At 64.9% G+C, this 112,381-nt stretch carries 104 protein-coding genes, 3 pseudogenes and 1 riboswitch (1 of these 108 cut by a window edge); of the genes and pseudogenes, 56 read left to right on the top strand and 51 right to left on the bottom strand.

Annotation, left to right across the window (positions count from 1 at the left end):
* A protein-coding gene (locus AB4Y36_RS25435; protein WP_368684532.1) for an MBL fold metallo-hydrolase crosses the window boundary here: on the top strand, positions 1–202 show its 3' portion. 656 nt of this gene lie to the left of the window's left edge; 202 of the gene's 858 nt are visible here — the last part of the coding sequence; its start codon lies off the left edge, out of view; it ends in the stop codon at positions 200–202.
* A 209-nt stretch (positions 203–411) separates the two neighbouring features.
* On the opposite strand, the gene AB4Y36_RS25430 is transcribed toward AB4Y36_RS25435, so the two are convergent.
* Positions 412–1,317: a LysR family transcriptional regulator gene (locus AB4Y36_RS25430; protein ID WP_368684448.1), complete on the bottom strand. Its 906-nt coding sequence runs from the start codon at positions 1,315–1,317 to the stop codon at positions 412–414.
* Positions 1,318–1,409: 92 nt separating this feature from the next.
* Here AB4Y36_RS25430 and AB4Y36_RS25425 point away from each other — a divergent pair, with 92 nt between their 5' ends.
* Both AB4Y36_RS25425 and AB4Y36_RS25420 read left to right on the top strand, forming a co-directional pair.
* The gene (locus AB4Y36_RS25425) at positions 1,410–2,771 is read left to right on the top strand and encodes a carboxymuconolactone decarboxylase family protein (protein WP_368684447.1); all 1,362 of its coding nucleotides are present in this window, start codon (positions 1,410–1,412) and stop codon (positions 2,769–2,771) included.
* A 292-nt stretch (positions 2,772–3,063) separates the two neighbouring features.
* Entirely contained in the window at positions 3,064–3,456 is a 393-nt protein-coding gene (locus AB4Y36_RS25420; protein ID WP_368684446.1) for a hypothetical protein, read from the top strand.
* Between the two features lie 117 nt (positions 3,457–3,573).
* Here AB4Y36_RS25420 and AB4Y36_RS25415 read toward each other — a convergent pair whose 3' ends face one another.
* From AB4Y36_RS25415 to AB4Y36_RS25385, 7 genes are all read right to left on the bottom strand, one after another.
* Positions 3,574–4,812 (bottom strand): acyl-CoA dehydrogenase family protein, encoded by a 1,239-nt coding sequence (locus tag AB4Y36_RS25415; RefSeq protein WP_368684445.1) that lies wholly within the window; start codon positions 4,810–4,812, stop codon positions 3,574–3,576.
* Positions 4,813–4,881: 69 nt separating this feature from the next.
* Positions 4,882–5,646, bottom strand: a complete 765-nt coding sequence (locus AB4Y36_RS25410; protein WP_368684444.1) for an SDR family oxidoreductase — start codon at positions 5,644–5,646, stop codon at positions 4,882–4,884.
* Positions 5,647–5,695: 49 nt separating this feature from the next.
* Positions 5,696–6,715, bottom strand: a complete 1,020-nt coding sequence (locus tag AB4Y36_RS25405) for a phosphotransferase (protein ID WP_368684443.1) — start codon at positions 6,713–6,715, stop codon at positions 5,696–5,698.
* Positions 6,716–6,737: 22 nt separating this feature from the next.
* A complete protein-coding gene (locus AB4Y36_RS25400; protein ID WP_368684442.1) occupies positions 6,738–7,412 on the bottom strand; it encodes a histidine phosphatase family protein in 675 nt (224 codons plus the stop codon).
* Between the two features lie 95 nt (positions 7,413–7,507).
* The gene (locus tag AB4Y36_RS25395) at positions 7,508–8,407 is read right to left on the bottom strand and encodes a LysR family transcriptional regulator (protein ID WP_368602089.1); all 900 of its coding nucleotides are present in this window, start codon (positions 8,405–8,407) and stop codon (positions 7,508–7,510) included.
* Between the two features lie 72 nt (positions 8,408–8,479).
* Complete coding sequence (locus AB4Y36_RS25390; protein ID WP_069266807.1) at positions 8,480–9,247, bottom strand: class II aldolase/adducin family protein; 768 nt, start codon at positions 9,245–9,247, stop codon at positions 8,480–8,482.
* Between the two features lie 131 nt (positions 9,248–9,378).
* Positions 9,379–10,296 (bottom strand): LysR family transcriptional regulator, encoded by a 918-nt coding sequence (locus AB4Y36_RS25385; RefSeq protein ID WP_368684441.1) that lies wholly within the window; start codon positions 10,294–10,296, stop codon positions 9,379–9,381.
* 115 nt (positions 10,297–10,411) lie between these two features.
* Here AB4Y36_RS25385 and AB4Y36_RS25380 point away from each other — a divergent pair, with 115 nt between their 5' ends.
* Positions 10,412–11,224 carry an alpha/beta fold hydrolase gene (locus AB4Y36_RS25380; RefSeq protein WP_368684440.1) on the top strand — a complete coding sequence of 271 codons (813 nt, stop codon included), beginning with the start codon at positions 10,412–10,414 and terminating at the stop codon, positions 11,222–11,224.
* A 55-nt stretch (positions 11,225–11,279) separates the two neighbouring features.
* On the opposite strand, the gene AB4Y36_RS25375 is transcribed toward AB4Y36_RS25380, so the two are convergent.
* The 4 genes from AB4Y36_RS25375 to AB4Y36_RS25360 form a co-directional block, all read right to left on the bottom strand.
* On the bottom strand, positions 11,280–12,338 hold the full coding sequence (locus tag AB4Y36_RS25375; protein ID WP_368602086.1) for a substrate-binding domain-containing protein: 1,059 nt from the start codon (positions 12,336–12,338) through the stop codon (positions 11,280–11,282).
* Positions 12,339–12,362: 24 nt separating this feature from the next.
* Positions 12,363–13,601 (bottom strand): SfnB family sulfur acquisition oxidoreductase, encoded by a 1,239-nt coding sequence (locus AB4Y36_RS25370; protein ID WP_368602085.1) that lies wholly within the window; start codon positions 13,599–13,601, stop codon positions 12,363–12,365.
* A 65-nt stretch (positions 13,602–13,666) separates the two neighbouring features.
* A complete protein-coding gene (locus AB4Y36_RS25365; protein WP_069266812.1) occupies positions 13,667–14,725 on the bottom strand; it encodes an ABC transporter permease in 1,059 nt (352 codons plus the stop codon).
* Positions 14,722–16,209, bottom strand: coding sequence for a sugar ABC transporter ATP-binding protein (locus AB4Y36_RS25360; RefSeq protein WP_368684439.1), 1,488 nt, complete (start codon positions 16,207–16,209; stop codon positions 14,722–14,724). Before AB4Y36_RS25360 ends, AB4Y36_RS25365 begins: the two co-directional genes overlap by 4 nt.
* A gap of 323 nt (positions 16,210–16,532) precedes the next feature.
* Here AB4Y36_RS25360 and AB4Y36_RS25355 point away from each other — a divergent pair, with 323 nt between their 5' ends.
* The 5 genes from AB4Y36_RS25355 (at position 16,533) to AB4Y36_RS25335 (ending at position 21,607) form a co-directional block, all read left to right on the top strand.
* Positions 16,533–17,777 (top strand): acyl-CoA dehydrogenase family protein, encoded by a 1,245-nt coding sequence (locus AB4Y36_RS25355; protein ID WP_368684438.1) that lies wholly within the window; start codon positions 16,533–16,535, stop codon positions 17,775–17,777.
* Between the two features lie 5 nt (positions 17,778–17,782).
* Positions 17,783–19,201 (top strand): LLM class flavin-dependent oxidoreductase, encoded by a 1,419-nt coding sequence (locus tag AB4Y36_RS25350; RefSeq protein ID WP_368602082.1) that lies wholly within the window; start codon positions 17,783–17,785, stop codon positions 19,199–19,201.
* A gap of 177 nt (positions 19,202–19,378) precedes the next feature.
* Positions 19,379–20,158: an amino acid ABC transporter substrate-binding protein gene (locus AB4Y36_RS25345; RefSeq protein WP_342950073.1), complete on the top strand. Its 780-nt coding sequence runs from the start codon at positions 19,379–19,381 to the stop codon at positions 20,156–20,158.
* 13 nt (positions 20,159–20,171) lie between these two features.
* Positions 20,172–20,849, top strand: a complete 678-nt coding sequence (locus AB4Y36_RS25340) for an amino acid ABC transporter permease (RefSeq protein ID WP_069266816.1) — start codon at positions 20,172–20,174, stop codon at positions 20,847–20,849.
* The gene (locus AB4Y36_RS25335) at positions 20,849–21,607 is read left to right on the top strand and encodes an amino acid ABC transporter ATP-binding protein (RefSeq protein WP_368602080.1); all 759 of its coding nucleotides are present in this window, start codon (positions 20,849–20,851) and stop codon (positions 21,605–21,607) included. Before AB4Y36_RS25340 ends, AB4Y36_RS25335 begins: the two co-directional genes overlap by 1 nt.
* Positions 21,608–21,651: 44 nt before the next feature.
* On the opposite strand, the gene AB4Y36_RS25330 is transcribed toward AB4Y36_RS25335, so the two are convergent.
* Both AB4Y36_RS25330 and AB4Y36_RS25325 read right to left on the bottom strand, forming a co-directional pair.
* Entirely contained in the window at positions 21,652–21,996 is a 345-nt protein-coding gene (locus AB4Y36_RS25330; protein WP_368602079.1) for a DUF3088 domain-containing protein, read from the bottom strand.
* A 104-nt stretch (positions 21,997–22,100) separates the two neighbouring features.
* Positions 22,101–23,444 carry an LLM class flavin-dependent oxidoreductase gene (locus AB4Y36_RS25325; RefSeq protein WP_368684437.1) on the bottom strand — a complete coding sequence of 448 codons (1,344 nt, stop codon included), beginning with the start codon at positions 23,442–23,444 and terminating at the stop codon, positions 22,101–22,103.
* 188 nt (positions 23,445–23,632) lie between these two features.
* On the opposite strand from AB4Y36_RS25325, the gene AB4Y36_RS25320 reads away from it, so the two are divergent.
* The gene (locus AB4Y36_RS25320; RefSeq protein ID WP_368684436.1) at positions 23,633–24,667 is read left to right on the top strand and encodes a sulfonate ABC transporter substrate-binding protein; all 1,035 of its coding nucleotides are present in this window, start codon (positions 23,633–23,635) and stop codon (positions 24,665–24,667) included.
* Between the two features lie 87 nt (positions 24,668–24,754).
* Here the strand turns inward: AB4Y36_RS25320 and groL are convergent, their stop codons facing one another.
* The 8 genes from groL to AB4Y36_RS25280 all read right to left on the bottom strand — a co-directional run bounded on the left by groL (position 24,755) and on the right by AB4Y36_RS25280 (position 32,089).
* Complete coding sequence (groL, locus tag AB4Y36_RS25315) at positions 24,755–26,389, bottom strand: chaperonin GroEL (RefSeq protein ID WP_368602076.1); 1,635 nt, start codon at positions 26,387–26,389, stop codon at positions 24,755–24,757.
* A gap of 26 nt (positions 26,390–26,415) precedes the next feature.
* Positions 26,416–26,706: a co-chaperone GroES gene (locus AB4Y36_RS25310; RefSeq protein WP_069266822.1), complete on the bottom strand. Its 291-nt coding sequence runs from the start codon at positions 26,704–26,706 to the stop codon at positions 26,416–26,418.
* A gap of 234 nt (positions 26,707–26,940) precedes the next feature.
* Positions 26,941–28,935: a family 2A encapsulin nanocompartment cargo protein cysteine desulfurase gene (locus tag AB4Y36_RS25305; RefSeq protein ID WP_368684435.1), complete on the bottom strand. Its 1,995-nt coding sequence runs from the start codon at positions 28,933–28,935 to the stop codon at positions 26,941–26,943.
* Positions 28,910–29,842 carry a family 2A encapsulin nanocompartment shell protein gene (locus AB4Y36_RS25300; protein ID WP_133188073.1) on the bottom strand — a complete coding sequence of 311 codons (933 nt, stop codon included), beginning with the start codon at positions 29,840–29,842 and terminating at the stop codon, positions 28,910–28,912. Before AB4Y36_RS25300 ends, AB4Y36_RS25305 begins: the two co-directional genes overlap by 26 nt.
* 114 nt (positions 29,843–29,956) lie before the next feature.
* Positions 29,957–30,220: a helix-turn-helix domain-containing protein gene (locus AB4Y36_RS25295; protein WP_069266894.1), complete on the bottom strand. Its 264-nt coding sequence runs from the start codon at positions 30,218–30,220 to the stop codon at positions 29,957–29,959.
* Complete coding sequence (gene epsC, locus AB4Y36_RS25290; protein WP_342950081.1) at positions 30,220–31,182, bottom strand: serine O-acetyltransferase EpsC; 963 nt, start codon at positions 31,180–31,182, stop codon at positions 30,220–30,222. The genes AB4Y36_RS25295 and epsC overlap by 1 nt, the downstream gene beginning before the upstream one ends.
* A gap of 47 nt (positions 31,183–31,229) precedes the next feature.
* Positions 31,230–31,697: a rhodanese-like domain-containing protein gene (locus AB4Y36_RS25285; RefSeq protein ID WP_368602073.1), complete on the bottom strand. Its 468-nt coding sequence runs from the start codon at positions 31,695–31,697 to the stop codon at positions 31,230–31,232.
* Between the two features lie 173 nt (positions 31,698–31,870).
* On the bottom strand, positions 31,871–32,089 hold the full coding sequence (locus tag AB4Y36_RS25280; RefSeq protein ID WP_069266827.1) for a hypothetical protein: 219 nt from the start codon (positions 32,087–32,089) through the stop codon (positions 31,871–31,873).
* Positions 32,090–32,470: 381 nt separating this feature from the next.
* Between AB4Y36_RS25280 and AB4Y36_RS25275 the strand changes: the two genes are divergently transcribed.
* The 6 genes from AB4Y36_RS25275 (at position 32,471) to AB4Y36_RS25250 (ending at position 38,909) form a co-directional block, all read left to right on the top strand.
* Positions 32,471–33,508: an ABC transporter substrate-binding protein gene (locus AB4Y36_RS25275; protein WP_069266828.1), complete on the top strand. Its 1,038-nt coding sequence runs from the start codon at positions 32,471–32,473 to the stop codon at positions 33,506–33,508.
* Between the two features lie 4 nt (positions 33,509–33,512).
* Positions 33,513–34,613: an ABC transporter permease gene (locus tag AB4Y36_RS25270; RefSeq protein WP_368684434.1), complete on the top strand. Its 1,101-nt coding sequence runs from the start codon at positions 33,513–33,515 to the stop codon at positions 34,611–34,613.
* Positions 34,607–35,419, top strand: a complete 813-nt coding sequence (locus tag AB4Y36_RS25265; RefSeq protein ID WP_342950085.1) for an ABC transporter ATP-binding protein — start codon at positions 34,607–34,609, stop codon at positions 35,417–35,419. Before AB4Y36_RS25270 ends, AB4Y36_RS25265 begins: the two co-directional genes overlap by 7 nt.
* Before the next feature lie 41 nt (positions 35,420–35,460).
* The gene (locus AB4Y36_RS25260) at positions 35,461–36,672 is read left to right on the top strand and encodes a cytochrome c (RefSeq protein ID WP_368684433.1); all 1,212 of its coding nucleotides are present in this window, start codon (positions 35,461–35,463) and stop codon (positions 36,670–36,672) included.
* Between the two features lie 310 nt (positions 36,673–36,982).
* Positions 36,983–38,194, top strand: coding sequence for an acyl-CoA dehydrogenase family protein (locus AB4Y36_RS25255; protein WP_368619487.1), 1,212 nt, complete (start codon positions 36,983–36,985; stop codon positions 38,192–38,194).
* A gap of 64 nt (positions 38,195–38,258) precedes the next feature.
* Positions 38,259–38,909 carry a peroxidase-related enzyme gene (locus AB4Y36_RS25250; protein ID WP_083245434.1) on the top strand — a complete coding sequence of 217 codons (651 nt, stop codon included), beginning with the start codon at positions 38,259–38,261 and terminating at the stop codon, positions 38,907–38,909.
* 60 nt (positions 38,910–38,969) lie between these two features.
* Here AB4Y36_RS25250 and AB4Y36_RS25245 read toward each other — a convergent pair whose 3' ends face one another.
* Positions 38,970–39,881, bottom strand: coding sequence for a LysR family transcriptional regulator (locus AB4Y36_RS25245; protein WP_069266832.1), 912 nt, complete (start codon positions 39,879–39,881; stop codon positions 38,970–38,972).
* Positions 39,882–40,049: 168 nt separating this feature from the next.
* Here AB4Y36_RS25245 and AB4Y36_RS25240 point away from each other — a divergent pair, with 168 nt between their 5' ends.
* The 6 genes from AB4Y36_RS25240 to AB4Y36_RS25215 all read left to right on the top strand — a co-directional run bounded on the left by AB4Y36_RS25240 (position 40,050) and on the right by AB4Y36_RS25215 (position 44,883).
* Positions 40,050–40,979 (top strand): ABC transporter substrate-binding protein, encoded by a 930-nt coding sequence (locus AB4Y36_RS25240; RefSeq protein WP_069266833.1) that lies wholly within the window; start codon positions 40,050–40,052, stop codon positions 40,977–40,979.
* Positions 40,980–41,023: 44 nt separating this feature from the next.
* Positions 41,024–41,863: an ABC transporter permease subunit gene (locus AB4Y36_RS25235; protein ID WP_342950090.1), complete on the top strand. Its 840-nt coding sequence runs from the start codon at positions 41,024–41,026 to the stop codon at positions 41,861–41,863.
* Positions 41,863–42,606, top strand: coding sequence for an ABC transporter ATP-binding protein (locus tag AB4Y36_RS25230; RefSeq protein ID WP_368684432.1), 744 nt, complete (start codon positions 41,863–41,865; stop codon positions 42,604–42,606). The genes AB4Y36_RS25235 and AB4Y36_RS25230 overlap by 1 nt, the downstream gene beginning before the upstream one ends.
* 34 nt (positions 42,607–42,640) lie before the next feature.
* Complete coding sequence (locus tag AB4Y36_RS25225; protein ID WP_069266836.1) at positions 42,641–43,648, top strand: NrtA/SsuA/CpmA family ABC transporter substrate-binding protein; 1,008 nt, start codon at positions 42,641–42,643, stop codon at positions 43,646–43,648.
* 22 nt (positions 43,649–43,670) lie between these two features.
* Positions 43,671–43,820: a hypothetical protein gene (locus AB4Y36_RS25220; protein WP_368684431.1), complete on the top strand. Its 150-nt coding sequence runs from the start codon at positions 43,671–43,673 to the stop codon at positions 43,818–43,820.
* A gap of 76 nt (positions 43,821–43,896) precedes the next feature.
* Positions 43,897–44,883 carry an aliphatic sulfonate ABC transporter substrate-binding protein gene (locus tag AB4Y36_RS25215; RefSeq protein WP_368684430.1) on the top strand — a complete coding sequence of 329 codons (987 nt, stop codon included), beginning with the start codon at positions 43,897–43,899 and terminating at the stop codon, positions 44,881–44,883.
* A gap of 9 nt (positions 44,884–44,892) precedes the next feature.
* Here the strand turns inward: AB4Y36_RS25215 and AB4Y36_RS25210 are convergent, their stop codons facing one another.
* Positions 44,893–46,350, bottom strand: coding sequence for an NAD(P)-binding domain-containing protein (locus tag AB4Y36_RS25210; RefSeq protein WP_368684429.1), 1,458 nt, complete (start codon positions 46,348–46,350; stop codon positions 44,893–44,895).
* 226 nt (positions 46,351–46,576) lie between these two features.
* On the opposite strand from AB4Y36_RS25210, the gene AB4Y36_RS25205 reads away from it, so the two are divergent.
* From AB4Y36_RS25205 to AB4Y36_RS25195, 3 genes are all read left to right on the top strand, one after another.
* Positions 46,577–47,653 carry an LLM class flavin-dependent oxidoreductase gene (locus tag AB4Y36_RS25205; protein ID WP_368684428.1) on the top strand — a complete coding sequence of 359 codons (1,077 nt, stop codon included), beginning with the start codon at positions 46,577–46,579 and terminating at the stop codon, positions 47,651–47,653.
* Positions 47,654–47,752: 99 nt separating this feature from the next.
* Positions 47,753–48,349: a cysteine dioxygenase gene (locus AB4Y36_RS25200; RefSeq protein WP_069266841.1), complete on the top strand. Its 597-nt coding sequence runs from the start codon at positions 47,753–47,755 to the stop codon at positions 48,347–48,349.
* On the top strand, positions 48,346–49,953 hold the full coding sequence (locus AB4Y36_RS25195; protein WP_368684427.1) for a rhodanese-related sulfurtransferase: 1,608 nt from the start codon (positions 48,346–48,348) through the stop codon (positions 49,951–49,953). Before AB4Y36_RS25200 ends, AB4Y36_RS25195 begins: the two co-directional genes overlap by 4 nt.
* 241 nt (positions 49,954–50,194) lie before the next feature.
* Here the strand turns inward: AB4Y36_RS25195 and AB4Y36_RS25190 are convergent, their stop codons facing one another.
* Positions 50,195–51,448 carry an arsenic transporter gene (locus tag AB4Y36_RS25190; RefSeq protein ID WP_368684426.1) on the bottom strand — a complete coding sequence of 418 codons (1,254 nt, stop codon included), beginning with the start codon at positions 51,446–51,448 and terminating at the stop codon, positions 50,195–50,197.
* 183 nt (positions 51,449–51,631) lie between these two features.
* On the bottom strand, positions 51,632–52,543 hold the full coding sequence (locus AB4Y36_RS25185; RefSeq protein WP_368684425.1) for a YihY/virulence factor BrkB family protein: 912 nt from the start codon (positions 52,541–52,543) through the stop codon (positions 51,632–51,634).
* Positions 52,544–52,910: 367 nt separating this feature from the next.
* Here AB4Y36_RS25185 and AB4Y36_RS25180 point away from each other — a divergent pair, with 367 nt between their 5' ends.
* From AB4Y36_RS25180 to AB4Y36_RS25155, 6 genes are all read left to right on the top strand, one after another.
* Entirely contained in the window at positions 52,911–53,885 is a 975-nt protein-coding gene (locus AB4Y36_RS25180; protein ID WP_368684424.1) for a hypothetical protein, read from the top strand.
* A gap of 682 nt (positions 53,886–54,567) precedes the next feature.
* Positions 54,568–55,656 carry a hypothetical protein gene (locus tag AB4Y36_RS25175; protein WP_342950098.1) on the top strand — a complete coding sequence of 363 codons (1,089 nt, stop codon included), beginning with the start codon at positions 54,568–54,570 and terminating at the stop codon, positions 55,654–55,656.
* Positions 55,657–56,056: 400 nt separating this feature from the next.
* The gene (locus AB4Y36_RS25170; protein WP_368684531.1) at positions 56,057–58,378 is read left to right on the top strand and encodes a TonB-dependent receptor; all 2,322 of its coding nucleotides are present in this window, start codon (positions 56,057–56,059) and stop codon (positions 58,376–58,378) included.
* Between the two features lie 27 nt (positions 58,379–58,405).
* Positions 58,406–58,999: a MotA/TolQ/ExbB proton channel family protein gene (locus tag AB4Y36_RS25165; RefSeq protein WP_069266847.1), complete on the top strand. Its 594-nt coding sequence runs from the start codon at positions 58,406–58,408 to the stop codon at positions 58,997–58,999.
* A complete protein-coding gene (locus tag AB4Y36_RS25160; protein WP_069266848.1) occupies positions 58,996–59,394 on the top strand; it encodes a biopolymer transporter ExbD in 399 nt (132 codons plus the stop codon). Before AB4Y36_RS25165 ends, AB4Y36_RS25160 begins: the two co-directional genes overlap by 4 nt.
* Positions 59,387–60,124 carry an energy transducer TonB gene (locus tag AB4Y36_RS25155; RefSeq protein ID WP_368684423.1) on the top strand — a complete coding sequence of 246 codons (738 nt, stop codon included), beginning with the start codon at positions 59,387–59,389 and terminating at the stop codon, positions 60,122–60,124. Before AB4Y36_RS25160 ends, AB4Y36_RS25155 begins: the two co-directional genes overlap by 8 nt.
* Here the strand turns inward: AB4Y36_RS25155 and AB4Y36_RS25150 are convergent.
* A complete protein-coding gene (locus AB4Y36_RS25150) occupies positions 60,117–60,404 on the bottom strand; it encodes a hypothetical protein (protein ID WP_368684542.1) in 288 nt (95 codons plus the stop codon). The two genes, AB4Y36_RS25155 and AB4Y36_RS25150, sit on opposite strands and share 8 nt — an antisense overlap.
* Here AB4Y36_RS25150 and AB4Y36_RS25145 point away from each other — a divergent pair.
* Positions 60,376–61,269: a LysR family transcriptional regulator gene (locus AB4Y36_RS25145; protein WP_069266851.1), complete on the top strand. Its 894-nt coding sequence runs from the start codon at positions 60,376–60,378 to the stop codon at positions 61,267–61,269. The genes AB4Y36_RS25150 and AB4Y36_RS25145 overlap by 29 nt on opposite strands.
* 26 nt (positions 61,270–61,295) lie before the next feature.
* Here the strand turns inward: AB4Y36_RS25145 and AB4Y36_RS25140 are convergent, their stop codons facing one another.
* From AB4Y36_RS25140 to AB4Y36_RS25095, 10 genes are all read right to left on the bottom strand, one after another.
* Positions 61,296–62,303: an aldo/keto reductase gene (locus AB4Y36_RS25140; protein WP_368602051.1), complete on the bottom strand. Its 1,008-nt coding sequence runs from the start codon at positions 62,301–62,303 to the stop codon at positions 61,296–61,298.
* A gap of 121 nt (positions 62,304–62,424) precedes the next feature.
* Complete coding sequence (locus AB4Y36_RS25135; RefSeq protein ID WP_069266853.1) at positions 62,425–63,126, bottom strand: ABC transporter ATP-binding protein; 702 nt, start codon at positions 63,124–63,126, stop codon at positions 62,425–62,427.
* Positions 63,119–63,859: an ABC transporter ATP-binding protein gene (locus AB4Y36_RS25130; RefSeq protein ID WP_368684422.1), complete on the bottom strand. Its 741-nt coding sequence runs from the start codon at positions 63,857–63,859 to the stop codon at positions 63,119–63,121. Before AB4Y36_RS25130 ends, AB4Y36_RS25135 begins: the two co-directional genes overlap by 8 nt.
* Positions 63,846–64,835: a branched-chain amino acid ABC transporter permease gene (locus tag AB4Y36_RS25125; protein WP_069266855.1), complete on the bottom strand. Its 990-nt coding sequence runs from the start codon at positions 64,833–64,835 to the stop codon at positions 63,846–63,848. Before AB4Y36_RS25125 ends, AB4Y36_RS25130 begins: the two co-directional genes overlap by 14 nt.
* Before the next feature lie 5 nt (positions 64,836–64,840).
* Positions 64,841–65,713: a branched-chain amino acid ABC transporter permease gene (locus tag AB4Y36_RS25120; protein ID WP_368684421.1), complete on the bottom strand. Its 873-nt coding sequence runs from the start codon at positions 65,711–65,713 to the stop codon at positions 64,841–64,843.
* 28 nt (positions 65,714–65,741) lie between these two features.
* Positions 65,742–66,953 (bottom strand): ABC transporter substrate-binding protein, encoded by a 1,212-nt coding sequence (locus AB4Y36_RS25115; RefSeq protein ID WP_368684420.1) that lies wholly within the window; start codon positions 66,951–66,953, stop codon positions 65,742–65,744.
* A gap of 85 nt (positions 66,954–67,038) precedes the next feature.
* A complete protein-coding gene (locus AB4Y36_RS25110) occupies positions 67,039–68,268 on the bottom strand; it encodes an ABC transporter substrate-binding protein (RefSeq protein ID WP_342950104.1) in 1,230 nt (409 codons plus the stop codon).
* 312 nt (positions 68,269–68,580) lie between these two features.
* Positions 68,581–70,014, bottom strand: coding sequence for a DNA-binding protein (locus AB4Y36_RS25105; protein ID WP_368602044.1), 1,434 nt, complete (start codon positions 70,012–70,014; stop codon positions 68,581–68,583).
* A gap of 198 nt (positions 70,015–70,212) precedes the next feature.
* Complete coding sequence (locus tag AB4Y36_RS25100) at positions 70,213–71,169, bottom strand: chemotaxis protein CheV (protein WP_368602043.1); 957 nt, start codon at positions 71,167–71,169, stop codon at positions 70,213–70,215.
* Positions 71,170–71,260: 91 nt separating this feature from the next.
* The gene (locus tag AB4Y36_RS25095) at positions 71,261–71,440 is read right to left on the bottom strand and encodes a hypothetical protein (protein WP_368602042.1); all 180 of its coding nucleotides are present in this window, start codon (positions 71,438–71,440) and stop codon (positions 71,261–71,263) included.
* A 475-nt stretch (positions 71,441–71,915) separates the two neighbouring features.
* On the opposite strand from AB4Y36_RS25095, the pseudogene AB4Y36_RS25090 reads away from it, so the two are divergent.
* Both AB4Y36_RS25090 and AB4Y36_RS25085 read left to right on the top strand, forming a co-directional pair.
* A pseudogene (locus AB4Y36_RS25090) lies at positions 71,916–72,128 on the top strand (acyl-CoA dehydrogenase); the annotation flags it as partial.
* Between the two features lie 19 nt (positions 72,129–72,147).
* Positions 72,148–72,393: pseudogene (locus AB4Y36_RS25085) on the top strand (hypothetical protein); the annotation flags it as partial.
* Positions 72,394–72,411: 18 nt separating this feature from the next.
* Here AB4Y36_RS25085 and AB4Y36_RS25080 read toward each other — a convergent pair.
* The 3 genes and pseudogenes from AB4Y36_RS25080 to AB4Y36_RS25070 form a co-directional block, all read right to left on the bottom strand.
* A pseudogene (locus AB4Y36_RS25080) lies at positions 72,412–72,582 on the bottom strand (M20/M25/M40 family metallo-hydrolase); the annotation flags it as partial.
* Between the two features lie 78 nt (positions 72,583–72,660).
* Positions 72,661–73,836, bottom strand: coding sequence for a M20 aminoacylase family protein (locus AB4Y36_RS25075; protein WP_368684419.1), 1,176 nt, complete (start codon positions 73,834–73,836; stop codon positions 72,661–72,663).
* Between the two features lie 21 nt (positions 73,837–73,857).
* A complete protein-coding gene (locus tag AB4Y36_RS25070; RefSeq protein WP_368684418.1) occupies positions 73,858–75,072 on the bottom strand; it encodes a diaminopropionate ammonia-lyase in 1,215 nt (404 codons plus the stop codon).
* 115 nt (positions 75,073–75,187) lie between these two features.
* Here AB4Y36_RS25070 and AB4Y36_RS25065 point away from each other — a divergent pair, with 115 nt between their 5' ends.
* On the top strand, positions 75,188–75,667 hold the full coding sequence (locus tag AB4Y36_RS25065) for an Lrp/AsnC family transcriptional regulator (RefSeq protein WP_028208368.1): 480 nt from the start codon (positions 75,188–75,190) through the stop codon (positions 75,665–75,667).
* A 59-nt stretch (positions 75,668–75,726) separates the two neighbouring features.
* Complete coding sequence (locus AB4Y36_RS25060; RefSeq protein ID WP_368684417.1) at positions 75,727–76,488, top strand: aldolase; 762 nt, start codon at positions 75,727–75,729, stop codon at positions 76,486–76,488.
* Positions 76,489–76,500: 12 nt separating this feature from the next.
* Here AB4Y36_RS25060 and AB4Y36_RS25055 read toward each other — a convergent pair whose 3' ends face one another.
* Complete coding sequence (locus AB4Y36_RS25055) at positions 76,501–77,265, bottom strand: crotonase/enoyl-CoA hydratase family protein (protein ID WP_368684416.1); 765 nt, start codon at positions 77,263–77,265, stop codon at positions 76,501–76,503.
* 12 nt (positions 77,266–77,277) lie between these two features.
* A complete protein-coding gene (locus AB4Y36_RS25050; protein ID WP_368684415.1) occupies positions 77,278–77,913 on the bottom strand; it encodes an SDR family oxidoreductase in 636 nt (211 codons plus the stop codon).
* Between the two features lie 8 nt (positions 77,914–77,921).
* Between AB4Y36_RS25050 and AB4Y36_RS25045 the strand changes: the two genes are divergently transcribed.
* Positions 77,922–78,140, top strand: a complete 219-nt coding sequence (locus AB4Y36_RS25045; RefSeq protein WP_368684414.1) for a CoA transferase — start codon at positions 77,922–77,924, stop codon at positions 78,138–78,140.
* Here AB4Y36_RS25045 and AB4Y36_RS25040 read toward each other — a convergent pair.
* Together AB4Y36_RS25040 and AB4Y36_RS25035 are read right to left on the bottom strand one after the other, a co-directional pair.
* Positions 78,137–80,248: a bifunctional diguanylate cyclase/phosphodiesterase gene (locus AB4Y36_RS25040; protein ID WP_083245441.1), complete on the bottom strand. Its 2,112-nt coding sequence runs from the start codon at positions 80,246–80,248 to the stop codon at positions 78,137–78,139. The two genes, AB4Y36_RS25045 and AB4Y36_RS25040, sit on opposite strands and share 4 nt — an antisense overlap.
* The gene (locus AB4Y36_RS25035; protein WP_368684413.1) at positions 80,245–80,634 is read right to left on the bottom strand and encodes a hypothetical protein; all 390 of its coding nucleotides are present in this window, start codon (positions 80,632–80,634) and stop codon (positions 80,245–80,247) included. Before AB4Y36_RS25035 ends, AB4Y36_RS25040 begins: the two co-directional genes overlap by 4 nt.
* A 364-nt stretch (positions 80,635–80,998) precedes the next feature.
* Here AB4Y36_RS25035 and AB4Y36_RS25030 point away from each other — a divergent pair, with 364 nt between their 5' ends.
* The gene (locus AB4Y36_RS25030; RefSeq protein WP_368684412.1) at positions 80,999–82,846 is read left to right on the top strand and encodes an acyl-CoA dehydrogenase; all 1,848 of its coding nucleotides are present in this window, start codon (positions 80,999–81,001) and stop codon (positions 82,844–82,846) included.
* Between the two features lie 117 nt (positions 82,847–82,963).
* Here AB4Y36_RS25030 and ugpB read toward each other — a convergent pair whose 3' ends face one another.
* The gene (gene ugpB, locus AB4Y36_RS25025) at positions 82,964–84,310 is read right to left on the bottom strand and encodes a sn-glycerol-3-phosphate ABC transporter substrate-binding protein UgpB (protein WP_368684411.1); all 1,347 of its coding nucleotides are present in this window, start codon (positions 84,308–84,310) and stop codon (positions 82,964–82,966) included.
* 716 nt (positions 84,311–85,026) lie between these two features.
* A riboswitch (yybP-ykoY riboswitch) is annotated at positions 85,027–85,130 on the top strand.
* Positions 85,131–85,307: 177 nt separating this feature from the next.
* On the opposite strand from ugpB, the gene AB4Y36_RS25020 reads away from it, so the two are divergent.
* Positions 85,308–86,306, top strand: a complete 999-nt coding sequence (locus AB4Y36_RS25020; protein WP_368602033.1) for a sodium:calcium antiporter — start codon at positions 85,308–85,310, stop codon at positions 86,304–86,306.
* Between the two features lie 18 nt (positions 86,307–86,324).
* Here AB4Y36_RS25020 and AB4Y36_RS25015 read toward each other — a convergent pair whose 3' ends face one another.
* Positions 86,325–87,416 carry an HPP family protein gene (locus AB4Y36_RS25015; RefSeq protein WP_368684410.1) on the bottom strand — a complete coding sequence of 364 codons (1,092 nt, stop codon included), beginning with the start codon at positions 87,414–87,416 and terminating at the stop codon, positions 86,325–86,327.
* Positions 87,417–87,578: 162 nt separating this feature from the next.
* Here AB4Y36_RS25015 and AB4Y36_RS25010 point away from each other — a divergent pair, with 162 nt between their 5' ends.
* Positions 87,579–88,181: a TetR/AcrR family transcriptional regulator gene (locus tag AB4Y36_RS25010; protein WP_368684409.1), complete on the top strand. Its 603-nt coding sequence runs from the start codon at positions 87,579–87,581 to the stop codon at positions 88,179–88,181.
* 45 nt (positions 88,182–88,226) lie between these two features.
* A complete protein-coding gene (locus AB4Y36_RS25005; protein ID WP_368684408.1) occupies positions 88,227–89,666 on the top strand; it encodes an MFS transporter in 1,440 nt (479 codons plus the stop codon).
* A 242-nt stretch (positions 89,667–89,908) separates the two neighbouring features.
* Here AB4Y36_RS25005 and AB4Y36_RS25000 read toward each other — a convergent pair whose 3' ends face one another.
* Positions 89,909–90,070, bottom strand: a complete 162-nt coding sequence (locus AB4Y36_RS25000) for a helix-turn-helix domain-containing protein (protein WP_368684407.1) — start codon at positions 90,068–90,070, stop codon at positions 89,909–89,911.
* Complete coding sequence (locus tag AB4Y36_RS24995; protein ID WP_368684406.1) at positions 90,067–90,414, bottom strand: hypothetical protein; 348 nt, start codon at positions 90,412–90,414, stop codon at positions 90,067–90,069. Before AB4Y36_RS24995 ends, AB4Y36_RS25000 begins: the two co-directional genes overlap by 4 nt.
* Positions 90,415–92,516: 2,102 nt before the next feature.
* Between AB4Y36_RS24995 and AB4Y36_RS24990 the strand changes: the two genes are divergently transcribed.
* The 8 genes from AB4Y36_RS24990 to AB4Y36_RS24955 all read left to right on the top strand — a co-directional run bounded on the left by AB4Y36_RS24990 (position 92,517) and on the right by AB4Y36_RS24955 (position 102,047).
* Positions 92,517–93,890 (top strand): replication initiation protein, encoded by a 1,374-nt coding sequence (locus AB4Y36_RS24990; RefSeq protein WP_069266876.1) that lies wholly within the window; start codon positions 92,517–92,519, stop codon positions 93,888–93,890.
* A 962-nt stretch (positions 93,891–94,852) separates the two neighbouring features.
* Entirely contained in the window at positions 94,853–95,545 is a 693-nt protein-coding gene (gene parA, locus AB4Y36_RS24985) for a ParA family partition ATPase (RefSeq protein ID WP_069266877.1), read from the top strand.
* Positions 95,535–96,560 carry a ParB/RepB/Spo0J family partition protein gene (locus AB4Y36_RS24980; protein ID WP_368684405.1) on the top strand — a complete coding sequence of 342 codons (1,026 nt, stop codon included), beginning with the start codon at positions 95,535–95,537 and terminating at the stop codon, positions 96,558–96,560. The genes parA and AB4Y36_RS24980 overlap by 11 nt, the downstream gene beginning before the upstream one ends.
* Before the next feature lie 517 nt (positions 96,561–97,077).
* Positions 97,078–98,676, top strand: coding sequence for a threonine ammonia-lyase, biosynthetic (ilvA, locus tag AB4Y36_RS24975; protein WP_368684404.1), 1,599 nt, complete (start codon positions 97,078–97,080; stop codon positions 98,674–98,676).
* Positions 98,677–98,859: 183 nt separating this feature from the next.
* On the top strand, positions 98,860–99,840 hold the full coding sequence (locus AB4Y36_RS24970) for an ABC transporter substrate-binding protein (RefSeq protein WP_069269368.1): 981 nt from the start codon (positions 98,860–98,862) through the stop codon (positions 99,838–99,840).
* Positions 99,841–99,859: 19 nt separating this feature from the next.
* A complete protein-coding gene (locus AB4Y36_RS24965; RefSeq protein ID WP_368684403.1) occupies positions 99,860–100,834 on the top strand; it encodes a ribose ABC transporter in 975 nt (324 codons plus the stop codon).
* Positions 100,831–101,607, top strand: coding sequence for an ATP-binding cassette domain-containing protein (locus tag AB4Y36_RS24960; RefSeq protein ID WP_069269366.1), 777 nt, complete (start codon positions 100,831–100,833; stop codon positions 101,605–101,607). Before AB4Y36_RS24965 ends, AB4Y36_RS24960 begins: the two co-directional genes overlap by 4 nt.
* Before the next feature lie 86 nt (positions 101,608–101,693).
* A complete protein-coding gene (locus AB4Y36_RS24955) occupies positions 101,694–102,047 on the top strand; it encodes a DOPA 4,5-dioxygenase family protein (RefSeq protein WP_368684530.1) in 354 nt (117 codons plus the stop codon).
* Between the two features lie 66 nt (positions 102,048–102,113).
* On the opposite strand, the gene AB4Y36_RS24950 is transcribed toward AB4Y36_RS24955, so the two are convergent.
* A complete protein-coding gene (locus AB4Y36_RS24950; protein ID WP_368684402.1) occupies positions 102,114–103,472 on the bottom strand; it encodes an MFS transporter in 1,359 nt (452 codons plus the stop codon).
* 255 nt (positions 103,473–103,727) lie between these two features.
* On the opposite strand from AB4Y36_RS24950, the gene AB4Y36_RS24945 reads away from it, so the two are divergent.
* Positions 103,728–104,012: a hypothetical protein gene (locus AB4Y36_RS24945; RefSeq protein WP_368662050.1), complete on the top strand. Its 285-nt coding sequence runs from the start codon at positions 103,728–103,730 to the stop codon at positions 104,010–104,012.
* Between the two features lie 13 nt (positions 104,013–104,025).
* Here AB4Y36_RS24945 and AB4Y36_RS24940 read toward each other — a convergent pair whose 3' ends face one another.
* Positions 104,026–105,057, bottom strand: coding sequence for an aldose 1-epimerase (locus AB4Y36_RS24940; protein ID WP_368607091.1), 1,032 nt, complete (start codon positions 105,055–105,057; stop codon positions 104,026–104,028).
* Between the two features lie 199 nt (positions 105,058–105,256).
* Between AB4Y36_RS24940 and AB4Y36_RS24935 the strand changes: the two genes are divergently transcribed.
* From AB4Y36_RS24935 to AB4Y36_RS24915, 5 genes are all read left to right on the top strand, one after another.
* A complete protein-coding gene (locus tag AB4Y36_RS24935; RefSeq protein ID WP_083245737.1) occupies positions 105,257–106,345 on the top strand; it encodes a LacI family DNA-binding transcriptional regulator in 1,089 nt (362 codons plus the stop codon).
* Between the two features lie 198 nt (positions 106,346–106,543).
* Positions 106,544–107,578: an ABC transporter substrate-binding protein gene (locus AB4Y36_RS24930; RefSeq protein WP_368684401.1), complete on the top strand. Its 1,035-nt coding sequence runs from the start codon at positions 106,544–106,546 to the stop codon at positions 107,576–107,578.
* A 14-nt stretch (positions 107,579–107,592) separates the two neighbouring features.
* Positions 107,593–109,188 carry a sugar ABC transporter ATP-binding protein gene (locus tag AB4Y36_RS24925; protein WP_368684400.1) on the top strand — a complete coding sequence of 532 codons (1,596 nt, stop codon included), beginning with the start codon at positions 107,593–107,595 and terminating at the stop codon, positions 109,186–109,188.
* A 44-nt stretch (positions 109,189–109,232) separates the two neighbouring features.
* Complete coding sequence (locus tag AB4Y36_RS24920) at positions 109,233–110,261, top strand: ABC transporter permease (protein ID WP_368610448.1); 1,029 nt, start codon at positions 109,233–109,235, stop codon at positions 110,259–110,261.
* A 4-nt stretch (positions 110,262–110,265) separates the two neighbouring features.
* Positions 110,266–111,312 (top strand): ABC transporter permease, encoded by a 1,047-nt coding sequence (locus AB4Y36_RS24915; RefSeq protein WP_368684399.1) that lies wholly within the window; start codon positions 110,266–110,268, stop codon positions 111,310–111,312.
* Between the two features lie 46 nt (positions 111,313–111,358).
* Here the strand turns inward: AB4Y36_RS24915 and AB4Y36_RS24910 are convergent, their stop codons facing one another.
* A complete protein-coding gene (locus tag AB4Y36_RS24910) occupies positions 111,359–111,796 on the bottom strand; it encodes a hypothetical protein (RefSeq protein WP_368684398.1) in 438 nt (145 codons plus the stop codon).
* Positions 111,797–111,936: 140 nt separating this feature from the next.
* Between AB4Y36_RS24910 and AB4Y36_RS24905 the strand changes: the two genes are divergently transcribed.
* Complete coding sequence (locus tag AB4Y36_RS24905; RefSeq protein ID WP_368684529.1) at positions 111,937–112,167, top strand: hypothetical protein; 231 nt, start codon at positions 111,937–111,939, stop codon at positions 112,165–112,167.
* The last annotated feature ends 214 nt before the right edge of the window (positions 112,168–112,381 follow it).

Genomic DNA, 112,381 nt, shown 5'->3' with positions numbered 1-112,381 from the left:
CTGGAGCCCACGCGAGCAGGACCTCGTCGCATTCAGGGACGCGTGCTGGTACTCATGGGCCGAGCTCACCGAATCCCTCGGCAAGCTCGCCATGTATCGTTTCGAATGGCTGCTTCCTGGTCACGGCTGGCTCGCACACTTGCCGGCCAAGGAAATGAGTGCTCGCCTGGTCGCATTAGTTGCACGCATGCGAAACGGTTGAATCCGCCGCCAGTTCCGGACACTCGATCGCCAGGTGCACTTCACCGCGAAGCAGACGCGTGAGAGCTCTCTCTACTCGCTAGAAGCGCTCGGCGCACCAGCACACGACGTCTTCCTTATCCGGCACACGGTTTTCCCAGGTTCACTGGGCGCCGTCCCAGCGCCAGAAGCGACACAGGACGAACGGCACGGCCGTGGCTATTCCATGCCCTAAGGGAGCAATGCCATTTTGCGCCGCACGATGCGTAACAACGCATCCAACTCTGATGCGTGTTGCGCATTCCTGTAGGCGAGGCCGAATCCGATCCAGAATTCCCCTTCCTTGAGCGGCCTGAAAGTCGCACCGGCGCGCCGCACCTTCGTCATCGACTTCGGTATGAAGCCGATGCCCCGTCCGCTTGCCACTTCGGCCAGCAGGAGGTGGTGATCCGCGGGTTCCGTCAGTCTGCGGCTCGGCGCATGTCCGAGCTTCGCGAACACTTCCTCGTAGTGATCGAAGAATCCGGGATTTGTTCGGCGCTGCGGCCAGAACAGGGTTTGGTCATTCAACTGCGCGATCGACAGAACTTTGTGCCGCGCGAGCGGATGCCGCACGGGGATTACCGCGACCAGCGGCTCTTTGTGCAGCGGTTCAACCACAAGCTCCCCTGTTGCGCTGGGCAGTCCGATCAAGGCGACATCGAGCGCGCCACGCTGCAGGCGCCGGATAAGCTCGACGGAAATGGCGGCAACGAAAGCCAGCGACCCGCCAGGAACCGCTTTCTTGAAGGCAGGCTCGAGGGAAGGAAAGACCTCCGGGTCGAAGACCTTGGTATAACCGACCCTGAACTGCCGGGGCGTTCCCTTCGAATGCCGTCGTGCGGTTTCGATTGCCTCTGCGGCTTGAAGCAGCGTCTTCCTTGCCCCCTTCAGGAATGCGCTGCCCGCCGTCGTAAGATCCGCGCCCGCCGAATCGCGATTGAGCAACGTCACCCCGAGTTCGCTCTCGAGCTGTTTGATCTGGCGGCTTAGAGGCGGTTGTGACATGTGCAGTCGTTCGGCCGCGGCGCGGAAGGTGCCTTCCTCCGCCACTGCAACGAAGCACTCCAACTGGCGTAGATCGATTCGTATCCTCATGCAGAAAAGGTATCACGAATTTGGTCTTGGCCCATTGCATCTTCCTGCCCGTATGCTTCGTTCCACTGACTTCGAGAAGGAGCAAATCAGACATGGAGACGTACAAGCGCAGGGACTTTCTGCAGAGGATCGCCGCAGCCGGAACGCTGGCAGCGGCCGAAGGCGAAACACCGATGAATGGATCTACGGCTCAGACAGGCATGACGGCCTTGTTGGGTGCTTCCGCTGGCGAAACCAGTGCAGAACGTCATTCCCGGGGTATCAAGGTGCTGAAGAGGATCGGTGGCGCGGGCTATGGTATCCCGGTCCACCGTCTGGCGCAGGTTGCCCCGGATTTGGCACGATTCACGGTTGAATTTGCCTATGGAGACATCCTGTCGCGGCCGGGGCTGGATCTGCGCCTTCGCCAGATCGCCACCGTTGCCGCGCTGATGGCCCATGGCAGCGTGCAGCCGCAGCTGAAATATCACATGACCGGCTTCCTCAATACCGGCGGAGAGCCGGCAGAACTGGTCGAAATGCTGTTCCAGGCGATTGCCATCCTGGGGTTTCCGGTCTCGATCAACGCCGTGGGCATCGTTCGAGAGATCTTTCTGGAGCGCGGTCTGGCTTTCGATCCGATAGCCCCAGTGTCCGACGATGGCACTGCGCGATATCAGCGGGGTCTCGAGGTGCTCGACGACTTGATGGCCAATCCTGATGAGTACATGGAAAAGCTGGAAGGCACTTCACCCGAGCTCTCCCACTGGGCAGTCGAGTTCGTGTTCGGTGAGATCTTCGTTCGCGAGGGACTCGATCCAAAGGCAAGACAGATCGCGATCATCTCGATGCTCGCGGCAGCTGGCAATCGCAGCGATCTGCTCCACCTTCATATCGAAGCCGGGCTCAAGTCGGGCCTGTCCCGCACCGAGATCACCGAAGCCCTGATGCAACTGGCCGTCTATGCCGGGTTCCCGAGCGCTTTAAATGCCTTTGGGGTTGCGAACGCCGTCTTCACGAAGCCGAAGCAGAAAGAGAAAGAACGAGCAGGCGGCCGGGTAAGCGCGAATGCCATCGTCTCCGAAACCCGCAAGGCTCGCAGCGAACGTGGATTGGCGACACTCGCCACGACTTCTGCCCAGGCGGGCGAGGCCGTGGTCAACAGCTTCAACGACCTGGCCCCGGATATCGGCCGCGCGATCGTCGAGCACTCCTACGGCGACATCTTCAGCCGTACCGGGCTCGACGCGAAGACGCGCGAGCTTGCCGCATGCTCGGCGCTCGCCGCGGTGGGAAGCAAAGCGACGGAGACGCCGCTGCGGGTCCATGCGAATGCGGCACTGACGGCGGGAGCGACGCAGGCGGAAATCGTCGAAACGCTGCTAAACGTCATTCCCTATCGCGGATATCCCGCAGTCGCGGAAAGCATGCGTGTCGTCGGCGAGGAATTCAGAAAACGCAGCGATCACGCCTGAAAAGCGGCGGGAGAACGGCAACGAATGCCACGCGCTTTCGGACACGCGGCCGGCCCGAAGGCAGCACGACCGGTATCGGGAACAGAGCTAGCGGGCGTACGAGCCGCCTACTGGTTGTAGAAGACTGAAGTAGACGCTCTAATTGCCTGAATGTCGGCTTTGCTCCGATTCGATGTCCGGTTCTGGGAGCGGTCTACGTCGGCTCAGGGTCGGTCATCGGGCCGCTGCGCAAGCGACGTCAAGGTCCTACCGTAAAATGGCGCCCATGAACATGGAACCAGCGGATCCCCCAATGCTCAGTGAAACCGAACTGCGTGATCAGTATGCGAACCTCCAGCAGCGCGCGCTGAACCTCGGCTCACATGCGCAGTCACGCATTGACCAGCTCACCGCGGCAATGCAGTTGCCACCGACGCAACATACCGATGCATATTTGCACGCACTGAAGGGCGCGACAGATGACGCGAGGGTGGCCGTCCTGAGTTATCGCCGCGGGTTGCCCTTCGTCGAAACGGCCAACTCGCTGATCGAAAGCCTCGCGAAGCCTTCCCCGTCTGCCGACGAGGAGGAGGCGTGGCGCGAACAGTTGCTGTTCAGGCTCGCCGAGGTGCTGGAGATGGGCGCCGACTTGATCGCTGAGGGCGAAGCGCACCTCGAGCGCAGCGCGCGCGCCGAAATCGAGTGATCGCCCTATGTAGGCGCCCCGGTGTCTAACTGGATGAGTTCAGTCACAGCAACGGTCAATTGCTGAAGAAACGCGATCGCTGCTGGGCGCGTCCCAACGCGATCGCGAGCCCCCTCGCTAACGCGTCAGGTAAGGACTCTCATGGCCCGGCTCATACGGCCGCGCCTTGATCTCCATGCGCGCAATGCTCTGGAGATGCACCTCATCCGGGCCATCCGCGAACTTCAATGCACGCCCCCAGGTCCAGCTATCCGCCAGCGGCGTGTCGGGGCTCAGCCCCATCGCGCCGAAGGTCTGCATCGCGCGCTCGCATACGGCCGTGTGCACGCCCGGCACGAGTGCCTTGATCATGGCGATTTCCTTGCGCGCCTCCTTCGCACCCACGTTGTCGATCATCCAGGCCGCCTTCAGCACGAAGAGCCTTGCCTGATCGATTTCGATGCGTGACTTCGCGATCCACTCGCCAACGCAGCCGTGCTGATAGAGCTTCTTGCCGAACGCCGTGCGCGCCTGCGCGCGTTCGATCATCAGTTCAAGCGCAAGTTCGGCGGCGCCGATCGAACGCATGCAGTGGTGAATGCGCCCCGGTCCCAGACGCGCCTGGGCGAGCGCGAAGCCGTTGCCTTCTTCGCCGAGCAGATTCGAACGCGGCACGCGCACGCCCTTGAATTCGATCTCGCAGTGGCCTTCGGGCGCCGTATGATTGACCACCGTGATATTGCGGATGATCTTCACGCCCGGCGTGTCGCGCGGCACGAGAATCATGCTTTGCTGACGGTGCGCGGGCGCCTCCGGGTCGGTTTTGCCCATGACGATGAACAACTGGCAGTTCGGGTGCGCCGCGTTCGTGATGAACCATTTGCGGCCGTCGATCACATAGTCGTCGCCGTCGAGTCGAATCGACGTGGTGATATTGGTCGCGTCCGAGGACGCCACTGCGGGCTCCGTCATCGCAAACGCCGAGCGGATCTTGCCTTCGAGCAGCGGCTCGAGCCACTTCTTGCGCTGCGCGGGCGTGGCGAACATATGGAGCAACTCCATGTTGCCCGTGTCCGGCGCATTGCAGTTGAACACCTCGGATGCCCACGACACGCGCCCCATGATCTCGGCCAGCGGCGCGTACTCGAGATTGGTCAACCGGGTGCCCGGCTCGTCGTCGCGCAGATGCGGCAGGAACAGGTTCCAGAGGCCTTCGGCACGCGCCTTCTCCTTCAGGTCTTCCATGAAGGAAACGGGGTACTGCCCCGCGCTCACTTCTTCATGCCATTGGTGGATGCGCGGCACGATATGCGTGTCCATGAACGCGCGCAACTGCGTGCGCAGCGCTTCGACTTTCGGGCTATAGGCAAAGTCCATCTTGCTCTTCCTTGAATCGTGGTGAATGTCATGCGGCGCGTAGGTCGATGACGCGCGCCGCTCCCATCGTCAAACCGTCAGGCCGCCGTCCACGACGATGCACTCGCCGTTGGTATAGCTCGCCGCGTCGGAGACGAGATAGAGCACGGTGCCGGCCATCTCGCGCGGCTCCGCATGGCGGCGCAGCGGAATCTTCGTCATCCAGTTTTCGTACATGGCCTGGTCTGCGAACAAGGCTCCGGCAAATTTCGTTTTGGTAAGACCCGGTAGCAGCGCATTCACGCGAATGCCGAGCGGGCCGCACTCCTTGGCGAATGCCCGCGTCATGTTGACTACAGCGGCCTTGGTGATCGAGTAGATGCCCTGTTTGTCGCCTGGCTGCAGCGCGTTGACGGAAGCCGTGTTAACGATCGCGCCGCCGCCGTGCTCGCGCATCAGCTTGCCCGCCTCGACCGACATGAAGAAGTAGCCACGCAGATTGACCTCCACCGTCTTTTCGAACGACGAAAGATCGGTGTCGAGAATGTGGCCGAAGTATGGGTTCGCCGCCGCGTTGTTCACGAGGATGTCCAGCCGGCCATGTTTCGAGCGAATGTGCTGGAAAACGCCTTGAATGTCGTCGAGACGCCCCACGTGGCACGGATACGCCTCGGCGCTGCCGCCCGCTTCCCGGATGCCGCGCGCCACGGTTTCGCAATCGTCGAGCTTGCGGCTCGACACGATCACATGGGCGCCCTGCTCCGCCAGCAGCTTCGCAATCTCTTCGCCAATGCCACGGCTCGCGCCAGTCACCAACGCAATTTTTCCGTTCAGATCGAACAAATTAGTAGTCACAATTGTCTCCTCCTCAATGTATTCGCGTATCCGCGTCGAACGCCAGGCGTCAGGTGACGTCGACGCCCATCTTCGCGAGCGCGCCGGCCATTTCACCGACCTGGCGCGCCTTCTCATGCGATGCGTTGCCGCCCAGCGCGCGCTTCTTCACGCCCTGCGCGATCGCAGCGAGCCGGAAGAAGCTGAACGCGAGATAAAAATTCCAGTTCCCGATCGAACCGATTCCCCGCAAGCCGCAATACCGCTCGACGATCGCGGCCTCGTCCGGCACCCCAAGCGCCGCCCGGTCCACGCCAGCAAGACCGCCGATATGGCCTTTCGGCGGCAGCCGCAGGCACATGCAGAAGTACGCGAGGTCGGCGAGCGGATTGCCGAGCGTGGAGAGTTCCCAGTCGAGCACGGCGCGAACCTTCGGCGTGCCGCGGTGGAAGATGAGGTTGTCGATGCGAAAGTCGCCGTGCACGAGCGAAGGCTTGCCCGCTTCGGCCGGACAATGCGCCGGCAGCCAGTCGATCAGCGCTTCCATGGCGTCGAGGTCGTCGGTCTGCGCCGCGCGATATTGCTTCGTCCAGACTTCGATCTGTCGTGAGAAGTAGTTGCCCGCGCGGCCGTAGTCGGCGAGGCCAACAGCCTCGACGTCCACATCGTGCAAAGCCGCCATCGTGCCGATCAGCGCGTCGTACAGGGCGCCGCGCTCTCCAACGGGCAGCGCGGGCAACGCTGGATCCCAATAGATTTCGCCCTCTTCGAAACTCATCACGTAGAACAGGCTGCCGATCACGTCGCGGTCCTCGCAAAGATGCAAGGCCCGCGCAACAGGAACCGATGTATCGCCGAGCGCGCTCAGCACGCGGAATTCGCGGTCCACGGCATGCGCGGACTTGAGCAGTTCGCCGGGCGGCTGACGCCGCAGCACATAGCGGCCGCTTTGCGCCTCGAGAAGAAACGTGGGGTTCGATTGCCCGCCGGCGAACTTCTCGACGACCATCGGCCCCTGAAAGCCGGGTACGTGCGCGGTCAGATAGCGCGCGAGTGCATCGACATCGAACTGAAGACTTGCATTCATCATGGAGCGGGAATCCGGATTCGAATCAGCCATAGGTGACGAGTTCGCGCCTCTCGGCCCGTTCGAGATGCGGCAAGGTGTTGAAGGTGACCAGCGACATCGCGCTGTCATTGAAGACGTACTGGCTCACGCTGCTGTTGCGGATCTGCATGTTGAGCGCGATGGCGGCCGCAGCCGGCGCCTGCAGAACCTGCTGGGTAAACACCGCGATCGGTCCGCCCGAACTCACCACCAGAATGCGCTTGCCGCCGCTGCGCTGAATGGCGAGACGCGCACGCTCGCAGCGCGCCTGAAACTGCCCCCAGGTCTCGGGAATGCGTCCGGGCAGCTTGTCTTCGGACCAAAGCTGCAAGACCTGCTTGAGCCCCTTGTAGAAGGACTTCATCGAGCCTTCGGCGAGCAGGCCGGGCGCGAGTCCGCTCTCGCCGAGCGCGGAAAAGAGGGCGTGAAAATCGTACTCGTTCAGATCCGCGTCCTGCACGACTTCCACTGTCGCGCCGCCCATCGCGGTGAGCAAGGCGTCGGCGGTTTGCGCGTGCCGCCGCATCGTACCGGTCACGACGCGATCGAACGTCAGGGCCGCCTGCGCGCAATATTCGCCCAGCCAGCGCGACTGGGTAACGCCGGAAGAGGAAAGCTCGTCATAGTTTTCCGCGCCGAATGACGCCTGCCCGTGCCGTACCAGGTAGAGTTCCGCCATGCCAACCTCGTCTGGACATGACGCAAACGATACCGGGACACTGCCTATTCAGGAAATTTATTCTGGTGATACCGCGCCATAACGATTCGTGACAGCTACGGACGCTGCTTGCGCATGAGACGGCCGATCTGCTCGCGCAGCCAGCGATGGGCCGGATCGGTCGTGACGCTGCGGTGCCAGTAGCCATGCGTCTCGAGATCGGGGAGATCGAACGGCAGCGCCAGGATGCGCGCGTCATAGCGCTTGAGCAACATGAGCGGCGCAGTCAGGACGAGATCGGTGCGCATCGCGATCAGGGGCGCGACGAGATAATGCTGAACGCGGGTCTGGATGGTGCGCCGAAGTCCCAGCTTGTTGAGTTCGGTGTCGACGAGACCAGGTCCCTGCCGGCGGCTGGACACATGGATATGGCCGAAGCGCAGGTAGTCGTCGATCGTGAGCTTCTTCTTCGCGAACGGATGGCCCTGGCGCAGCATGCACGCGTAACGGTCGCGGCCCATCGGTTCCTGCTCCAGGTACGGATCGTCGATGAGCGGCGCGTCGATCGCCAGGTGGACCGCGCCGCTCGCCAGCGCTTCCGGCACATCGCGGCGCGTCGTGAAGTAGCTCTCGATGCGGATGCCGGGCGCAAGACGCTGCAACACCTCTTCCAGCGCAGGAAGCAGCATGGTCTCGGTCAGATCGTTCATGCTGAGCCGGAAGGTTCGCTGCGACGAGGCCGGATCGAAGCGTTCACCGGCATGGGTGCTCGAATCGAGCAACTGCAGTGCCTCGCGCACGCGCCCGATGATGTTTTCGGAAACGGGCGTGGGCATCATGCCCGCCGGCGTGCTCACGAACAGCGGATCGTCGAATGCCTTGCGCATGCGCGCCAGCGCGTTGCTCACGGCGGGCTGCGTGATGAAGAGCAACTCCGCCGCACGCGTAAGGTTGCGCGTTCGATAGACGGCCTCGAACACGACGAAGAGATTCAGATCGACTTTGGATGGGCGCATGGTCCCGAGCCTAACCGGCCCATCGCAATGCCGTCAATCGAGGGTGTGATCGGGATCGCGTCGCCTCGAACGTCAGTCCGCATACCCCGGATAGGCTCGATCGAGCCGGCGCAGCAGACCGGGCCAGACGAGCGCCCCTGGCATGACGCCCCGCGTCACTGCCACGATTTGCTGCCTGAAGCCGTCGAGAATGGGCTGCGCGATTGGCGTGAGCTTTGCGCCGCCCGACTGCGCGCGCACCTGGATCATGCAGGCCGCCTCGAAGAAGTACATCGCGACAAAGGCGTCCGCCGGCGTGCTTCCGACGGTCAGCAGCCCGTGGTTACGCAACATCAGATACATTTTGTCGCCGAGGTCTCGAACCAGACGCGGCTTTTCGGCTTCGTTCAGCGCAAGGCCTTCATAGTCGTGGTACCCGAGCGACGCCAACACCCCGAGCGACTGCTGCGAGAGCGGCAACAGTCCCGCCTCCTGGGCCGACACGGCCACGCCGTTGATCGAATGCGTGTGCATCACGCAATGCGCGTCGTCACGCGCCGCATGCACGGCGCTATGGATCGTGAAGCCAGCGGGATTGATGTCGTACGGCGACTCGCTCACCTTGCGGCCATCGAGGTCGATCTTCACCAGCGAGGACGCCGTGATTTCCTCGAACATCATGCCGTACGGGTTGATCAGGAAATGATGCTCCGGGCCGGGCACGCGCGCCGAGATGTGGGTAAACACCAGATCGTCCCAGCCGAACAACGCTGTGAGGCGATAAGCAGCTGCCAGATTGACGCGCGCCTCCCATTCGGCGGGTGACACGTCGTTCTTGACATTGACACAGGGTGAAGCCATGTCGACGCTCCTTGGTTGGTTTGGTGAACTCCAGAGAGTCCTCATGATGCGTGCGAACTCCCCGAAAGATTGTCGGCCAGGCGACAACTCCATTCAACCGCGGCCGGCACATGCCATTCGATACTGCTCGCCTAAGGCTCCGCCTTGCGATCCCACGGCGGTTCGTCGCCAAACGTCTCGGCGAGGTAATCGACGAACCGGCGCACCTTGAGCGGTATGCGCCGCACGCCAGGATACACCGCCTGAATCGCCAGTTCCGTCGCGCGATAGTCCGGCAGCAGCGCCACCAGTTCGCCGCGCCTGAGGTGCTCGCCGAAGACGAAGGTCGGACCATAGGCGATGCCGGCACCCGCCAGCGCCGCGCCGAGCAGCATCTGCGTATTGTTGGCCGCCAGCCGGCACGGCCCGTCGATGACGTGTGCGCGGTGGCGCGCATCGAGCAACGTCCAGTCGCCCACCGACACCGCCTCGCTGAAGGCGAGGCGCTGCACGCGCCGCAACTCGTCGGGAGTGCGCGGCGTGCCATGGCGCTCGAGATACGCGGGCGACGCACACACGACCATCCGGCACGCTGCGAGCCGGCGCGTTACGAGTCCCGGTTCCTGCAGCCGTCCGATCCGGATCGCGACATCGACGCCCGCATCGATGAGATCCACGTAGCGGTCCCCCAGCAGCACCTCCACATTCACGTCCGGATGATCCTCCAGATAGCGCGCGACGACTCCGCCCAGATGCATCGCGCCGAACGTCACCGGCGCGGCGACGCGCAGCACGCCGCGCGCCGTGCCCTGCGAATCGCTTGCCTCCCGATTCGCTTCGTCGAACGCTTCGAGAATCCGCTTGCAGCGCTCGTAGTAGGTGCGGCCGACATCGGTCAGGCTCAGGCGCCGGGTCGTTCGCTGAAGCAGCCGCGCATTCAGTTCGGCCTCGATTGCGCTCACGTGCTTGCCGGCCATCGCGGCCGACAGCCCGAAGCGCCGCGCCGCCGCGGCGAGGCTACCCTCCTCTACGGCGGCGACAAAGACGCCAAGGCTCGTCAGTCGGTCCATTTATTCCTCCAATTCGATAGTCCGATTATCGACTGACGACACTGCAACGGCAATTATCCAACCCAAGGATTGAATCTACCATGCATCCATTACCCAATCGGGAAGGAGCCTGGCAATGGAAATCAAGTCGAACGGCACACGGATTCACGTCAAGGAGCAAGGCAGCGGCGAGCTGGCGCTGGTGTGCCTGCACTACTACGGCGGCTCGTCGCGCACATGGGACGATGTAGCGAGCGAACTGTCCGACCGGTATCGGATCGTAGCCACCGATCACCGCGGCTGGGGCGATTCCGAGGCGCCGGCTGACGGCTACCGCATCGCCGATCTCGCCGCAGATGCCGAGGGTGTCATCGAGGCGCTGGGCCTGCAGCGCTACGTGCTTGTCGGGCATTCAATGGGCGGCAAGGTCGCGCAACTGATCGCGTCGCGCCGGCCGGGCGGGCTCGAAGGTCTCGTGCTCGTGGCGCCTTCGCCGCCGTCGCCGATGGTCCTGTCGGACGAGCAGCGCGCGACGTTGACCGGCGCGTATCAATCGCGCGCATCGGTCGAATACGTCATCGACCACGTGCTGACCGCGAAATCGCTCGACGCCACCCGCCGCGAGCAAGTCATCGAGGACAGCCTGAAGGCCGCGCCGCAGGCCAAAGCGGCCTGGCCGAACGTAGCCTTGCGCGAAGACATCACCGAGGCGGTGGCATCCGTCAACGTGCCGACCATCGTCATTTCAGGAGAACTCGACCAGGTCGATCGCGTGGCGACGCTGCAGGCGGAACTGCTGCCGCGCATCCCGCACGCGGCGTTGCACATCCTGCCCGGAACGGGACACTTGTCGCCGCTCGAAGCGCCCGCCGATGTGGCGCGGGTCATTGCGCGGTTCGTCGGCGCGAATATTCCCGCGCGACGCATTGACTCGAAAGCAGCGGAGTGAAGGGAATGGCACCCGGCGCAACTCGCCGGGTGCTCAGCCCGCGCCGCCATCAGGGTTACTGATCGACGGGAATCCAGTTCGCCGTCGCCGCGTCGCTGGCCCGGAATGCCGGGAATTTCGCCCCCAGTTCCGCGATGGTGTGGATATCGTTCTTGACGAGATCGTCGCGCGTGACGAGCGTGGGCTTCACGAGGATGTGATGGTCGAGCGGCTGCCCGGCCACGTCGAGCGCCGCGGCGCGCACCGATACGGCGCCCACCACGGCGGGGTTGGTCGCCGCGGTGGCGACCCACGCGCTGTTCGGCGCGCGAATCGCCTCGATGTCGGCAGTCGAGATGTCCGCGCTGTAGATCCGCACCTTGCTCGCCACGTTCGATTCATTCGCCGCGAGATTGGCGCCGCGCGCAAATTCGTCATAGGGGGCAATGACCACGCGAATATCCGGATGCGCGCGGTAGGCGGCAGCCGCCTGATTGGCAACCGACTGCGCAATCGGATTGTCCACGGTGCCCCAGCGCGCCTTTTCCTGGATGCCGGGATGCTCGTGCTTGAACGTCTGCCAGACGGCGTCGCGCCGGTCGAGCGGCGCAAAGCCCGCTACGTACACGTAGCCCGCGGAAAACGCGTTGCCATTGTCCTTGACGGCCTGAGCGAGCAGCAGCGAAGCGAGGTCGCTGTCGCTCTGCTCGATTTGCGGGACCCTGGGGTTCGCCAGATTGACGTCGAAAGCGACGACCTTGATGCCCTTGTCGAGCGCCTGCTGCACGACGTCTTTGAGCGACTCGGGCAAGCCGTGATTGACGATGATCGCCGACACGCCCAGATTGATCGCCTGCTGGATCTGGTCGCGCTGCTCGGCCGCGTCCTGGCGCCCTTCGTAAATGCGCAGGTCGATGCCGAGCGCCTTCGCCTGCTTCTGCGCGCCCGCCTCGTAGGCCTGGAAGAAGTCGCCCTCCGAAAGATAATTGACGAGCGCGATCTTGACGCCGCCTTTGTCGAACGGCGCCGGGGCGCCCGCCAGGGTGGCCGCCTGCGCCGTGAGCGTGCCGAACAGGCCCGCCGTGCAGAGCGCCAGCGCGCTGTTGCGAATGAGCCGTTGAATCGATGTCTTCATGACGTTCCCGTTTGTGCGATGGGGTCAGTTCCAGGCGTGACGTGCCGGCTTGACGCCGTTGAGGTAGTAATTGCCAACAAGGTGATACTTCCAGCGCACCGGATCGTGCAGCGTGTGCGTTCGTGCGTTGCGCCAGTGGCGGTCGAGGTTGTGCACGTCCAGCGTCGACTGCGTGCCGGCCAGTTCGAACAGCTTCTCGCCGGCCAGCAGCGCGACTTGTGTCGTGAGCACCTTCGCTTCGCCCACGGCGACCGAGGCGCGCGCCACGTCGTCCTCCGTCGTCTCGCCTTTTGCGGCGAGTTCGTCGAGTACACGCGCCGCACGCTCGAGCAAGGCCTCGGCGGCATGCAGCTGGATATGCAGATTGCCGACCTCGCGGATCGTCAGGGGGTCGTCGCTTGCACGCTCGACGCCGCTATCGACCCACGGCCGCGAGCGAGAGCGCACGAACGCGAGCGTGTCTTCGATCGCCGCGCGGGCAATGCCTGCGTCGATGGCGGCCTGGATGATCTGCGAGAGCGGACCGTTGAGCGTGGGCTGCTCCGACACGCGATGCGCGGGCAACACGAGCCTTGCCGGCACGCGCACGTTCTCTAGCGTCACGGTGCCGCTCGCGGTGGTGCGCTGGCCAAAACCGGACCAGTCGTCGACCACGCTGAGCCCTGGCGTGCCGCGCGGAATATAGGCGAGCCAGCCCCTGCGGTCCTCGTCGAGCCCGAGCACGGGAACGTAATGCGCGAACAGGGCGCCCGTCGAATAGAACTTGGTGCCGTCCACGACGTAGTGATCGCCGTCGCGGCGCACGCGTGTCTTCAGGTCGAGCACGTGTTTCGTGCCCTTTTCCGAGAAGCCGTTGCCAAAGCGCTTGCCGGCGATGACTTCGCCGAACAGCTCGCGCTTTTGCTCCTCGGTGCCCGTCAGCGCGATCACGTCGACGAGGCCGAAGTGATTCTGCGGCAGTTGCCCGAGCGACGGGTCCGCAGCCGCAATGATCTTGACGACCTCCGTGAGCGTGACGTTAGACACGCCAGCGCCGCCATACGCTTTGGGCACCGTAATGCCCCACAGCCCCGAGCGCGAAAACCACTCGATCTCCTCGTGCGGCAGGCGCCGCTCGCTGTCGCGCTGCGCCGCGCCAACGGCCAGCCGCGCGGCCAGCTCCGTTGCGACCGCGATCGCTTCGTTTTCCGTAGCAATCACATGCGCGGCCTCCGTTACGGGAGCGGCGCCCAGTGTCTCGCTGCCTGCCAGTGTCTCTGCCATGATTTGCTCCGCTCGATCAGATTGTGTAACTCGCTAACCACGAAATTGCCGGGCGTCTGCCGGCTTCAGTTGCGCCCTTCCGCCCGGCGCCCGATGCTGAACGTGAACGCCAGCGCCACGACCAGCAATGCGCCCTTGATAAAGTCCTGGAGGTAATACGGGGCGTTGAGCATCGTGAGCCCGTTGAGCAGCACGCCGACGAACACCGCGCCGATCACCGTGCCCGGAACATTGGGCCGCTTCGCGCCCCATACCGCATAGCCAACCAGCGCTGCCGCCACCGCATCGAGCAGCAACGAATGCCCCGCGCTCACGTCGCCTCGCCCCACGCGCGCGGCGATGAGCAGCCCGCCGAGCGAGGCGATCGTCGCGGAAGCGACATAAGCCGCGAGCCGGTAGCGGGCCGTTGGCGCACCGGCCAGCCGGGCCGCCGTCTCGTTGCCGCCGATCGCATAGACCACCCGGCCCCAGCGCGTGGAGCCCATGACGAATGAGACGAGCGCGGTCAGCACGAGCAGCACGATGACAGGCACCGGCACCACATCGAGGAGGCGTGCGCGGCCTAGCGCGAGGAACGCATCGGGGAACGTGCCGCTCGCTTCGGTGCCGTCGGGCAGGATCGTGCCGCTCGCAAGCGAGCGGCCGCCGGTGGGAATCAGTTGCAGGCCTGCAAGCAGGAAGAGCGTGCCGAGTGTCGCGAGCTGGTCCGGGACATGCAGGCGCGTGATCAGCAACCCGTTGAAGAGCCCCGCCGCCACACCCAGCGCGAGACACGCGAGCACGGCTTCCCAGCCGTTGCCGTGCCACACCACGAGCACATAGCTAGCGGCCATCTGCGCCGAGGCGGCGACACTGCCCACGGAAAGATCGAAGCCGCCCGCGGCGAGCGTGACCGTTACACCGATGCCGAGCAACGCCACGATCGAGACGGCCTGCAAGATGCTGAACAGGTTCGCGACGTTCAGAAACGCGGGTTCGCGAACCGTGAAGATGACGCCAAGAGCGACGAGCACGAGCAGCAGCCCGCCGCGCTCGAGCGCGACGAAGAGGCTGTGCCGGCGCTGCCGGGTCGTGTCGCGCGCGGAAGACTCGTCCGATGCTGCCGTGGGTGTGATGGATCTCATGAGTGGGCTGATAAGAGGGATTCCGCTACGGCTACGCGTTCGACTGTGCCGCGGTCGAACAGGACGATGCGGTCGGCGACTTCATGCGCCTCTTCGAGGTCGCTGACGAAAACGAGCGTCGCGCGCGTAGCGGCGCGCTCGCGCAACGCGGCGGCGATATCGGCCCGTGCGCCCGCATCGACGCCCTGGAACGGCTCGTCGAGCAGCAGCAGCCGGGCCGGCTCGGCGTGCCAGCGCGCCAGCAGCACCTTCTGCTGATTGCCGCCCGAAAGCCGCGCGACGCGGTCGTCCGGACCCGAGCAGCGAATGCCGAATGTCTCGATGGCGTCTTGCGCCTGCGCGGCTTCGCGATCGCGAGGCAGGCCCACGCCGCGCTGCCAGCGGGACAGAAACGGAAAACTGATCGTGCCGGCGATCGATGCGAACGCAACGGTGTCGGGAAAGAGTGACGTGCGCCACCGGTCTTCGCCGGCGAGGAATACGCCCGCGCGGATCGCGTCGGTTGGCGAGCGCGGGGCCCAGGCGCTGCCGTAAAGGCGCATCTCGCCCGCGGTCGCGCGCAACGCGCCGAATATCACCTGGGCAAGCCTCGACTTCCCCGCGCCGACCGGGCCGACAACCGCGACGATCTCGCCTTGCTGCACGTCGAGATCGAACGCGTCGCCATGCGCCGTGAGGCGCAAGCCGCGCAGCCGCAATGCGGGTTCCGCGCCCGCCTCGCCCGTGCGTGGCAAGACTCGCGCCTGCGGCAGTGCGCGGCCGATCATCGCCTCCAGCGCCGCGTCGAAATCGAGGGGCGCGCTCTGTTCGGACACGATGCGGCCGTCACGGAGCACGGCCACCCGCGAAGCCAGTCTTCGCAGGTCGCCAAGCCGATGCGAGACGAGCAGCACCGCCACGCCCTCCGCGCGCAAGTCATCCACAAGCGCATGGAGCCGTGCGGCCTCGCTCGTGGAAAGGCTGGCCGTAGGCTCGTCGAGAATCAGCAGCCGCGGGCGCGAAGCCAGCGCCCGCGCGATCACCACGCGCTGCTGGCCGGCGAGAGAAAGCGAACCGAGCGGTGCGGTGAGATCGGCTTCGAGCCCCACGCGCGCGGCCAGCGCGGCTGCACGGGTATAGCGGGAGGCGCGCGGCGTCCACCAGCGCGCTCCGCCGCCGCAAAGTTCGTCGAGCAGAAGATTGTCGGCAATGGACAGCGCGGGCACCACGGCGTCGGCAATGCTCTGATGCACGGTCGCCACGCCCAGACGCTTCGCCGCCTGGGGCGAACCCGGCGCATAGGCGTGTTCGCCGAGCGTGAGCCCGCCTTCGTCCTGCGAATTCACGCCGCTCAGGATCTTGACGAACGTCGATTTCCCGGCGCCGTTCGCGCCCATCAGCGCAACGACCTCGCCGGCGTGGATGGAAAAGTTCAGCCGCGACAGCGCGAGCGTCGCGCCAAAACGCTTCGTGATCGAGTGGGCAGTCAGAATCGGAGCGGACATCGCTGGGGTTAGCCGGTTGGAGATCGCTAGCGGACAGTGCTGCCCATCGTAGCGAGGCATGGGAGAGAGCCCAACGAAGCGATGCTCATATTCATGCGTCTGCGTTTGATAAGGCGCCCTACAGAAAGCGGCTTGACAGCAACAGGGCGTATCCGCTGTCGCAACAGCCAATTCGACGACATTGCAAGAACGCGCACGAGCAAATCGGGCAAGCCGATATCGATTCATCAATCAGTTATTGGAGCCGCAGCGCGCGGGTTTCTATACTTTTCTTCTTCGCTGCGTGGTGCGCAGTCTCTCCACCCCCAACCGAGAAAGAACGCATGAATGTCTCCCGATCCCATGACGCGCTCTCGCAAGGCGCCGACTACGAAACCCTCGCCGCCCGCTTCCGCCCGATCTTCACGGAGATCGGCCGCGAAGCCGCCGAACGCGAGCGCTCGCGCACGCTGCCGCATGACGCGATTGCCGCGCTCAGGCAAGCGGGCTTCGGCGCCGTGCGCATTCCGGTGCGTGACGGTGGCGCGGGTGCTTCGATCGCGCAGTTGGCGCAACTGCTCATCGAGCTTGCCGCCGTGGACTCGAACCTGCCGCAGGCGCTGCGCGGGCACTTCGCCTTCGTCGAGGACTGGCTGAACGTGCCTGCCGGCGCGGACCAGCGCGCATGGTTCGATCGCTTCGTGAGCGGCCAGCTCGTCGGCAATGCATGGACCGAGGCTGGCGACGTCGCGCTCGGCCAGATCAACACGAAGGTCGCGCGCCGCGACGGCGGCTTCGTGCTCAACGGTTCGAAGTACTACAGCACCGGCAGCCTCTACGCGGACTGGATCGACGTGTTCGCGCAGCGCGAAGAAGACGGCAGCGACGTGATCGTGGCCGTGGCGACGGACCAGCCCGGCGTGCTTCGCGAAGACGATTGGGACGGCTTCGGCCAGACGACCACGGGCAGCGGTACCACGCTCTTTCGCGACGCCGCGGTCGAGGGCCGCAACATCATCGACTTCAGCCGCCGCTTCAAATATCAGACCGCGTTCTATCAGCTCTTTCACGTCGCCACGCTCGCAGGAATTGCCGAGGCAGCGAGGCGCGATGCCGCCACCCTCGTGCGCAGCCGCAAGCGTATCTACAGCCACGGCAACGCGCCGCGCGTGAGTGACGACGCGCAGATCCAGCAGGTGATCGGCGAGATCGCCTCATGGGCCTATGGTGCAAAGGCCGTCGCGCTGCAGACTGGAGAAGCCGCACAGCGCGCTTACGAGGCGCGCTTCGAAGGAGACGACGAGGCCGAGCGCGCGGCAAACGTGGAAGCCGAAATCGCTTCGGCACAGGCCCAGATCGTCGCCTCCGAATTCGCGCTGCGCGCGGCGACGCATCTATTCGATGCGCTCGGCGCGTCTGCCATCCGCGCCGGCCACGCGCTCGACCGCCATTGGCGCAATGCACGCGCGGTGTCGTCGCACAATCCGCTCGTCTACAAGGCGAAGATCGTGGGTGACTGGACCATCAACGGCACCGAGCCGCCCTTTCTCTGGCAAATCGGCAACGGACAGGAACGCGGGAGCAATTGAACATCATGAGCAAAACCATCCACCTGAACGCGTTCGAGATGAACTGCGTGGGCCACCAGTCGCCAGGCCTCTGGACCCATCCGCGCGATCGCTCGTGGCAGTACAAGGATCTCGATTACTGGACCGACCTCGCGAAAATACTCGAGCGTGGCGTCTTCGACGCGATCTTCATCGCAGATGTAATCGGCTACTACGACGTCTACAAAGGAAGTAACTATCACGCGCTTCATCAGGCCGCGCAGATTCCGGTCAACGACCCCCTGCAACTCGCTGCGCCCATCGCGATGGTGACGTCGCATCTAGGTATTGGCATCACGGCCTCCACGAGCTTCGAGCACCCCTACACGTTCGCGCGGCGTCTGTCCACAGCCGATCATCATACGAAGGGGCGCCTCGCGTGGAACATCGTGACGTCGTATCTCGAGAGCGGCGCGAAGAATATCGGGCAAGGCGGCCTGCGCGACCACAACAACCGCTACGAGGTCGCGACGGAATACGTCGAGGTGCTCTACAAGCTGTTCGAGGGCAGCTGGGAAGACGGCGCCGTGGTGCGCGACCGGGACCGGCGCGTGTTCACGCACCCGGAGAAAGTGCACGAAATCGGCCACAAGGGAAAGTACTTCGAAGTGCCAGGCTATCATCTTTGCGAGCCCTCTCCGCAGCGCACGCCGGTGCTGTTTCAGGCCGGCGCATCGGGCCCCGGCAAGACGTTCGCGGCGCAGCATGCCGAATGTGTGTTCGTCGCGGCGCTCACGAAAAACCTGCTGCGCGACTATGTGGCGGACGTGCGCCGCCAGGCGGCGCTCGCCGGGCGCGATGGCAACAGGCTGCTGATCTACAACCTCGTCACCGTGATCGTCGACGAGACCGATGCCAAAGCACAGGCGCGCTTCGAGGAGTATCAGCGCCACGTCTCCTACGACGGCTCGCTCGTGTTCATGTCGGGCTGGACCGGCATCGACTTCGGGCAGTACCTGCCCACCGACACAGTCAAGCGTGTGCAAACGAATGCGATCCATTCGGCTGTCGAACATCTCTCGGGCGGCGACACGACCTGGACCATCGAAGCGCTGGCGAAGTGGGGCGGCGTAGGCGGAATGGGACCGGTATTCGTCGGCTCCCCCACGACGATTGCCGACATCCTCCAGGAGTGGGTCGAAGAAACCGGCGTGGACGGATTCAATCTGGCGTACGCGCTCGCGCATGAGACCTTCGAGCATGTCGTCGAGTACCTCGTGCCCGAGCTGCAGCGCCGCGGCGTGTACCCGCGCGACTACGCGCCGGGCACCTTGCGCGAAAAGCTCTTCGGCGGCGGTGCGCGATTGCCCGACGAGCATCCGGCGGCGCGCTATCGCGACATCGAGCGAGTGAAGCGCGAATCGGCCGTTGAGACGGGCGAAGTGGTTCCCGCCCCGGCTGCGTAAATAAACATAAGCAACCCAAAACAGGAAGGCGCGTCCGTGGATGCAGCACATCCGTCGTTATATTCCACCAGCGCATATGCATAGCGAATGTGTCTGGTTTGCAGGCAGATGCGCCGACAGTAGAATCCGTCGACTCACTGATGCCGTCAACAAACTCTCATTACGAACATTTCAATCATGAAAGCCATCCGCTCCGCTCTTTTCGCCGCTCTGCTGTCGGTCGTCGCCGCGGCGCCGGCCCTCGCTGCAGACGAACTCGCGCAGGTCAAGTCGTCCGGTGTGTTCCGTGTCGGCACCGAAGGCACTTACGCGCCGTTCACCTACCATGACGAAACCGGCAAGCTGACCGGCTTCGACGTCGATATCGCCACGGCCATCGCACAACGGCTTGGCGTGAAGCCGCAGTTCGTCGAAGGCAAATGGGATGGCCTGATCGCGGGCCTGGACGTCAATCGCTACGACGCCGTGATCAACGAGGTTTCGATCACCGACGCACGCAAGGCCAAGTACGATTTTTCGAAGCCGTATATCTCGACGCACGCCGTGCTGATCGTGCGCTCGGAGAACACGACCATCCATTCCTTCGACGACCTGAAGGGCAAGAAGTCGGCCAATACGCTGACCAGCAACTTCGGCAAGCTTGCCGCGTCGCATGGTGCCGACGTCGTGCCGGTTCAAGGTTTCAACGAATCGATCGATCTGCTGACGTCGGGCCGCGTGGACGCCACCGTCAACGACGCGCTTTCGTTCCTCGACTTCCAGAAGCACAAGCCGGACGCGAAACTCAAGATCGCCGCCATCGACGCGTCTTCCGCTGACGACCAGTCGGGCGTGCTGCTGCGCAAGGGCAACCCGGACCTGGTCGCGGCCGTCGACAAGGCGCTCGCCGATATCAAGGCCGACGGGACCTACGCGAAGATCTCGCAGAAGTATTTCGGCAAAGACGTTTCGCAATAAGGCGGACTGAACGATGCCGGCATGGCTGCATTTGATGGCGCAATCGTTGTGGCCACTGCTCTACGCGGGACTGGTCTTTACCGTCCCGCTCACGCTGGCTTCGTTCGCGATCGGTATGGCGCTCGCGTTCTGCGCGGCGCTCATCCGCCTCTTCGGGCAACGCTGGGCGGTCGCGGCCGTGCGTTTCTATATCTGGCTCTTTCGCGGCTCGCCACTGCTCGTGCAGCTGTTCGTCATCTTCTACGGGCTGCCCAACGTGGGCATCGTGCTCGATCCGTTGACGGCGGCCATCATCGGCTTTTCACTCAATGTGGGCGCTTATAACGCGGAAGTCATTCGTGGCGTGATCGAATCGATTCCGCGCGGCCAGTGGGAAGCCGCCTACTCGATGAACATGACGCGCGCGCAGGCGCTACGCCGCGCCATCCTGCCGCAAGCGATTCGCGTAGCGTTGCCCGCGCTCTCGAACTCGTTCATCTCGCTCGTGAAGGACACGTCCCTCGCGGCCGTGCTGACCGTGCCGGAAATCTTTCAGGCTGCACAACGCATCGCCGCCGTGACTTACGAACCCCTCATTCTTTATACCGAGGCCGCACTGATCTATCTCCTGTTCAGCTCCGTGCTCTCGCAGGCGCAAGGGCGTCTCGAAGCGCGCTATGGCCGCCATGCCCTGTTCCAGGCAGGGCGCTGATGATCCACATCGAGACACTCCACAAGTCGTTCGGCGACCACGAGGTGCTCGCGGCCATCGACCTCACGCTCAAGGCCGGCAGCGTCACGGCGCTGATCGGGCCGTCCGGCAGCGGCAAGAGCACGCTGCTACGCTGCATCAATCTGCTCGAAATGCCAGACTCCGGCACGTTGAGCGTGGGCGATGCCCGCCTCGAATTCAGCCGCGGCCGGCGGCTCTCCCACGCGGAAATCGCCTCGGTGCGTCGGCATACCGGCATGGTGTTCCAGAACTTCCAGTTGTTCCCGCACCTGAGCGTGATCGAGAATGTGATGGAAGGTCTCGTCACGGTCCTCAAATGGGAGAAGGAGCGAGCCCGCGAGCGCGCTGCCGCGCTGCTTGCGAAAGTGGGGATTGCCCAGAAGGCGGACGCATGGCCCTCCACGCTTTCGGGCGGCCAGCAGCAACGCGTGGCGATCGCGCGCGCACTCGCGCCCTCGCCCCAGGTGCTGCTCTGCGACGAGCCGACTTCGGCGCTCGACCCCGAACTCTCCGCGGAAGTGGTCGACGTGCTGAGGCAGCTCGCGCAGGAGGGCACGACCATGCTGATGGCGACGCATGATTTGCGGCTCGCGGCTTCCGTCGCGCACGACGCAGTCTTTCTCAAGGAGGGTGCGATCGTCGAAGCCGGCCCGTCGCATGAACTCTTCGCGCGGCCGCGCGATGCGCGCACGGCTCGCTTCGTCTCTACGCTTACCCAGGCCCTTCCGCCGCTCTGAGCTCACGCAGGCGGCGTCGCCCGACGCCGCCTGATCGTATCCGCTCAATGCACCCTGGGAAAACCGTGACGATCGGCAAGCAGCGCGAGAATGCGTTTCGTGTCGGTTACGAAGTGACGGCCGTTCAGCGTCTGTACGCCCTCGGGTACCGGATGCTCGTCGCCCAGCACGAGCACGGGCAACCCCTGATGCGCCTCGTCGAGCACGTCGATCACGGCCGCCCGCGGGCGTGCAAACGGCAGGCGTTTCACATCGAGCCGCGCGACGCGCTCGGGCTCGGACGCGAGCAGTCCTTCTATCGGCGCGCCGTCCGGACAGATGAAACGCTCGCCGGGACGCGCGGGGTCAGTGAAGCCAGGTTCCAGCAACAGCAGCAGGTCTCGAGTCATGGTAGATCGACGCTCCGTGATTGAATTGAGAGCACACGGGGATTGTCGTGCGCGGCGGCCACTGCCGCCACGAACGAATCGATCCAACAATATTCGCGCCGCTGCTAACCGGCATTTTGGCTGACCGCAAAAAACCGGTTCTCCGGTCTCGGCAGGCCGAGATGCTCGCGTAGCGTATTGCCCTCGTACTCGCGACGGAAAATGCCGCGCCGCTGCAACTCGGGCACGACTTTCTCCACGAAGTCGTCGAGGCCCGCGGGCAGATACGGGAACATCACGTTGAAGCCATCGCTGCCCGCCTCCACCAGCCATTGCTCCATCTCGTCCGCGATCGAATCCGGTGTGCCGACCATTTGCAGGCCCGAGTAACCGCCCACGCGCTGCGCGAGCTGGCGAATCGTCAAGCCCTCGTCGCGCGCCCAGTCCACCACGCGTTGCCGCGCGGTACGGCTCGCATTGCTCTCCGGAATCTCGGGCAGCGGGCCGTCCGGGTCGAAACCGGAGACGTCGTGACCGAGCGCGATCGATAGCGAGGCAATGCCGCTGTCATAGTGTACGAAGCTGTCGAGACGTTCGCGCTTCTCGCGCGCCTCTTCCTGCGAGTCGCCCACCACGACGAACGCGCCAGGCAGGATCTTCAGATGATCGGGATCGCGGCCCAGCTTTTCCATGCGCCCCTTCACGTCGGCATAGAAACGCTTGCCGGCTTCGAGATTCGGCTGCGCGGTGAAGACCGCCTCGGCCGTTTCGGCAGCGAGTTGCCGCCCGGCCTCCGACGATCCGGCCTGCACCACCACCGGCCAGCCCTGCGGCGGCCGCGCAATATTGAGCGGCCCGCGCACGCAATAGTAGTCACCCTTGTGCGCGAGCACATGGAGCTTCTCCGGATCGAAATACTCGCCGCTCTCCACGTCGCGCAGGAATGCATCGTCGGCCCAACTGTCCCAGAGGCCAGTCACGACGTCGAAGAATTCGCGGGCGCGGCGATAGCGTTCGTCGTGCTCCACGTGTTCCTCGAGGCCGAAATTGAGCGCTGCGTCCGGATTGGAAGTCGTCACGAGGTTCCACCCGGCGCGGCCGCCGCTCAGATGATCCAGCGAGGCGAAGCGGCGCGCGACATGATATGGCGTGTCGAACGTCGTCGAAGCCGTTGCGACGAGCCCGATCTTCTCCGTCACGGCGGCAAGCGCCGAGAGCAACGTGAACGGCTCGAACGAGGTGGCGGTGTGGCTGCGCTTGAGCGCGTTGACCGGCATGTTCAAGACGGCGAGGTGGTCGGCCATGAAGAACGCGTCGAAACGCGCGCGCTCGAGCGTCTGCGCAAAGCGCTTCAGATGCGCGAAATTGAAATTCGCGTCAGGGTATGCACCGGGGTAACGCCACGCCCCCGTGTGCAGGCTGACGGGGCGCATGAATGCGCCGAGATGCAACTGTCGGTTACGGTTCATCGCTTCGGCCGCCGGAAAACGAAAGTCACAACATACTCCGGTTCGGCAAAATCCGCTGAGGGCGCCAGCGCAGATAAGCATCTGACAATATCTTGGTTGTGCCGATGTTGAAACAGATTAAGGTGAGAGATGGATCGCCGCGCACGCGCGGCAGTTTCAACATGCATCTTTAAACAGGCAACGGCACGATGTCGAACGACAACCACGACCATCACGACGACCACACGGCAAACGGCGCACGCCGCAAGCTATTGAAGCTCGCAGCGGGGGCCGCGACGGCCGCTGCGCTGCGTGGCGCAACGGGGCTCACGAGCGCTGCCGCGTTGACGCTTCAAAGCGGCGCGGCACGCGCGGACGAAGGCCGGGTCCTGCGCATCGGTTTCCAGAAGTACGGCAACTTTGTGGTGCTAAAGGCTCAGCACACGCTGGAGAAGCGGCTCGCGCCGCTCGGCTTCACCGTGCAATGGCTCGAGTTTCCCGGTGGCCCGCAGTTGCTGGAAGGGCTTGCCGCCGGCGCGGTGGATGTCGGCACCGTGGGCGAAACGCCGCCCATCTTTGCGCAGGCCGGCGGCGTGGATTTCGTCTACATTGCCAGCGAACCGCCCGCGCCGCAGGGTGAGGCCATTGTCGTGCACGAAGATTCGCCGATCCGCACGCCCGCCGACCTGCGCGGCAGGCGCGTTGCGTTCAACAAAGGCTCGAACGTGCACTATCTGCTCGTCAAGGCGCTGCAGAGAGCCAACCTCAAGTATGAAGATATCCAGCCCGTCTATCTCGCTCCCGCCGATGCGCGCGCCGCATTCACGAGCGGCAGCGTGGACGCCTGGGTGATCTGGGATCCCTACCTCGCGGCAATCGAACACCAGGCGAAAGTGCGTTCGATCGCGAACGGCGAAAACCTCGTTCGCAATACACAGTACTACATAGCAAGCCGTAACTTCGCGAACGCGCATGCGTCTGTCCTGCATGCGGTCGTGGAGGAAATCGGCGCCGTGGACGCCTGGGCACGCGACAACGTTCCGGCCGTTGCGGCTCAACTGTCACCGCTTGTCGGCCTCGACGCGTCGACGCTCGAACTCGCCCTCAGGCGCGCGAGCTACGGCGTGCAGCCCGTCGACGCGGCCACGCTCGCCTACCAGCAGCAAATTGCCGATACGTTCTCCGAACTCAAGCTGATCCCGAAGAAGCTCGTCGTCGCCGATGCGCGCTGGCAATCCGCCTGAGCGCGCTGACGCCCGGTTGTCGAGACATGGCAGCCGCGCCTGGCATCACGCCAGGGCGGCCTTCCCCCGTTGCCCGGCAAAACCGGCCTAGAAGCCGAGATCGGCGCCGCCAGGGCCACCCACCGGCGCTTGCGCCGCCTGGGCTTTGGGAGCCTCATGCACCGTGGCATCGGTCGTGAGCAAGAGTCCCGCCACCGAAGCCGCGTTTTGCAGCGCCGTGCGCGTGACCTTGGTCGGATCGAGCACGCCCTTTTCGACCAGATCGCCGTATTCGCCCGTGGCCGCGTCGTAACCGAAGTTGCCCGTGCCTTCCGCGACCTTCGCCGCCACCACGCTCGCTTCTTCGCCCGCGTTGCTCACGATCTGACGCAGCGGTTCTTCCAGTGCACGCAGCACGATCTTCACGCCCGCCGTCTGATCGGCGTTCTTGCCCTTCAGGTCAAGGATCGCCTGACGCACGCGGATCAGCGCCACGCCGCCACCCGGCACGATGCCCTCTTCCACGGCCGCGCGCGTGGCATGCAACGCATCGTCCACGCGGTCCTTCTTTTCCTTCACTTCGATCTCGGTGGCGCCGCCCACCTTGATGACAGCCACGCCGCCCGCCAGCTTCGCCACACGTTCCTGCAGCTTCTCGCGGTCGTAGTCGGAGGTCGCTTCCTCGATCTGCACGCGAATCTGCTTCACACGCGCCTCGATGGCGCCGGCTTCGCCCGCGCCGTCGATCACCGTGGTGTTTTCCTTGCCCACCTCGATGCGCTTGGCCTGGCCCAGCTCCTGGAGCGTGGCCTTCTCCAGCGTGAGGCCCGTTTCCTCGGCGACCACCTGGCCGCCCGTGAGGATCGCGATGTCTTCGAGCAGCGCCTTGCGGCGGTCGCCGAAACCCGGCGCTTTCACGGCCACCGTCTTCAGCACGCCGCGAATGTTGTTGACGACGAGCGTGGCGAGCGCCTCGCCCTCGATATCCTCGGCGATCAGCAGCAGCGGGCGCCCGGCCTTCGCCACCTGTTCGAGCAGCGGCAGCAGGTCGCGAATGTTGGAGATCTTCTTGTCGTGCAGGAGGATGAACGGATTGTCGAGTTCGGCGACCTGCTTGTCCGGGTTGTTGATGAAGTACGGCGAGAGATAGCCGCGATCGAACTGCAAGCCCTCCACGACGTCGAGTTCGTCGGCGAGCGACTTGCCGTCTTCCACCGTGATCACGCCTTCCTTGCCCACGCGATCGATCGCCTCGGCAATGCGCTGGCCAATCGACTCCTCGCCGTTGGCCGAAATCGTCGCGACCTGCGCAATCTCCTTGCTCGTCGTGGTGGGCTTGCTGATCTTCCTGAGTTCTTCAACGGCGGCCACCACCGCCTTGTCGATGCCGCGCTTCAGGTCGAGCGGGTTGAGCCCCGCCGCCACGTACTTCTGCCCTTCGCGCACGATCGCCTGCGCAAGCACGGTGGCGGTCGTGGTGCCGTCGCCCGCTGCGTCGCTCGTTTTCGAGGCGACTTCCTTGACGACCTGCGCGCCGATGTTCTGGAGCTTGTCGGCCAGTTCGATTTCCCTGGCGACCGAAACGCCGTCCTTGGTCACGACGGGCGCGCCGAAGCTGCGTTCGAGCACGACGTTGCGGCCCTTCGGGCCGAGCGTGACCTTGACGGCGTCGGCGAGCAGGTTCACGCCTTCGATGAGTTTGGTGCGGGCGATGTCGCCGAATACGATGTCTTTGGCTGCCATGATGACGTGCTCTCTCAGGTTCTCGCTTATTGATTGACGACTGCGACGATGTCTTCTTCGCGCAGCACGAGGAGTTCGTTGCCGTCGACCTTCACGGTCTGGCCCGCGTATTTGCCGAACAGCACGCGGTCTCCCGCGTTCAGGTCCGGCGCAATGCGGCGGCCGTCGTTGTCGCGGCGGCCCGGTCCCACGGCCAGCACTTCGCCCTGGTCCGGCTTTTCGGCGGCGCTATCGGGAATGACGATGCCCGACGCGGTGCGGGTTTCCTGGTCGAGTCGTTTGACGATCACGCGATCGTGCAGTGGGCGCAGGCTCATGGGTGGCTTCCTTGCGGTTATCTCTCGGTTATTCGCGGTGAAAATGGCACTCGCCTCGTGCGAGTGCTGATGGAAAACCGAGTATAGAAAGCCGGCGCGCGCCGCTCCAATAACGGATTGGCAGATCGATATCTCACGAACGGGCTTATCGATATCGCGCGGAAGTGGAAAACGGAAAGGAGAGAGGAAAAGAGGAAGCGGAGCGGCGTCAGGCAACGCCGCTCCGGGGTCGTGTTACTGCCGCGGCGCCAGACCGCGAACGACCGACACGAGCGCATCGACCTCTTCGCACGTGTTGTAGAACGCGAGCGAGGGCCGCACGGTGGCTTCCAGACCGAAACGGCGCAGAATGGGCTGGGCGCAATGATGCCCCGCGCGCACTGCAATGCCTTCGCGGCTCAGCGCCTGCCCCACCTCTTCGGTGCTGTAGCCCTTCAGCACGAACGACAGCACGCTGGCCTTGTCGCGAGCCGTGCCCACGAGGCGCACGCCCGGCACCGGCGCGAGCACGCTCGTTGCGTAGGCAAGCAGATCGTGCTCGTAACGCGCGATGTTTTCGATCCCGACGCGGCTCACATAGTCCAGCGCGGCGCCCAGCCCCACCGCATCGGCGATATTGCCGGTGCCCGCTTCGAAGCGCGACGGCGGCGGCTGGAACACCGTCCGCTCGAACGTCACGTCCTGGATCATGTTGCCGCCGCCCTGCCATGGCGGCATGTTTTCCAGCACCTCGCGCTTGCCGTACACCACGCCGATGCCGGTCGGCCCATAGATCTTGTGGCCCGAGAACACGAAGAAGTCCGCATCGAGCGCCTGCACGTCCACCCGCATGTGCGAAATCGACTGCGCGCCGTCGACCAGCGCCTTCGCGCCCGCACGATGCGCAAGCTCCACAATCTCGTCCACGGGCACGACCGTGCCCAGCGCGTTCGACACCTGCGTGACCGAGACGATCTTCGTGCGGTCGTTGAGCAGTTTGCGGTACTCGTCCAGCAGCACCTGGCCCGAATCGTCGACCGGAATGACGCGCAGCCTGGCGCCCTTGAGCGCGGCGAGCTGCTGCCACGGGACGATGTTCGCGTGGTGCTCGAGATGCGAGACGATGATCTCGTCGCCCTCGCCCACGTTCTGCACGCCCCAAGTCTTCGCGATCAGGTTGATCGCCTCGGTCGTGCCGCGCACGAAGACGATCTCTTCGGGCGACGATGCATTGATGAAGCGCTGCACCGTCTTGCGGGCATGTTCGTACGCGTCGGTCGCTCTCGCCGCGAGCGTGTGCGCCGCGCGGTGAATGTTCGAGTTCTCGTGCGCGTAGAAGTACGCGAGGCGATCGATCACGGCCTGCGGCTTGTGCGTCGTCGCGGCGTTGTCGAACCACACCAACGGCTTACCGTTCACGCGCTCCTGGAGGATCGGGAAGTCGCGGCGCACCGCATTGACATCGAAAGGCGGATGCGCGCCGCGCAACGGCACCCCCTGGCTCACGCCTGGCGCCGCCGCCCGTTCGTCGAGAAAGTATCGCGCGGGGCCGCCGTTTGCATCGTAGTCCCGATGATCGAGGGTCAGCAGGCCACGCAGCGCATCGTCGCCCGGCAAGCCGAACGCTTCGGGAGAGGCGAGCCCGTGCACCGGCACCTCGATATCGCGCGCCGTATCGCGCCAGCCGTTGCCCGCCGTTTCCGTGAAGTAGAACGGCGAACGCTCGCTCGTCGTGGCTCGCACTGGCTCGGACGGCTCGGCCACCGTGTAAGCCTGTGGCACGCCAAGCAGCGAGCCGCCCGCGCGCGGCTCCAGCGCCGGTGCGACCGTCACCGCGTTGTCGGGCAGTCCGTTCGCCGCCGCCGCGTGCGGCGCGAGCGCGGGTACGCGATTGCCGAGCGAAAGCACGTGCGTGGGCGCGGAAGGCGCGAGATTCAACCCCGGTGCCTTGCCTTGCGGCGGCGCGAAGCCCGGCACGCCCGTGCCGGTGCCGCCCGGACCCGCGAGCGGTGAGCCCGCCGGCGCCGGATTGCTGACCGAGGCAAGTATCGGCGCGGCCGCGGGCAAGGCGGACGGCACGCCGCCTACCGCGCCGCTACCTGCCGCGACGCCGGGCGCGCCTGCGCCGCCCGGCAACGTGCTGAAGAACTCGTTGGCGAGCCGCGCGAGCGTGGCGGGATCCGGCAGTCCGCCCGGCAACGGCGGATGCGCGATCTCCGTTGGGTTAGCGGTAGGTGTCAGGGTAGTCATGGTACTTGCCGATTTCCACGTCATCGAGCACAGCCAGCGCATCCGGCGAATGCACCGCCAGCGAGCAGTACAGCGAGATCAGATACGACGCGATCGCCTGGTTGTTGATGCCCATGAAGCGCACCGAGAGCCCCGGCCCCTGCTCGCCCGCCACGCCCGGTTGATACAGGCCCACCACGCCCTGGCGCTTGTCGCCCACGCGCAGCAACAGGATCTTGGTCTTGCCGTCGGCAACCGGCACCTTGTCCGAAGGAATCAGCGGAATGCCGCGCCACGTGAGGAACTGCGAACCGAACAGGCTGACCGTAGGCGGCGGCACGCCTCGCCGCGTGCATTCGCGGCCGAATGCGGCAATCGCGAGCGGATGGGTAAGGAAGAACGCGGGCTCTTTCCAGACCTTCGTGAGCAGTTCGTCGAGGTCGTCGGGCGTGGGCGCGCCGGTCAGCGGGAAAATGCGCTGGTCTTCCTCGACGTTCGCCAGCAGGCCGTAGTCGGGATTGTTGATGAGCTGGCTTTCCTGCAACTCCTTGATCGTTTCGATCGTGAGGCGCAGTTGCTCCTTGATCTGGTCGTGCGGGCTGCTGTAGAGGTCGGAAATCCGCGTGTGTACGTCGAGCACCGTGCTCACCGCGTTGAGGAAGTACTCGCGCGGCTGCTCTTCGTAAGGCACGAATGTCGTGGGCAGCGTGCCTTCGTCCTCGCGCGCCGTGCAGGCGGCACGCACTGCTTCGGGGTCCTTAACGCGGTTCAGACGATAAATACCGGCTTCGACCGGCACCCATTGCAGCAGGTGCGTAAGCCAGCGCGGCGTGATCGTGGAAAGCTGCGGGACGGTTTTGGTGGCATTCGCCAGTTGCCGCGCGGCGTTATCGCCAAGCGCGGTCTGGCCGCTCTGAATCGAGGACATGAACGAGGGCTCCGGTGACTTATAACGAAAACTGCTTTGCTTATGAAGACGGCTGATTATGAGGAGCCAATGGAGCCGGATCAACCGGCTATAGACGGCAGCGTGCGGGAAGCCTCAGGGCGACAACGGGCTGCCGGGAAGCGAGATCGCGGTCGGCGCGCCCGCGGCCCCACCCGCAAGCAGCTCCGCGATACCCAAGCCGAAAGCCAATGCAAGCTTTTCGACGGTGACGATCGAAGCGATGGCCGTGCCGCGCTCGATTTCGCCGACGTAGGTGCGGTTGAGTCCCGCATGTTCGGCGAGCCGCTCCTGCGACCAGGCCTGCGCCTCGCGCAGGCGGCGCACTGTGGCGCCGAAGTCATGGACAATGGCGCTCATCATGCCGCGCCCGTTGCGATGGCATCCGGCGCGGCGGTGCCGGGGCGTTCATGCGCCGGCGCGCGCACTTCGTGCCGGGAAATCGCCTGGGTGATATGCGCCCCCGCCGGCACGCTTTCGGTCAGCCAGACATTGCCGCCAATCACCGCGCCGCGCCCGAGCGTGACACGCCCGAGAATCGTCGCGCCCGCATAAATGACGACCTCGTCCTCGACAATGGGATGACGTGGCAGCCCTTTCTCGAGATTGCCGGCCGCGTCGCGGGGAAAGCGTTTTGCGCCGAGCGTCACGGCCTGGTACACACGCACGCGCTCGCCAATGATCGCGGTTTCGCCGATCACGACGCCCGTGCCGTGATCGATGAAGAACGCACTGCCGATCTGCGCGCCCGGATGAATGTCGATGCCGGTGGCCGCATGCGCCAGTTCTGAAATGATGCGCGCGAGCAGCGGCAAACCGAGCCGGTAGAGTTCGTGCGCGAGCCGGTGGTGAATCATCGCCAGCACGCCCGGATAGCAGAGCAGCACCTCGTCGACGCTGCCCGCGGCCGGATCGCCGTTGAACGCCGCGAGTACATCGCTGTCGAGCAATCCCCGGATGACTGGCAGGCGCTGCGAGAACGCACGCACGGCAGCCAATGCGCGTGCATCGATTTCGCCGTGATCGGTTTCGGCGTGGCGCGCCTTGTAGCGCAGTTCGAGCCTCGCCTGCGCCAGCAGTGCGTGCAGCGCGGCGTCGAGCGCATGGCCGACGTAGAAGTTCTCGCTTTCCTGGCGCAGGTCGGGCGGCCCGAGCCGCATCGGGAACAGCACGCCCTTGAGCGTTTCGACGACCTCGGCCAGCGCTTCGCGCGCGGGCAGGTCGCGCCCGCCCGGCTCCAGGGCGCGGCGCTGCAATTCCCGCCATTGCTGACGCACGCCCTGCAGCGCATCGACGATTTCCGACACATGAAATACGGTCACGCCAGTTCTCTCTCTTCGTTATTCGTTGGGGGCGTCGGGAACAGGCTCTAATCCTGCACCCACGGTAAGTCATGAAAACGCCAGCCATTACGGCGCCCGCGCCGGCCGGCTTCGTCCAGGTCGCCTTCAAAGCCTTCGGTGACGTTGAACACATGGGTAAAACCCGCCTTGGCCGCCGCTTCGGCGGCCTGTGCCGACCGGTTGCCGCTGCGGCACAGCAGGACAATCGCCGCGCTCTTGCCTGTCTTTGCCTCGAGCTCGCGCACGAAGCGCGGATTGCGTGTGAAGCTCGTGCCCGTGGCCCACGCCACATGCAACGTGTCGGGCACGTGGCCAACGAACTTGCGCTCTTCGGCCGTGCGCACGTCCACGAGCACCGCTTCGCCCGCCTGATGGAGCGCCCAGGCTTGCCGCGGCGTCACGCTGCCCGCGTAGGGCAGGCCGGCCGCCTGCGCGGCGCCGCGCGCCGCTTCCAGATCCGCGTGCAGCGGCGTTTCATGCAGTTCCACTGTCATCAGTGTCTCCTTAATGTAGACGGCAGCGCCCCGACCCTCGGAGCGCTGCCGCCTATAGCCATCAGGATTCCACTATGCAAGTGCGCCGCCGCCGTTCCAACCAATAAAAACTGATATGCAAATGGGCACAGGTGGGAGATGCAATGGTGCGAATTCGATCGCGTGCGCCCTCGTCAACATGACGCCGGCCTGCCGCGCTGGTCGATCCACAGTCGCGCCCAGCGCGAGGCGTACGCAATGGCGTGATCGGCCTCGAAGAAGTAATCGAGTGCGTCGAAAGTAAACGACGAACCGGGCGGCGACGACCAGTTTTCGATGGTCAGGTTCGCCGCGTAGAGTCCGCTCGGCAATGCGTGTGCGGACGCTTCGACTTCGTAGCCCTTATATCGCATGAAGGCTCCCGTAATGACAAACGCGGACACAAGCGCCCGCGGCACTTCATCCTGGTGCAAGAAGCGCACGACGGCAAAGAAGGCTTTGGCGTTAGCAAATCAGCACGGGCATCACTTCGTCATCACGGTGCACTTTGCCTGCATGGGCGGGAATATTCACGCTGGAACGTCCGATGACAAACGACAGCATATGGTTTGCGCAATTCATTATTTCGCGGCAAACCAGATTCGGCATTACGCTGACATTCGACGTCGCTTTCCAATACTTACGCCATTTAATTAGGTTTACATACGATTCGATTCATGGCGACGCGCGCGCACGTATGCAGACCGCACTCACCTCAAGCGCCTCTTCACTTCGATCCGCACGGAGACCGATTCATGGCCGCATTGCACGGTTCCAGCCTCACCCCGCCCGCCCCGAACGGGCAACGCCGCAAATGGCTGCGCGCCGCCGGCGCGACCGCGCTGAGCGCGCCGGTTCTGACACTCGGCCGCAAGGCATGGTCGGCGCCGGCGCTCAAGCCGTTCACCTTCGCGTGGGCGCCGAACGGCTTTTGCCTCACGCCCGTCGCCGTCGCGCAGGAGCAGGGGTTCTTCGAAAAGAACGGACTGAAGGTCAATCTAGTGAGCTACGCCGGCTCGAACGACCAGTTGCTGCAAACGCTTTCCACCGGCAAGGCCGACGCTGCGGTCGGCATGATCCACCGCTGGCTCAAACCGTTGGAGGCAGGGTTCGATGTGAAGATCATCAGCAGCGTGCACGGCGGATGCGTGCGCCTGATCGGCTCGAGCGCGGCCGGCGTGACGTCGCTCGCCGCGCTCAAAGGCAAAACCGTGGGGGTGAGCGACCTCGCCTCTCCGGGCAAGAACTTCTTCGCCATCCTGCTGCTCAAGCACGGCATCGACCCGGACCGCGACGTGAGCTGGCGCCAGTATCCCGCGGACCTGCTCGATGTCGCCGTGCAAAAGGGCGAGATCCAGGCCATCGCCGACGGCGACCCGAATCTCTATCTGCTGGAACGGCAACGTCCGGGCGCATACACGCATCTCGCCAGCAATCTATCCGACGAATACGCGCACAAGGTCTGCTGCGTGATCGCCGCACGGGGCTCGCTGCTGCGCAGCGATCGCCCGACCGCTGCGGCGCTTGCGCGTGCGCTGATCCAGGCCACCGACTTCTCGCGCGAGAACCCGCGGGAAGCGGCGAAATCGTTCGCGAAGTACACGCCGAAATTCGCCGAGGATGACCTTGTAAAGCTCTATTCGTCGCTCACCTACGATCACCATCCGACCAACGTCGATCTCCAGCAGGAGATCGCGTACTTCGCCGAGGACTTCAAGCGCGCCGGCGTGCTCAAGCCCACCACCGACCCGCAGCGCTTCGCCGCGGCCGTCTACACCAACGTACTGGGGTGACGCGATGACGGCGCTCGAACAGCCTGCGCTGGCGCGCGCCGGCGCCAGCGACGCACTGGAGGCCAGCGAAGGCGCAGGCCAGCCTTTCGCGAATGTCGACCTGCGGGGCCGGCGTTCTTCCGGGCAGCCAACCGCGTGGTACACCGGGCTCGCGGTGGCGGCGGCATGGGCCGTGTTTGGCGGCGTCACGCGCCTGTGGCCGAACCGCATCACCGGTTTTTCCGACTGGGCCTATACCGTCGAACTGGGCGCGGCCGCCTGGGCGATCGCGGCATGGCTCGCGCTGTTCGCGCTCGTACTGCCCGCTCTCGAACGCAGCAGCGAGCGGTTGCGGCCCGCGCTGCGCGGCTTGAGAAAAGCGGGACCATGGCTGATCGCGTTGCCCGTTGCGTTCGCGCTCTGGGAGATCCTCACGGCGAAGACCGCGCTCCTGCCTACGCCGTTCTTCGCGCCGCCGCAGGCGCTCGTCGAGGTCTATCGCGACGACTGGGCGCGGCTCGCCGATTGCGTGGTCCATTCGATCGGCCTGCTCGCCGTAGGCTTTCTCTACGGCGGCGTGGCCGGATTCCTCATCGGCGTGTCGATCGGCTGGTCGCGCGCCGTGGGCTACTGGGTGCACCCCGTCATGCGCGTGCTCGGCCCCGTGCCCGCCACGGCGCTGCTCCCGCTCGCGTTCTATATCTTCCCGTCGAGCCGTTCCGCCGCGATCTTCCTGATCGCGCTCGCCACCGCGTTCCCCGTGACCGTGCTCACGTGGTCGGGAGTCGCGAGCGTGAACAAGGCGTACTACGACGTGGCCCGCACGCTCGGGGCAAGCCAGCGGTTCCTCGTGCTGCGCGTCGCCATTCCGGCTGCGCTGCCCCAGGTCTTCGTCGGCCTCTTCATGGGCCTGAGCGCCTCGTTCACGGTGCTCGTGACAGCCGAGATGATGGGCGTGAAATCCGGCCTTGGCTGGTACCTCACATGGGCGCAGGGGTGGGCGTCGTACTCGAACATGTACGCCGCGCTGCTCGTGATGGCTGTCCTGTTCTCGGGCCTCATCACCCTGCTCTTCCTCGTGCGCGATCGCACGCTCGTCTGGCAGAAAGGAACCGTCAAATGGTAAATGCCGCCGTAGCGCACGCCACGCCCTCGATTTCGCCCGAGCCAGCGATCCGGGGCGCACATATCACTGTCGAGCAGGTGAGCCACCGCTTCGACACGCCCAAGGGCCCGCTCGCGGTGCTCGACGACGTGACGCTCTCGGTCGCGCCGGGCGAATTCGTCGCGCTGCTGGGCCCAAGCGGCTGTGGAAAGTCCACGCTGCTGCGTCTCGTCGCGGGGCTCGAACCGGCGACGCAGGGCAGGGTCCTGCAAGACGGCGCGCCGATCGAGCGGCCCGATCCCTCGCGCGTCGTGGTGTTTCAGGACCCGACGCTCTACCCATGGCGGCGCGTGCGCGCGAACGTCGCGCTCGGGCTGCAGGCGCGCGGCGTGATCAAGCAGGAACGCAAGCGTGTGGATGTCGAGCTCGAACGCGTTGGCCTCACCGAATTCGCGGATGCCTTTCCGCACCAGCTTTCGGGCGGTATGTCGCAGCGCGTGGCGCTGGCCCGCGCGCTCGTCAACGATCCGCGCCTGCTCGTGCTCGACGAGCCGCTCGGCAAGCTCGACTCGCTCACGCGTCTGGCAATGCAGAGCGAACTCGTGGATCTCTGGCAGCGCGACCGTTTCTCTGCGCTGCTCGTCACCCATGATGTGGAAGAAGCGCTCTTTCTTGCCCAGCGCGTGATCGTGTTCAGCCCGCGGCCCGCGCGCGTCGCGGCCGAACTGCATGTCGACCTGCCCTATCCGCGCCATCGCGGCGACCCGGCGTTTGCCGCGCTGCGCCGCGAAGCCTTGCAGCATCTCGGCCTCGACGCGAGCTGGTAAGGAATACGAATGATGCGGCACGCTTCATCCCACGCGCGGCGATGAGCGCGCTGCTTTCCGGCAACGCCTGGCTCAACCCGTTTCTCGGCGCGCTGCAGGCGGCGCAGGTCGAACTCGGCAGTGTGGCGCACGCGTTCGGCATCGCCGGCGACAGCCACGGCCAGCCCGCGTGGCCGTGGCCGAAACGCCTCGCCGTAGAGGTTCTGCTGATCGATGCGGGCGTCGCGCGCCAGCTCGCACTGGCGCTCGCCGCCACCGGCGGCGCACTGCTGCTCGCGGTCGCGGGCCTGGTCTGGCGCGGGCGGCGCATCGCGCTGTTCGCCGCGGCCGCACTCGCCGCCTGGTTCGCGCCGTGGCCCGACACTTCGCTGTGGCTGACCGACGCCGTGCCCACGAGCTTCCAGACCACGCCCTTCTCGGTCGAGACGATCGCGCTCGGCGCGGCACACTATGCGCGCGAGTGCGCGGCCTGCCACGGCGACACGGGCCGCGGCGACGGCCCACGCGCCGGCACGCTCGTGCACTGGCCGCCGACCGTCGTGGGCCCGCTGCTCGGTCATCGTCTGGACGGGGAATTGTTCTGGCGCGTGCTGCATGGCATGCACGCACGCGACGGCGCGCAAACGATGCCCGGATTCGAAGGACGCCTGTCCGATGCGCAGACGTGGGCCATTCTCGATTACCTGAAGGTGCTGGCCGCGGGCGGCGGCGCGCAGGACGGCGAAGGCTGGCCCGTGCCTGTGGCCCTGCCTGCACTAGACGTGCGCTGCGGCGACGCGCCGGCCGTGCCGCTGGCGAGTTGGCGCGCAGGGCAGCGAGTTCGGGCCGTGGCCGTCGACGGGCGCGCGCCTCCGCTCGAAGATCCGCGCTGGCAAACGCTGCTGCTGTTCCGCGACGGCGCGTTGCCCGCGCCGTCCGAAGCCGCGCGTTGGGCAGCGAATGGCGACGCCTCGTGCGTGGCCGTCTCGCCCGGAGCGTGGACTGCGTTCGCGGGCATAGCGGGCGTGAATGCGCAAGCCTTCGCGGGCTCGCAACTGATCGCTGACCGCGACGGCTGGCTGCGCGCCGAGGCGAAACCGGGCGACCCCGCATGGGCCAACGCGGCGCTGCTCTGCACAGCCGCCGATGCGGGCGGCGAACGCGGGGGGCGCGGCGGGCGCGTGAGCCGCGGGCGGTCCGATCCGCTCACTTCGCTACTGCTACGCATTGACGCGGAGCCAGTGCGGTACGTTAAGGGTGGCTACGTGCATTGATCGCGGCACGGAAAAACGCACCTTCATCGCGCACATTCATCGCGCGCCTTCCGCCGCATCGAACGAATCGGGAAGATAACGCATATGATTCGGCATCCCTATTATCTGCCTTCGATATGTAAATCTCGATTTGATATTGGCCACGGTTTGCATCCCAAACCATAATGGGCAACGAGCGGATTGCACCGCCCGCGCGCTCCCGCAGTCTTGAAGCGCGACCTCTCAACCGTATCTGGATCGCTGCGGCCGCGGCCACTTCCGCCACACGGTGACGTGACCCGCGCTCGCGCCCCATGCAGGAGGTAACGTCTTGAGTACCGTACTGGAACATCGAGCGCCGCAATCATCACTTACCCCGCAAGCGGGGTCGCCACTGCTCACCGAATCACTGCTGGAGCGCATCGGTGGCCGCGCAGCGCAGTACGACCGCGAGAACGCGTTCTTCGCAGAGGATCTGGCTGACCTCCACGCATCAGGCTTCCTGCGTGCAAGCGTGCCGCGCCAGTTCGGCGGCCTTGGTTTCACGCTGCCGGCGCTATTGCGCGAGCAGATCAGGCTCGCCTCCCGGGCGCCCGCCACGGCGCTCGCACTCAATATGCATCTCTACTGGGCAGGCGCCGCCTTGCATCTGTGGCGGCGCGGCGATCCTTCGGCCGACTGGATTCTGCGCGAAATCGGCGCGGGCAAGGTGTTCGCCGCAGGCCATGGCGAGCCTGGCAACGATGCGGGCCTCGCGGACTCGACAGTGCGCGCGACGCCGCTACCCGGCGGCGCCTGGCGCTTCGAGGGCCACAAGATCTTCACGTCGCTCGCCCCCGCATGGGACTGGCTCGGCGTGCATGGACGCGACGACAGCGATCCGGCCAATCCGCGCATCGTGCACGCCTTCATTCGCCGGGACGCGGCGGGCCATCGCACCGAGCCCACGTGGGACGCGCTCGGATTGCGTGCGACGAGCAGTCACGACACGTGGCTCGAAGGCGTCGTTGCGCAGCCCGAGCACGTCACCCGCGTGTTGCCCGCGGGGCCGCCCGATGACCCATTCGTCGACGGCATTCTTGGCGCAGTCCTGCCCGGGCTGGGCGCGGTGTATTACGGCATCGCGAAGCGCGCTTTCGACCTGGCGCTGGATGCGGCGCGATCGCGGCGCTCTCTCGCGCTGGGCGGCCAGACGTATGCGTTCAAGCCGCTCACGCAGGCCCACGTCGCGCAAGCCGCGATCGAACTGGAGAGCATCGAGGCGCTGCTCGAGCGCACCGCACAGCGCTGGTGGGACGGCTACGCACCTGGCGAACTGTGGCTCGCGCAACTCCTTGCGGCCAAACAGCACGCCGTCGATGGCGCGCTGCGTGTGGTCAATCTCGCCTTGCAGGTGAGCGGCGCGGGTTCGCTCTCGCGCCGGCAGGAACTCGAAAGGCTTTTTCGCGACGTGCGCGCCGGCGCGTTCCATCCGCCCAACGCCGATGCAACACACGAGTTGATCGGCCAGCTATGGCTGGGCGTCCTCGGCCAGACCGTATAGCGCACGCATCTCAGCAATTCTTCGAAGATTTCCGGTTCGCACGCAAAACATAAGGAGTCCTTTTATGTCTTCTGCCGCATCCACTATCGATATCGCGTCGCGTCGGGCGGATTTCGTTGCCGGTCACGACATCGCACACGAGCCCGTCTCCCGGCTTGGCCTGCCCGAAGAATCGGGGCTGCCGCCGCATGCTGCCGAGCTCTTCGAGCGATTTCGGCGCCAATACGGCTTCGTGCCAAACTGGCTGGCCGCACTGGCCGTCAACCCCGACACGGCGTCGCGGCTCGTGGCGTTCTACGAACATCTGTTCGACCCGCATCGCAGCCGCCTGACGGCCGCCGAGCGAGAACTGATCGCAGTCGTCACTTCCGCGGCGAACACCTGCAGCTATTGCGTGTTCAACCACACCCAGTCGCTCGCGACTGCGCTCGGCGACACCGTGCGCGCACAGCGCATCGCGCAGGGATGGCATCACGTGCGGCTGGATCCGAAGGAGGCGGCGCTCGCCGGGATTGCGGAGCAACTCACGCGCGAACCCGGCCTCGTCGACGACAGCGCTTTGCAGCGGCTCCACGACCTCGGCTTCACGCGTGAGGCGGTCGTCGAGATCCTCGAAATATCCGCTTTCTTCAATTACGCGAACCGTCTGACGATCGCGCTCAATGTCGTGCCCGACGATCAGTTTTTCTCGGGAAGAGACCGCGAGACCTCATAAGATTCGCGCCGTCGACGGGACCGTATAGCCGCTGCCGCCCGCCGCAGGCGCTACCGCCGCTCACGCCGCGCGTGCAAGCTTCGCCGACTTGAAGCTTTGCGCAACGCTTTGCGCCAGCACCGCGATAGCGGATTCCATCTTGCCAATGGCGCGTGAGCGGACGATACGCACCGCGATTTCGGGCTTGAAGTCGCTCACCTGCACGATGTCCAGCAAATCGGCGTGCGCGCTCGCCACGACGAGCGGATACGGCACGACACCGAGGCCCACGCCGTCCGCGACGAGCCCGAGTTGCAACTCGGTGCCGAGCGTTTCGAAATTCAGTTTGAGTGCGTGGCCTTGCGCAGCGAGCGCATGCTGCAGGCCGGCGCGAAAACCGCAGCCGTCCGGATTGAGCACCCAGCCGTGCGACTGGCATTCGGCGAGCGTCCAGGCGCGGCGCTTCAGCAGCCCCTTTTGCGCGACCACGGCGAGCTTGAGCGAGCTGAGCGACTCCGCCACCAGCGTTTCGGACAACGCGCGGTTCGCGGGCAACAGCACGACGGCCGCGTCGAGTTCGCCGTCCTCCACTTTTTGCAGCAGCGGTGCGCCCCACCCCGTGGATACGCGCGCCTGCAACCCGGGATGCGCGTGACGCAGCGATTGCAGCGCGTCGAGCATCGCGATGTCGGCAACGGTTTGCGCTACTCCCACACGCAGCACGCCCGCAAGCGGCGCCCCGTCGTTCACGAGTTGCCGCAGCGCGTCGATCTCTCGCACGATGGCGCGGCACTGGTCGTACACGGCGCGGCCCATCGGCGTCGTGCGCATGGGCTTGGTGTTGCGATCGAGCAGCGCCACGCCCAATGCTTCCTCGAAATTCTGGATGCGGCGAGTCACGGCGGGCTGCGTCAGTTCGAGCCGTTCGGCCGCGTGGCTCAGCGACTCGCTGCGCACCACGGCGACGAAGGCTTCGATCTCGTCGAGTGTCATGATGGTCCCGGTGTATTGATCGCGTAGCTTAACGTCGTTGCAACGCTTCGTTCAAGCGCCGGCGCATTTGCGATCTGCATATTTCCTTAGAAGAACAATGCGTTTGCCTTATACGGGAGCGCTCCGTATCGTGCTCTCTTCGCTATCCGCATTACCCAGGGAATCTTCATGCGCCGCGCTTATGTCCGCTTTCTTGTCGCGATTGCTGCAACATTGCCGCTGGCTGTATCCGCCGCCACGCTCAAGGTCGGCGACCAGCAGCTCCAGACGCGCGGCATACTCGAAGCGTCGGGCCAACTAAAGGACGTGCCCTACCAGATCGAATGGTTCAATTTTCCCGCCGCGCAGCCGCTGGGCGAAGCGCTCAACGCGGGCGCGATCGACGTGGGCGGCCTGGGCGACGCCCCGCTCATCTTCGCGTACTCGGCAGGTGCGAAAATCCGCGCCGTTTCGGCCACGCGCTCGACGCCTGTCGATCTCGCGATCGTCGTGCCCGACGCTTCGCCGATCCGCAACGCTGCCGACCTCAAGGGCAAGCGCATCGCCACCACGCGCGGCTCGATCGGCCACTATCTCGCCGTGGCCACGCTCGAACATGCGAACCTCAAGCTCACCGACGTGACCTTGTCGTACATGCAGCCCGTCGACGCCCAGGCCGCACTCGCCACCGGCAGCGTGGACGCCTGGTCCACATGGGACCCTTACGTGGCACTCACCGAAGCGCGCCAGCATACGCGCAGCATCGCGAACGGCGTTGGCGTTTCATCGGGCTTGAGCTTCGAGGCCGCCACCGATACGGCGATCCGCGACAAGCACGCCGAACTCGCCGACTTCCTGCGTCGCGTGGCGGCCGGCCAGCGTTGGGCGCTCTCGCATCCTGACGAAGTCGCGGCGATCCAGTCGCGCGTGACGGGTCTGCCCGCCGACGTGCTCAAAACCGTCTATCAGCGCGCGCAACTGCATCCCGTGCCGATCGACAATGGCGTGATCGCCGAGCAGCAGCGCACCGCCGATCTCTACCTGCGTGCGGACGTCATCAAAACACGCCTCGACGTTGCGCCGAGCTTCGACAAACAGTTCTCGTCGACCGCTCCCTGAACGGACGTCCATCGCCCGGACTTCACCGCAATTACGGAACCGCCATGGCAGACGTCACCTCCTCTTCAAACCGCTATGGACCGCCTTCGCGCGCCGGCGGCTCGCGGCTTTCGACGGGTCGCTTTTATTTCTGGCTCTCGTGGGCGATCCCCGCGCTGATCGTCGTGGTCTGGGAACTCGCGGCGCGCGTGGGCTGGATCGCGCCGCAAGTGCTGCCGGCGCCGAGCAGCGTCGCCGCGACGGCGTGGGATCTTGCCCGCAACGGCGACCTGTTCGTGCACCTCGGCGTCTCGCTGCTGCGTGCCGTAACAGGACTTCTGATCGGCGGCACGATCGGCCTCGTGCTTGGCGTACTGGTGGGTTTTTCCCGGCTCGCGCAGGCGCTCATCGACCGGTCGATCCAGATGGTCCGCGCGATTCCCTTTCTCGCGATGCTGCCGCTCGTCATCGTGTGGTTCGGCGTGGGCGAAGTCGCGAAGATTTTTCTGGTCGCGCTCGCCGTGCTGTTTCCCGTCTACATCAACACGATGCTCGGCATTCGTCAGATCGATCCCAAGCTGATGGAACTGGCCAAGGTGATCGGGTTGAACTGGCCGGCCGTGGTGCGCCGGATCATCCTGCCTGGCGCCATGCCTTCGATCCTCACCGGCGTGCGTTACGCGCTGGCGCATGCGTGGCTCGCCCTCGTGATCGCCGAAACGCTCGCGACGACCAAGGGCATCGGCTTTCTCGCCATGGACGCCCGCGAATTCCTGCAAACCAACGTCATCCTGTTGACCATGATTATTTACGCGATCATCGGCGTTGCCGCGGACGCGCTGGTTCGCTCGCTCGAAGCGCGCTTCCTCTCGTGGCACGCGAACTATGCGAAGGGAGCGAAATAATGAGCTCCATCGTCGCGTTGTCCCTTCCTCCGAATGGCGCGCCTCGCGCCGCAAACGAAGCCGCCGCGGCACCGTCCGCTGTATCGGTGCGCGGCCTGCAACGCCGTTATGGCGAGCGCGTCGTCATCGACGCACTCGACCTCGATATCCGCAAGGGCGAATTCGTCGCGCTGCTCGGCGAAAGCGGCTGCGGCAAGACCACGCTGCTGCGAGCGCTCGCAGGGCTCGACAAACCGGATGCCGGGCAAATTCGCGCGCCAGAGCGGCCCTCCGTGGTGTTTCAGGAGCATCGTCTGCTGCCCTGGGCCACTTTGTGGGAGAACGTCGCGCTCGGCCACGAGTCGAGCGTCGGGCGCACCGGCGCCACCCGGGCACTGGCCGAAGTCGGTTTGTCAGGCCGCGAGGACGACTGGCCGCGCAATCTGTCCGGCGGTCAGGCGCAGCGCGTGGCGCTCGCGCGGGCGCTCGTGCGCGACCCCGCGCTGCTGTTGCTCGATGAACCGTTCGCCGCGCTCGACGCGCTCACGCGCATCAAGATGCATGGACTCGTGAAGCAGCTGGTCGCGCGCCACGCGCCGGGCGTGCTGCTCGTGACCCACGACGTCGACGAGGCGCTCGCGCTCGCGGACCGGATACTCGTCATGCGCGCCGGGCGCATCGCGGCTTCGTTTCACACCAAAGACCACACGCCGCAGGCATTGCGGCTCACGCTGCTCGAGGGACTGGGCGTTCGGTCTCACTGATGCGCTCCGCTCTCTACAGAAGGAACCACCACGAATGAACGATGTTTCACTGACTCGCCGCCAGCTTCTGCTCGCGGCGGGAGGTTTGCTTGCCGGCGCCGCAGCCGCGCCTCTTCTTTCCGCGCAGGCGGCCGAGCCGCCCCGCAAGCTCACGCGCAACACCGACACGGTCCGCATTGGCTGGGGCTACGGCGCCCTGCCCGACATCGCCAGGCAGCGCGGCGCGTTCGAGAAGACGCTCGCCGCGAAGAACATCAAGGTCGAATGGATCGGTCCGTTCCCGAACCATGCGCCCTCGATCCAGGCCGTGGTCGGCGGTAGCGCGGACTTCGGCTTCTGGGGCTCCACCACACCCGCGCTCGCCGCCATGCTGGCCGGCTCGCCCATCGTCTTCACCGGATTCGACGTGTATTCGCCGCGGTCCACGGCCATCATCGTGAAGAAGTCGAGCGGCATCAACTCGGTTGCCGACCTCGCCGGGCGCAAGGTCGCGGTGAACCGCTCGGGGCTCGGCGAGTTCCTGCTCATCGCGGCGCTGGAGAAGCACCATATCGACCGCGACAAGGTCGAGTTCGTCTATCTGAATCCGCCCGATGCGGCGCCTGCATTTGCGCAAGGCAGAGTCGATGCGTGGTCGATGTGGTCGCCCGCCGTGGATATCGCGCGCTATTCGCATGACGCGAAGGACATTTTCAACGAGGGGCGCGATCTCGATTTCCTCATCGACTACAGCTCGCTCGTGACACGTCGCAAGTTCACCGAAGAAAATTCGGAGCTGGTGCGCGCCGTGCTCGACGCGTATTACGTGGAAGGCGCCTGGCAGTCGGCGCATGCCGCCGATTCGGAACAGCTCGTGCAGAAGGAAGCGAAGTATCCGGACCAGGTGCGCGACTATTTGACGAGCCTGAAGCGCGTGAACCAGTTTCACGAGCCGGACGACGCGGCCTTCATGGCGCAGTTCCAGCGCGCGGCGGACTGGCTCGCGCAACGCAGAATCATCAACGCGCCCATCAAGGTCGCCGACTACAGCGTCAAGGTGTGACGCGCCATGAATGGGAATGCGCATGACTGAAACCTCCGCCCTCCAGCCCGGCGGGATCGCGCTCGTCTCGCCGTTGTCCGCCGCGCTCGGGTTCGGCGCGTTGCGCGAAGGCGAATCACGCCGCCGATATGGCACGCTCACCCGGCCAAAGCGCTCCCGCGCGAATCCTTAGCAGAATCGCTTCGTTGCCTTGTGCGCGAAGGTCATCCAGCATTTTCGATTCGTCAACTGAATCCGCTGGGTCCGCCATGTTCTCTCCCTCCCGCCGACGCCTGCTCATTCATGGATCGATTCTCGGCGTCGCGGCGACCACGGGTCTCGCTTTTGCCGCACCGGCTTCCACGCTGCGTATCGGCTATCAGAAGTCGTCTACGCTGATCACCGTGCTCAAGACGCAAGGCAAGCTCGAATCCGCGCTCGCGCCGCTCGGCGTGAGCGTGAGCTGGAGCGAGTTCGCGAGCGGGCTGCCGCTCACCGAAGCGCTCAATGCGCAAGCCGTGGATTTCAGCGCCGATGTTGCCGACACCGTGCCGATCTTCGCGCAGGCTGCACATGCGCGCTTCGTCTACGTCGCCCAGGAAGCGCCCTCGCCCGGTGCGCAGGCCATCATCGTCAAGCGCGCGGGTGCGCTGCGCACGCTCGCCGACCTGCGCGACAAGGACATCGCCGTGACGAAGGCGGCCGGCAGCCACTATCTGCTACTGGCTGCACTCGCGCAGGCGAACGTGCCCGCCGAAGCGGTGCGCATCCACTACCTCACGCCTGCAGACGGGCGCGCCGCTTTCGAGAACGGCAGCGTCGACGCGTGGGTGACGTGGGACCCCTATGTGGCCTCGGTCGACCAGCAGCCCGACGTGCGCGTGCTCGCCGACGGCAAGGGGCTCGCCACCTACCAGCGCTACTATCTCGCCTCCACGCGTTTCGCGCAGGCGCGGCCCGACGTGATCGCCGTGGTCTATGCGCAGTTGCGCGACGCCGGCCAATGGGTGCGCAGCGCGCCGCAAGACGCCGCGCGGCTGCTCGCGCCGGTCTGGGGGCTCGATGCGCCCACCATCGAGCGCGCCAACGCACGCCGAAGCTATCTCGTGCGCGAGGTCAGCGCCCCGGTTTTCGGCGAGCAGCAGAAAATCGCCGATACGTTCTTCAACGCGCATCTGCTGCCGGCCCCGGTGGAGACGGCGCACGCCGAGCGCTGGGACTTCGCGCAAAAGCGTGCGATTGCGATCGGCGTGTAAGCCGCTCCGTTATCGCGACGGCGCCGGCTCGACGCGCTCTTCACTGTACACGCTGTCCACATACAGCGACGGCTCGAAATCAGCGGCCACCACGGCGCTCATCCGCGCCTCATGCGCCTCGATATCGTCGAGAAACAGATCCTCGCTGATGCGCCGGATCACGGCGGGGATATCGCGCTTCATGCTCGGCACGTCGCCCACGGGCAGCCCGCGGCTCACGAACGCGGCCGGATTGAAGACGTGAACATTGCGCAGGAACGGTGCCGTGCCCGGCGTCTTCTCCAGGTATTCGAGCGCCGCGCCGAGGTAAGGATGCGCGCCGAGCGCCTCGTCCTGCTCGTGCGGCGCCGGCGTGTAATGATCGCGCCAGAGCAGCACGTGATCGGCCAGGTCGGCAAGCTCGGGCCGCGCGTGCAGGTCGACGGCGTAACCGGTTCCGGCAATCGCGAAATCGAATGCGAACGTCGCGTCGTTCACCCGCGCCGCTACGCGCGTGCCCTCCACCGTCGCGCGCTGCCACACGGCGTCCAGATGCAGATGGAAGTTCGGGAAGCGCGTGGCGCGTGAGACGGCGTCGGCGGGCGGCGTCGATCCCGCGCGACGAAAGCGCAGTGCCAGGCGCCAGCGCAGCGCGTCGGGCAGCGCGGGATAGTTGTCGTACGCGCCAGGATACGCACGGGCGCGCGTCACAGGAAGGCTTGGCAACAGCGCGCGACGCACGAAGAGGTGCACATCGGCAGCGCCCGCTTCGAGCGCCGTCGCCGCCGCGTCGAACGCCGAGGCCGCGCCCCCGACCACCGCGACGGACTTGCCGCGCAATGCGGCGAAATCGATCGCATCGGACGTATGCGCGAGGTGCGTGCGCGGCAGCACGGCCAGCGCCGCGGCGACGTTGGGCTTGCCATTGCCCGCCACGCCGTTTGCGAGTATCACCTTGCGCGCCGTTTCCACACGCCGCACGACATCGTCACCGTGACGAACGTCGAAATGTAGCCTGAAGTGCGTTCCAACCGGTTCGATGCGCGTGAGCGTCGTGCCGTAACGAACCGCGATGCCGAGGAATTCCCGATACCACGCAAGATACTCGGCCCAATCCTCGCGGCCGATGCGTTCGAATTCGGCGTACGCGGCCTCGCCGTGACGCGCTTCGTACCACGCCTGGAAGCTCAGCGCGGGCAACCCTGCTTCCGGCCCCGCCAGTGTCTTGGGCGTGCGCAAGCGCTGCATGCGAGCGCGTGTGGTCCAGACACCCGCGTGCGGCGCGCCAGGCGCGCCGTCGATCACGCTGACCTTGCCGATCCCCGCGCGCCGCAAGCCGAACGCGAAGGCCGTGCCGCTCTGGCCGCCGCCCACGACGACCACGTTGTGATCGATGCCGTCACGGTTGACGACCCAATCTTCCGGATCGGGGCCGATGAGGCGCAGTGTGCTGTGCGCTAGACGGTCGTGCAGTGTGGGATCGCTCATGGGAATGTCCTGCGAAGGGGCACGTGGGGCGCAACCGCGCGCCGGAAATCCGAGTATCGGTGAGCGCTCGCGCGCCGGCAAAGAACGATTCGGACTTTCCTTTTTCGGCGCGCGGCATGCCGCTGCATGTCATGTGCAAATGGAATGTTTATCAGCATTCAATATTTAAACCTCGCATGCCTGGGTGGTAGCCTCTTTGGATCGTTCGTCAACCCAGGGAGCCCGCATGAGCATCGAATTCATCGGCATGATCCAGCAGCGCAAGGTGTCGGAGACGCATCTCGCCGAAGGTCCGGCCATCGACGTCGACTACGTTCGCGACTTTGCGCAGGCGCACGAGCACGCAGGCTTCGACCGCATTCTCGTGCCGCACAGCTCGGTCAGCCCCGACGCCACGCTGACGATCGCCTATGCGGCAAGCGTGACGTCGCGCGTGCATTTCATGCTGGCGCACCGCCCCGGCTTTGTCTCGCCGACGCTCGCCGCACGCCAGCTCGCAACGCTCGATCACTTTTCCGGCGGCCGGCTCGCCGTGCACTTCATCTCGGGCGGCAGCGACGCCGACCAGCGGCGCGACGGCGACTACCTGAGCCACGACGAGCGCTACGCGCGCACCGACGAGTACCTGCAGGTGCTCAAACGTGTATGGACCGAAAGCAAACCGTTCGACCACGAAGGCCGCTTCTATCGCTTCGAACAGGCGTGGTCGGAGGTCAAGCCGCGTCAGCAGCCGCACGTGCCGATCTACTTCGGCGGCGCTTCCGAAGCCGCGCTCGCGGTGGCCGGCAAGCACGCGGATGTGTACGCGCTGTGGGGCGAATCGAAGCAAGGCGTGGCCGACCTCGTTGCTCGCGTGCGTGCCGAAGCCGCGAAACACGGACGCCAGGTGCGCTTCTCCGTGTCGTTCCGGCCGATCCTCGCCGACACCGAGAAGGCGGCGTGGGAGCGCGCCGAACATATCCTCAACGAGACGCGCCGCCTGCGCGCCGAACAGGGCCTCGACACGGGCGGCCCGCTTCAGAGCGAAGGCGCGCGTCGCCTGCTCGGCGCAGCGGGCGACGGCGTGCGAGCCGACGACCGCCTGTGGACCGCCGTCGCGAAGGAAATTGGCGGGCGCTCGAACTCGACGGCGCTCGTGGGCACGCCTGGCCAGGTGGCGCAGACGCTCGCCGAATATCACGCACTGGGCGTGACGACGTTCCTGATTCGCGGCTTCGACCCGCTCGAGGACGCCATCGACTACGGCCGCGCGCTGATTCCGGCCACGCGCGAACTGGCCTCGCGCGTACGCGCCGCCGCCTGATACGGCTGGAGAGACCGCCATGAGCCATCCCGACGCCGCAGATATCGGCACCGCTGCACCGCGCGCCGTCCTCCGGCATGCGCCCATCCGCAAGTTCTGATGGGCATTCACAAGCTTCGCCGCTTCGTCGGCACGATTGCGGAACTCGTGGACCACGCGCCGCGCGAGTCCAGATTGATCGATCGCGGCCTCGATGCGCTGCGCGAACTCGTGCGCGACGACGACTGGTTGCCCGACGCCTACGCCGCGCCCTCGCCTGAGCGCTATCAGCAATACCTGCTCTACGCCGACGCGCGCCAGCGCTTTTCGGTGGTCAGCTTTGTCTGGGGACCGGGCCAGCAAACGCCCGTTCACGACCACACGGTGTGGGGCCTGATAGGCGTGCTGCGCGGCGCCGAATATGCGCAGCCCTACGCGCACGACGCGGCGGGTGCGTTGCATCCGCTGGGCCGCGAGGTGTTGCTTCAGCGCGGCGAGGTGGAGGCCGTCTCGCCGACGCTCGGCGACATCCACCGCGTGCGCAATGCCTACGACGATCGCGTTTCGGTCAGCATTCACGTGTATGGGGCGAACATCGGCGCGGTGCGCCGGTTTACCTATCCGGCCGACGCCTCGCCCAAGCCCTTCATCTCCGGTTACTCGAACGACGTCCTCCCGAACTTCTGGGATCTCAGCAAGGAACCCAACGCCTCATGAAGTCATTTCCCGTACGCACGCATCAGGACGTGCACGACGCCCTGCTCGCCCGCCGCGAGATCGCGCTGCTCGACGTGCGCGAGGAAGATCCGCATGCGCAATGCCATCCGCTTTTTGCCGCCAACCTGCCGCTCTCGAAGCTCGAACTCGACGCCTGGACGAAGCTGCCGCGCCGCAGCGTGCCGATCGTGCTGCTCGATAACGGCGAAGGCTTCGCACAGCGCGCGGCCACGAAGCTCGACGCGCTCGGCTACACCGATATCGCGCTGCTGGAAGGCGGACTCGCGGGCTGGATCGATGCGGGCGGCGAGGTGTTCCGCGACGTGAACGTGCCGAGCAAGGCGTTCGGTGAATTCGTCGAAGCGGAGCGCCATACGCCTTCGCTGACGGCCGAGGCCGTGAATGCGCTGCTCTCGGGCGGCGAAGACGTGGTCGTGCTCGACGCGCGCCGCTTCGACGAGTACCAGACGATGAACATTCCCGGCAGCATCAGCGTGCCAGGTGCGGAACTCGCGCTGCGCGCCCGCGCGCTGGCGCCCAATCCCGCTACGCGCGTCATCGTGAACTGCGCGGGGCGCACGCGCAGCATCATCGGCACGCAATCGCTCGTGAATGCGGGGCTGCCGAACCCGGTGGCGGCGCTGCGCAACGGCACGATCGGCTGGACGCTGGCCGGGCAGACGCTCGAGCATGGCAGCGCACGCCAGTTCGAACCGCAGGCGGGACGCGACGCGGCCACGCTCGCGCAATCGCGCGCAGCGGCCGCCGCGCTCGCCAGCCGCGCGGGCGTGCAGCGCACGACGCTCGCGCAAGCCGAACAGTGGGCCGCCGACACGTCGCGTACGACGTATCGCTTCGACGTGCGCACGCCTGCCGAGTATGAACACGCACATGCGCCAGGGTTTCAGGGTGCGCCGGGCGGGCAGCTCGTTCAGGAAACCGAAATGTTCGCGCCGGTGCGTGGCGCGCGCGTGGTCCTGTTCGACGACGACGGCGTGCGTGCCAACATGACCGCTTCCTGGCTCGCACAGATGAACGTCGACGTGCATGTGATCGACGAAGCCCGCACCGGGCACCTCACCGAAGCGGGCGCATGGCGCGCGCCGAAGCCCGCCGCCACCAGCTTCTCGACGATCACGCCCGAAGCGCTCGCCACGCGTCTTGCCGCGAGCGATCATGGCACCGTCGTGCTCGATTTCACGTCGAGCGCCAATCACGTGAAGGCACATATTCCCGGCGCGTGGTGGGCGCTGCGGTCGCATCTCGCGCCAGGCTTCGACGACCTGCGCGCGCTGCCCGATGCGCGCCGCTATGTGGCCGTGTGCATGACCAACGCGCTCGCACCGTTCGCCGCGTCCGAGATTGCCTCGCTCACGGGCAAGCCCGTCGAAGTGCTGGAAGGCGGCACGGCGGCATGGATAGGCGCCGGCCTGCCGGTGCAAAGCGGCGACGCGCATCTGGCCTCGCCGCGTATCGACCGCTACCGGCGCCCTTACGAAGGTACCGACAACGCCCGCGAGGCGATGAACGCGTACCTCGAATGGGAGTACGGGCTCGTGGCGCAGCTAGAGCGCGACGGCACACATGGATTCTTCGTGATCTGAAGGCGACGCCGAGAGCGCGGGTCGCGTAAAACAGGATGCGTTCAGCCCGGCAATCTGCAGACAGTTGAACGTAACGTGATGCAGCGCGATGACGATTGCCGCGGCCTGATAGCCTAACCGGGCTACGCCGGAGTCGCCTGACGAAATCGATGTGAGCGCGAGGAACTCGACAAGCCTCTCGAGCAACAGTTCGTAGCACTCGAGAGCCCCGCCTCCGGGTTATTACGTGAAAGCGACTCGGCTAGCTTCCCGCCAGAAGCCTTGCGGCCAATGCGCAAATCAGGGCCGGCGGCATCACGACGGCGCCCACGCTCAGAAAGCGGCCAAAGGTAATGGACTCACCTTCGCGGCGAAGCGCGGCGAGCCACAGGATCGTCGCGAGCGATCCAGTCACCGAGAGGTTAGGACCGAGATCGATGCCGATCAATAACGCGTCGATTACTGGCTGGGGACTCTGCGCCTTGATCGTTGCTGCGCTAGCAACCAGTCCCGCAGGCAGGTTGTTGACGACGTTGCTGACGAACGCCGCCACCGCGCCCGCGCCCAATCCTGTCAGTGTCTCGTTCGCCGAAGTCGCGTACTTCAGCAGGCCGGCCAGCGCGTCGATCACGCCGGTATGATCGAGCGACGCAACCATCACGAACAGCCCGGCGACAAGTGGCAGCACGCTCCAGGAGATGCGCTTGAGCAACGGCCACGGCGACGCGCGCTCGCGCCATAGCACGACGCCGGTAGTGAGCGAACCCAACACTGCGGTCGGCGCACCGAGCTGCAGGCCACGCAACGACGCGGCCAGAAGCGCAACTGACGTCAGCGCGAGGCCGCAAAGCGTCAGGCGACCACCGGCGCCAAGACCGGACTCAGGCTCATCGTTGGCCAAGGTGCCTTGCAACGCGCGACGCTGCGTCCACCATAGGAGCGCAAAGGTCGCGAACAATGACAACACCGACGCCAGCGCGAATCTCGAGAGCCAGGCTCCGAGCGGCGGCGTGTGATTTCCATATAGAACCAGGTTGGCCGGGTTCGAGATCGGCAGCACGAAACTGGCCGCATTGGCGACGAACGCACACGAGAGCAGGAGGGGCAACGGCTCCGCCTTGGCCTCTTTGGCGGCGGCGTAGACGGCCGGCGTCATGACGACCGCGGTCGCATCGTTCGAGAGAAAAGTGGTCGTGACGACTCCTGCCACGTAGACGAGCACCAGCAGCCGCAGTGGAGAACCACGCGCATGTTGCACAGCGAGCGCGGCGATCCAGTCGAATAGTCCTTCCTGTCTGGCGACTTCCGAAAGCAGCATCATGCCGCCGAGAAAGAGATAGACGTCCGTCCCCTTGCCGATAGCCTGCAATGCCGCGCTCAACGGCAGCAATCCGGACAGCGTTAGCAACAGCGCCCCTCCGACCGCCCAGATGGCTTCCGGCCATCCAAGCGGCCGCAGGATGACACCCGCAGTCGCGACCGCTGCGATGGTCCAGGAAAAGACCGCTGGATTCAAGGGTGCTTGCAACTGTACCAAGCCTGACAGATCGGGACAGCAGCCCCTTGAGCACCCGTCGTACCCGCCCTGACCGGTCGGCGCTCGCGCAGCCGACGGCAATTTGATCAACGATCCCGGGGACGAAGACCGTCCGGCGCTCGAATCCGACGTGGCGAGCAGGCTTTCGGCTGCCTCCTGTGGTCAACCAGTCACTACCGGCCGCGATGCCGGCTCGCCATTGCCTGTATCGAGGCGCTCGTACTCGGCAATGAGTTGCGCACCGAACAGCATCAGGGTCGCAAGGGTTTCGAGGCTGAATAGCACGACGATCGCCGTCGTCAGCGTCCCGTAGACGACGCTCACCTCGGAGAGCGTCGCGAAATACCACACCAGCACGCGTCGCGTGATCTCCCACAACACGCCGGCGGCGACCGCGCCGACGAACGCATGGCGCAGCGTCGTGCGCCCCGCCGGTATCACCAGATAAATCGCTGTCAATACCAGAATCTCACCCGCGAAACCGCACAGATACAGCACGACCCGGGTCGCGCCTGTTAGCGGCACCGCATGACCGAACAGCACAATGCTGTCGCTCGCTACGGCATGCAGGCCGCTGGAGACGAGCGTCACCACCAGCACGCCGATACCCAAAGACAGGCTGAACAGATACGGCACGATTGCCGACAGCAGGAAGTGTCTGCGCCGGATCGCGACCCGGTGCACGAAAATGATTGAAAGCGCGTTCTCGAGCACGGTGAAGGCAAGCGAGCTGAAAAAGATCATCGTGACAACGAGAAACCAGCCAATCACGGAGCGATGGGCGAGAAAGCTGGCAAGCTCCGCCACAATCGCTTTCGACTGCCCCGGTACGAGCCATTCGAGCAAATGGGCGAGCGTATCGAGCAGAAGCTGCTCCCCAACGAAATGACTAAACGCGATCGCGACGAGTATCAGGAGCGGCACGATAGACAGCAATGCGTAGTAAGCGATCGCACCTGCGAGCAGCAACCCCTGGTTCCTGCGGAACGCCGTGCACACCTGGAAGACGAACCGGAGGGGATGCCGGGTAACGAAGCGCAGAGCCTGTCCGTGTGGATGATCGGCGTTGCTCACGTGAAGCTGTCCTGTTTCGTCCGCTCCGGGCAGCGTTCGCCTGCACCCGGCGCGAGGCGTTGCGCCCAAGGCCGCACCGCCTGGGCTCATTGTGCAGGTGACGTCCTGAAGCACAGCGAAGTGCGACGTCACCGGTCAGCGAACATTGGCGCGGAGAAATCGCTACCTGGCGGTGCGCAGTCTGACGCCTTCCTGGCAGCAAGCAGCGAACCTGCTTGCGCAATACCTGGCACGTCGCCCATGTTCCCACCCTCTTCCGCGGTCCGCTGCGTTCGCGCGCGCGGCACGTTTCGTGCTGTTGCGCTCTTGACCCGCCTGCCGATGCGTGGCTTCGCATGCAGGCTCACGACCGGAAAGAGAGTTAGCCATGGATGAGATCGATCGACTCGGGAATGACGTCGCAGCAGCGCGGGTCGCGGAGTCCCGCAATGGACGCCCACGCTCCGCCGTTTCCTGGAGCGCTGTCGTGGCGGGAGCCGTGGGCATGGCGGCCTTCGCCCTCATTCTTCTCATGCTCGGCACGGGCCTCGGGCTTTCGTCGCTTTCGCCCTGGTCCGGAAGCGGCGCGCACGCAGAGACTTTCGGCGTGGCGGCCGTCATCTGGATCTGCGTGACGCAGGTGATGTCTGCCGGTCTCGGCGGCTATCTCGCGGGGCGGTTGCGTCGGCACTGGCCCGGTATCGGTACAGACGAGACCCACTTCCGCGACACCGCACATGGCTTTCTCGCCTGGGCGCTCGCCACGCTCCTTTCCGCCGTCCTGTTCACCGCGGCCATGTCCGGGCTGGCCCGAGAGGGCGTGAGCGCAGGCGCACGGAGCGCAGCGCACGTCGCAAGCGGCGTTGCCGCCCTCAATCGCGGCAACGCCCAGGCCGCATACGGCACCTGGCCCATGGGCTATCTGATCGACGGCATGCTGCGTCCGGTTGCGGGCGCCGCCGCATCCGGTGCGTTGTCTACCTCGGTTGCTTCGAGTTCACCGAGTACCTTGCATGCCGAACAGGTCTTCGAGACCGCGCAGCAGAAGCAGGAGATCGCGCGAATTTTCCTCAACAGTCTGCCCGCGGGCGGGGCGCTTTCGGCCGAGGACACCGCGTACGTAGCGCGCATCGTAGCCGAGAGAACCGGGCTCGCACCGGCAGATGCCCGCGCGCGCGTCACGACCACCTGGTCGCGCTTGCAGGAAAAGGGCGATGCCGAGGAACGCGCCGCGCGCGCAGCCGCAGAAGCGGTCCGCAGGGCCACCGTCCGCGTCACGTTGTGGCTCTTCGTTTCGCTGCTCATAGGGGCCTTCTCCGCCAGTCTCATGGCGACGATCGGCGGCAGGATGCGTGAATGGTGACGGCTCGGCAAATCCCACTACTTTCGATCTGAGAGGAGGCAAACATGCGCTCAATTCTTCTTTTTCTGCTTGGCGTTCCGATTCCGATCATCATTCTTATCGCGCTCCTTTGGCATTGACCCGAACAATCACGCCTGCACCCGGACATGGCGGCTGCCGGTGCCTCCCGGCCCATAGCGCGGTCGCGCTCAGATGCACGAGACGAATGGCTTCGCGCGCCGGGAAGTCGCACGCGTCCGCCGCGTGGCTGGCCGCGGCTTTGCCAGCAGGATGGCAAGCATCCCGAGCCAGGCACCGATCTTCTGACGGTGGCGGTCAAGCATGGCGAATCGACGAGACGTAAAAAATTTGCAGAGGAACGGCTGAACCGACGCTGCTCGTAAGCGGTGACTAGTCATCGCGCGGCCAGTTTGCAGCAGGCAGCGCGATGACCAGGTGGCCGACCGTACCAAAGCTCTCGCCTGGCGGGAGATTCCCCATCGTATAGCGACAATTTTGCGCTACCGGTCAGTTGAGGTATGGCGAGACGCCGCTCGCCGCACCTCAACAAGTGCGGCGTCTCATGCACCGTCACGATCAAGTCACGTCCCCGTGTTTCCATCTATTTCGGTTTCCTACCGGTCGCCTGAGAAACGATGGCGCCCCGACTTTTCTGCCCGCGTACCTGCTTCAGGAGATGAACATGCGAAGCATTCAAACTCTTCACGCAGCAAGCCGCATTTTTAGCCGCACCGCGCTCGCGTTCACCGTACTCTGCTTCGCGGCCGGTGCCGCCGACGCCCAGACCGCGGCAAAACCGATAGTCACTCCGGGATTCAGCCTGTCCGTCTTCGCGACGGGTTCAGGCGGGCTGATGAGCGCACCGGACTCACTTGCCGTGCTTGATGATCACGTTTGGGTCGGCTATGCAAACACCGGCGCACCGGATGGCACGAATGGCGCGATGAGCGTGATTGTCGAATACACGTTGGACGGCAGCATCGTGAAGTCGTATCAAGTCGCGGGACACAACGATGGCCTGAAGGTCAATCCGTACACGCGCGAGATCTGGGCGATGCAGAACGAGGATGCGAATCCGAACCTCGTCATCATCAATCCCGCGACCGGCCAGGCGTCCAAGCCGTATTCCTTCGCCAAAACGCTGCACGGTGGCGGCTATGACGACATCGTGTTCAAGGACGGCCAGGCCTACTTCAGTGCGTCCAATCCCACCCTTAACGCTAGCGGCAAGAATACGGGGCCCGCGATCGTCCGCGTCGTGCACCTTGATGCAAACAGCTACAGGATCGACGTTACGCCGGTCATGAGCGGCTCGCTCGACGCCAGCAACATTCCGTTTGGCACCGTGGCAACCCTCAACCTGACCGATCCGGATTCAATGACGCTAACGCCGTCGGGGGATGTACTGCTCGATGATCAGGGAGACGGTCAGCTTGTCCTGTTGCGCACGTCGGGCGATGAGCCGCGCGTGCAATATCTGCCACTTCTCGGCAACGTGCAGGTTGATGACACGGTATTCGCCGCGGCGCGACAGGGGTACTTGCTGGTATCCGATACGAAAGCCAACACGGTGTACAAGATCAGCGCCAATGTCTGGCAGCGTGACGCGGCTTTCTCCGCCTCGACGGGTGTGGCCGCTTCCGGTAGCACGCCGGCAGTGCCGGCTTACGTTGGCCAACTTGACTTGCGCAGCGGAGCACTTCTGCCGCTGGTAACCAACTTGGCCAGTCCGCATGGCATGGCCTTTGTATCGACAGGCGCCCAGCAATAACGGCCGCGTATCGATTGCCGGATGACGTGATCGCAGCAAGCCGGTTCGCGGCGATTGCGTCATCCGGCAAGTGCGCCCCAACGTCGCGACGGTCCCAGGGCGCCCCCTCGGCTCGAAGACGCCGCGCCCCTGAAGCCTTCCCCTCTCCTTCCAAGACCCGGTCGAGCGATTTTCGAAAGCGAGCGCCACGGGAAATCAATCAAGCGTGAGCATGCCCGTTCCTGGCGCCCTGGATCGGCGCGATGCGGGGGATTGCCAATTCTTTATGTTACGTTATAACATTACCAATCCTGCGCGCCAACGCTCGATTGATCGATGGCGCGTCGTTGCCTGACAAAAGGCGCGTCCACCCCGAAATCACAACAAAACAATGAACCGCTCGCTGAAATCGCAGGCCGGTATGGTGCTGCTCGCCTGTACGTTTTGCACCCGCTCGATCGCCGCCAGTGGCGAAACCACGCTTGCCGGCACGGTAGCGGACGCGCAGGGCCACGCGCCCGCCCATGTCCAGATCTCGCTCCAGGACGCCGGCGGCAAAAAAGTCGCCCAGACGACGGCCGACGCCAACGGGCGCTTCCGGCTCGAGGACATCGCGCCCGGCACTTACGCCGTCAACGTGGAGGCGACGGGCTACAACACCGTCACACGCGTCGCGACGGTGACACAGGGACAGGCGCCCGAGCCGGTCGCTGTCGTGCTCCAGAAAGACTCCACGCTCGACATCACCGTCAACGCCCAGCGCCTTGACCGCGCTCGCAACGGTCTCCAGCCCGAAGTGGGTGCGAGCGTCTACCGCATCACGCAGGCCGACATCGACTCGTCGCCGCAAGGCGCGAACACGCCGCTCAACCAGGTTCTGCTCCAGGCGCCCGGCGTCGCCAACGATTCCTACGGTCAGCTCCACGTGCGCGGTGACCATGCCAACCTGCAGTACCGCCTCAACGGCATCATCATTCCGGAGCCGATCAGCGGCTTCGGGCAATCGCTCGATACGCGGATCATCGACCAGGTGAATCTCGTGACGGGTGCGCTGCCGGCTCAGTACGGCTATCGCACGGCGGGCATCGTCGACATCCGCACCAAGTCCGGCGACACCGGCAACGGCGGCACGATTGACGTTTACGGCGGCAGTCACCAGACAATCCAGACGAGCGCCGATGTGTTCGGCTCCAGCGGCCCGTTCAGCTATTACTTCGCCGGTTCGCTCGGCCAGAACAATCTCGGCATCGAGGCGCCCACCTCGGACGGCAGCCCCCTGCACGACCACACGCGCCAGGGCAACGGTTTCGGCTACATGTCGTACCTGCTCAACCCGCTCACGCGCGTGAGTGTGATGTTCGGCACCGCAAGCAACCAGTTCCAGATTCCGAATACGCCGGGGCTCGCCCCCGTCTACACGCTGAACGGCCAGTCCACATTCGACTCGGCGAACCTCAACGAGACCCAGTCGGAGCTGAACAACTTCGCGGTGGTGGCATTGCAGGGCACCAACGGTGGCGCACTCGACTACCAGGTGGCGCTCTTCACGCGCTACACGCGCACCAAGTTCAATCCGGACCCGGTCGGCGACCTCATTTTCAATGGCGTCGCATCGGAGGACTTCCACAGCAACCAGGCGAATGGCGTTCAGGCCGATTTCACTTACCGGCTCAATGATCAACACACGCTGCGCGCGGGTCTCATGTTCCAGCAGGAGCATGCCGTGTTCGGCAACAGCGTGGCCGTGTTTCCCGTCGACGCGAACGGCAATCAGACCTCCGACCAGCCACTCACGATTCAGGATGCCAACAGCAAAACAGGCTATCTGTACAGCCTCTACCTGCAGGATGAGTGGAAGATCACGCCGAAGCTGACACTCAACTATGGTCTGCGTTACGACCGCATGGACGAGTATGTGCAGGCCGGACAACTGAGCCCGCGCGTCGGACTCGTCTGGCAGCCGACCAACGCGACGACGCTGCACGCCGGCTACGCGCGCTACTTCACGCCGCCGGCTTTCGAACTCGTTTCCGACTCCACGGTCAGCAAGTTCAACGGCACGACCAACCAGAGCCCGAACGCGCAGAACGATCCCGTGAAGCCCGAACGCGCCGATTACTTCGACATCGGCATTACGCAGCGCCTCACCTCCAGCCTGACCGTTGGACTCGACGCGTACTACAAGCGCGCCAGCAATCTGCTCGACGAGGGGCAATTCGGTACCGCGCTCATCTTCACGCCATTCAATTACCAGTATGGGCGAGTCTACGGCGTGGAGTTCACGTCGAGCTACCACCAGGACAATGTGACGGCCTATCTGAATGTCGCATTCAGCCGCGCGCAGGGCAAGAACATCGAATCGGCGCAGTTCAATTTCGGCGCCGACGAACTGGCCTACATTGCAAACCATTGGGTCTACCTCGATCACGATCAGCGCATTACCGCGTCGTTCGGCGGCACCTACTCCCTCGGCCAGACGACTCTCACCACAGATGCGATCGTAGGTAGCGGCCTGCGCAGCGGCTTTGCGAATACCGGGCGTCTGCCCTGGTATGCGCAGGTCAACGTCGGTGTGATCCAGCATTTCAGCGAACCGCTGATCGGCCGCTTCGATGCGCGGCTCGTGCTGGTCAATGCCTTCGGCCGCGTCTACCAACTGCGTGATGGATCCGGCATCGGCGTGGGTGCGCCACAGTACGGCCCGCAGCGAGCGATCTATGCCGGTATTACCAAGCACTTCTGATCATTTCACGCGTAAAGGAGTCCAATCATGAACGAATGGAACGGTATTGCCGAAGCGTTGCGGCTCGGCGGCTGGGTCATTTACCCGTTGAGCCTGCTGGCGATCTTCGCACTCGCCATCACGTTCGACCGGATGTACGTCTGGTGGCGCTACGCCCGAATGCCGCGTGATGGCGCCGTACGCGCACTGCCGGACGAACATGTGCTGCGACGCGTGGACATGCTGTTCGATGACAGCAGCATGCCCATCTGGCGTATCGAGGGGCAGGTCGAAACGGCCGCTTCGCAGATCGAGCGCGAGATGGGCCGCGGTCTGTGGCTGCTCGAAACGATCGTGACCGCTGCGCCGCTGCTGGGATTGCTTGGCACGATCGTCGGCATGATGCATTCGTTCCGACTGATCGGCGGCGATGGCCTCGTCAGCCCTTCGGGCGTGTCGGGGGGTGTGGCCCAGGCCCTGGTTGCCACCGCCATCGGTCTCGTGATCGCACTGATCGCACTCTTTGCGTTCAACTATTTTTCGCGTCGCGTCGACCGGCTCATGGATGACGTCGAGACCTTCGCGAACGGCCGCATCGGCGACCTGCGCCTCGCGCGCGAACGCTCCGGTGCGGCGTCATGAAGCTCAGACGTGCACGCACGTCGAGACGTGGCCGCATCGAGATCATCCCGATGATTGATGTGATGTTCTTTCTGCTCGCCACGTTCATGCTGACGACACTGGCGATGCAGCGGCTCGACGCGGTCCATATCGATCTGCCCCGAGGAGAGGCACAGCCGATGCAGATGGACCGGCCGCTCACCATCTCCGTGAATCGCGCCAACCACATCTTCGTGAACCAGCAGCCCGTTCGCCTCGATGAAGTGCGCGCGGTGGTGGCGAACCTGCTCCGAAAGGACGGGCGTATTGTCGTAGCCGCAGACGACGGCGCTTCGCATGGCGTGGTCGTGGAAGCAATACTCGAAGCGCGCAAGGCGGGCGCCGAACATTTTCTCGTTGCCGTGCATCGTGAATAGCGAATCGCTGTCACGCCGCAACCACAATGTGCGTCGCTTTATCGTTGCCGCGTCGGTGGCAGCGATAGCGTGGTGGTTCTTCCTCGCGCATCTGCGCTGGCTGATGGGCTCCGGTCGACCCGCAGCGCCCCCGCAGGCGATAGAGCTGCGGGTCGTGGAACTACCGCACGCGCAACGTGCAAGCGAAACGCCACACGACAACGTCCGGCTCGCTGCGCCTACCGCCCCTCACAGCGCGCCCCGCGTGCAACGGCAGCAACTGCAGGTGGCGCGCAGCAGCGCGGCGCACCATGCCCCTCGCGAGCTTACGCCGCCCCGCCCGGCACTCGACGCTCCTCGAGGCGCGACAGCCACACAGCAAGACGCATCCGCAACGCCCGCGTCAAAAACTGCGTCTGCCCCGGGCGCCGACACGCTGCAGTCCGGCGCCCCATCGAACGCCGACGGTTCAACCGGGCCCGTCAGCCAGCAGGCCCGGCTGCTCTCGCAACCCCTGCCGGAAGTCCCCGACGATCTTCGAGAGCAGGCATTTCAGGCCGTCGCCGTTGTACGCTTCGCCGTCCATGCGGACGGTACGTTCGATATCGAACTGGTGAAGCCCACGCAAAGTCCGCGGCTGAACCAGATTCTGCTTGTCACGCTGCGGCAGTGGCGCTTCTTCCCGGCAATTGAGAACGGTCGGCCCGTCGAGAGCCATCAGGACGTTCGCGTCCACTTCAATGTCAATTGACACACTGAACGATGAGCCAGGCGTGCACGCGCGGCCGCTCCTTATCATTAGGGCGGCCGCGCGTGGCCGTCACGTCGTCGGTTAGGTTGAGCGTGAGGAGCGTCTCGGGCAGCCCGACCATCGTCATCAAAGCGGCGTAGGGCAGGACGATCCTGAGCGTCGTGAGGTCGAACGGCAGGAGGCGAGACGCACACCTGCCGTTCACGTGTTTGATACGATTCGCTTCACCCGCCCCCACAGCGAACCCCATCATGGCGCGCGAAAACTTCAGCGATCTCATTGCGTTTCTCGCCGTCGCGCGCGAGCGCAGCTTTACGCGTGCGGCCGCGCAGCTCGGCGTCTCACAGTCGGCGCTGAGCCACACCATCCGCAGCCTCGAAACGCGTCTCGGCCTGCGTCTGCTCACGCGCACCACGCGTAGCGTCGCCACCACGGAAGCCGGCGAGCGGCTCTTTCAGGCGCTCTCGCCGCGCTTCGAGCAGATCGACGCCGAGCTTGCCGCGCTCACCGAACTGCGCGACAAGCCCGCGGGCACCATCCGCATCACCGCGATAGATCATCCTATCGACACCGTGATCTGGCCGAAGCTGCGCCCGCTCCTCGCAGACTACCCCGACATCAAGGTCGAGATCACTGTGGACTACGGCCTGCGCGACATCGTCGCCGATCGTTACGACATCGGCGTGCGCCTGGGCGATCAAGTCGAGAAGGACATGATCGCGGTGCGCATCGGGCCGGACGTCAAGATGGCAATCGTCGGTTCTCCCGATTATTTCGCCGCGCACAAGGCGCCGCGCGCGCCGCAGGATCTGCTCAAGCACAATTGCATTACGCTGCGGCTCACGTCGTCGGGCGGCCTGTACGCGTGGGAACTCAAGAAGGACGAGCATGCGCTGCAAGTGCGCGTGGACGGCCAGCTCACGTTCAACGCCATGCCGCAAATGCTCAACGCGGCGCTGGACGGTCGCGGCCTCGCGTTCGTTCCCGAGAACGCCGCGTTGTCGTTCATCCGCGCAGGCCGCCTGAAAAGCGTGCTCAAGGACTGGTGCCCGGTATTTCCGGGCTATCACGCGTTTTATCCGAGCCGGCGACAGTCGTCGCGCGCGCTCGCGCTAGTGATCGACGCGCTGCGCTATCGCGCTTAGCGTAGCGCAGCGCCTGCCGGTGCGGATTACGTACGCGTCTTGCGCCCTTCGACCGGATAGCCCGGGTCCGTATATCCCGGCGTAGAGGCATGCCCCGGCGCCACGAGGCTGTCGACGAACGTTTCGTCGTCGGGGCCGAGCTGAAGGTTCAGCGCGTCGATATAGCTGTCCCAATGCGCTTCGGTGCGCGGGCCCGCGATCGTCGAACTGACGTGACGATTCTTGAGCACCCATGCGAGCGCGAACGCAACAGGCGTCGTGCCGCGCTCTACGGCGTAATTCGCGATCTCGGTCGCAATCCGCAACGACTCGGCGCGCCACTCCGTCTGGTGGATGCGCCGGTCGCCGCGGCCCGCTCGGCTGTCGCCGGGCGGTGGCGCATCGACGGCGTATTTGCCGGTCAGCACGCCACGCGCGAGCGGACTGTAGGGCACTACGCCCAGCCCGTAATGCGCGGCCGCGGGCAACTGCTCGACCTCGGCCGTACGATCGACGATGTTATAGAGCGGCTCGCTCGCCACGGGCCGGTCCATGCCCATCTGGTCCGCGAGGCGCACGATCTCGGCGATGCGCCAGCCACGGAAATTCGACACGCCGAAATAGCGCACCTTGCCCTGGCGGATCAGATCGCCGACGGCGCGCACGGCTTCGTCGAGTGGCACGTCGGGCAGCGCGCGGTGAAAGTAGAGGATGTCGATATAGTCGGTTCCGAGGCGCTTCAGGCTCGCCTCCACCGACTGGTAGATCCACTTGCGCGACTGCCCCTGCTCATTCGGCCCCTGTGCGAACGGGAAACCGAATTTTGTCGCCACGACCCAGTTGTCGCGCTGCGCCGCGATGGCGCGGCCCACGATTTCTTCCGAGCGGCCTCCGTGATAGACGTCCGCCGTATCGATGAAGTTGATTCCCTGTTCGAAGGCCTTGTCGATGATGCGTTTCGACGCGGCTTCGTCGGTCTCGCCGCCAAACATCATCGCGCCGAGGCACAGCGGCGAAACTTTGAGTGCACTGCGGCCCAGATTGCGATAGTCCATATCCTCTCACTTCGAGCTCGTTGCCAAAGTGGAGATTTAAATACGGAGTGGCTTTTCGATAAAGGCCTGGATGGCGCATGCTTTCATGAATGCGATTCATGAAACGCTATTGACAAAAAAGTTAACGCGCAAAATACATATCGTGAAGCACCTCCACGTTCACCTCCCTGGCACGCGCAGCAAACGTAACCTTCCCGCCCTGCATGAGATAAACCTGATCCGCAAGCCGCAGCGCCATATTGGTATTCTGCTCCACCAGCACGATAGTGCGGCCCGCCCCCTTAAGCCGCTCCAGGATCGCAAAAACTTCCTGCACCATCACAGGCGCAAGCCCAAGCGAAGGCTCATCGATCAGCATGAGCTGCGGCGAAGACATGAGCCCGCGCCCCAGCGCCAGCATCTGCGCCTGCCCGCCTGATAGCGTGCCTGCAGGCAGCGCGCGCCGCTCCTTGAGCAGCGGAAACAGCGCATAGACTTCCTCGAGCTGCGTTTTCGCCCCCGCGCGCCGCGTTTTCGCAAACGCGCCCAGCATCAGATTCTCCTCGATCGACATGTCGCGGAAAATCATGCGCCCCTCGGGCACCATCGCGACACCGCGCTGCGCCATGTCCCATGTAGGCACGCCCGCGAGCGGCGCGCCGTCGAAGGTGATCTGACCGCGCTCCAGCGGCACGAGCCCCATGATCGCCCGTAGCAGCGTGGTCTTGCCCGCCCCGTTCGGGCCCACGATCGTCGTGACCTCGCCGCTCGCGATATTGAGCGTAACGTCCCACAACACATTGATCGCGCCATAGCCGGCGCGGGCGCTGCTGACCTCAAGCATGGGCGGCCTCCCCCGTATAGCTGCGCACGACTTCGGGATCGCGGAACACTTCGGCGGGCGGCCCATCGGCGATCAGCTTGCCGAAGTTGAGCACGCACACGCGCCGGCACAGGCTCATCACGGTTTCGATATCGTGCTCGATGATGAGGATACCTACGTTGTATCGCTCATGCGCCGCCAGCAGCGTTTGCATGAAGCGGCGCTTGGTGGCCGTCTCGAGACCGCCCAGCACTTCGTCGAGCAACAGCAGCTTCGGCCCCGTCGCGAGCGCCTTCGCGACCTCCAGCGCCTTCAGTTCGGTGAGCGCAAGTTCCGTGGCCGCGTCGCGCTGCGCCTTGCCGTCGAGTCCCAGGAACGCGAGGATCTCGTCGATGCGCGCCTCGTCCACTCGCCCAGTGCCGAAGCGTTGCGCGACGATCAGGTTCTCGCGCACCGTGAGCTCGTGCATGGGCTGCGGCACCTGGAACGTGCGTCCGATGCCAAGGCGCGCGCGCCGATAGAGCGGCGCTTTCAACAAATCCACATCGCCGAAACGGATCGAGCCGCTCGTGGGCCGCACGAGCCCCGAAATCGCGTTGAAAAGCGTCGTCTTGCCCGCGCCGTTCGGGCCGACCAGCCCCACCACATCGCGCGTGCCGAGCGAGAGCTTTACACCGTTGACCGCCGTGATGCCGCCAAAGCGGATCGACACATCCTGCAGGCGCAGTTCCGCCGCCTGTTCAGCTTGCTGCATAGACACCTCGCCGGGTACGTTTGAAGCGCAGCGCGGTCAGACCCGCGGGGCTCACGATGATCATCGCCACGAGCAGCATGCCCAGTACGATCTGGTGCCCCGTCGGCAGCAGGCTCTTGAGCACGAGCTGGTCGACCAGATAGACCGTCACCGCGCCCACGAGCGGTCCGAGGATGGTGCGATAGCCGCCGCAGATCGCCGCGATGATCGGCACGACGGCCCAGCTCGCGTTGAACGCGTAGTCGGGTTCGAGAAAGTTGATGTAGTGCGCGTTGAATGCGCCGACGAGCCCTGTCATCAGCGCGGAAAGCATCAGCATGGCGAGCTTGAGCATCACGCTGTTCACGCCCACCACGCGCGTGGCGTCCTCCGACTCGTGCATCGCCCGCAGCGCGAGTCCCACATGGCTGCCGCGCAGCCGCGCATAGATCGCGGCGAACACCAGTACGAGCGTGAGCACGACGAGGTAGCCGCCGCTCTTGCTGCCGAAGTCGAAGCCCGCGACCTTCGGCAGCCCCGGGATGCTCGAAAGGCCGCTCGCGCCGCCCGTGAGATCGGACCATTCGGTCGCGATGATGCGGAAGATCTGCGCATAGGCGAGGATGGCAAGCGCGAAGTACGGCCCCTTCAGACGCAGCGCGGGCGCCATCGCAAGCGAGGCAACTGCCGCCCCCACGCCGCCCGCGAGCATCGCGGGAAACACGGGCCAGCCGGCCTTGAGCGTGAGGAGCGCGGAAATATACGAGCCCACGCCGAAAAATGCCGCGTGGCCAAAGCTCACCATGCCGCCGAGGTTGCCGAGCAGCGCCCACGCGAGCGCCACGCCCGCGATCGTGAGCGAGGCCACCGCCAGGCTCATCAGATACAGGTTTTGCCCGAACACGAGCGGCACGCCCGCATACAGCACGGCCAGCGCCACCGCGAGCCCGGCCAGGCGCGGGCCGGACCAGGCCGATGTGATTTTCAAAGTCGACATCGATCTCATCCCCTTCGTTTCGCCACACCGAACAAGCCGTTCGGCAGCACGTAGAGCACGAGCAGAAACAGCAGCATGCCCGCGAGTTCCTGCAACGCCGAACTGGCGAGCGTGACGGTGAGCGCCTCGGTAATGCCGAGCAGCATCGCGCCCGCCAGCACGCCCGGAATCGAGCCCACGCCCGCGAGCACCGTGATGATGAACGCCTTGACGGTGAGCGCTTCGCCGATGGATGGCTGGATCGCGCTCGACGCGTAGATCGACACGCCCGCGCACGAAGCGAGCAGCCCCGCTACGACGAACGAGATCAGTTCGGTCCTGCGCGGGTCGATGCCCATCAGGCGCGCCGCATCGCGGTTGCTGGAAATCGCGCGCACGGCGCGCCCATACCACGAACGCGAGAGCCACCACCAGAGCGCGAGCATCAGCACGACGCTGATACCGAACGAGAGCACTTCGCTGCGCATGGAAAGCAGGTTGCCGAGCATCACACTGTCCTGCAGCCATGCGCTGCCGGTCGAGCGCACGTCGGCGCCCCAGCCCAGCAGCACGGCATTGGTCAACACGATGCCGATTCCGTAGGTCAGAATCAGCGAGTTCAGCTCGCGGTCGCGCTTGATGCGGCTAACCAGATACCACGCGGCGGCCGCCGCGGCGCAAACCACCGGAATCGCCACCGGAATTGCGAACACGGGGTTCAGGCCCAGCTTCGTCTCGAACGTGTAGGCGATATAGGCGGCAAGCAGCACCAGTTCGCCGTGGGCGAGATTGATGATGCGCATCGAGCCGAACACCAGCGCGAGCCCCAGCGCGACGAGCGCGTAGGCGCCGCCCACGAGCACGCCCGAATACAGCGATTGCAGCAACAGGTCCGTCATCGCGGCTCCTCCTTCGTTGCGCGCGCAATTACCACGGCAGCGCGGGGTAGTTCAGCTTGCCCGTGCCGCGCTCCTTCGGCCACACGAGCACGATGCGATTGCCCTGGATCTGCGCCATGTTGTTCAGGAACACGGGGTTGTCGCCGTTCGGCGCGAAGCTCACCTTTCCGATCAGCGTGTCGTGCGGCTTCGCGCGCAGTTCGGCGGCAATGCCGTCCTGCTTGAGCGTGCCCGCGTCGGCAGCGCGCGCCATGGCGTCGAACAGCAGCCGCGACTGCACGTAGGCGAATTCGGCGAGATAGTCGGGCTCCTTGTGATATGCAGCCTGATATGCCTGCACGAAGGCCTTGCCGTCGGCCGTGCCGAAGTCCGCGGGATATGGCAGCATTGCGCAGCCGATCACGTTGTTCACGAGATCGGGATAGTCGGTGGTCATTTTCGGCGTCACGATGGACCACGCGCCCATCACGGCCTTTAGTTGCGGGCGCAGCACCTTGGCCGCGCGCAGAATGCCGATATAGTCGTTCTCGTAAGCGATCATCAGCAGAACTTCGGGTTTGTCCTGCAAGCGCACCTTGTTCACGAGCGGCTTGAAGTCCGTCATCGCCGGGTCGAACGCGTGCACCGTCACCGTCACGCCCTGCGCGCGCAGTTGCGTCGAGACTTCGTTGCTGAGGTCGGTGGTGGCCTGCTTCGTCGAGGCGAGAATCGAAACCGACTTCACGCCCATGGCGTTCAACTGCCCCACCACGGCCTTCGAATAGCCCGATGCGGGGCCGATGCGGAAAAAGTGCTTGAGGCCGCGCGTGGTCATCGCGCTGTCCACGGCCCCCGAGGTGATATAGACGATGCCCGCCTTGTCGGCCGCTTCGGAAGCCGGGCTCACCGAATTGGAGCCATAGCCGCCGGTAATGGCGAGCACGCCTTGCGACGCGAGCTTCTCCACCGCCGATACGGCCTTGGCGGGCTGCGCCTCGTCATCGACCACGGTGAGCGCGACCTTGTGTTTGCCGCTACCGTTGTTGAAGAGATCGGCGGCGAGCCGGATGCCCTCGAGCTGCGCGTTGCCTGCACGCGCCATCGAACCGGTAAGCGGCAACTCCACCCCCACGGGCAGTGTGTCGGCAAATGCGGCGGGCGTGTGGGCGAGCAGCGCGCAGGCGCTTGCGGCGCCCGCGCCGATGCGAAAGAGTGCGCGCACGAGGGCGCGCGGCTCGCTGCGAGTCGCGAAGCGGTCCATCGAACCTCCAAACCTGAGTCTCGGTAATAGGAAGCGGCACCGTTCAATTGCAGTGCTCGCCCTGTTTCGTTTTTCTATGTTTTCGTTACCACGGCACGCCGGGATACACCGGCTTCGCCGTCGCGTAGGTCGCGGGCCAGACGAGCGAGAGCTTGCCGTCGTGCGCGAACTGGCCCATATGCGCCACGTAGTTCGTGTTGTCGCCGCGTGCGTCGAACGCCACCTTGCCGAGGAACGTGTCGTCGCGCTGGGTCGCGCGCAGCGTGTCGGCGAGACCGCCCTTGTCGAGCGTGCCCGCTTTCTGCGCGTTCGCGATCGCGTCGAACAACAGCTGCGCGTAGACGAACGACGTCTGCGACTGATAGTTCGAGGTGGTCTTGAAGAGCCGCTGGTACGTGTCGGAGAAGTCGCGCTGGTCCGCCGAGCGGTAGTCGGCCGGCGAAGAGAGCACGGTCGCGCCATACACGTTCGGCACGAGGTCTGGGAACGACTGCGCCATCTTCGGGCTCGCGAACGCCCATGGCGCCGCGATCGCCTTCAGGTCGGGCTTGAGCACGCGCGAGGCGCGCAGAATGCCCACGTAGTCGTTCTCGTAGCCGAGCATCGCCATGGCGTCGGGCTTGTCCTGCAGCTTGACCTTGTTGACGAGTGGCTTGAAGTCGCCGATCGAGGGATCGTAGGCATGCAGGAAGGTCTTCATGCCTTGCGCCTTGAGCGCCGTGTCGAGCTGCTTCGCGAGGTCGCTCGTCGCGTCCTTCGTCGAGTAGACGATCGCCACCGACTTCACGCCCAGCGTGTTGAAGAGGCCCACCATGCCCTTCGTGTAGCCAGGCGTGTTGCTCACGCGAAAGAAGTTCTTCAGGCCGCGCGTGACCATGTCATCGCTCGTGCCGCCCGACGTCACGTAGACGAGCCCGGCCTTGTTCGCAGCTTCCGACGCCGGGCCGGCGCAGTTCGAATTGGCTGCGCCCGCAATCGCGACCACGTGCTGCGAGGCGAGTTGCTCGACAGCAGCGACGGCCTTGGCCGGGTTCGATTCGTCGTCGACGGCCACCAGCGTGAACTTGTCCTGCGGATGGCGCCGGTTGTAGATGTCGGCCGCCACCTGAATGCCGCGGTACATTTCGGTGCCCGCCTGCGCGAGCGCGCCGGTGAGCGGCAGTTCGACGCCCACGCGCCATTCCGTGGCGTGCGCGAACGACGGCGCGAGTGCGATGGCGAGCGCCGCCGCCAGCGCGCCGCGCAGGTTCGTCTGTGCGGGCCGTTCGCGTCCCGGTTTGCCGATGCTCCCGTGCTGCGTCTTGGGTCGCGTCATGTCTCCTCCTTTGCCCTTCGGGGCTTTTGTCTGCTTTGGAGTCTGCTGCGCGGCGGCCGCCTGATTCGTTTGTGCGCGCCACTGGACAGGTGCCAGTGTGGTTCAGGCGCGCGAGGCCAACAATTCGTTTTCGGGAAAGCGGGCGTTCGGCTGGCTGGAAGTCGGCATTTGTCCCGATGCCTGCGTGCGTGCAGGCCGCGGATCCACCGGGAAGGGGCAAAAAAAACCGCTGCACTGAGGCAGCGGGCATGGAGAAACGGTTCGGCGCATCGCATTTGCGATGCGCCGTCAAACGGACGGTCTACGGTGCGCTCAGGCCGGCGCGTTTTCGGTGCTCAGCTTCGACACCATGCCGGTCTTGGCGTCGTAGGCATAGCCCTGCTGCTCGAGATGGGCGCTGACCGCTTCGACGACCACTTGCTGCTGGGACTCCTTGCGCAGCAGTTCATGCTCCGGCGCGACCTGGCCCAGCTCGGTGGCGAGGCGGCGGCTCAGCGAGGCTTCGCCGGCGCTGCGGGCGAGACCCACGATCGCCTTTTCGTTGGCCTGGGCCAGTTGCTGCTTCAGTCCGTTCGCGTACTCGGACCAGCGCTTGATGTTCTCGCGCGCATCGGCAATCGCGGCGGCGTGCCTGGCCGTCTCGCTGGCAAGCTGGGCCTTCAGCGCTTCGACTTCTTCCGGATCGGCGGCCGCGGGCTGTGCCTCGGCTGCGCCCTCGGCGGCTTCGCTCGATTCCGCGGCCTTGGCGAATTCGCCCATCTCGGCGAGTTCGGTCGCCTGCTGCTGCGCGGCGTCGGCGCGCTCCTGCGCCTCGGTCAGGCTCGCCGTGAGACGCGCGATTTCGGAGGCGTCGGCCGTGCGCTCGTCGCTCAGGCTGGCGAGCTGCTGCTGGGCATTCTGCAGTTCGGTGGCGGCGGCATCGCGCTCGGCCTGGGCACCGGCGACCTGTTCGCGCTGGGCCGCGTGCGCTTCCTGCTCGGCTTGCAGCGCCGCGCGAATCGCTTCCAGTTCGCCCTCGAGCTTCGCCACAGCTTCCGTGTGAGCCGCTTCCAGCGCTGCGCGCTCCGCTTCGTCATTCCCGGTCGAGGCTGCCGGCTCGGCCTGGCCGCTTTCCTCCGCGGCTGCCTCAGCGGCTTCGGCTTGGGCGGCCTGGGCCGCGTGCGCTTCGCGCTCAGCGGCCAATTCGGCGAGCGCGCGCTCCAGTTCTGCCTCGAGGGCCGAAACGCGCCCGGCCAGTTCCTCGGCGCGCTTCTCGGCTGCGTCGGCGCGCTCGATCGCGCTCGCGATGTCTTCCTCGAGAGCCGGGCCGGCATTGGGCCTGGTCTCGTAGGCGCGCGTCATGTTATCCAGCTGAACTTGCAGGGCGTCGAGTTCCTGGACCGTGCTCTGCAGCTCTTCGAGCGCGTTGTCGCGCTCGTTGCACGCGTCCTCGACACGCTCGCGCATCGACAGCAGCCGGCGCGCCACGGCTCGCTCGGCTTCGTCCTGCGCCGACGTCCACAGACGGTCGAGCGCGTCGCGCATCGTGTCCGTCACGGTTTCCGGCAACCCGGGGCGCTCCACGACCTGCTGCACGCGCGGCGCACGCTCTTCGCGCCACTTGCGCAGCGAGGCAGCCACTGCGACCACCGAACCGGTATGAACTTCGGACCAGATGGCCATGGGAGAAACCTTCTGACCCTCGTCGGCCATCCGCTCCGCGATTTCAGCAACCAGTTCGTCCGTGATCGTAATGCTGCTTGACATATCTGCCTCGAGAAAGTGCGAGCCCACCCCGCGTTTCTAGAGATTGTCAGGCAACCACCTCCCGGTTAATCGCTCGAAAAGCCGGGTTTAAGGGGAGGTGTTCACAGGATTGCGCCGCCGGGCGCGCTCCGCGTCACGCCGCTGCCGCAGCCCAAAGTCAGCTCCTCCACGCTGGCCACCGGGGTTTTGTGGCTCGCGTCAGGCGGCCAGCGCCCTGCGAATCGCCGCCGAAAGCTCCGCAGGTGCGAACTTGGAGACGTAGCCGTTCGCGCCCGCGTTGCGCGCGTGCGCCTCGTTGGCGCTGCCTGAAAGCGACGAATGAATGAGCACCGGAAGGTGCTTCAAGCGCTGGTCGGCCTTGATCTTGCGCGTGAGCATGAAGCCATCCATCTCAGGCATTTCGAGGTCGGTGATCACGAGCGAAACCTTGTCGCGAATTGCGATGCCTTCGCTGTGCGCATCAGTCGCCATCTGCTGGAGGATCTCCCACGCGGCCTGGCCGTTGTGGGCAATCACGTGCGGCACTTCGAGCGCGGTGAGCGCCTGTCCGATCAGCGCGCGGGCGAAGCCCGAGTCGTCGGCAGCGAGGATGCGGCCGCCGGCAAGACGCACGGCTTCGCCCACGGCGTCGGCGCCCACTTCGGTGTGCTGCTCGGGGAAGGCGTCGCGCATGATCTGCTCGACGTCGAGCAGTTGCGCGAGGCGCGCGTTCGCGGTGCCCGGATTGATGCGCGCCACGCCCGTCACATAGCCCGTGGTGCCGCTCGATTCCGCACTCAGCACCTCGCTCCACTCGAGCCGGACGATGTCCTCCACTTCCTCCACGGCGAACGCTTGCGTGCCGCGAGAAAACTCGGTCACGAGCAGAATGCCGGGCGGCTTTTCCGAAACGGAGCCGATCATCGAGCCGACATCGATCACCGGAATGATCTGGCCGCGAATATCCACCGCGCCGGCGAGATGCTCGGGCGAGCCTGCAATCGGCGTGAGCTCGGGCATGGTCGCGATTTCGCGAATCTTGAAGACGTTGATGCCGTAAAGGCCGCGGACCGTCCCCTTGCGCGCCGAACCCAGGCGAAAGAGGAGCAGTTCGAGCCGGTTATTGCTCGTCAGAGTGGTACGCTCGTCCACGCCATGCTGCTGTACTGATTTCAATTTGCACTCCGTAATGATCTGTCGCGAATAGGCTTGGGGAACCGGTCATCCGGCTTACCGTTGTGCTTGTTTCAGGGGGCTTCCGGTGGTATCAGGCGAATGCAGGAGACATCACCGGCTCGTACCGCTCGCCGAGCACGCCGCTGCGCTCCACGAGTGCGGCGAGCACGTCGCCGGCGAGCGGCAAGCCCTGCCAGAACGCGCGGGCGCTGGCGCCATGGGCCAAATGCAGCAACGAGAGCGAACCGGTGAGCACGGCACGCAACGCCAAGGGCCGCTGTTCATCAGCAACTCCATCACCGCCAGCACCGCGTTGAAGGGCGGCGGCGTAGCGCGCACCGCGAACACCTCCGGCCGCGCGAAATATCCGTAATCGGCTGGCGCGCCACCCGTGCGGCGCGCGGCGACGCCTCTTCCATCAGCAATCCGCCCAATTCTTTCTCCTGTGCGGCTGCTTTCCGCGTGACATCTGAGCTTTCCCCTACTAACGGCTCGGACGCGTCTACCTTGAGTCGATTTACACGTTTACCTCGTCTTTGTTCTGGTTAGCCCGCAGGTTAATTCTGGCCCTTACGGCTAACGCTCATCGATGTCGGGCCGCAGAAAGATACGCCGTGAATAGTTGTAAGCGACAGATCCGAACAAAAAAGCACGGTCGTTATTTCGCTATCCAGATTAATCTTTTGTTAGAAAAATGGCTGCCCAATCGTGCGCACCTCGGGCGCCCGAGGACCGGCATCGCGGGCTCGCAAGTGATTGTCGATCTGTCACTGCCGGGCGTGCATGTCGCGCCAATCCGGGACCTCACCGGCGATGCGCACTTCTCCGAAGTCACCTTCGACGATGTCGAATTGCCGGAGGACGCGCTGATCGGCACCGAAAGCGCTGGCTGGGAACAGGTCACCGCGGAACTGCCGTTCGAGCGCAGCGGCCCCGAGCGCATTTATTCGAGCATTGTGCGGCGGCCATTGCGAAGGCGCGAGCCGCGCCGCGCCGCTGGTGGCGAACGGCGCACACGCGCTCGTGGGTGCGATGGGCATCACCGCCGAGTTCGATCTGCAGCTCTATACGAGACGGTTACACGCGCAACGTCTTCAGTACGGATCGGAGTCGTTCTGGGATGATGTGGTCGGCACGCATGCCATCGATCACTGGAACAACGTCGCCGCGGGGGTCATCGGCATTTACGATGCGCTCGATGAAGCCGCGGCGGTCGGAACCTAACCGCGCGACACGCGGGCCTCACGCCGTGCCACCGCGCGCGAGGACCACATCGAGCAGCACCTTCGCGCCGTCGATGAGCTGATCGTCGTCCGTGTGCTCGCGCGGATTGTGGCTAGTGCCGCCGCGGCTCGGCACGAAGATCATCGCCGCTGGCGCGATCCGCACAATCATTTGGGCGTCATGGCCCGCACTCGGCGTCCTGCAAACGCGTTTCACCCAGTTCGCGCGGTTGCCGAAGCAGCACTTCGCCATTCAGTTTCAGCATATTCACGATTGGTTGGTTCCGACCGGCAAGGCGAGGCGCGCGATCTCCGCAAAGTAGCGGGCGCCGGTCATCAGGATGTCGTCGTTGAAATCGTAGCCGGCGTTGTGCAGCGGAATCCCGCCGCGCTCCGGCGCGTCGCCGTTGCCGATGAAGATGAAATTCCCGGGCACGACCTGCAGGAACGCACCGAAATCCTCGGAGATCATCATCGGTTGCACGTTGGCGTCCACGACGGCGTCTGCCGCCACGCTGCGCGCGGCGTTCACTGCCAGTTCGACGAACTGCTCCGAATTGACCGTTGGCGCGAACTCGTGCGTGTACTCGAAGCTGCATTCGGCGCCGTGCGTCTGGCAAATGCCGACGCTGACTTCCCGCATGCGGGTTTCTAGCAGCGCTTGCACCTCCTTCGAATAGCTGCGCGTATCGCCCTTGATGGTCACGTTCGACGGAATGACATTGCGAATGCCGTCGGTGATGACTTCCGTGCAGGAGATCACGGCTTGCAGGCTCGGGTCGAGATTGCGCGACACGATGGTTTGCAGCGCGAGCACGATTTGCGCCGCGATGACGATGGGATCGGCCCCCATGTGCGGGCGCGCCGCGTGCGTGCCACGCCCCTTGATATGGATGACGAAGTTATCCTCGCTCGCCATGATGCCGCCCGCGCGCGTGGCGAACGTGCCGGCGGGCATGCCCGGCATGTTGTGCGCGCCGAAGATCGCATCGACGGGAAACCGTTCGAACAGCCCGTCCGCCATCATCGCCTTGGCGCCGCGGCCATGCTCTTCGGCCGGCTGGAAGATGAAACGCACCGTGCCGTCGAAATCGCGCCGCTCGGCGAGCAGCCGCGCCGCGCCGAGGACCATCGACATATGGCCGTCGTGTCCGCATGCATGCATTTTTCCCGCGTTCAACGAGGCATGTGCGCGGCCCGGCGCCTGCTCCGCGATATTGAGCGCGTCCATATCGGCGCGCAGGCCGATCACGCGCTTGCCGTTGCCGACCGTGAGGTTTGCCACGAGCCCCGTGCCGCCAATGCCGCGGTGCACTTCGAGACCCAGTGTCTCGAGGATGTTGGCCACGTAGTGGGCGGTATGGATCTCCTCGAAGCCGGTTTCGGGACGTTGGTGCAGATACTGTCGCCAGCTTTTGAGTTGCCCTTGCAGTGTGCTTTCCATATGGGGGTGTCCTCTTTTCGGTTACTGCGCGACCTGACTCAGCCAGGTGTCGCGACGGGCCGCCACGGTCTCCGCGGACGCGCCGACCAGTTGCGCGTACACGCCGGGCGCCGTGGCGCCCTCGGTACTGATCAACAGGACGCGTGAGGCTGCGTCGAGCCCTGCTGCGCGCGCGAGATCGGGTTCGCGCATTAGCATCGCGAGGCCCGCAAGCCCTGCCGCGCCCGATTCGCCCGCTACGATCGGCACGTCGCCTGCCGCGCCGGTGGCGAGGCTACGCATCGCCTCCACGGCATCCTCGTCGTCGATCAGCATGAAGTTGTCGACACACGGCTCGAGTATCTGCCACGCGAGCGGCGACGTCTCCCCGCACGCAAGGCCCGCCATCACGGAATCGACCGACCCGGTGGCTTTCGCTGCGCGGCCGGCGATGGCGCTTTGATACAGGCAGTCGGCCTGGCGCGGTTCGACCACGATGAAACGCGGACGCGCCGCGCCATGATGCTCCCACAGGTAGCTGGCAACGCCGGCCGCGAGTCCGCCCACGCCGCCCTGCAGAAACACGTGCGTCCACGCATCGCCGGACTGTTCGATGAGTTCCGCCGCGATGGTGCCGTAGCCTTGCATGACGTCGCGCGGGATCGCCTCGTAGCCGTCATAGGAGGTATCGGAAACGACGTGCCAGCCGTTCGTTTTCGCCAGTTGCGCCGCGTGCTCGACCGATTCGTCATAGTTGCCGACGATGCGAACGATACGCGCGCCGTACGCGGCGATCGCCGCTTCGCGCTCGACGCTGACGTTCGCATGCAGCACGATCACGCAGTTACAGCCAATCGATTGCGCTGCTGCGGCGAGCGCCTTGCCGTGGTTGCCATCGGTCGCGCTGATGACCGTGAGGTTCGTGACCATCTCGCCGTAGCGGCCTTCGATCAGCTTGCGAGGATCGATCTCCTGCAGGGGCCACAGGCGCATGACGAGGCGCATCAGCGCGATGGGTGCGCCCAGCGCCTTGAAGCTGCCAAGAGGAGAACGAAACGATTCGTCCTTGAGTCCAATGCGAGCAACGCCCAGACGCGCCGCTGCGCCGTCCAGATCCCAGAGCGGCGTGGACTCCGGGCTGATCAGCGACCAACCGGCGAGCCATGCCCGGCTCTCGTCGCCCGACTTCACGTTCAGGATGGCCCCGAGCGTTTCGGGGTAGGCATGGCGCGTGGCGCGCGGGTTGGCGATCAGCATGGGTGGGCTCCGGTGGACTTGCGATGTCGAAATGATATTGCGCAGCCCCCGCGAAAAAGTCTCATAATGCGGCCACGTCACGCAAAAAAATATCGACTTTCAGGCTCCCGCGTAAATGGCGACACATCTCGACTCCTTCGACCGCAAACTCCTGATGGAAGTCCAGCGCGACGCCCAGATTCCCCAAAACGAACTCGGCGCGCGCGTGAACCTCTCTACGGCTGCGGTGAACCGGCGTTTGCGCCGTCTCGCCGACGAAGGCGTGATCGACCATTACGCGGCGATCGTCTCACCCGAGAAGGTCGATCATCCGATCACGATCGTCGCGACCGTCGAGGTGGAGAGCGAGCAGATCGACTTGCTGGACGCCATGAAGCGCACCTTCGAGCGCTGCCCGCAGATTCAGCAGTGCTACTACGTCGCGGGCGAGTGGGATTTCGTGCTCATTTTCGCGGTGCGTAACATGGACCAGTACACGGAACTCACGCGCGAGCTATTCTTCTCGAACAACAACGTGAAGCGGTTCAAGACGCTGGTGAGCATGAGCCGCGTGAAGGTGGGGCTCGAAGTGCCGCTCGCGCTCGACGGCGAATGACGAATGCGGGCTGCGACGCAGACGCCACGCGGTCATCTGAACAACAGGAGCCACGACCCATGAGCAACGCCGTGCATCATGCTGGATCCATTGAAAGCGAAGACTTGTTCCACCACCCGGAAATCGCGACGCTGCGCGCGGACCTCGCGCTCGCACTGCGTGCCGCCGCGCATTTCGGGTTGGGTGAGGGCGTCTGCAATCACTTCAGTGTCGCGCTTCCCGGCGAAGACGGCCTCTTTCTGCTGAACCCGCGCGGCCTGATGTGGAGCGAGGTGATGGCCGACGATATCGTCATCGTCGACGCACAGGGGGACGTGATGGCGGGCCGCCATGCCGTTGAGCCGACGGCGATGTTCATTCATGCCGCCATCCACGGCATCGCGAAGAAGGCCTGCGTGCTGCATACGCACATGCCGTATGCGACCGCCCTCACGCTCACGGTGGACTGCGGGCTCGATACGACCTTGTCGCAAAACGCGATGCGCTATCACGGCCGCGTCGCCCTCGACCGCGAGTACAACGGCCTCGCGCTCGGCCCCGAAGAAGGCGAGCGCATTGCGCATGCGCTCGACGGCAAGGACATCGGCTTCCTCGGCAATCACGGCGTGGTAGTGTGCGGCGAGCGCGTCGACTACGCGTTCGACGACCTCTATTACCTGGAGCGCGCCTGCGCCGCGCAGGTGCTCGCGGGCTCGACCGGGCGCGCGTTGCGGCCCGTGGCGCCCGAACTCGCGCAGCGCGTGGCCGACCAGATTCAGGGCGAGCGATTGCAGTCGGAGTTGTTCTTCGCGGCGCTGCGAAGAACCCTCACGCATGCCTGACAAAAGGCCGCCCTACCTCCCCTGCCACACTGCCTTGCGCTTCTCCGCGAACGCCGCCGCGCCCTCTCGCGCGTCGGCGGAAGCGAACACCGGGTCCGTGATCTCGCGCTGACGCGCGAACATCTCCGTACTGGGCCAGTCTCGCGACTCGCGCATCACGCGCTTGCTCGCGGCCACCGCGAGCGGGCCGTTTGCCACGATCTTCTGCGCGAGTTCGAGTGCGCCCGCCAGCGCTTCGCCCGGCGCGGTGAGACGGTTGACGAGGCCGAACTCGAAGGCCCGCTGGGCGCCGAACATGTCGCCGGTAAGCACGAGCTCCATCGCGATACGCTCCGGCACCTGCTGTTGCAGACGCAACAATCCGCCAGCCGCGGCGCATAGCCCGCGCTTCACTTCGGGCAAACCGAACTGCGCGTTGTTCGCGGCCACGACGAAATCGCTCGCCAGCACGACTTCGAAGCCGCCCGCGAGCGCATAGCCTTCGACCGCCGCAATCAGCGGCTTGCGCGGCGGCGCTTCAGTGAGCCCGGCAAAGCCGCGGCCCGGCAGGCTCGGCCGTTCGCCTTCGAGAAAGCCCTTCAGGTCCATGCCCGCGCAAAACGTGCCGCCCGCGCCGGTGATGATGGCAAGCCGCAGATCGTCGCGCTGTTCCAGTTCGTCCAGCGCGGCGGCTATCGCTCCGGCCACCGCCTTCGTGCAGGCGTTGCGTGCCTCGGGACGTTTGATCGTGAGGATCTGGATGCCGTCACAGAATTCGATCAGCAATTCGTCGCTCATGGTCGGCCTCGCTCAGCGCGGCTGCATGCGAATCGCGCCGTCGAGGCGAATGGTCTCGCCGTTGAGCATCGGATTCTCGAGAATGTGCAGCGCGAGCGCGGCGAATTCGTCAGCTTCACCCAGACGCGGCGGAAACGGCACCATGCGACCGAGCGATTCGCGAATTTCCTCGGGCAGGCGCGCGAGCAGCGGCGTGTCGAAGAGACCAGGTGCGATCGTGCACACACGGATGCCCTTGCTTGCCAGGTCGCGCGCGGCCACGAGCGTCATGCCCACCACGCCCGCCTTCGACGACGCATACGGCACCTGCCCGATCTGCCTTTCGTACGCCGCCACCGAAGCCGTGAGCACGCAAGCGCCGCGCTCGCCTCCGGCATCGGGCTCGTTGCGCGCCATCGCCGCCGCCGCGAGGCGCAGCGCATTGAAAGTGCCGAAGAGATTCACGCGCACCACGTTCTCATAGGCTTCGAGCGAGCCCGGCGAGCCGTCCTTCGCGATCAGGCGCACCGCGCCGCCACGACCCGCGCAATGCACGAGCGAGCGCAGCGTGCCGCGCTTCGTAGCCGCCTCGAATATGGCGTTCATGTCGTCGGCGCTCGTCACGTCGGCGGGCACGAAGCTCGCGCGCGCGCCGAGTTCATCGGCCACGGCCGCGCGTGCAGGAACGGATCGCCCAGACGGTCGCCACGCGCACACGCGATGAATGGACCGCCGTGTTCGAAGGCAGCGACGCATGCGTCACGCCCGTGCTGGGTCTTGCGGAAGCGCCGCTCGATGCGCACAACGTGGCGCGCGGCGCGTTCGCGCAGAGCGGCGGCGCATGGCAGCCGCAATGCGCGCCGCGCTTCGTGGACTACGGCGGCGAGAGCGCTTAACCTCGCACCGCGCCCAGCGCTGCTTCGTCGTCGGCGAGCAGCGACAGTTGCCCGCTCGCCACGATATGGCTCAGCGGCGCCGGGCGGCCGAGCAGATAGCCCTGCACTTCGTCGCAGCCTTCGTCGGCGAGCAGCGTAAGCTGCGCCTCGGTTTCGATGCCTTCGGCCAGCACCGGAATGCCGAGGCTCTTGCCGAGCGCGAGCACTGCGCGAATGATCGCGGTGGCCTGGCGGCTCGACTCGGCCTCGCTGATGAAAGACTGGTCGAGCTTGATCTTGTCGAACGGGAACGAGCGCAGCGTGTCGAGCGACGAGTAGCCGGTGCCGAAGTCGTCCAGCGCGATGCTCACGCCGATCGCCTTGATTCGCTGCAGCACGTCGAGCGAGCGCTCGCGGTCCGCGAAAATGGTCGTCTCGGTCAGTTCCAGTTCGAGCCGCTCGGGCGCGAGGCCGGTCTCGACCAGCACGGTCTCGACGAGCTTCGGCAGGTCCGCGTGCGAGAACTGCACGGGCGAAAGATTCACCGCCACCTTGTACGGCGGCGACCACGAAACGGCGCGCGTGCAGGCCTCACGCAGCACCCAGGCGCCAATGCCGAGAATGAGGCCGTTCTCTTCGGCGAGCGGAATGAATTCGGCGGGCGAGATGAAGCCGAGCCGCGGATGCTCCCAGCGCAGCAGCGCTTCATAGCCGCAAATTTCGCCGCTCGCGATCGAGGTCTGCACCTGGTAGTGCACGCTCAGCTGCCCGCGCGCGAGCGCCTCGCGCAAGTCGTGCGTGAGCGAGCGGCGCGCCCGCGCGATCTCGTCCATCGCCGGCTCATAGAAGCACACCGACTGCGCCAGATCCGCCTTCGCGCGGTACATGGCGAGGTCGGCGTTGTTGATGAGCACGGTCTTGGTGGTGGCGTCGTCGGGATAGATGGCGACGCCAAGGCTCGCGCCCGAGAGCACTTCGGCGTCGTCGTAGCGCACCGGCCGGTACAGCGCGGTTTCGAGGCGCGAGAGCAGATCGCCGAGATCATCGCGCGAGGAGAAGCGCGTGAGCGCCACGAACTCGTCGCCGCCCACGCGCGCCACGAACTCGCCTTCGCGCATCAGGCTCGAAAGACGCCGCGCGAGAATGCGCAGCACTTCGTCGCCAGCGTGATGGCCGTGCAGGTCGTTGATTTCCTTGAAGCGGTTCAGGTCGATGCCGATGAGCGCCAGCTTGCGGGTGTCCTGCGTGCGCGCCAGTTCGGCGTCGATGCGTGCGTTGAAGCTCGCGCGATTGGGCAGGCCGGTGAGCATGTCGCTCATCGCCATCGTGCGCAGATGCTCGACGGATTCGGCGCGCACGCTGTCGTCGAGCAGAAAGCTCACGCAGCCTGCACCCGCGATCACGAGCGCCATGCACGCCACGGCGAGCGCGAGCGCGTGCAACGCGGCGGGATTCGAAAAGTGTCCGTCGAGCGGCATCGGCACCACCTGGAACGCGGACATGCCGGTGAAGTGCAGCGCGGCGATGGCGAGCGCGAGCACGCCCGCCACGAGGCGCGCGGACGCGTCGGCGCTCGCCCGCGCGCTGGCCGCGTTCTCCTGCGGGCGCCGAGCGGCCACGCCCGCGAGATGCAGCGCGAGCGCGCTGATTGCGACTGCAAACACGATCGACAAGGCGATCCCGACGCGATTCCAGATCACGATGCCTTCCACGCGATACGCGAGCATGCCCGCGTAATGCATGAGCGCGACCGCCAGCCCGACGATCGCACCGCCCAGCGCGGGCGCAGCACGCGTGAGACGGTTCGCGGCGTGGCTCGTGGCGAGCAGGAACCCCGCGAAACTACCCACGAGCGCGATGAGCAGCGACGTGATGGTCAGCACGGGGTCGAAGGCGATCGGCACGCCCGGTTCGAAGCCGAGCATGGCGACGAAGTGCGTGCACCAGATATCGGCGGCGGCCACGACGGCCGCGATGAACGACCAGCCCATGTGCTGCAGCGATCGCGTGGCGAACGCGCGCAGGACGAGCCGCGCCGTGACCCACGAGCCCGCGGCACAGATCAGCAGCGCGACGACGACGAGCCACAGGTTGTGTTTGTAGACGATGCAGCCCGCCACGCTCATCATGGGAAGATCTCCTTGTTCACCACTCGTTCACCCGGACGTCGGACGAAGCCGCGTCCCTGTTCGCCCGCACGCGCGGCTTCCAGGCTGCCCGCCTGGTGTTCGGTACGCGCACTCAGGTTCGCGTTGCCTTCCGCGATTTCGAGCGCGGCCTGCTCCACGTGCGCCGTGCTCGTGCTGACCTCCTGCATGGCGCGCGCCATCTGGGCGATCGCCCCCTTGAGCGCGACCGCCGTGGGCGCGCTGGCCGGAACGCCGTCCACCGCGAGGCACGAATACATGATCGCGTCGGCGGCGCGCGCGACGTCGTCGAGCGCGCGAATGGCCACGCGCGGTTGCGAGCCGGACAGTCGAAGCGACTGCGCGCGATCCGGCGAATCTGCCAGCATGAACGACACTTGAATGAGGAAGAAAAGTTGCAGGTAGGCGTTAATGCGGCGGCAGCTGATGGACCTTGATGCGCCTGGTTGAATTCGGCTGCAAAAAGAGCCGCCGTAAAGGCATCGGCGCGACTCGTTGGCGGGCTCGACAGGAAAATCGGGACCGCGCACGAGTTTACGGCAGCAAATCAATAAACTTCAGGAAACCCTTTATGGGACAGGTATTTGCAAACGTTTGCAATGTTTTGGTCCCGTTTATTTGCCGCTTGCCGAACGAGCCCCGTTTATCGCTGGAGAAACCACCAATAGCACGACCGTTCTATTTTAGGTACGCTAGCAGCCTTCTCCTCTCAAGATGCGAGACCGTTCCGCCATGTCGCTGATCCTTTCCCGCCGCGATCTGAACTTCCTGCTCTACGAATGGCTCGATGTCGAAAGCCTCACGCGTATTCCGCGCTACGCCGATCACACGCGCGAGACCTTCGACGCCGCGCTCGACACCTGCGAGAAGATCGCCACTGACCTCTTCGCGCCGCACAACAAGAAGAACGATCAGTACGAACCGCACTTCGACGGCGAAACGGTCACGATCATCCCCGAGGTCAAGACGGCGTTGAAGGCGTTCAGCGACGCAGGCCTGATGGCCGCAGGTCAGGACTACGAATACGGCGGCATGCAGTTGCCGCTCGTCGTCGAGAAGGCAGGCTTCGCGTGGTTCAAGGGGGCGAACGTCGGCACGAGCGCCTATCCGTTCCTCACCATCGGCAACGCGAACCTGCTGCTCGCGCATGGCAGTGCAAAGCAGATCGACACCTTCGTGCGCCCCGAACTGGAAGGCCGCTATTTCGGCACGATGTGCCTTTCCGAGCCGCAAGCGGGTTCGTCGCTTTCGGATGTCGCCACGCGGGCCGACTTCGAATGCGACTCCCCGCTCGGCGCGCAATATCGTCTGCGCGGCAACAAGATGTGGATCTCGGGTGGCGAGCACGAGCTTGCCGAGAACATCGTGCACCTCGTGCTCGCCAAGATTCCCGGTCCCGACGGCAAGCTCATTGCGGGTGTCAAAGGCATCTCGCTGTTCGTCGTGCCCAAGTACCTCGTGAACGAGGACGGCTCGCGCGGCGAGCGCAACGACGTCGTGCTCGCAGGCCTCAATCACAAGATGGGCTATCGCGGCACGACGAACTGCCTGCTGAATTTCGGCGAAGGCACGCAGCACACGCCGGGCGGCCGCGCGGGCGCGATCGGCTACCTCGTGGGCGAGCCGCATCACGGGCTCGCGTACATGTTCCACATGATGAACGAGGCGCGCATTGGCGTGGGGCTCGGCGCGACGATGCTCGGCTATACCGGCTATCTGTATGCGCTCGATTACGCGCGCAACCGTCCGCAAGGGCGTCCCGTGGGCGCGGCGGGCAAAGATCCGGCTTCGCCGCAGGTGAGGCTCGTGGAGCACGCCGACGTGCGCCGCATGCTGCTCGCGCAAAAGAGCTACGTGGAAGGCGCGCTCGCACTCAACCTCTGGTGCGCCAAACTCGTGGACGAAGCGGGTGCTGCCAGCGGCGCGGCGCGCGAACCGCTCTCACTGCTGCTGGACCTGCTCACCCCCATCGCGAAGAGCTGGCCTTCGCAATGGTGTCTCGCGGCCAACGACCTCGCCATCCAGGTGCACGGCGGCTATGGCTACACGCGCGAGTACAACGTCGAACAGTTCTATCGCGACAACCGTCTCAATCCGATCCACGAAGGCACGCATGGCATTCAGGGGCTCGACCTGCTCGGCCGCAAGGTCGTCATCAAGGACGGTGCGGCGCTCAAGGTCTTCGTGGCGCGCGTGCAGGCTACGCTCGAACGCGCACACGCTTCGGGCACGGCAGACGAGGCCGCCCACGCAAGCACGCTCGCAGCCGCACTCGAGCGGCTCACGCAAGTCACGCGGCGGTTGTGGGCAGCCGGCGACCCGGCGGTGACGCTCGCCAATGCTTCGGTGTACCTGGAAGCGTTCGGCCACGTGGTCCTCGCCTGGGTGTGGCTCGAACAGGCGCTCGTGGCACGCGCGGCGCTCGCCAAAACCGGCGGCGAGGAGGCGGACTTCTATCGCGGCAAGCTCGCGGCGGCCGCTTACTTCTTCGCATGGGAGTTGCCGAAAACCGGCGCGCAGTTCGATCTGCTCGCCTCGCTCGACCGCACCACGCTCGACATGCAGGACGCGTGGTTCTAAAGCCGCGATCACGGAGCGAAAGCCAGGCGCCCCAAAAGACCGGACTGGCGTCGGCCTTTTGAGGCGCTGCCCGATGCCGCACGCGAGGCATCGGTTCACTTCACGTGCGTCGGGCCGTCAGTTCGCGGCCTGCTGCTCGAAACGCCTGAGCAGATCGTTGCCGCGCGAGTTGGCCGAATCGAGCGCCTGTTGCGGCGTCTTGGCGCCCGTCCACACCTGTTCGAGTTCCTCGTCCACGATCGTGCGGATCTGCGGCATGTTGCCAAGACGCAGGCCCTTGGTCCACGGCAGCGGCGGCTTGTTGAGCATCTGCTTCGTGGCCGTGTCGGCGCCGGGATGCGACGCGTAGAAGCCTTGTTGCTGCGTGAGTTCGTACGCGGCCTTCGTCACCGGCAGATAGCCCGTGTCCTGATGCCACTTCGCGGCCACGGCCGGTGAGCTCAGGTACGCGAGGAACTTCGCCACGCCCTTGTAGACCTCGGGGTTCTTGCCGCCCAGCACCCACAGGCTCGCCCCGCCGATGATAGCGTTCTGCGGCGCGCCCTTCACGCTCGGATCGTACGGCATCATGCCGGTGCCGAACTTGAATTTCGCATACTGCTGCACGTTCGCCAGCGCACCCGACGAGCCCATCATGATGCCGCAGTCGCCGCTATAGAACTTCGCGGTGGCTTCATCCTTGCGGCCCACATAGGTGAAGGTGCCCTGCTTCGCCATGTTTTGCAGGAAGGCGATATGCGCGACCTGCAACGGCTTGTTGATTTCGAGTTGCGCGTCGAGGCCGTCAAAGCCGTTGTTGCGCGTCGCGATCGGTGCGCCTTGCCACGCGCTGTAGTTCTCTATCTGGATCCAGCCCTGCCAGCCCGTGATAAAGCCGCAGTTCATGCCCGAGGCCTTCAGCTTCGCGGCGGCTTCGGCGACTTCGGGCCAGGTTTTCGGCGGCGCGTCGGGCAGGCCGGCCTTCTTGAAAGCGTCGCGATTGTAGTAGAGCACCGGCGTCGAGCTGTTGAACGGCATCGACACCAGATGGCCCGTCCTGGCATCGCTGTAATAGCTCGCGATGGTCGGCACGAAGGCCTTCTCGTCGAGCGGCACGCCGGCGGTCTTCATCACGTCGTACACGGGCAGCACGGCCTTCTTTGCGTTCATCATCGTGGCGGTGCCGACTTCGTACACCTGGAGGATGGCGGGCGCGTCGCCGCTGCGATAAGCCGCGATGCCGGCAGCGAGCGTCTGGTCGTAGGTGCCCTTGAAGACGGGCACGATCTTGTATTCGCTTTGCGACGCGTTGAATTGTTCGGCGATCGCGTTCACGCGTTCGCCGAGCTGGGACTCCATGGCATGCCAGAACTGGATTTCCGTGGCGGCATGCGCGGCTTGAGCGCCGCCCGCCAGCACCGCGGCGGCGATCAGCGCGCGCAAGCGGCCGCGCGAACCTGCGCGTTGTATCTCGTGCTTTTTCATCTGGGTCTTCTTCCTGTTATTGGTCGTTGTCCCGGCGCATGCGCGCGAGGAGGCGCGGCGCGGGACTTTGGTTCAGGACTTCGATTTTCGACTTTGATACATCGGACCGTCCGCCGGCGGTCGTTTGCACGCGTGCACGGCACCCTCGGCCCAAGGCAGGGCAAGGGTAGCACAGCGAATGGGACGCCCGTGTGATGGCTTGCCGCGCGGTGTCAATGGTCCGCGGGATCGTGGCAACAGACGCAGAACTTGTTGCCTTCGGGGTCGCGAAAGTACGCGCCGTAGTAGTTCGGGTGATAGTGCGGGCGCAGCCCGGGCGCGCCCTCGTCGGCACCTTGCCTCCTCGTTTGCAGCGGCGCGTGGGGCGGTGTCAGCCGCGCCGCTGCGCCATGAACAGCACAGAAGCGGGCTTGCCGCTGCGCGGGTCGAGCGGCTCGCGCAGCGCACGCAAATCGAGACCGCTCACGTCGAGCAACGCGACCCAGCTTTCGAGCGCTCGCGGGCCACCAGAACGCGTCGGGCAAGACGATCGACGCGGACACGGGCGAGCTCGTCAACGCGGTCGCCTCGTTCGGCGACTTCGACAACGATGCGAGCAACGACAAGCAGGCGATGGTGATGGCCGCGCTGCGTCACAAGTTCGGGTTCGCTTCGCGCGAGGCACCGCGGCGGGCGCGCCGGAAATCGCTCGCCGCCATGAACTTCGGCTATAATCGCCCCCTGTCTTAGGGGAGTAGTCTGCAACGCCTGCTTCGGCGTTGCGCCGCCGTCAACATAATTGGTGCCCCTGCACCATGGCGCCGGCAGCCGTATTGCGGATCATTGCAGCGCATCGCTGCAATAGCGCGGCCTGACGAGACCTATGACGTTTTCCCTTTCACCCGGGCCGGGCGAAGGGAAGCGTCATGGTTTCGGTGCCCGGCTCGCACATCACGGCAAAAATAATGACTCGTCTCGCCCCGCTTCACCTCCTCATTTGCGCCACGGAGCGAACGTCATGATCTTGACGTTCGCCTTGCTCATTGCCGCGGCCGGCATCATCTACCTGTCCTGCGAGACGTTCGTCAATAGCGTCGAGTGGCTCGGCCACAAGCTCAAGGTCACGCAAACCGCAACCGGCACGATCCTCGCCGCATTCGGCACGGCGCTGCCCGAGAGCGTGGTCACGCTCGTTGCCGTCGCTTTCGGCGGCGATCCCGCGCACAAGGAAATCGGCGTAGGCGCCGCGATTGGCGGCCCGCTCGCGCTCAGCACGATCGCCTATGCCGTCGTGGGCTTCGCGTTGCTAGCGACAGCAAAGCGCGTGGGGCGCGAGCGCGCGGCCACCGTCGACGTCAATACACGCCGTCTGCGCCGCGACCAGCTCTGGTTCCTCGCAATCTTCGTCGCGAAGATCGCGCTCGGGCTCGTGGTGTTCAGCTTCAAGCCGGTACTGGGGATCGCGTTTCTCGCGGCCTACGCGTTCTACTGCTGGAAGGAGCTTTCCGCCGAAGATAGCGGCGAGGTGGAAGGCGATCTCGAGCCGCTGAAGCTGCGCCCGCACGACGACAATCCGGCCATGGTGTGGATTCTGCTGCAGACGCTGGGCGCGCTCGCGGTGATCTTCGCGGCCTCGCATCTGTTCGTGCAGCAGATCGGCGCGGTGGGACCGTGGCTCGGTCTGAGCCCGCAGTTGACCGCCGTGTTGTTCAGCCCGATCGCCACCGAGCTGCCCGAGATCATGAACGCGATCATCTGGGTGCGCCAGGGCAAGGAGCGGCTGGCGCTGGCGAACATCAGCGGCGCGATGATGATTCAGGCCACCATTCCCACGGCGTTCGGCCTCTTCTTCACGCCGTGGCATCTCGGCACGCCTTCGATTCTCGCGGCCGTGACGACCATGATCGCCATCCTGATCCTGCAATGGGCGTTTCGCGCGCCGAAGGTACGTAGCCGTCAGCTCACACATGTCGGCTGGCTCTATGCAGTGTTCGCGGTGTTGCTGTTCGTGGTGTGACGCGGCCAGACGCCAGGCTCAGGCTGCCTCGGCGGCGGCCTGGGCAACGCCCGCGTGGTGATGGAGCCAGCGGATCATGTCCGAATGCCTGACCACGCCAACCAGCCGACGCGCATCGTCCATCACTGGAATGTCGTGGTAGGCATGCTCGACAAAAATCGGCACCAGATGCGCGAGCGGCGTGGCCCGATGGACGGCGTGCACGCCGGCTGCCATCACGGCTTCGACCGTTTCTTCCACGCGCGCCGATTCGCGCTGCGCCGCGCGACGCAGCGTGTTCCTGAATCGCTTGAGGCCAGCCGCCGGCGCAAGGTCGCCGAGCGCGTGATGCGTGACGACGCCGACCACGCGATCCATCGCATCGACCACGGGGAGCGTCGAAGCACCGTGGCGGCGGAACATCTCGTGCGCCGCACGCGCGCCCATTGTTGCGGGCACGGCGGGACAGCCGATCGACATGATCTCCTCGCAAGTTAGTTGTTCGAACGATTTTTGCGGAAAATCCAGCGGCGCGAGTCGCTGTTGCGACAGCACGGCAAGCGGCGCGGCAGCGGCTTCCGGCGTGGGACGAAACGCAGCGCGCGGATAGCGGTGCCCGGTCAGCGCGTGGAAGGCCAGCGCCGCACTGAGCAACGCGAAGGACTGGAACGCAATAGGCGCGATCACGAAGTGAAAGCCGAGCGCGTGAACCGCGGGGCCGCCGAGCACGGCGGTCAGCGCGACCGCGCCTGAAGGCGGATGGACGCAGCGGCACAGGAACATCGCGCAGATCGCGAGCGCCACCGCCACGGAAGCCGCCGCGACCGGCGATGCGATCCATTGCGCGCACGCCACGCCCACCAGCGCAGAGACGAAGTTGCCGCCAAGAATCGACCACGGCTGCGCAAGCGGGCTGTCCGATGCGCCGAACAGCAGCACCGCGGATGCGCCCATGGGCGCCACGAGCAACGGGATATTGCCCGCCGCGCCGAACGTCACTTGGGTTGCGAGTCCCGTGAACGCGATGCCGATCAACGCTCCGCCACAGCGTCGCCCCCGCTCGCGCCATTGCGGCGCAGCCGGGTTGGGCACGAAACTCGTGAACCATTCGATGAGCGCGGTGCGGGTCATAGCGGGGCTTGCTGGTCAGTATGTCGGCCAGATTACCGACGCGCGCCGAATATCAACAATTGATATTTCTGTGCGTACATATAATTCATCCTGTATGCATGTTTGGATTCGCCACGCACATTTTTCTCGGCAATTCGGAATCGATTGGTCTAGAATGACGACATGAAATCCGATACCCGTTCTGGCCCCGGCCGTCCACGCGAATTCGACGAGCAGGAAGCCGTGCAGAACGCGCTAGAGGTGTTCCGCGCGCGCGGCTATGCGGCAACGTCGCTGCCCGACCTGATCGAGGGTACGCAGCTCTCGCGCGGCAGCCTCTACAAGGCGTTCGGCGACAAGCACCAGCTCTTTCTCGCGGCGCTCGACTTCTATACCGAGCGCGGTATCGTACGGCTTACGCGCAATCTGCGGCACGCGTCGGCGCGCACCGCGCTGCGCGAGGCGCTGCGTCACTACGTGCGCCTTTCCGTCGGCCTCGAAGGGCTTGCGGGCTGCCCGGTGACAGCCGCCGCCACCGAATGCCTGCCCTTCGATGCCGAAGTGAAAGCCCGCGTCACGGACATGTTCGCGCGCATGCAGGCGCTGCTCGCCGGCGCGATCCGGCGAGGCCAGGCAGCGGGCGAACTGGCCGCCGACCAGAATGCCGACGATCTCGCGCGCTTCCTGCTCTGCACGATCGAAGGTATGCGCGTGCTGGGCAAGACTGACGCCGGCGGGCACGCGATCGATGCAATTGCTGAAATCGCGCTGAGCGCCATCCGCTAGTTTTTTTGGCTAATTAGGAACCGATTAGTTCCATATGGAGGCTGCATGACGAATCTTTCGACTATCGAAATGCCGTCCACGCGAGCGGGCGCACGCACCTGGTGGGCGTTGACCGTGCTGCTGATGGGCACGCTGTTGCCGCCGCTCGACTTCTTTATCGTCAACGTCGCGCTGCCGTCGATGCAGGCCGACCTGCATGCCAGCCCCGCTATCGCGCAACTGGTGATTTCGGCCTATGCAGCGACCTACGCGATCTTTCTCATTACGGGCGGCCGGCTCGGCGACCTGTACGGACGGCGGCGCATCTTTCTCGTGGGCATCCTCGCGTTTGCGGCGGCTTCGGCCGTGTGCGGGTTCGCCAGTTCGCCCGCAGCGCTGGTGACGGGACGCATCCTTCAGGGCGGCGCCGCAGCCGTCATGGCACCCCAGGCGCTTGCGTCGATCCATGCGCTCTTTCCGGCGCATCAGAAGGGGCTTGCACTCAGCCTCTTTGGCGCGGCTTACGGGATCGCCGCGGTCGCCGGCCAGGCGCTCGGCGGCGTGCTCGTCTCGGCCAACGTATTCGGACTCGGCTGGCGCAGCATCTTCCTCATCAACCTGCCCGTCGTGATGGCGGCCGCGCCAGCGGCGTACTGGCTCGTGCGTGAAAGCCGCTCGGACCACCCCGCGAAGCTCGATCCCGGCGGCATGGTCCTGCTCGGCATCGCGCTGGCTGCGCTCGTCGTGCCGCTGATCGAAGGCCGCGAGCGCGGCTGGCCGGTCTGGACGTGGGCGTTGCTCATTGGCGCCGCGCCACTGTTCGCGATCTTCTGGCGCTACGAGGCGCGCGTCGCGAACGCCGGGCGCGACGCGCTCGTGCCGCCCGTCATCTTCGCCGCGCCCGGCCTCGTGCGCGGGCTCGTTGCCACGCTCTTCTTCTATTCGCTCGCACCGTTCTTCATGATGTTCGCGATTTACGTCCAGCGTGCGCTCGGGCTCGCGCCACTCGAAGTCGGATTGCGCATTCTGCCCCTGGGCGTCGGCTTTCTGGTCGGGCCGCTGCTCAATCCACTTATCGTGCGCCAGTTCGGGCATCGTGCGGCGGCGGCCGGTATGGCAATCGAGGGGTGCGGATTACTTTGGACTGCCATGCTTGTTCACGATGCTCAACTCCACGCACTCAACGCATCGCTCTTTCTGATCGGCTTCGGCCAGGGCGTGGCGCTGCCCGCGCTCGTCAGGCGCAATGTCGAATGTGTCGATCGACGCTGGTCCGGTCTTGCCGCTGGGCTCGTCAGCTCGGTTTTGCAGGTCAGTGCCGCGCTCGCCGTGGCGCTGCTCGGTGGCCTGTTTTTCGCACTTGCCGGGCCGGATGCGAGCAGCGCGCAGGTGGCTCGCGCGTTCGCAATAACCGTTGCGATTATCGGCATTCTGCTTTTCGTTGCAGCGTTGCTCGCCAGCGGGCGCAATAATCACGTGCCGCAATTGCGCAATCAGCTCGTATAAGAATAAGTGCGCCCGACGCGCTGCATGAAACGATGGCCATGCGTCGGGCCGATCGAACTCGTCAACGAATACGGCCAGCACGCGCGCGGTGTGCGTGAAGGTAAGCGGTCGAGTCGCCCTGCTCGATGTGCCCGATGTAGACGGCCTGATCGTAGAACCGTTTGCTTTTTGAGTTAACAAACCCATGCGTCCGCGTCCGGATAGGTAACCGGTTCCCACAAACGGTTACCTGAGCGCGCGCATCAGTCGAACGTTGGCGAGGTCAGTTGATAGCCGTAGCGGCTGATGGTATCGATGCGCACTTCGATGCCTTCGCGCGCGAGCTTGCGCCGCTGACGCGAGACGACGAGGTTGACGGTTGAAGCGTCGATGTCCTCTTTCTCGGGCCACGCGTAGCGAATCATCTGGTCGCGCGGCGCGCGATAGCGTGTGCATACGCTCGTGCATTTCCATGAACGAGAACTGTAGCGAAAGCACGCGTCGGCGCCCGCGCGCAGCACCTTCGAGGTCCCAGCGCAAGACCGGTGGGCATCGCGCGGATATCCTCGGCGAGCCGGCGCCCGTCCGGTGCGAACAGGCCGTAGAAGTTGTCGCGCTGGTCGGGGCGTCGGAAGCGCGCGTCGATGGCGCCGGCAAGGCTCGCGTCGCTGCGCGAATCGAAGTACCGCAGTTGCCAGCGCAGGCGGCTGTCGGTCTCGCGCATCATGGCGCGCGTCACTGAGTATTCGATGATGCCGAGCAGCGCCATGAACGCGAGCGAGAAGATCGCTGCGGAAACGGTGAACCAGCGGAACGTGGTCCTCTGCCAGTGGTCGGGCCAATGACCCGCACGTCCGGCACCGCCCGCGACGACGCCGGAACGAACAGGCCAGGCCCGAGCGCCCGCCAGGCAGGTTCATCGCGCGCCTCGCACACAGGGCCCGGCGTCGCGCAACGCCTGCAGTTGCGCGGTCGTGCATCGCCTGCAGTTGCGCGGTCGTGCATCGCGCGCACGGTGCTTTCTCGCTGACTGACGCGGCTACCCGACCATGGGCAATGAATGGTCGGCTCGATGACTCACTGGCGAACCCACGATCGCGGATGCGGCCGCCGCACCGCATCTGACTCAGCAGGCATGTCACAGCTACCCGTTCGTCAAACCGGCCCACGAGGTCACGCATGCCGGTCTGATACCGGAAATCACGGAACTCGAGGCGGTGGGTGACGACCCGAACTCGGACGATGACACCCGCCGATATCGAAGCCGCCCAGCAGCGTCTCGCCGACCGGTACCGCAGCGATTGCCTGCGGCGGCACACCGCGGCCGCGGTTACCTTTCCCGCGTATTCACACTGAGATCCGGCAGGCGCTCGGTGGGCCGTAGGTTACCGATAAATCTTGTGCAGTGCACCTTGTCCGGTTGGCGCCTGACTTTCCTTGATTGCTTTGGGTCGCGGCCCACGTGGACCTTCGGTGACTCCCATGTTTGGTGACCTGAGGTGGGTAACCGGAAATGGGAGGAACGGTTCGTCCACAAGTGCGCATCTCAGGATCGCTGGTTCCCCTGACCTGGTTCAGCGGGTGTCCAAGGCTGGCAGAACGCTTTACGGTTCCGATCGAACTGGTGTCGTAGTCATTCAGCCGGCCCCCATAGGCAGTTACCTTTGGACGAAGAACAGCACCATAGACGTAGACCATCCGGGTGTTTTTCTCGGTAAATCAATGATTTGATTCGATCTCTAAAAGTTTATTCTCAAGAAAAGGGGGCTTAGCTAATGCTCCAGGGTGCCCGCAAAGCGTTGGTAGACGGGCTAGGTAACCCGGAATGGGGTTACGGAGGTTGGTGACCACTTACATGCGATTAGGTCCCCGGTTTTGGGAGACGTCTTTCTCATCGAACGCGTGTTTCAGTGTTTACCTTTTACGCTTTAACAACTTTAGTAAACCTTTAGACGGCTCGAACCCTTACCAGGCAAGGCTTTGCGGCCGATTTGGTGGCGCGTTATGGGATTTGTGGTCCCGGGTATGGGAGTTCGGGGTTGTGGATATGGGACTTCGGTACCCGGGCATGGGGTTTAGGGGTTGTGGATATGGGGGGAAGGTCGCCCGCTATGGGAAAAGGAGCGGTTTTGCCTTCAGGTCACTGTTTATGGGAATCAGTGAAGGTCGCTGCTTATGGGATGCGAGGCTTTTCTTGAGGGTGTTCAAGAGGACCCGTCGCTTGAATTCAGGTAACCGTCTTTGGGAATCGGTATGGGTAACCAGATATGGTGGCTTGTCGGGAGAGGAATTCCGGCGTTATCGTGCGCCGGATTGGCTACCCGCATGAATCCTTGGACGCGGAGAAGCTGGCTGGGGCCAGGTAACAGCCTATGGGATCAGGCGTGGGTCACCAGTTATGGGGGCAAGTGCTGATCCGCTGACCTCGAGCGCCGTATTTGGCTCCGCAAGGGTAGCCATTTATGGGAGCCGGTTCAGGTCACCATTTATGGGCGTACTGGGCATGACGACGCTTGGCCGAGCTGCTCCGGGCGACAACCTGGATAGCAATGTGAAAAATCCCATGGACAGCTACCTGTTGAGCCTAAATTCTCGGAGTGAGTACTCACATTTTGCATAAAGGTCACCGGCTATGGGATAGTTTTCAGGACGCGGCGACGCAAAGGTCACCATTTATGGGTCCGTGCGCGGGGCCTGTTCAGAGTGCCCAGGACGGGTTCCCGGTGGCCATCGAGGCAGAGAATCGCCGGCTGTCAATGCTCTTAGCCCTTGAGTGTCGTGCCGCGTCACGATAGCGTCTGTGGCCTTGAGTCACCTGATCGCTTGGTATACAGTTACCAACCGACCAGGTTCCCTTTCATCGTGGGTCATATGGCAAGAAAAAAGGCCGAAGCCGGCGACGCCGACAAGCAAGGTGCACTCGTATTCCAGCAAGGCCAGCCGCCCGATCTGTTCCGCAAGGCCGTTCCGGCGATTCATATCGCACCGAAATCCGGATCGATCAGCCTGCAGCAGCGCAAGATGTTCAGCTCGCTGATCAAGAACGCCATTCGCCAGGATTCCCTCGACCGCGGCCGCTCCTCGTTCGAGATCACGATCTCCGCTCTCTCCCAGGACGTCGATCTGAACAGTAACAACACCGAGTACGTCAAAGAAACGATCAACTCGCTCATCAGCACGGTCGTCAACTGGGACTACCTCACGCAGGACAAACGCAGCATCTGGAAGGCGTCCGGCTTGCTCGCCGGCGCCGAACTCGAGCGATCGGTGTTGCGCTACACCTTCTCCGAACAGATTCGGGGCGAACTGCTCAATCCTGAAATCTACGCGATGATCGATATGCGCATCACGCGTCAGTTCAGAAAGGCGCATTCGCTTGCGCTGTGGGAGAACGTCGTTCGCTACGAGGCCGTGGGTGTGACGGCGCGCTTTCCGCTCGCGACGCTGCGTGACCTGATCCTTGGGCAGGATACTTCGGCGCAATCGTACAAGCTCTACAAGCAGTTCAAGAGCCGTGTGCTGGTGCCCTGCATCAAGGAAGTCAATGAGATTTCGGATCACAATTTCGAGCTCATCGAGCACAAGGTGGGACGCTCGGTCGTCGCCCTGCAGTTCCGCGTGACCCGCAAGCCGGAGACCGATCCGTCCCAGGAGCTGCGTGCAAACGAAACGCTGCTGATTGGCGAAATGTCGAAGTTCAGCATCCCGGTTTCCGAGGCGCGGCGCCTGCTCAAGCAGTACGGCGAGGACAAGATTCGCACGGCGGTGGCCTATACCGCGGCGCGGGTGGCGCAGAAAAATTCGGCGCCGCTCGCCAACGTTGCGGCGTATTTCCGCAAGGCGCTGACCGAGGGCTACGAGTTGCCCGGTGCGAATGCCGCCGCGCCCGCCACCGACGCTGGCCGCGCGCGCGAAAGTCAGGATCAGGTGAAGGACCGCTATATCGCTGCGAAGATCAATGAGGCGCGCGCCTACTTCAATGAACTTGAATACGACGACCAGACTGCGCTGATCAAGCGCTACAACGAGACGGTCGGTATGGACAAGCTCAAGGTGTCGACGGCGAAGGTGCCGAGCAAGATGGCATCGACGAACTTCTTCCGTTGGGTGGTTCTGGACACCTGGGGCCAACCGACTGCTGCGGATCTGCTTGAATTCCTGCTGAGCGGACAACAGGCGCCGGCCGGGGGCGAAGGCCTGCAGGCGGCGGAAATCGATCTCGCGCTGAAAGCTCGGGACGAGTGAAGGCGATGGATCTAACGGGACGGTGGCTTCGGCCGCCGTTTTTTTGTGCGATTCGCTGTGAGTACATGCGGATAGTGCGCAAGGAAATTAGCTAAATATAACGACGTAGAATTCGTAGCTAAATATATATTTCGAAGCTCTTAGATCGACCGCTTTTTTGGTGACGAGTCAGGCTTCGACTGTTTGAGTGCCTCGGAGTGATGTTTGTGCTCTGTCTCGGCGTACGCGGATGCCGATGGCGCTTGGTTGCTTCGTGTTGTTCGCGTTGATCTCCACGTGGAGAGTCGCTGCTTTAAACGATCAAGAATGTGTGGATGCGGCGGCGAGATACACGCAATGGATGGAACTCGCTTACCGTCACGACCCATCCTTTCATCCGGGGTAGTACCTGCTCACGCGTCATCATTCTCCCGAATGCTGATTGAGGACTCTCCACGTGGAGAATCGCTCAGAACACTTGCTGGCCGGATCGCTTCTGGACATCGCACTCACAGTACTGCGCTAATCGAGGTCAAGTCGATCACTCTCCACGTGGAGAATTGCTCGGTGCTCCTCGCCTCCCTCCGCGAAGATACCTATCGAGCACTCTCGCGCAACTTGAACTTTCCTCCCGCGTCACAAACGTAATGCACGGCTGTGCAAAGATCCAGTGTCTAATCGACCTGCGAGCAGACGACCTCCCCAACTTCGATGGGCGCATTCTGCGATCTCCACGTGGAGATCAGCGCCCGTCACTGTTGAAACATCGCGATCCCGTCAATCCACCCCGCCCACCAGCCCTCTCCATTGCATCCAATTCTTATCCGTTCAGCCAATTGGTTGTGAACTGACAACGTCCGGGGCGGAATTTCTAGAATTTACTTTAAGTTGCCAGTAGACTGTCGAATGACTTGCTGGAGTCTCCACGTGGAGAGTGCACCTGGGAGACTCGCCCGCTGTTGAACAATTGCATGGAGAAACGAATGGGTCTCGTGATAGCCGTAGCGAACCAAAAAGGTGGGGTTGGCAAAACCACTACCAGCATGAATCTGGCTGGGGCATTTCAGGCTGAAGGCTATAAGGTCTATGTCGCCGATGCCGACGGTCAGCAATCTTGCATGAGTTGGTGTGCAGCGGCCGGTCCCGAAACGCCTCTACCGTTCCGCGTCGGCAGCATTCACAAGCTGGAGAAGATGATTGGGCCGGAAATCGCCGCACTGGCGAACGACTACGACGTCGTTATCGTCGACTGTCCGCCTAATATCAACGACCTGACTACCGCGCGAGTGCTTGCCGTAGCCGACGCAACTGTCATTCCGACGGACGCATCACCGATCGACATCTGGAGCAGCGAAGGGATGATGGAGTTGGTCGAGCGAACCCGCGTGGCCAATCCGGCCGGAAAATTCGCAATTTTGTTGAATAAATCTAATTCGAAGACGCTGCTGCATACGCAGATGAGCGCCATCCTCGCTGAGAGCAACGTCCGCGTATTTTCGGCAACCATCAAGCAGCGTGAGCTCTACCGTCAGGCGGCAGCGCTTGGCCGCACCGTCTTCGATGTGCGCGGCGTGCGCGGGGCGAAAGTCGCGAAGGATGAGATCAGCGCTGTCTACAACGAGATCATTGCGCTGGTTCAGGAAGAAGAAGAGGAGGAGGTCGTCAATGGCCGCTAAGCTGAATTTCACCAGCAAGGTCCGCGCAGGCATGGCCGCCGAGCGTGTTTCGGCTGGCGAGCGTCTCGCGGAAGCCGATGTCGTCAATATCGCGCAGCGCGACGCGGGTGTACCCAACGCCGTGGACACGCCCGCCGCTCCGCCTGCCGAAGTCGTCGAGGCACCGCTTTCGCTGCATGCGGTCCGCAAGATTTCGGTCGAAGATGTCGTCTCCAATCCCTACAATCCGCGCGCGTTCTACAGCGCCGAGACGATCGACGAGCTGGCAGAAAGCTTTGCGACGCAAGGGCAGATCACGCCGATCCTGGTCACCAGACTCGCGGCGTTTCCCGGTCAATATGTGATCGTCGACGGCGAGCGCCGTATTCGTGCTGCGCGTTCGCGCGGCGACAAGTTCATCGACGCCGATGTCCGCGAGGGCCTCGACAACCAGAACCTATACCTGCGCGCCTATCACGCCAACAAGGAGCGCGAGGAGCAGACGGTATTCGACGACGCGCTCGCGTGGAAGAAGCTGCTCGACGATCGCGTCTACGTCGACCAGATCGAGTTGGGGGTAGCGGTAGGCGAAGATCCGAAGCACATCAGCAAGGTGATCGCACTCACGTCGCTGCCGCCTTATCTGCTGCAGAGAATGGCGCAGCATCGCAAGGACGTCGGACTCGGACACGCCTACAACATCAAGCTGATCTTCGACCGGGCGGGCGCAACCGTTGCCGAGCATTGGCTTGCGCAGGTGGTCGAAGGGAAGGCGAGCGTGCGCAAGCTCGAGGCGGCGGCCTCGGCTGAAGCGGGTGCGCGCAGCGTCGGGCCGCGTCGTACGCATTACCAGTCCCGCGTCCAGTTCAATCGACCGGACGGCGTCGCGCTGGGCGAACTGAAGCTGTTCGGCGACGGGCGTGCGGAGCTAAGCCTGAAGGGCATCGCGCCTTCCGATCAGCAACGTCTTGCCGAGCGCGTGAAGGCAGTCATCGAGCAGTGGGCTTTGGAAATGGATACGACCGGGGCGACCTGAGCGTCGCGAATAGCGGCTAACGGTGGCAGGGGAGGGCGTCGTCGGGCGCCCTTTTTCGTTGTCGAGGCGACGCGGGCTATACGCCAGTCACCACCGGGGTCGAATCCGTGAAACAGGCGCGAAAAAATGCTGGATCAGGCTTACTTATTTAAAATCAAAGCGTTAGGCAAGGTTTTCTAGAATGTTTCACGAAACTTGTTAGCTTGGATCGGGCTAAATCACGTTTTTTGCGTCGCTCGCACGAAGATACCCGCTGCAAGCAAAAAACGTAGCAAATATCACGTAATTTGTAGTGCATTACAATCAACAAGATTGTGAGCAATTGACAAGGCTCGCCGCTCAGGTCATTCTACAGAGATGAAATGCCGCCTTTTCACGATTGCGCTGATTATTAGCACCATTCAACGAATGGTGGGTTAGCGTACGTCTGGCAGCAGTGACAACAACAACCCGCCCCACGAGGCGGGTTTTTTGTTTCCGCCTCCTGGCCAAAACGAAAGTGAAGACAGGAGCCGTCATGCAGGTGCATCAAAGCCGCCCCACCGCCGAAGCCACTGAAGTCGTCAAAGCTACGGATTCCGCAGAGTCTCGACGCGACGAAAACGACTATCTCCGCAAGATTCTCACGGCGCGTGTCTACGACGCCGCCCGCGAAACCGAACTCGAGCGCGCTCCGAACCTCTCGGCGCGTCTGCGCAACGCCGTGTTCCTCAAGCGCGAGGACAACCAGCCGGTGTTCTCCTTCAAGCTGCGCGGCGCCTACAACAAGATGGCGCATCTCTCGCCCGCGCAGCTCGAGCGCGGCGTGATCACCGCCTCGGCGGGCAATCACGCGCAGGGCGTGGCGCTCTCGGCGGCGAAGCTCGGCGTGAAGGCCGTGATCTGCGTGCCGGTGACCACGCCGCAGGTGAAGGTCGATGCCGTGCGCGCCCACGGCGGCGCCACCGTCGAGGTCGTGCAGGCCGGCGAGTCGTACAGCGATGCCTACGCCCACGCCGTGCGCCTGCAGGAAGAACGCGGCCTGACCTTCGTGCATCCGTTCGACGATCCCCACGTGATCGCCGGCCAGGGCACCGTGGCCATGGAGGTGCTGAGCCAGCATCAGGCCCCGATTCACGCGATCTTCGTGCCGATCGGCGGCGGCGGGCTGGCTGCGGGCGTGGCGGCGTACGTAAAAGCCGTGCGCCCCGAGATCAGGGTGATCGGCGTGCAGACCGACGATTCCTGCGCGATGGCGCAGTCGATCAAGGCGGGCAAGCGCGTGGAACTCACCGAAGTCGGGCTGTTCTCCGACGGCACGGCCGTCAAGCTCGTGGGCGAGGAAACCTTCCGCCTGTGCCACCAGTATCTCGACGAAGTGCTCACGGTCGATACGGATGCCCTTTGCGCTGCGATCAAGGACGTCTTCCAGGACACGCGCAGCGTGCTCGAACCCGCAGGCGCACTGGCCGTGGCGGGCGCGAAGCAGTACGCGGAGCGCGAGGGCATCGAGGGGCAGACGCTGGTGGCGATCACCTCGGGCGCGAACATGAACTTCGACCGCATGCGCTTCGTGGCCGAGCGTGCCGAGGTGGGCGAGGCGCGCGAAGCGGTGTTCGCGGTGACGATCCCCGAGGAGCGCGGCAGCTTCAGGCGCTTCTGCGAGCTGGTCGGTACGCGCAGCGTGACCGAGTTCAACTACCGCATCGACGACGCCGAGCGCGCGCACATCTTCGTGGGCGTGCAGATCCGCAACCGCGGCGAGTCGCAGCAGATCGCGAAGACCTTCGTCGATCACGGCTTTCCGAGCGTCGATCTCACGGGCGACGAACTGTCGAAGCAGCACATCCGCTACATGGTGGGCGGACGCTCGCCGCTCGCGCACGACGAACGCCTGTTCCGCTTCGAGTTTCCGGAGCGCCCGGGTGCGCTCATGCGTTTCCTTTCGTCGATGGCGCCGAACTGGAACATCAGTCTGTTCCACTACCGCAACCAGGGCGCCGACTACAGCTCGATTCTGGTGGGCATCCAGGTGCCCGCCGCTGAAGACGCCGAGTTCCGCCGCTTCCTCGCCACGCTCGGTTATCCGCACTGGGAAGAGACGCAAAACCCGGCGTATCGGTTGTTCCTGCAATGAAAATAGTCAGTCGTCCCACCAATCGGGACGTCTGCATCCGAAGCGCATAAAGCGTCGAAAGAGTGCAGGAAAACACCAGGCCCCGCGGCAGAGCGCGTCAGTATACTGGGCCACTGCTGCCGGGCGTGGTCGCCTCGGGAAGATTGGGCGCCGTGCGTCGGACTCACCTGGAGGAAGACAAACATGTTGCGCATCGCTCTTGGCTGTCTGATGGCTCTTTCCACGATCGTCGCCGGCGCGCTGCCCGGCGTGGCGCACGCGGATGCGGCGCATCCCGTCGTCGCGCTGCTGCCCGGCGTCACCGATCCCTTCTACTTCACGATGCATCGCGGCGCCGAGCGCGCGGCGAAGGAAGAAAACATCCAGTTGCTGTTCCAGGTTCCGAAGGCCTGGAACACCACGGAGCAGGTGCCAATCCTCAAGGCGTTCATCGCCAAGCATCCCGACGTGCTGCTCGTCTCGCCCGTCGATAAGCAACAGCTCATCGGCCCGCTCAAGGAAGCCGCCGACGCCGGCATCAAGGTCATCACCGTCGACACCTATATCGGCGACGGCCATTATCAAAGCGGCAAGGGCGACGCCGACTTCCCGCTCTCCTATGTGGCTTCCGACAACCTGGAAGGCGGCCACGTGGCGGCGCGCTCGCTCGCCAAAGCGATCGGCGACAAGGGCACCGTCTATTGCGAGAACAACAAGCCGGGCATTTCCAGCACCGACGCGCGCGCGCAAGGTTTCATGGAAGAGATGAAGAAGCACCCCAACATCAAGGTGCTCGAGACGCAGTACAACGAGGACGACGCCAATCGCGCCGCCTCGCACGTGGCGGCGGTACTCGCGCGCAATCCCGACCTTGCGGGCGTATTCGGCGCCAACACGTTTTCGGGCGCAGGCGCGGCGCAAGGCGTGAAGAACGCGGGCAAGCAGGGCGTGGTGAAGGTCGTCGTGTTCGACGCCGTGCCGGGCATCGACGAGCAGATCAGAAGCGGCCTCGTCGATATCGCCATCGCGCAGCTCCCCGACGAGATGGGCTATGACGCCGTGAAGTTCGCCGCCGACACCATCCACGGCAAGAAGATTCCCACCTACAAGGGCACGGGCTTCGTGGTGCTGGACAAGTCGAATATCGACAAGCCGGAGATGAAGCAGTACATCTACTCGAACTAAGCCGCGCGAACAGAGCCACATGAACGACAAACGACTCGACAGGCTCGCGCTCGTCAGCAAGGTCTGGCCGTGGCTCTTTCTCGGCACGCTGCTCGTCTTCTTCGAGGCGTGGGCGCGCATCTCGGCGCACCGGTCGTTCGTGTTCAACGCGTACAACATGCAGTCGATCGGCCTTGCCGCGAGCGCGCCGTTGTTGCTGGCCATCGGTCAGACCTTCGTGATCATCACCGCGGGCATCGATCTTTCGGTGGGCTTCGTGATGGGGCTCGCGGCGGTGTGCGTCGCACAGTTCACGATTCCCGGCGGCGCATCGCCGTGGATCCTGTTGATGTCGATACCACTCACGGTGCTCGTATGCCTGATTCCGGGCTTCGTGAACGGCGTGTTGATCGCGCGCCTGGGCGTGCCCGCTTTCATCGGCACGCTCGGCATGTATGGGGTCGCGCGCGGCGTGGGCTTTCTCGCTGCGGGCAGCGGCATGACCGTCTCCGTGAACAATCCTGGGCTCGCGTGGCTCGGCAGCGGCTGGACGCCCGTGATCCTCACGGCCGTGCTGCTCGTCATCATGCACTTCGTGCTCTCGCAAACGCGCTTCGGTCAGTACACCTACGCGGTAGGCGGCAATCCGCAGTCGGCGGTGCGCGCGGGCATCAACGTACGTCGTCATCTGTTCGCGATCTATCTGATTGCGGCGGCCTTCGCGGCGGTGGGCGGCATCGTCTACACAGCGCGCTTCGCTGCGGGCGCGGCCAATGCGGGTGAGCCCATGCTGCTCGATTCGATCGCGGCGGTCGTGATCGGCGGCGCGAGTCTCTTTGGCGGGACCGGCAACGTCATCGGCACGCTGATCGGCGCGCTCATCATCGCCGTGATCGAATTCGGGCTCGTGTTCATCGACGTCAACGCGTTCTGGCAATTCATCGTGGTCGGCATCGTCATCATTCTTTCGGTGCTGATCGACCAGTACAAGGATCGGCTCGGAGGCGCGCAATGAGCGATGAGAGCGCCACGCCGATTCTGGAGGCGCGTGATGTCTCGATCCGCTTTGGTGGCGTGGAGGCGCTCAAGCGCGTGTCGTTGCGGCTGATGCCCGGCGAAGTGCTTGCGCTCGCGGGCGACAACGGCGCGGGCAAGTCCACCCTCATCAAGATTCTCTCTGGCGTGTATCGCGCCGATGCGGGCGATCTGCATTTCGAAGGGCGGCCGCTCCAGCTGCGCGATCCGCAGGATGCGCGCTCGCAGGGCATCGAAACCATCTATCAGGATCTCGCGCTCGCCGACAATCTCGACGTGGGCAGCAACATCTTCCTCGGCCGCGAACCCGTGCGACGGCTACTCGGCTTCCAGGTGATCGACCGGCCGCACATGGCGCGGGTGGCGCGCGAAGTGCTCGAGCGGCTCGATATCGTGATTCCGCCGCGCAAGCTCACGGGCCCCGTGAAAATGCTCTCGGGCGGCCAGCGCCAGGCCATTGCGATAGGCCGCGCGATTTACTGGAACGCGCGCGTGCTCATCATGGACGAGCCGACCGCGGCGCTCGGCGTGCCCGAGCAACGCAAGGTGATGGAGTTGATCCGCGGACTCAAGGCGCAGGGCGTGGCCGTGATTCTCATCTCGCACAACCTGCACGATATTTTCGCGGTGGCGGAGCGCATCGTCGTGCTGCGGCGCGGCGAAGTGGCGGGCGAGCGGCGCGTCTCGGAAACCGACGGCGACGAAATCGTGCGGCTGATGGTCGGCGACACGTATTCGAACGGCGCGCACTGAAACCTCGCGTGGTGCGTTCGCCTGCGCGGTGCGAGCATTCGATGGACAATGTCGGCTCGAACCCTCACCGCATTCCTGCTTCCACCATGAACTACCTCGATCCCGCCGAAATCACGAGCTGGCACGCCCACGTCTATTTCGACGCTGCGACGCGCGACGCCGCATGGACCTTGCGCGAGGCGATCGATGCCCGCTTCGGCGAGGTCGTGCAGATCGGCCGCTTTCACGAGCGCCCGGTCGGGCCGCATCCGATGTGGTCGTATCAGCTCGCCATTACGCGAGAGCATTTCACGACGGTCGTCGAATGGCTCACGCTCAATCACGGCGCACTCGACGTGTTCGTGCATCCGAACACCACCGATGCCCTGCGCGATCATCGCGACGCCGCCGTGTGGATCGGCCATTCGCACAGGCTCAATCTCGGCGCGCTCGGCGGCTGATCGCTCTGCGGATTGCGCCGGCCCGTGGCCTGCGGCACGGCGCAATCATCGATACGCCCGCGGGCCTCAGTGCCCGAACGACTCCGTCTTTGCCGCCGACGATCCGCTCATCTGCGGCCGCGCGGCCTGCTTGATGAGCAGTGCGGCGCCGGCAATCAGACCGGCGACGGCAACCGTCGCGAAGATGCCCGCAAACGTGAAGTGCCGGCGCGCGAGTTCGGCCACGAGGAACGAGCCCGCAATGCCGCCGAAGCGCCCGATGCCGAGCATCCAGGCCACGCCGGTGCCGCGCCCCTGGGTGGGATAGAACGCGGCGGCGAGCGCGGGCATCGACGATTGCGCCGTGTTCATCAGCACGCCGGCCACGAACACCACGAGCACGAGCAGGGCCACGTTGCCCGCTGCCTGGCCGATGAGCCACACCGAAAGCGCGGTGAGCACGTAGCACGCGGCGATGATGCGGTTCGCGTTGAAGCGGTCCATCAGCATGCCGCTCAGCACCGCGCCCACGCCGCCGAGCGGGAAGAGTGCCGAAATCAGCGTGGCGCTCGAGGCCGTGAGGCCGGAGTCTTTGAGCAGGAGCGGCATCCAGTTGATCGACGCGTAGAAGATCACGAGCCCCATGAAATACGCGACCCACAGCATCACCGAGCCGACGAGGTACATCGGCGAAAGCACCACGCCGAGGCCCTTGCTTTGCGTCTGCGGCGCGTGCTCCGTCATCGTGAACACCTGCGCCTTGGCGGCATCGGGCGAGATGCGGGCGAGCGCGGCGCGAATACGCTCGACGGGCCGCTGGTTCGCCACCATGTAGCGCACCGATTCCGGCATGCGCAGGAAGAGCGGCACGGCGAGCACGAGCGGCGTCACGCCGCCAAGCATGAGCACGCTGCGCCAGCCGAAATGCGGAATCATCCACGCCGCGAGAAAGCCGCCGCAGGCCGCGCCGAGCGGAAAGCCGCAGAACATCAGATTGATTACGGTGGCGCGGTTCCGGTCGGGGCAGAACTCGCCCATCATCGTGACCGCGTTCGGCATGGCGGCGCCGAGACCCACGCCCGTAATGAAGCGCAGCCACGTGAGTTCGCCGATGCTGGTGGAGAACGCCGAAGCGAGGCAGGTCACGCCGAACAGCAACACCGAGCCGACCAGCATGGCGCGGCGCCCGAGGCGATCGGAAAGCGGTCCGGACACGAGTGCGCCGCAAGCAAGGCCGAAGAGCGCCGCACTCAGCACGGGCGCGAGCGCGGGTTTGGGGATGCCCCATTCGCCGAGCAGCGAAGGCGCGATGAAGCCGATCGCGGCAGTGTCGAAACCGTCGAGCAGGACGATGACGAAGCACATCGCGAAGATGAACCACTGGAACGGCGAGAACGGATGTTCGTTGATGAAGGTCTGGACGTCGACGGCACGCGGCTGGTCCATGGTCTTGTCTCCTGTCGACCGAGGTTGTCGTTGTATCGGCCCGCCGTGGCGAGCCGCTTTTTCTGGTTTGCCTTACAACCCGGAATAGTAACCGCAGCGCGGCGTTTGCTGGAGATCATTATGGGGCGTGGCAGGCGGCCGTCTGCTAGCCTGAAAGCAGCACGGCGAGCACTCGCGTGCCGCAAGCGTGTCGCGTTGCGCGACAAGGAGTGCCAGATGAAGCTTTTCTTCGCCCACGCGGCCATGCTGTGCCTCATGGCAAGCGCGATGCTGGCAGGCGCGCCCAGCCAGGTTTTTGGCCAGCTCGCGCCGAACGACGACCTGCGTACGCCGCAAAACAGCCTCGCGCTCATGCCGGGCGCCCAGCCCGGCAGCGAATACCCGACCCACGGCAATCGCCAGGCCGGCGAGATGCCGGTCGGTCCCACCGATCCGCGCGGGCAACTCGCGAACGGCCACCCGAACAACGCCGAGGCGGGCGGCTACGGCGCGCCGTTGGCGGGCGTGCGCTCGGGTGGGCAGAGCGGCGCCGGCATGTGAGCGACCGACCGCTTCAGATCCACTCGGGTTGCCAGGCAAGCTGGGCTTCGAGTGTTTCGCCGGGCGCGAGCACGGTGCCGCCCACGTCGATGCGCTGCACGGTGCCTTCGTGACGCAGATTGAGCCAGTCCGTCGTGTTGCTGACAGGTTCGGCGCAGAAGTAGGGCAGGCCGGGTGGACAGAAGACCACGAAGAAGTCGAGTGGCGTGCTCGCGCGCAGCGCGAGGCGACGGCCTTCGTGCGGCCATTCGATGACCGCCTCGCGGCGCCAGCCGGAGAAGTTGTTGTCGAGGTCGAAGTCGTCGACGATCAGGCCGGCCTGCAGGGCGTCGACGGCTGGGTGCGCGCTGAGCGAGACCGGCAGCACTTCCGTGTCGATCTCCCACATGGCGCGCACGCGCGCGGCGATACGCGTGCCGGGCGAGCGCGGATAGTACGGGTGATGGCCCAGGCCGAACGGCATGGGCCGCGCGGCCAGGTTGCGTGCCCACAGGCGCACGGTGAGGCCGCTGGCGTCGAGCGTGAGGTGCTGGCGCGCCTCGTAGCGAAACGGCCAACCGGTGCCGACGTGAGAACTGGCCTTGCGCGATCCGTGGGGTCCGTGCGCTTCATGTGACTCGTTCGGCTCGTGCAGGAAGTGCAGCGTGAGCGTATCAGCCGTTTGCGCCTCGACCGTCCAGGGGCGCCGCCATGCGTGGCCATGCAGCGCGTGGCGCAGTGCGCCGGTGCCGCTCGGCAAGTCGATCATCTCGCCTTCGAAGCGGAATCGCCCGTCGCGGATGCGGTTGCAGTACGGCATCAGCGGAAAGCTCGCCATGCCTAGCGGATCGCGCGCGTCGATGGCGGCGCGCGTGGCGGGACGCAGCCAGTGCGACGCAGGGGTGTGGCCGGCCGCGTCGTAGAACGCCGCGATCGAGCCGCCGACGTGCGGCGCGACGAGCGCGCGCGCGTCGCCATGGGCCAGCGTGACGAGTTGGCCGTCGTCGAGCGCGGCGGCGTCGAAGGCGATCTCCGGGGGCGACGAGGGTGTCGGTCGGGCAGTCAAATGAGCGTTCTCCAAGTGCATCGTTTTATTACTAATAAAAGATAATATAGGCGCTGAAATCGCTGATGATGCCGCCAAAAAATGGTGACATGCTCCAATTGATGGCCAAAATTATTAGTGCTACGCTTCGGGCCAACAGCGCGGCCCCGAGCGCGCGCCGCCGCGCCGCGCAGCCCTCCCGCAGTCCCCCTCAGATCCGATGAAAAAATCGACGCAACGCCGCCCGACCATGACCGACATCGCGAAGGCCGCCGGCGTATCGCAATCGACGGTTTCCCTCGTGCTCAACGGCGCGGTCGGCGCCAAGCTTTCCGAAGCGACGCGCCTGAAGGTGCACGAGGTCGCGCAATCGCTTGGCTACCAGTTGCCGATCCGCGCGGTGCAGACGCCCGCCCCCGCAGGCGAGCGCAACCTCATCGTCTATCTCGCCGACGAAGTCTCGACGAGTCCGCATCCGGTCGTGAGCATCGACGGCGCGCGCGACGCCGCCTGGAACAACGGCTGTCTGCTCGCGGTGTTCTCGACGCATGGCAACGCACAGATGGAGCAGCAGGTGCTGCAAACGCTCGCCATGCCCAACGTGCTCGGCGTGATCTACGCGACCGTGTACACGCGCAAGGTCACGGTGCCGCCCGCGCTGCTGAAGGTGCCGGCCGTGCTGCTCAACTGCTACGCGTCCGATCACGCGCTCTCTTCGGTCGTGCCGGCCGAAGTGGCGGGCGGCCATACGGCCACCGAATATCTGATCGAAGCGGGGCACCGGCGCATCGGCTTCATCAATGGCGAAACCTGGCAGGACGCCGCGAAAGACCGTCTGAAGGGCTATCGCCAGGCGCTCGCGACTGCGGACCTGCTGTTCGACGAACGCCTCGTGCGCGACGGCGACTGGAGTTCGGGCAAGGGTTTCGAACTCACGCTCTCGCTCATGCGCGAGCCGAATCCGCCCACCGCGATTTTCTGCGCCAACGACCTGACGGCGATCGGTGCGATCGAAGCGCTCAAACAACTCGGGCTGCGCGTGCCCGAAGACGTTTCCGTAATGGGCTACGACGACCAGGAAATCGCGCGTCACACCCACCCGCCGCTCACCACCGTCGTGCTGCCCAACTACGAGCTTGGGCGCTGGGCCGTCGAGACGCTGCTGCAGGAAGAGCAGAACCGTAGCGCCGGCGCGCCGGTGCGCCACCGCACCGTGAAGCTCGACGGGCCGCTCATCGAACGGACCTCGGTGTGCGCGCCGGACTCTGCTTCCCCCGTGAATACCCTCATTAATATCTCCGAAAATTGACTGGTAATATTAGTTGAAGCAGTGGCCGTAATAATTCGGTGGGGCGCATCGTGGGTCGTGCGTCGTGCTGGATGAATCAAGAAAGACAACAAGAACCGCGGTGGGGCCGATGGCCAGCACCGCCGATGTCATTCATCGCTTTGCGTGAGACCGGAGCCCGTGCTGCCGCATGCGTTCTGGCCGACACAGGAGACAGCCATGCGTCATCAACGAATCCAGTCCGCCCTCATCGCCGCCGGGTTTTGCTTCGCGAGCGCGTTCGCCGCGAGCGCTCACGCGCAGTCCACTGCCGGCGCGCAGAAAGTCCAGTCGAATTCCAGCGAGAGCTGCACGAATGCCAAACCGGGTGGCAAGAAGCTGAGCGACATGGTGGTGGGGTTCTCTCAGTCGGAGAATGAACAGAACCCGTTCCGGGCGACCGAAACCGCCTCGGTTCGCGCAGCGGCGAAGGAAGCGGGCGTGAAGCGTCTCCTGTATACGAACGCGAACGCCAACCAGGCGAAGCAGGTCGCCGACATCGAAAGCATGATCAACCAGGGCGCCGAGGCGCTCATCATTGCGCCCAACGACTCCACAGGCCTGCAGCCCGCGCTCGCCCAGGCGCGCGCGAAGGGCATCCCCGTCGTGACGATCGACCGGCAGACGGCGGGCACGGTGTGCGACGACTTCATCACGTTCCTCGGCTCCGACTTCTACAAGCAGGGCGAGCGCGCGGCGAAGGCGCTGGCAGACGCCACGGGCGGCAACGCGATCATCGCCGAGATCCAGGGCGGCTACGGCAACACGGTGGAAAGCCAGCGCACGGACGGCTTTGCGAACGGCCTCAAGCCCTATCCCGGCATGAAGATCATTGCGGCGCAAACCGCGAACTGGTCGACGACCGAAGCGCAGAAGGTAATGGAGCAGATCCTGCTCGCGCACCCGGACGTCAACGCCGTCTACACCCATGCCGACACGATGACGGTCGGCGCGATCAAGGCGCTGCGCCAGGGCGGCAAGCTCAACGGCGTGAAGATCGTCTCGATCGACGGCACGAAGGAAATCGTCACGGATATTTCGAACGGCGTTGTCGCTGCTGACGTCGAAACGAACCCTCGCTTCGGTCCGCTCGCCTTCAAGTCGCTGGAAGACTATCTCGCGGGCAAGCCGGTGCCGCAAAAGCAGATCATGGATGACGCGCTGTTCGACCGGAACAACGCGCAGCCGTCGCTCGCGCAGGGCAAGGTCTACTGAGCTGCGTCCGCACGATGACGACGAGCGCCCCCGCCGATCGCACCGGTCGCGCCGGTTCCGCCACGGCCACGCCGCGCGCCGTGCTCGAAACGCACGGCGTTTCGAAGACCTTCGGCGTGGTGCGCGCGCTGCGCGACGTCTCACTCACGCTGCGCGCGGGCGAGGTGCACGGCCTCGTGGGCGAGAACGGCGCGGGCAAGTCCACGCTGATCAAGGTCCTCACCGGCTTTCATCAGCCCGACTCGGGCGCGCTCACGCTCGACGGCGCGGACGTCGCGTTCGACAGTCCGCGCGCCGCGCAGGGCGCGGGCGTGTGCGCCGTGTATCAGGAAATCAACCTGATACCGGAGCGCAGCGTGGCCGACAACATCTTTCTGTGCCATGAACCGAAACGCTTCGGCATCCTGATCGACAGGAAGCGCATGCTCGAGCGCGCCGCCGACATCGTGCAGCGTTACCGGCTCGCGGTCGATCCGGCCGCGCGTCTCGGCTCGCTCGGGCTCGGCGCGCAGCAGATGGTGGCGATTGCGCGCGGCGTTTCGCTGGGCGCGCGCGTGCTGATCCTCGACGAACCGACTTCGGCCCTGAGCGGTGCGGAGGTGGACGTGCTGTTCGAAGTCGTCGATCGCCTGCGCGCCGAGGGCATTGCACTGCTGTTCGTGAGCCACCGGCTTTCCGAATGCTACCGGCTGTGCGATCGCTTTACGGTGATGCGCGACGGCGCAGTGGTCCGCACGGGTACGCCCGCAGAACTGCCGCGCGCGGCATTGATCGCGGCCATGCTGGGCCGCGAGAGCGCGGGCGCGCACGCCTGGGCCGAGCGCTCGGGCAGCGCCGATGCCGACGCCACGCCTGCGCTCGCCGTCGACCATTTGCAGTGGGGCAACCGCGTGCGCGACGTGTCGCTGCGCGTGGCCCGCAAGGAGATCGTCGGGCTGGCCGGACTGCTCGGCTCGGGCCGCACAGAAACATTCAAGACGATCTTCGGCGCGCAAAAGGCCGATGGCGGGGAGGTCGATGTCGCTGGCCGCGCGCTCACGCATGCCAACCCGGCGCGCTCGATCGGCCGCGGGCTCGCCTTCCTGTCCGAAGACCGCCGCGCGGAAGGCATCTTTCCACGTCTCTCGGTGCGCGAGAACATCGTCGCAAGCTTGCTGCCGCGCATTTCTCGCTTCGGCTTCATCTCGCGTGCGAAGGAAGCGCAAGTGGTGCGGGACTCGATCGAGCGGCTCGGCATCAAGACGGCCGGCCCCGGCGCACTCATCACGACGCTCTCGGGCGGCAATCAGCAAAAGGCGCTGATCGCGCGCTGCCTTTCTACGCGCCCAACGGTGCTGCTGCTCGACGATCCCACGCGCGGCATCGACGTCGGCGCGAAAGAGGAGGTGCATCGCGTCGTGCAGGAGCTTGCGCAGGAGGGGCTCGCGGTGGTGGTCACATCCTCGGAGATGGAAGAGCTGCTTGCGCTGACCGACCGCCTCGTCGTGCTCAACGAAGGCGCGACCGAGGGCGGCATGCCGACCGCCGGCGCGCATCCCGACGATGTGCTTGCCGTGCTGGCCGGCGCCGGATCCGACGCCAGCGCCGACCACAGCGACGGCACCGCGTGAGCAACCCCGCGCCAATCCCGCCACAATCCACGACAACCGCTCCGATGGCGACCAACCTTGAATCGAACGAGGCAAGCTTGAGCCCCTCGAATCCTTCGAATTCCTCGAGCCGTTCCGTCTCGGCGGCGACCGGCGCCGAGGCGCGCGCGCGGACCTGGCGCGCGGTGCTGCGCGAGCACAGCGTGTACTTCGCACTCGCCGCGCTCGTCGCGTTCAATCTCGCCGTCACGCCCGGCTTCTCGAATCCCTTCGCGGCGCGCAGCCTGCTGTTCGAGGCGGCGCCGATCGTGCTGATCGCGCTGGGCCAGAATCTCGCGATTGCGACGCGCGGCATCGATCTCTCCGTAGGCTCGGTGATGGCGCTCGCCAGCGCGTCAATTGCCGTGTTCCTGCCGTATGGCGTGGGCCCGGCGCTCGTGGGCGCGGTCGCGGTGGGCGCCGTCGTCGGCTTTTGCAACGGGTTCCTCGTCGCGCTGCTGGCCATCGATCCGCTGATCTCGAGCCTCGCCTTGCTGGTCGCCGCGCGCGGGCTTGCGCAGGCGCTGCTGGGTGGCTCGCGCGTGAATCTGCCCGACACACCCGGGTTCGATCTGCTCGGCGCCGCCGCGCTCGGCCCGCTGCCCGTCGTCATGCTGATCGCGCTCGGGCTCGCGGTGGTGGTCGCGTTCGTCGTGCGGCGCACGACCTTCGGGCGCTACGCGATTCTCGTGGGCGCGAGCCGCGGCGCCGCGTTTCTCGCGGGCATTCCGGTGCGGCGCACGCTCTTTCTCGTCTACGCGGTGAGCGGCACGCTTGCCGGACTCGCCGGCGTGTTCGCGTCATCGCGACTTGGCGCGGCGGATCCCAACTATGTGGGTGTGAACTTCGAACTCGATGCGATTGCCGCCTCGGTCATCGGGGGCACGCCGCTTTCGGGCGGACGCATCTCGATCGTCGGCGCGGTGTTCGGTGTGCTGCTGCTCCAGGTGCTCGACGCGAGCTTCATCATGAACAACATCAGCTTCACCTACGCGCAGATCCTCAAGGCGGTGTTCATCGTCGTCGCGCTGTATCTGCAACGCTCGGGAGGCTGACGCGATGCAAAACGCCAAACCAGTGGACGCTCAAACCGCCGCCACGCCGGGCGCCAATCGGCGCGCGCAAGTGATCGCGCTCGTGCAGTCGCGCGGGGCGATCGCGATGCTCGTGGTCGTGGCGCTCGTGGCCGGCATGGTGTTTCCCGACTTCCTGCGCCCCGCGAACCTCGCGGACATCGCGTCGAACGGTGCGTTTCTCGGGCTCGTCGCCGTGGGACAGAGCGTCGTCATCATCCTGGGCGGCTTCGATCTCTCGGTTGGGTCGATGGTCGGACTCGGCACGGTGCTGGCCGCCTATGCCGCGCCCTATGGATGGGGTGCCGCGATGCTCGCGCCCGTGGCAGCGGGTTGCGTCGTCGGTCTGGTGAACGGCGTGCTGATCGCGCGCGCGCGCATGGCGCCGTTCATCGTCACGCTCGCGGCGCTGCTCGGGCTCAAGGGGCTCGCGCTCGTGCTCGCGAGCCAGGATCTGCTGATTGCCAATCCGGGTTTCTTCGCGCGCATCGCCAATGGCTCGGTGTTTGGCGTCAACAATCTGATTTGGGTGCTGGTGGTCGTCTATGCGCTGGGCGGCGCGCTGCTCAACCACACGCGCTTTGGCGCGGCGATCTTTGCGATCGGCGGCAACGAAGAGGCGGCGCGCATGCTGGGCGTGCGCGTGGAGCGCGTGAAGATACTCGCCTATGGATTGTCCGGTGCACTCGCCGGGCTCTCGGGGGCGCTGCTGGCGTCGCACCTGGACTCGGGGTTGTCGGGGGCGGGGACCGGCTACGAACTGCAGTCGATCGCCGCGGCTGTCATCGGCGGCGTGTTGCTCACGGGCGGCGTGGGAACGATGGCCGGACCGCTGGCCGGCGTGTTGCTGCTCGGTGTCATCGACAATGTGATCAATCAGGTCGGCACGCTGAGCCCTTACTATCAAAACCTGGCGAGCGGCGCATTCCTGCTTGCCGCGGTGATCGTGCAGACGGTGCTCACCGGCCGTCGGCACGGCGCCGCGCGGGCTGCGGCGGGCGCGACGCGGCGGCGGGCGGCCGTGGGCTCATAGTGGTCCTGAACTGCGCGGTTGCGGACGCGTTTGGCTGACGGCATGCCTATTGATGTGAAACGATCAGCTTGACGCGCGTCGAGCCATCGGTCTGCGCGGTGATCTCGGTCCGGCTGCCGCGCTGCCCCAGATAGAAGTGCTGGCGGCCAGGCGAGTTCACGTCGTGCGTTGCGTCGGGCAGGCACGAGGCAATGTCGGCGCCTACGCCTTCGAGCGCATTCGTCCCAGATCCGGCGTCGCGCGCGCTCCACACGCACTGAAAACTCCCGCCAGTCGTTGCGCACTGCGCGTCGTCGCCATAGGGTTGCGCGACGGCGTGTCCGTCGTCAGGACTCAGCGACGCGAAATGCTGCGGTGCTGCCGCGACGATGCGCTTGAGCGCCGCGCAGGGGCTCGCGCTGTCGTCCGCGTGAGCGGCCAGGGGGATGCCTGGTATGACAATGGCCGAGCAAAGCGCGAGGATCCGGGTGATCGGTGGGTTCATGGCGTTCCGCTGCGTGAGAGCAGCGCCTCATCGTGGCAGGTGAGGGCAGCACTGCAAGCGGCGTGCCGGGAATAGCCCTTGCAAGGTCGCGTCGGACTACGCATCACGAGGAGAACGCCATGAGGAAGCCGTTCGATCGCATGATGAAAGCGGGCGCATTGCTGGTCGGTCTAACCTTCGCGATGGCGAGCAGCGGCGAATCGCGCAACGAGCAGGAACATGCCTGCCGTGACGATGCATTCCGCTTCTGCGCGAGAGCGATCCCGAACAAGGAGAAGATCGAGGCGTGCATGAAGCAGCACTACGATGAACTCTCGCCGCCGTGCAAGGCGCTGTTCGACCCGCCGACGACGGACGATCCGAAATCGTGAGCGCGAATGCCGCTCAGTGAAAGGAGGAGGCGCGTTGCGCCTCTTTTCAATTAAGTCGATGGGAAGGGCTTGCGGACTCGCGATCGAGGCGATAAGATTCGCCCCCTTCGCAGTTCGATGTCTCCGACGTCAGGGCAGCGAAGGCCGCCGCGGAAACCGGCGGACGCAGGAGTCAGCAAGCTTTTTCAAGCGGTGAGCGAAAAAAAGGGGTTGA

It is taken from the genome of Paraburkholderia sp. BR10936 (genome assembly GCF_040965735.1).
Lineage (GTDB): Bacteria > Pseudomonadota > Gammaproteobacteria > Burkholderiales > Burkholderiaceae > Paraburkholderia > Paraburkholderia nodosa_A.
The sequence above is the reverse complement of the archived record's forward strand: the minus strand, read 5'-3'. Positions and strand labels throughout refer to the sequence as shown.

Excerpts from the sequence above, each read along its gene's own strand:
- AB4Y36_RS25430 (WP_368684448.1), bottom strand. The coding sequence starts at position 1,317 with ATGAGGATACGAATCGATCTACGCCAGTTGGAGTGCTTCGTTGCAGTG.
- AB4Y36_RS25425 (WP_368684447.1), top strand. The coding sequence starts at position 1,410 with ATGGAGACGTACAAGCGCAGGGACTTTCTGCAGAGGATCGCCGCAGCC.
- AB4Y36_RS25420 (WP_368684446.1), top strand. The coding sequence starts at position 3,064 with ATGCTCAGTGAAACCGAACTGCGTGATCAGTATGCGAACCTCCAGCAG.
- AB4Y36_RS25415 (WP_368684445.1), bottom strand. The coding sequence starts at position 4,812 with ATGGACTTTGCCTATAGCCCGAAAGTCGAAGCGCTGCGCACGCAGTTG.
- AB4Y36_RS25405 (WP_368684443.1), bottom strand. The coding sequence starts at position 6,715 with ATGATGAATGCAAGTCTTCAGTTCGATGTCGATGCACTCGCGCGCTAT.
- AB4Y36_RS25400 (WP_368684442.1), bottom strand. The coding sequence starts at position 7,412 with ATGGCGGAACTCTACCTGGTACGGCACGGGCAGGCGTCATTCGGCGCG.
- AB4Y36_RS25395 (WP_368602089.1), bottom strand. The coding sequence starts at position 8,407 with ATGCGCCCATCCAAAGTCGATCTGAATCTCTTCGTCGTGTTCGAGGCC.
- AB4Y36_RS25390 (WP_069266807.1), bottom strand. The coding sequence starts at position 9,247 with ATGGCTTCACCCTGTGTCAATGTCAAGAACGACGTGTCACCCGCCGAA.
- AB4Y36_RS25385 (WP_368684441.1), bottom strand. The coding sequence starts at position 10,296 with ATGGACCGACTGACGAGCCTTGGCGTCTTTGTCGCCGCCGTAGAGGAG.
- AB4Y36_RS25380 (WP_368684440.1), top strand. The coding sequence starts at position 10,412 with ATGGAAATCAAGTCGAACGGCACACGGATTCACGTCAAGGAGCAAGGC.
- AB4Y36_RS25375 (WP_368602086.1), bottom strand. The coding sequence starts at position 12,338 with ATGAAGACATCGATTCAACGGCTCATTCGCAACAGCGCGCTGGCGCTC.
- AB4Y36_RS25370 (WP_368602085.1), bottom strand. The coding sequence starts at position 13,601 with ATGGCAGAGACACTGGCAGGCAGCGAGACACTGGGCGCCGCTCCCGTA.
- AB4Y36_RS25365 (WP_069266812.1), bottom strand. The coding sequence starts at position 14,725 with ATGAGATCCATCACACCCACGGCAGCATCGGACGAGTCTTCCGCGCGC.
- AB4Y36_RS25360 (WP_368684439.1), bottom strand. The coding sequence starts at position 16,209 with ATGTCCGCTCCGATTCTGACTGCCCACTCGATCACGAAGCGTTTTGGC.
- AB4Y36_RS25355 (WP_368684438.1), top strand. The coding sequence starts at position 16,533 with ATGAATGTCTCCCGATCCCATGACGCGCTCTCGCAAGGCGCCGACTAC.
- AB4Y36_RS25350 (WP_368602082.1), top strand. The coding sequence starts at position 17,783 with ATGAGCAAAACCATCCACCTGAACGCGTTCGAGATGAACTGCGTGGGC.
- AB4Y36_RS25345 (WP_342950073.1), top strand. The coding sequence starts at position 19,379 with ATGAAAGCCATCCGCTCCGCTCTTTTCGCCGCTCTGCTGTCGGTCGTC.
- AB4Y36_RS25340 (WP_069266816.1), top strand. The coding sequence starts at position 20,172 with ATGCCGGCATGGCTGCATTTGATGGCGCAATCGTTGTGGCCACTGCTC.
- AB4Y36_RS25335 (WP_368602080.1), top strand. The coding sequence starts at position 20,849 with ATGATCCACATCGAGACACTCCACAAGTCGTTCGGCGACCACGAGGTG.
- AB4Y36_RS25330 (WP_368602079.1), bottom strand. The coding sequence starts at position 21,996 with ATGACTCGAGACCTGCTGCTGTTGCTGGAACCTGGCTTCACTGACCCC.
- AB4Y36_RS25325 (WP_368684437.1), bottom strand. The coding sequence starts at position 23,444 with ATGAACCGTAACCGACAGTTGCATCTCGGCGCATTCATGCGCCCCGTC.
- AB4Y36_RS25320 (WP_368684436.1), top strand. The coding sequence starts at position 23,633 with ATGTCGAACGACAACCACGACCATCACGACGACCACACGGCAAACGGC.
- groL (WP_368602076.1), bottom strand. The coding sequence starts at position 26,389 with ATGGCAGCCAAAGACATCGTATTCGGCGACATCGCCCGCACCAAACTC.
- AB4Y36_RS25310 (WP_069266822.1), bottom strand. The coding sequence starts at position 26,706 with ATGAGCCTGCGCCCACTGCACGATCGCGTGATCGTCAAACGACTCGAC.
- AB4Y36_RS25305 (WP_368684435.1), bottom strand. The coding sequence starts at position 28,935 with ATGACTACCCTGACACCTACCGCTAACCCAACGGAGATCGCGCATCCG.
- AB4Y36_RS25300 (WP_133188073.1), bottom strand. The coding sequence starts at position 29,842 with ATGTCCTCGATTCAGAGCGGCCAGACCGCGCTTGGCGATAACGCCGCG.
- AB4Y36_RS25295 (WP_069266894.1), bottom strand. The coding sequence starts at position 30,220 with ATGAGCGCCATTGTCCATGACTTCGGCGCCACAGTGCGCCGCCTGCGC.
- AB4Y36_RS25285 (WP_368602073.1), bottom strand. The coding sequence starts at position 31,697 with ATGACAGTGGAACTGCATGAAACGCCGCTGCACGCGGATCTGGAAGCG.
- AB4Y36_RS25280 (WP_069266827.1), bottom strand. The coding sequence starts at position 32,089 with ATGCGATATAAGGGCTACGAAGTCGAAGCGTCCGCACACGCATTGCCG.
- AB4Y36_RS25275 (WP_069266828.1), top strand. The coding sequence starts at position 32,471 with ATGGCCGCATTGCACGGTTCCAGCCTCACCCCGCCCGCCCCGAACGGG.
- AB4Y36_RS25270 (WP_368684434.1), top strand. The coding sequence starts at position 33,513 with ATGACGGCGCTCGAACAGCCTGCGCTGGCGCGCGCCGGCGCCAGCGAC.
- AB4Y36_RS25265 (WP_342950085.1), top strand. The coding sequence starts at position 34,607 with ATGGTAAATGCCGCCGTAGCGCACGCCACGCCCTCGATTTCGCCCGAG.
- AB4Y36_RS25260 (WP_368684433.1), top strand. The coding sequence starts at position 35,461 with ATGAGCGCGCTGCTTTCCGGCAACGCCTGGCTCAACCCGTTTCTCGGC.
- AB4Y36_RS25250 (WP_083245434.1), top strand. The coding sequence starts at position 38,259 with ATGTCTTCTGCCGCATCCACTATCGATATCGCGTCGCGTCGGGCGGAT.
- AB4Y36_RS25245 (WP_069266832.1), bottom strand. The coding sequence starts at position 39,881 with ATGACACTCGACGAGATCGAAGCCTTCGTCGCCGTGGTGCGCAGCGAG.
- AB4Y36_RS25240 (WP_069266833.1), top strand. The coding sequence starts at position 40,050 with ATGCGCCGCGCTTATGTCCGCTTTCTTGTCGCGATTGCTGCAACATTG.
- AB4Y36_RS25235 (WP_342950090.1), top strand. The coding sequence starts at position 41,024 with ATGGCAGACGTCACCTCCTCTTCAAACCGCTATGGACCGCCTTCGCGC.
- AB4Y36_RS25230 (WP_368684432.1), top strand. The coding sequence starts at position 41,863 with ATGAGCTCCATCGTCGCGTTGTCCCTTCCTCCGAATGGCGCGCCTCGC.
- AB4Y36_RS25225 (WP_069266836.1), top strand. The coding sequence starts at position 42,641 with ATGAACGATGTTTCACTGACTCGCCGCCAGCTTCTGCTCGCGGCGGGA.
- AB4Y36_RS25220 (WP_368684431.1), top strand. The coding sequence starts at position 43,671 with ATGACTGAAACCTCCGCCCTCCAGCCCGGCGGGATCGCGCTCGTCTCG.
- AB4Y36_RS25215 (WP_368684430.1), top strand. The coding sequence starts at position 43,897 with ATGTTCTCTCCCTCCCGCCGACGCCTGCTCATTCATGGATCGATTCTC.
- AB4Y36_RS25210 (WP_368684429.1), bottom strand. The coding sequence starts at position 46,350 with ATGAGCGATCCCACACTGCACGACCGTCTAGCGCACAGCACACTGCGC.
- AB4Y36_RS25205 (WP_368684428.1), top strand. The coding sequence starts at position 46,577 with ATGAGCATCGAATTCATCGGCATGATCCAGCAGCGCAAGGTGTCGGAG.
- AB4Y36_RS25200 (WP_069266841.1), top strand. The coding sequence starts at position 47,753 with ATGGGCATTCACAAGCTTCGCCGCTTCGTCGGCACGATTGCGGAACTC.
- AB4Y36_RS25195 (WP_368684427.1), top strand. The coding sequence starts at position 48,346 with ATGAAGTCATTTCCCGTACGCACGCATCAGGACGTGCACGACGCCCTG.
- AB4Y36_RS25180 (WP_368684424.1), top strand. The coding sequence starts at position 52,911 with ATGGATGAGATCGATCGACTCGGGAATGACGTCGCAGCAGCGCGGGTC.
- AB4Y36_RS25175 (WP_342950098.1), top strand. The coding sequence starts at position 54,568 with ATGCGAAGCATTCAAACTCTTCACGCAGCAAGCCGCATTTTTAGCCGC.
- AB4Y36_RS25170 (WP_368684531.1), top strand. The coding sequence starts at position 56,057 with ATGGTGCTGCTCGCCTGTACGTTTTGCACCCGCTCGATCGCCGCCAGT.
- AB4Y36_RS25165 (WP_069266847.1), top strand. The coding sequence starts at position 58,406 with ATGAACGAATGGAACGGTATTGCCGAAGCGTTGCGGCTCGGCGGCTGG.
- AB4Y36_RS25160 (WP_069266848.1), top strand. The coding sequence starts at position 58,996 with ATGAAGCTCAGACGTGCACGCACGTCGAGACGTGGCCGCATCGAGATC.
- AB4Y36_RS25145 (WP_069266851.1), top strand. The coding sequence starts at position 60,376 with ATGGCGCGCGAAAACTTCAGCGATCTCATTGCGTTTCTCGCCGTCGCG.
- AB4Y36_RS25150 (WP_368684542.1), bottom strand. The coding sequence starts at position 60,404 with ATGAGATCGCTGAAGTTTTCGCGCGCCATGATGGGGTTCGCTGTGGGG.
- AB4Y36_RS25140 (WP_368602051.1), bottom strand. The coding sequence starts at position 62,303 with ATGGACTATCGCAATCTGGGCCGCAGTGCACTCAAAGTTTCGCCGCTG.
- AB4Y36_RS25135 (WP_069266853.1), bottom strand. The coding sequence starts at position 63,126 with ATGCTTGAGGTCAGCAGCGCCCGCGCCGGCTATGGCGCGATCAATGTG.
- AB4Y36_RS25130 (WP_368684422.1), bottom strand. The coding sequence starts at position 63,859 with ATGCAGCAAGCTGAACAGGCGGCGGAACTGCGCCTGCAGGATGTGTCG.
- AB4Y36_RS25125 (WP_069266855.1), bottom strand. The coding sequence starts at position 64,835 with ATGTCGACTTTGAAAATCACATCGGCCTGGTCCGGCCCGCGCCTGGCC.
- AB4Y36_RS25120 (WP_368684421.1), bottom strand. The coding sequence starts at position 65,713 with ATGACGGACCTGTTGCTGCAATCGCTGTATTCGGGCGTGCTCGTGGGC.
- AB4Y36_RS25115 (WP_368684420.1), bottom strand. The coding sequence starts at position 66,953 with ATGGACCGCTTCGCGACTCGCAGCGAGCCGCGCGCCCTCGTGCGCGCA.
- AB4Y36_RS25110 (WP_342950104.1), bottom strand. The coding sequence starts at position 68,268 with ATGACGCGACCCAAGACGCAGCACGGGAGCATCGGCAAACCGGGACGC.
- AB4Y36_RS25105 (WP_368602044.1), bottom strand. The coding sequence starts at position 70,014 with ATGTCAAGCAGCATTACGATCACGGACGAACTGGTTGCTGAAATCGCG.
- AB4Y36_RS25075 (WP_368684419.1), bottom strand. The coding sequence starts at position 73,836 with ATGGAAAGCACACTGCAAGGGCAACTCAAAAGCTGGCGACAGTATCTG.
- AB4Y36_RS25070 (WP_368684418.1), bottom strand. The coding sequence starts at position 75,072 with ATGCTGATCGCCAACCCGCGCGCCACGCGCCATGCCTACCCCGAAACG.
- AB4Y36_RS25065 (WP_028208368.1), top strand. The coding sequence starts at position 75,188 with ATGGCGACACATCTCGACTCCTTCGACCGCAAACTCCTGATGGAAGTC.
- AB4Y36_RS25060 (WP_368684417.1), top strand. The coding sequence starts at position 75,727 with ATGAGCAACGCCGTGCATCATGCTGGATCCATTGAAAGCGAAGACTTG.
- AB4Y36_RS25055 (WP_368684416.1), bottom strand. The coding sequence starts at position 77,265 with ATGAGCGACGAATTGCTGATCGAATTCTGTGACGGCATCCAGATCCTC.
- AB4Y36_RS25040 (WP_083245441.1), bottom strand. The coding sequence starts at position 80,248 with ATGATGAGCGTGGCGGGCTGCATCGTCTACAAACACAACCTGTGGCTC.
- AB4Y36_RS25035 (WP_368684413.1), bottom strand. The coding sequence starts at position 80,634 with ATGCTGGCAGATTCGCCGGATCGCGCGCAGTCGCTTCGACTGTCCGGC.
- AB4Y36_RS25030 (WP_368684412.1), top strand. The coding sequence starts at position 80,999 with ATGTCGCTGATCCTTTCCCGCCGCGATCTGAACTTCCTGCTCTACGAA.
- ugpB (WP_368684411.1), bottom strand. The coding sequence starts at position 84,310 with ATGAAAAAGCACGAGATACAACGCGCAGGTTCGCGCGGCCGCTTGCGC.
- AB4Y36_RS25020 (WP_368602033.1), top strand. The coding sequence starts at position 85,308 with ATGATCTTGACGTTCGCCTTGCTCATTGCCGCGGCCGGCATCATCTAC.
- AB4Y36_RS25015 (WP_368684410.1), bottom strand. The coding sequence starts at position 87,416 with ATGACCCGCACCGCGCTCATCGAATGGTTCACGAGTTTCGTGCCCAAC.
- AB4Y36_RS25010 (WP_368684409.1), top strand. The coding sequence starts at position 87,579 with ATGAAATCCGATACCCGTTCTGGCCCCGGCCGTCCACGCGAATTCGAC.
- AB4Y36_RS25005 (WP_368684408.1), top strand. The coding sequence starts at position 88,227 with ATGACGAATCTTTCGACTATCGAAATGCCGTCCACGCGAGCGGGCGCA.
- AB4Y36_RS25000 (WP_368684407.1), bottom strand. The coding sequence starts at position 90,070 with ATGATTCGCTACGCGTGGCCCGAGAAAGAGGACATCGACGCTTCAACC.
- AB4Y36_RS24995 (WP_368684406.1), bottom strand. The coding sequence starts at position 90,414 with ATGGCGCTGCTCGGCATCATCGAATACTCAGTGACGCGCGCCATGATG.
- AB4Y36_RS24990 (WP_069266876.1), top strand. The coding sequence starts at position 92,517 with ATGGCAAGAAAAAAGGCCGAAGCCGGCGACGCCGACAAGCAAGGTGCA.
- parA (WP_069266877.1), top strand. The coding sequence starts at position 94,853 with ATGGGTCTCGTGATAGCCGTAGCGAACCAAAAAGGTGGGGTTGGCAAA.
- AB4Y36_RS24980 (WP_368684405.1), top strand. The coding sequence starts at position 95,535 with ATGGCCGCTAAGCTGAATTTCACCAGCAAGGTCCGCGCAGGCATGGCC.
- ilvA (WP_368684404.1), top strand. The coding sequence starts at position 97,078 with ATGCAGGTGCATCAAAGCCGCCCCACCGCCGAAGCCACTGAAGTCGTC.
- AB4Y36_RS24970 (WP_069269368.1), top strand. The coding sequence starts at position 98,860 with ATGTTGCGCATCGCTCTTGGCTGTCTGATGGCTCTTTCCACGATCGTC.
- AB4Y36_RS24965 (WP_368684403.1), top strand. The coding sequence starts at position 99,860 with ATGAACGACAAACGACTCGACAGGCTCGCGCTCGTCAGCAAGGTCTGG.
- AB4Y36_RS24960 (WP_069269366.1), top strand. The coding sequence starts at position 100,831 with ATGAGCGATGAGAGCGCCACGCCGATTCTGGAGGCGCGTGATGTCTCG.
- AB4Y36_RS24955 (WP_368684530.1), top strand. The coding sequence starts at position 101,694 with ATGAACTACCTCGATCCCGCCGAAATCACGAGCTGGCACGCCCACGTC.
- AB4Y36_RS24950 (WP_368684402.1), bottom strand. The coding sequence starts at position 103,472 with ATGGACCAGCCGCGTGCCGTCGACGTCCAGACCTTCATCAACGAACAT.
- AB4Y36_RS24945 (WP_368662050.1), top strand. The coding sequence starts at position 103,728 with ATGGCAAGCGCGATGCTGGCAGGCGCGCCCAGCCAGGTTTTTGGCCAG.
- AB4Y36_RS24935 (WP_083245737.1), top strand. The coding sequence starts at position 105,257 with ATGAAAAAATCGACGCAACGCCGCCCGACCATGACCGACATCGCGAAG.
- AB4Y36_RS24930 (WP_368684401.1), top strand. The coding sequence starts at position 106,544 with ATGCGTCATCAACGAATCCAGTCCGCCCTCATCGCCGCCGGGTTTTGC.
- AB4Y36_RS24925 (WP_368684400.1), top strand. The coding sequence starts at position 107,593 with ATGACGACGAGCGCCCCCGCCGATCGCACCGGTCGCGCCGGTTCCGCC.
- AB4Y36_RS24920 (WP_368610448.1), top strand. The coding sequence starts at position 109,233 with ATGGCGACCAACCTTGAATCGAACGAGGCAAGCTTGAGCCCCTCGAAT.
- AB4Y36_RS24915 (WP_368684399.1), top strand. The coding sequence starts at position 110,266 with ATGCAAAACGCCAAACCAGTGGACGCTCAAACCGCCGCCACGCCGGGC.
- AB4Y36_RS24910 (WP_368684398.1), bottom strand. The coding sequence starts at position 111,796 with ATGAACCCACCGATCACCCGGATCCTCGCGCTTTGCTCGGCCATTGTC.
- AB4Y36_RS24905 (WP_368684529.1), top strand. The coding sequence starts at position 111,937 with ATGATGAAAGCGGGCGCATTGCTGGTCGGTCTAACCTTCGCGATGGCG.